The following is a 113,025-nucleotide window of genomic DNA, read 5'->3' as shown; positions in this document are numbered from 1 at the left end:
GATCAGCACGAGTCCGATACCGGCCGAGACCAGCACGCGCGCCGACGCGATCGTGCCCGTCTCCGGGATCGACGACACACCGAACAGGAAGAGCGCGAGACCCGGCGAGAGCAGCAGCATGCCGACGAAGTCGAAGGGCTGCGAGGGGCTCGGCTGGTCCTTCGGCAGCAGCTTGACCGCCGCGGTCAGAGCGATGATGCCGACGGGCAGGTTGATGAGGAAGATCCAGTGCCAGCTCGCGGCGTCGATCAGCCAGCCACCCAGGATCGGACCGCCGATCGGGCCCAGCAGCATCGGGATGCCGAGGACCGCCATGACCCGACCGACCCGCTCCGGCCCGGCCGCGCGCGTCATGATCGTCATACCCAGCGGCATCAGCATGCCGCCGCCGAAGCCCTGGATCACGCGGAACACGATCAGTGTCGTGATGTTCCACGCGAACGCACACAGCACCGAACCGATCACGAACAGGATCAGCGCGCTGATGTACAGACGCTTGGTGCCGAACCTGTCAGCCGCCCAGCCCGTGACCGGGATGACGGTGGCCAGCGCCAGCGTGTAGGCGGTCATGGTCCAGGCCACGACCGCGACGGTGGTGTCGAACTCGCGCACGAACGTCGGCAGCGCGACGCTGACGACCGTGACGTCGAGGATGGACATGATGGCGCCGAGCACCACCACGGAAGCGATCTTCAGGACCGCGCCGTCGATCTTGTCCGACTCGGGCGCCCCTGGTTGGGGTCCGGTCGACGAGTTGGGCGTCGTCATGTACAGAATTCCTGACTTCGGGCCCGCAGGGCGTCGCCTGCGAGTATGGGTTGAAGGGCCTCGAGCAACCGCCTGCGATCCGGCTGGTCCAGCCGTCCTGCGAACGCACGGAGCTCGTCACGCTTGTCCTCGAGATGACGAGAGACCAGGGTTCGCCCGGACTCCGTCAGCGAGACCCGTTTGATCCGGCGATCTCCGGGGTCCTCACGGCGCAGTACCAGTTCCTGGCACACCAACTGGTCGATGTTCCGACCGGCAGCGGCCACCGACATCCGAAGACACTCGGCGACCTCGTTGATCGCGATCGGCTCCCCGTGCTGCGCCAGCACGAAGAGCGCGCGAACCTGAGAGAACGACAGGTCCATCGCGACCAGGGTGTCCATCGACTCGGACTCCCCCATGCCAAGAAGACGCATGATGAACTCCTCGAGCGCGTCGTAGACCTGATCTGGAGTCACATCTGCCACGACCGGAAATAGTAGCGACTGCGCAACTATTGCAACAACGCAAGGATGCTCGGTCCCCACCCGAATTCGCGACCCATCCACGACACCACGCGCCCCGTACCTGCAGCAACAGATTTTCCGCGCAGGAGGGCGTCAGGTGATGAGGAACACAGTCAGTCCTGCACGAGGACGGCCTTTCCGAGGACCCGGCCGGCCTCGAGGTCGCTGAGCGCCTCGGCTGCCGACGCCAGCGGGTATCGCACCTTGACGATCGGACGCAACCCGGCACGAACGTGCTTCACGAGCGCCGCATGCGTCTCCGCGAGCGCCGACGGCTCGTGCCGCAGGAACTCTCCCCACGCGGCGCCGACGATGCTGATGTTGCGGAACAGGACCCGGTTGACCTTGACGGACGGGATGCCCCCGCCGGCGAAACCGATCACCACCAGGCGACCCTCGGGTGCGAGGGCACGCACCGCGTCGTCGAACGCGTCGCCGCCGACCGGATCGACCACGACATCGGCGCCCCGCCCGCCGGTGAGTTCACGCACGCGGCCCGCCCAACCGTCGGTGAGGCGTACGACGTCGTCGGCGCCGATCTCGCGCAGGAAGTCGTCGGCACCGTCGCGGCGCACCACCGCGATCACCCGCGCGCCGTGCGCCTTCGCCAGTTGGATCGCCGACGTCCCCACACCACCCGCCGCACCGAGGATCGCGACGGTCTCGCCCGGCTGCAGCCTGGCCCGGCGCCCCAGCGCGAACTCCATGGTCTGGTAGTTGATGATCAGCGACGCGGCCTCGTCGAATTCCAGCTCGTCCGGGATCGGCAGCACCAGCGCCGGATGGACCGCGACCTGCTCCGCGTAGCCACCGAGGCTCGACACCGCGAGCACCCGCTGCCCCGGCACGAATCCGCTGTCCTCCGGGGCGCTGACGACGACACCGGCAACCTCGGTACCCGGCACGAACGGCGGTTCCGGACGCAACTGGTACTTGCCGTAGCTGATCAGCAGGTCCGGGAAGCACACGCCGCTGGCCTTCACGTCGATCAGGACCAGGCCCGTCGCGTCCGGCTCGGGTACGTCCTGCACCACCATCGACGACGGTCCCGCCAGTTCCGTGACCACCACTGCGCGCACTTCCCACCTCCGAATTCGCAGGGCCCGGATGCCCCTCGCCGTGACGCTACCCGGAAGTCACCCGGCGAACAGACCCCGGCGCTGACGACCGACCACCACCATCTCCGCCGTGTCGGTCATCTTCACTCGCGGCCGCCCCGAGGCCTGACCCCGTGCGCGTTCGGTGCGATCGATCGCGTCCCAGCCGCGCCGCGAGATCCGCTCGGGCCGGCGGCGCGCCAGCAGTTTCCCGAGTTCCTTGCGGCCACCGGCCGGCGCCGGCAGCCGACGCGCCTCGAAGTCCTCGACGATCCGGGCCACCGTCTCCTTGGCGCAGGTCTTGTTGGTGCCGATGACGCCGTTGGGGCCGCGCTTGATCCACCCGGTCACGTACACCCCGTCGAGCGACTCCCCCGCACCGGCGACGACACGACCGCGGTCGTTCGGGATCACCCCCCGGCGGTCGTCGAACGGCACGCCCGCCAGCGGCCGCCCGCGGTAGCCGATCGCGCGGAGCACCAGCGCGGTGTCGACGCGCTCGGTGCGCCCGGTGGGCCGCGCGGTGAGCGCACCGGACGCGTCCTCGACCAGTTCGTTGGCGGCCACCGTCAGCCCGTCCACGCGCTCGGCGCCGAGGACCTCGGTCGGCGACGCCAGGTACCGGAACACGATCCGCTTGTTGCCCGGCGTCGGTGTGCGCTGCGAGAACTCCTGCGCCAGGCGCACCTTCGTCACGACGGCGGGCTCGACGGAACTGCTGTCCAGCAGCGCCTGCGACGCGGGCTCGAGTTCCACCTCGACCGGGTCGATCACGACGTCCACGCCCGGCAGGTCACCGAGGGCGAGGAACTCGGGGTTGGTGTACGCGGCCTGCGCGGGTCCGCGCCGGCCCAGCAGCACCACCTCGCGAATATTGCTGCGCCGCAACGCCTCGAGCGCGTGGTCCGCAATGTCCGTCTTCGCGAGGTCGTCCGGGTCCGCCGTGAGGATGCGGGCGACGTCGAGCGCGACGTTGCCGTTGCCGACGACGACGGCCCGCTCGCCAGAGAGGTCGAAGGTGCGGTCCGCGTAGTCGGGGTGTCCGTTGTACCAGGCCACGAACTCGGTCGCGGCGTGGCTGCCGGGCAGGTCCTCGCCGGGAATCCCGAGCGCGCGGTCGCTCGACGCCCCGACCGCGTAGATCACCGCGTGGTGGTGGGCCAGCAGATCGGCGTGGCTGACATGCTTGCCGACCTCGACGTTGAGGTGGAACTGGAACGCGTCCCGCCCCAGCGACCAGTCGAACATCTCGGTCACGGCCTTGGTGCCGGGATGGTCCGGCGCGACACCCGCACGGACCAGCCCCCACGGCGTCGGCAGCTTCTCGAACATCTCGACCTCGACGTCGGAGCGCTTGAGCAACTCCTCGGCGGCGTAGCACGCGGCCGGCCCGGCGCCGACGATCGCGACCCGCAGCGTGCCGAGATCCCGCACCGGCGGGGCCGCCGGCGTCAGCGGGATCCACCCCGGCTGCAGCGGGTGTCGCGTGTAGTAGTCGGCGTTGATCTCCCGGTACCGCTCGAGCGACGCGGTCAGCTGGTCCTCGGGGAAGATCGCGCCGACCGGGCAGGCATCGACACACGCGCCGCAGTCGATGCAGGCCTGCGGCTCGATGTAGAGCATCTCCGTGGTCGCGAACTCCGCCTCCTCCGGTGTCGGGTGGATGCAGTTCACGGGGCACGCCGAGACACAGCTCGCGTCGTTGCAGCACGCCTGGGTGATGACGTAGGCCATTTCGATTCCCGCCCTTCGCGCGCCCGGACGCGGTGCACGCCCGGACACGGCGCCGATGTGACAGCCTGGTGTGACCGATTCCGTGTGACATGTTTCATGTGACACCTAGTTACAGCTACAGGACTGTACTCGGCCCCCCGCCGACGAAACAAGCATCCACCGCGTCCTCCGCCGGAATCGGGTGACGACTCGCCGACGACCTGCCACAATCGCTGGCGACAACCGCCGAACCGAGGGATCACCGTGGCTTCCGAGCAGATCGCCCCCGCAACGCAGATCGTCACCACGCCGCACGCGCTCGCGCCGGCACCGCCGCCCGAACACTGCTTCGAGAGCGCGCGGCCCATCCGCACGGCAGACGTGGACAGTGCCTACCGCCTGCGACTCGACGGCGTCGCGCGGTACCTACAGGACATAGGCAGCGACAACCTCGCCGCCTTCGGGTTCGACGACACCGATCCGCTGTGGGTCGTCCGGCGGACCGTGATCGACGTGCACCGTCCGGCCGTGTGGCCGGACCGCATCCGCCTCCGTCGCTGGTGCGCCGCGCACTCGACCCGATGGTCGGCGATGCGGGTGCAACTGACCAGCGACGGGGACGCGCTGATCGAGACCGAGGGATTCTGGATCAACATCGGCACCGACACCGGCATGCCGGCGCGGATCAGCGACGGGCTGCTCGAGGTCCTGGGGAGCACCACCGACGAGCACCGACTCCGCTGGAAGCCGTGGCTGTCGGCGACGCCACCCGAGACCGACGACTGGGAGGACCTGGACGTCGGGGACCGCACATTCCACCTGCGAACCACGGACATCGACCCGTTCAACCACGTCAACAACGCAACCTACTGGCACGCGGTCGAGGAGTACCTGGCCGACCGGCCGGATCTGGGCGAGGTGCCGCACCGGGCCGTCGTCGAGCATCTGAGCCCGATCTTCGCCCGCGACCACGTCCGGATCCACGCGATCGACGACGACACGTCGCTGCGGCTGTGGTTCCTCGTCGACGGCGAGGCCCGTGCCGTCGCTCGAGTCGCGAAGCTGTAGCTAGAAAACCTTCTTCGCCACGACGGCGAGACCCGCGACGACCAGCGTCACCAGCAGCGCCGTCCCGAACCCGGTGAGCCACCACAGGACACCGAACACGACGATGGCCGGCGCCGCGACGATCAGCGCGATCGTCGGGCTCTCACGAACCACCTCGAGCGCGCTCTCGGCCTTGACCCGATCGATCTTCTTCCCCGCCATCTCGCCCTCCGAATTGGTCGATTAGTCCGGCTCGGTCTCAGGATACGCAGTGGTGCTCCACCCAGAATGCACGAAGGCCCCGCCCCCGGGTGGGGACGGGACCTTCGTGTCGGACTTTCCTACCGGTTACCGGTAGTCCCGACTAGCGGTAGTCGCTGCCGAAACCGTAGTCGTCCAGCGGAACAGCGGCGCCGGTGCCGGTGCCGAAGCCCTCCGGGCTGTAGTACTGGTCGTCGTAGGACGGAACCGCGTACGCAGCCGCGCGGGCCTCCTCGGTCGGCTGAACCTGGATGTTCCGGTACCGGTTGATGCCGGTGCCGGCCGGGATCAGCTTGCCGATGATCACGTTCTCCTTCAGACCGATCAGCTTGTCCGAGCGGCAGTTGATCGCCGCATCGGTCAGCACGCGAGTGGTCTCCTGGAACGAAGCCGCCGACAGCCACGAGTCGGTCGCCAGCGACGCCTTCGTGATACCCATCAGCACCGGACGTCCGGCCGCAGGCTCGCCACCCTCGGCGACGACGCGACGGTTGGACGCCTCGAACTCCGCGCGCTCGACCAGCGAACCGGGCAGGAACTCCGTCGCACCCGAGTCGATGATCGTGACGCGACGCAGCATCTGGCGCACGATGACCTCGATGTGCTTGTCGTGGATCGACACACCCTGGCTGCGGTACACCTCCTGAACCTCGTTGACGAGGTGGATCTGCACCTGACGGGGGCCCATGACACGCAGCACCTCGTGCGGGTCGGCAGCACCTTCCATGAGCTGCTGTCCGACGTCCACGTGGTCGCCGTCCGCCAGCAGACGCTCGCTGCCGTCGTCGTGCTTGAACACGCGCAGACGCTGACGCTTCGAGAGCTTGTCGTAGACAACCTCTTCGCCACCGTCGTCCGGGACGATGGTGATCTTGTAGAAGCGCTCGCCGTCCTCGAGCTGCACCCGGCCGGAGACGTCCGCGATGGGCGCCTTGCCCTTCGGGACGCGGGCCTCGAACAGCTCCTGGACACGCGGCAGACCACCGGTGATGTCGGCCGCGCCGGCCGCACCACCCTGGTGGAACGTACGCATCGTCAGCTGGGTACCGGGCTCACCGATCGACTGTGCGGCGACGATACCGACGGCCTCGCCGATGTCGACGAGCTTGCCGGTGGCCATCGAACGGCCGTAGCACGTGGCACACACACCGGTCGCCGTGGTGCAGGTGAGCACCGAGCGGACCTTGACCTGCGTGACACCCGCAGCGAGCAGCGCGTCGATCGCGGGATCGCCCAGGTCGTGGCCACGCTCGACGATGACGTTGCCGTTCTCGTCGACCGCGTCCGAGGCCAGGGTGCGGGCGTACGTCGAGGTCTCGACGTGCGCGTCGCGGATGATCGTGCCGTCCGCCTGCTTCTCGGCGATGTGCGTGATGATGCCGCGCTCGGTGCCACAATCCACCTCGCGGACGATGACGTCCTGCGAGACGTCCACCAGACGACGGGTCAGGTAACCCGAGTCGGCGGTACGGAGAGCGGTATCGGCCAGACCCTTACGAGCACCGTGCGTGTTGATGAAGTACTCGAGGACCGTCAGGCCCTCCTTGAAGGAGGACTTGATCGGACGCGGGATGAACTCACCCTTCGGGTTCGTCACCAGGCCCTTCATACCGGCGAGCGAGCGAACCTGAGTCATGTTGCCGGCCGCGCCGGACTTCACGATCATCGGGATCGGGTTGTCGTCGGGGAAGTGGGCCTCCATGGCCTTACCGACCTCGTCGGTGGCCTCGGACCAGATCTTCACCAGGGCGCTGTTGCGCTCGGCGTGGTTGAGAGCACCGCGCTGGTACTTCTTCTCGATCTGGTCGGCCTGCGCCTCGAACTGCTCCATGATCTGAGCCTTCTCCGGCGGCACGAGGACGTCGGAGATCGAGACCGTCACGCCGGAACGGGTGGCCCAGTAGAAGCCGGTGTCCTTCAGCTTGTCGACGGTCTGCGCGACCACGATCATCGGGTAGCGCTCGGCGAGATCGTTGATGATCGTCGCCTGACGCTTCTTCGGCATCTGCTCGTTGATGAACGGGTAGTCCGCCGGGAGCAGATCGTTGAACATGACGCGGCCGAGAGTCGTCTCGGTGGTCCAGGCGTCGCCGTAGTTCCAGCCCTGGGGGAACAGCTCTGCCTCGACCTCACGCGGCGGACGCTGATGCGTCAGACGCACCTTGATACCCGCCTGCACCGACAGCACGCCACGGTCGACGGCCATCTGGGCCTCGGCCGGGGACGAGTACACGCCGTGCTCCGCCTGACCGTCGGTGGCCGGCTTGTACTCGCCGACCGCACCGTCGACCTGACGGGTCAGGTGGAACAGACCCGTCACCATGTCCAGACGCGGCATGGCGAGCGGACGGCCCGATGCCGGCGACAGGATGTTGTTCGACGACAGCATCAGGATGCGGGCCTCGGCCTGCGCCTCCGCGGACAGCGGCAGGTGCACGGCCATCTGGTCACCGTCGAAGTCGGCGTTGAAGGCCTCACAGACGAGCGGGTGCAGCTGGATGGCCTTGCCCTCGACGAGCTGCGGCTCGAAGGCCTGGATGCCGAGGCGGTGCAGCGTAGGTGCACGGTTCAGCAGCACCGGGTGCTCGTTGATGACCTCTTCGAGGACGTCCCACACCTGGGGGCGCTGACGCTCGACCATGCGCTTCGCGGACTTGATGTTCTGCGCGTGGTTGAGGTCGACCAGACGCTTCATGACGAACGGCTTGAACAGCTCGAGCGCCATGAGCTTCGGCAGACCGCACTGGTGCAGCTTGAGCTGCGGACCGACGACGATGACCGAACGGCCCGAGTAGTCGACGCGCTTACCGAGCAGGTTCTGACGGAAGCGGCCCTGCTTGCCCTTGAGCAGATCGGACAGCGACTTCAGCGGACGGTTGCCCGGGCCCGTGACGGGCCGGCCACGACGGCCGTTGTCGAACAGCGCGTCCACGGACTCCTGCAGCATCCGCTTCTCGTTGTTGACGATGATCTCGGGGGCGCCGAGGTCGATCAGTCGCTTGAGGCGGTTGTTGCGGTTGATGACGCGGCGGTACAGGTCGTTCAGGTCGGACGTCGCGAAACGGCCACCGTCGAGCTGGACCATCGGGCGCAGCTCCGGCGGGATCACCGGGACGGCGTCGAGGACCATGCCCATCGGCGAGTTGCCCGACTGCTGGAACGCGGCGACGACCTTGAGGCGCTTGAGAGCACGCAGCTTCTTCTGGCCCTTGCCGCTGCGGATGGTCTCGCGCAGGGACTCGGCCTCGGCCTCGATGTCGAAGTTCTCCATCAGCTTCTGGATGGACTCCGCGCCCATCGCGCCGGTGAAGTACTCGCCGTAGCGGTCGACCAGCTCGCGGTACAGCGACTCGTCGACGATGAGCTGCTTGACGCTCAGCTTGGTGAAGGTGTTCCAGATCTCCTCGAGCCGGTCCAGCTCACGCTGGGCGCGGTCACGGAGCTGACGCATCTCGCGCTCGCCGCCGTCCTTGACCTTGCGGCGGACGTCGGACTTGGCACCCTCGGCCTCGAGCTCGGCGATGTCCGCTTCGAGCTTCTGGGCGCGGGCCTCGAGATCGGCGTCGCGCTGGTCGGCGACGGTCTTCTTCTCGACCTCCATCTCGGCCTCGAGCGTGGAGAGCTCGTTGTGACGCAGCTCCTCGTCGACACCGACGATGACGTAGGCAGCGAAGTAGATGATCTTCTCGAGATCCTTCGGAGCCAGGTCGAGCAGGTAGCCGAGGCGGCTCGGCACACCCTTGAAGTACCAGATGTGGGTGACCGGAGCGGCGAGCTCGATGTGGCCCATGCGCTCACGACGCACCTTCGCACGGGTCACCTCGACGCCGCAGCGCTCACAGATGATGCCCTTGAAGCGGACGCGCTTGTACTTACCGCAGTAGCACTCCCAGTCCCGGGTGGGGCCGAAGATCTTCTCGCAGAAGAGGCCGTCCTTCTCGGGCTTGAGCGTGCGGTAGTTGATGGTCTCCGGCTTCTTGACCTCGCCGTAGGACCAGTTGCGGATGTCTTCCGCGGTCGCGAGACCGATGCGGAGTTCATCGAAGAAGTTGACGTCGAGCACGTAACTTCCTTTCCCCAGAGGGATTGTGGATCAGCGGGTGAGATCCGCTTCTCCTGACTGCCAATTCAAATGTGCTCTAGCGCCCCCGGGCTGCGACGGATCGCAGCCCGGGGACCGAAAACTAGTTCGCGAGATCGTCCACGGTCGCGGCCTCGTTCCGGGACAGGTTGATGCCCAGGTTCGCGGCGGCACGCTCGAGGTCCTCGTCGTCGCCGTCCGCCATCGCGATGGCAGCGCCGTCCGAGGACAGCACCTCCACGTTGAGGCACAGCGACTGGAGCTCCTTGAGGAGCACCTTGAAGGACTCGGGGATGCCCGGCTCGGGGATGTTCTCGCCCTTGACGATGGCCTCGTACACCTTCACGCGGCCGACCACGTCGTCCGACTTGATGGTGAGCAGCTCCTGCAGGGTGTAGGCGGCGCCGTACGCCTGCATCGCCCAGCACTCCATCTCACCGAAGCGCTGGCCACCGAACTGGGCCTTACCGCCGAGCGGCTGCTGGGTGATCATCGAGTACGGACCGGTCGAACGCGCGTGGATCTTGTCGTCGACCAGGTGGTGCAGCTTGATGATGTACATGTAGCCGACCGACACCGGGTACGGGAACGGCTCGCCGGAGCGACCGTCGAACAGCGTCGCCTTGCCGTCCGACCCGACCATCTGCTCGCCGTCACGGTTCGGCAGCGTCGAACCGAGCAGACCGGTGAGCTCGTCCTCCTTGGCACCGTCGAACACCGGCGTCGCGATGTTCGAGTCGGCCGGCGCGGAGAGCATCTCCTCGGGCAGGTTCTGCGCCCACTCGGGACGCGTGCCGTCCGAGGCGATCTGCACGTTCCAGCCGGTCTTGCCGATCCAGCCGAGGTGCGTCTCGAGCACCTGGCCGATGTTCATACGACGCGGAACACCGTGGGTGTTCAGGATGATGTCGACAGGGGTGCCGTCGGGCAGGAACGGCATGTCCTCCTGCGGGAGGATCTTGCCGATGACGCCCTTGTTGCCGTGGCGGCCGGCGAGCTTGTCGCCGTCCTGGATCTTGCGCTTCTGGGCCACGTAGACGCGGACCAGCTCGTTGACGCCCGGAGGCAGATCGTCGTCGTCCTCGCGCGAGAACACGCGGATGCCGATGACCTTGCCGGACTCACCGTGCGGAACCTTGAGGGACGTGTCGCGAACCTCGCGGGCCTTCTCACCGAAGATCGCGCGCAGCAGGCGCTCCTCGGGGGTCAGCTCGGTCTCGCCCTTCGGGGTGACCTTGCCGACCAGGATGTCGCCGTCGCGGACCTCCGCACCGATGCGGACGATGCCGCGCTCGTCGAGATCGGCCAGCACCTCGTCGGAGACGTTCGGGATGTCCCGGGTGATCTCCTCGGCACCGAGCTTGGTGTCGCGGGCGTCGATCTCGTGCTCCTCGATGTGGATCGAGGTGAGCACGTCCTCCTCCACGAGGCGCTGCGACAGGATGATCGCGTCCTCGTAGTTGTGCCCCTCCCACGGCATGATCGCCACGAGCAGGTTCTTGCCGAGCGCCATTTCACCGTTCTCGGTGCAGGGGCCGTCGGCGAGGACCTGACCGGCCTCGACACGCTGGCCCTCGTCCACGATCGGACGCTGGTTGGCGCACGTGCCCTGGTTCGAGCGCGCGAACTTGCGCAGACGGTACGTCTTGCGGCTGGCGTCGTCGGCCATGACGGTGACGTAGTCGGAGGAGACCTCCTCGACGACACCGCTCTTCTCGGTGACGATGACGTCGCCTGCGTCGACCGCGGCACGCAGCTCCATGCCGGTACCGACCAGCGGGGACTCGCTGCGGACCAGCGGCACCGCCTGACGCTGCATGTTCGCGCCCATGAGGGCACGGTTGGCGTCGTCGTGCTCGAGGAACGGAATCATCGCGGTGGCGACGGAGACCATCTGCCGCGGCGAGACGTCCATGTAGTCGACGTCCGAGGACGAGACGAACTCGACCTCGCCGCCCTTACGGCGAACCAGGACGCGGTCCTCGGTGAAGTGACCGGCGGAGTCGACGGGCGAGTTGGCCTGCGCCACGACGTGGCGGTCCTCCTCGTCCGCGGTCAGGTAGTCGACCTGGTCGGTGACCTGGCCGTCGACGACCTTGCGGTACGGCGTCTCGATGAAGCCGAACGGGTTGACCCGCGCGTACACCGACAGCGAGCCGATCAGACCGATGTTCGGGCCTTCAGGGGTCTCGATGGGGCACATGCGGCCGTAGTGCGACGAGTGGACGTCTCGCACCTCGAGGCCGGCGCGCTCACGCGACAGACCACCCGGGCCGAGCGCCGACAGACGACGCTTGTGCGTCAGACCCGACAGCGGGTTGTTCTGGTCCATGAACTGCGACAGCTGGGAGGTTCCGAAGAACTCCTTGATCGCGGCGACGACCGGGCGGATGTTGATCAGGGTCTGCGGCGTGATCGCCTCGACGTCCTGAGTCGTCATGCGCTCGCGGACGACGCGCTCCATGCGGGACAGGCCCACGCGGATCTGGTTCTGGATGAGCTCGCCCACCGTGCGCAGACGACGGTTACCGAAGTGGTCGATGTCGTCGACCTCGACGGGGACCTCGACGCCTTCCGGCGCGGTCATCGTGGTGTCGCCGGCGTGCAGACGCACCAGGTACTCGATCGTGGCGACGATGTCTTCCTCGGTGAGGGTCGACGCCTCGACCGGCAGGCCGCTGTTCAGGCCCAGCTTCTTGTTGAGCTTGTAGCGGCCCACACGCGCGAGGTCGTAGCGCTTGTCCTTGAAGAACAGGTTCTCCAGGAGGGTCTGCGCGCTCTCCTTCGTCGGCGGCTCGCCCGGACGCAGCTTGCGGTAGATGTCGAGCAGCGCCTCGTCGGTGCCGGCGGTGTTGTCCTTCTCGAGCGTCGACATCATGATCTCGGAGAAGCCGAAGCGCTGGGTGATCTGCTCGGTGGTCCACCCCAGTGCCTTGAGCAGCACGGTGACCGGCTGGCGACGCTTGCGGTCGATGCGCACACCCACGGTGTCGCGCTTGTCGACGTCGAACTCGAGCCACGCACCACGGCCCGGGATGACCTTGACGCTGTGCAGGGTCTTCTCGGTGCTCTTGTCGATCGACTCGTCGAAGTAGACGCCCGGCGAGCGGACCAGCTGCGAGACGACGACACGCTCGGTGCCGTTGATGATGAACGTGCCCTTGTCGGTCATCATCGGGAAGTCACCCATGAAGACCGTCTGGCTCTTGATCTCACCGGTGTTGTTGTTGATGAACTCCGCGGTGACGAACAACGGCGCCGCGTAGGTCATGTCCTTGTCTTTGCACTCGTCGACCGAGGCCTTGACCTCGTCGAAGCGCGGGTCGGAGAAGGACAGGGACATCGACCCCGAGAAATCCTCGATCGGCGAGAGCTCGGCCAGGATCTCGTCGAGACCACCCTGGACCGCTCCGTCGAGACGCGCGGCTGCGCGCTCACGCCAGCCCTGCGAGCCGATCAACCATTCGAACGAATCAGTCTGTAGATCGAGGAGCCCTGGCACCTCGAGGGGCTCGCGAATCTTCGCGAACGAAACCCTCCTGGGGGCTCCGGGGATTCCGGCAACTGCCTTGGTCTGGCTAGAGACTGCCAAGATGCGTCCTTCCAGCACCTCACGCGGGCCGCTCTTGCTGGTGCGACCGCCGCTGTATCTGCTTCTTCATGTGGGGCGAATTCGCTGGTCACAACCCGAACGAAGCCTCGCCACAGGAGCAGGAAGCGGATCACTTCGCCGCAGTGAGGTCGAGAGGTGGACAGGAGGCAGCCAGCGCAACGTCCAAAAGTACACCCAAACTCAGTAGATGTCGAGTCGGGCAGCAGAAAGGACACCCCGAGTGGGTGCCGCACGCGGCAGACCGCGTGAATGTTCACGCATAGAGTGACGCGTGATCATCGCTGCGTCAAGCCTAGTCCCGGTGTTTCGACTCGAAGTGACCGTCGGGAGCACCGGGAGGATTCGGGACCGTGGGCGTCGGGCTACAGGAAAGGCGCTGACCGATCTGTTTCGAGCGCCCGACTACTGATCCGCAATGTCAGACAATAGCCACACGCCGTCCACTTTTTCCATCTGAACGATCAACGGACCCGACGCACTGTCCTGCGCGACGCCGTTCGCCTCGGCACTGACGGTCATGTTCACGATCAATTCGGCCCGATCACCGTCCAGGACCTTGACCCCCACGTCGCTCAACTCGACGGTGGTGCTCGTGCCGGACTGCTTGACCGCCGACACCGTCGGATCGACCGTCTTGTCGAACTCGGCCCGCATGTTCTCGGTCAGCACGCCCCGGGCCCGATCCGGGTACTGGTCGACGAAATCGGGGGCGTACGCGTACAGCGTGGTCAGCGCGGCGCGAGTCGCCTCCGTCACCTCCGACGTGGTCGCGATGTCGACGTACGCGGTGTTGCTCACCTGCGCTCCCGGCCGGAACGCCGCCACGGCCGCGAAGGCCGCCGCCACCACCGCCGCCGCACCCAGGACGGCGACGAGCCGCCAGCCGAGCCGGCCGCCGCGCCCGCCGGGCGCCTCCGGTTCCGCGGACGCGCCCTCGGCCCCGGTGTGCGCGACCGTGTCGGTCGCGACGGCGGGACGCGCCTCGGCTGCGGGGCTCTGCTCGGCGACCGCAGCCCGGGCCGCCGCCACCGTCTCGACCTCGGGCGCCTCAACGAGCGTCGAGTCGACCGGCGTCGAACTCGACACCGGACTCTCGTCGGTCCCGGGACGACCTGAGGTGCCGGCGATCTTGGGTCGACGCTGCGGCGTGTTCAACCTGGTGTTACGACGAATGGGAGGCACTGGAGAACTCCTTCCAGCGGGCAACGACACCGCAGGGGACGTCGACCCGGATCGGGCGGGGCAGGTGGGCGCTACTGGCCGCCGGTGTCGGGCGCGGGCGTCGCCGATCCGACCTTCGGATCCGCCGGCGGGGGCGGCGCGGGCGCCGGTGCGGGAGACTCGTCGAGCACCGCCGCGTTGCCCAGGTTCACGGACTTCGACGCGCGCCAGACGCCGTCGTCACCCTCGTCCATGGTCAGACGCATCGTCACCCGAACCTTGCGTGACGACTGGTCGGGCCACGTGGTCGTGGTGGCGAGGACGACGAGCGCATCGGCCGTGCCGTCGTCGGTGTTGAGCGCCGTCAGGGTCGCACCGAGCACCTCGGCGGCGCTGCGGGCCCCGGTCTGCTCCGTCTGCTGCGTGAGCTGGTCCTTCGTCGAGTTCAGGTCGTCGACGAGGCCGCCCGTGATCGACGACTCGATGTTCGCGAACGACTGCTCGAGGTTCTGCGCGTCGAACGAATTGAGGTTGATCGCCGCCTGGCGGGCGTCGGACAGCGCCGACTCGCGGGCCTCCGCCGCGGGCTTCTCCACGAATGCGGCCCTCGCCCATCCGACACCGAACCAGCCGGCCGCCACGACGGCTCCGACGAGGAGAACGACCACCGCGACGGTCGCCGCGACGAGGGTCTTGCTGTTCTTTGTCGTGGTGTCCGTCACACGGCAACCTTACTCTCGGGTAACGAATGCTCGCCGAACGCTACCGCACCGGCACGACGCCCATCAGGGTCGCGATTTGGGTGGCGATCGGGTTCAGATTCAACTTGTCGGGATCGGTCTTGGGGGTACTGTCCCACGGCTGCGGGGTCCGCGGATCGGCGTAGACGATGCGCTCCGCGCTGCGGACGCCGGTCGGGTTGCCCTGTTCGACCGCGCACCGCACTTTCGTGTTGAACGGGAAGTCGTCGACGGTGTCGTCGAAGTTCGGGTTCTGCGCCTTCATCTGCGCGAGGATCTCCTGCGTGCCCTCGTAGCCCTGCGTGCACGGCACCGGATTGTTGGTCTCGAGCACGAGCCCGAAATGGATGGTGCCGTCACCGGGCGCGACATCCGACGCACCGGCCGACAGCGCCGGCAGGAACTGGAACAGCGGCTGCAGCGCGATGGACCGCGGGGCGAGCGTGGTCAGCGTCGTGTCGATGTTCGTCAGATTCGCGGTCAGGGCCTCGCCGCTGTTCGCCACGACCTTGCCGACGGTGTCGCTGGCGTCCGTGCCGGTTCCGATCAGCCGTCGGACGTCGGGGTCGCTCGACTTCAGCTGCGCCGCCACCTGCGCGAGACCGTCGCTGAACGCGCGGATCGCACCGGACTGGTCGGCCTGGGTGTCGAACACCGTCCGGCCGTCGCTGATGAGCGCGAGCGTCTGCGGCAGCGCCTCGTTCGCGGTCGCCGTGAACCGGCCGAGCGAGTCGACCAGCACCTGCAGGTCCTCTCCCTTGCCGGTGAACGCGTTCCCCAACTCCACGACGGTGGTGTGCAGCGCATCGGTCGGCACCGACCGGGCGAGGCTGTCGACACTCCCGATCAGGTCCTCGACCGGGATCGGCGTCGCCGTGTTCGGTTCGGTGATCACCGAGCCGTCGGTGAGGTACGGCCCCTCGTCGGAGTCCGGCTGCAGGTCCACGTACTGCTCGCCGATCGCCGAGCGGTTGGCGACGACCGCCCGCGCCGACGCCGGGATCTGCGGGGCATCGTCGCTGATCATGAGCGCCACGGACACGCCGCTCTCGGTCAGCGTGAGGTCACCGACCCGCCCGACGGGCACTCCGCGGTAGGTCACCTCGGCGTTGGTGAAGATGCCGCCGGAGGTCGCGAGCTCCACGTCCACCTGGTACTCACCGAATCCCAGCAGCGTGTCCAGACGCACGTACTTGGCACCGACGTAGCTGATACCGAGCACGGCGACGACGATGAACGCCACCAACTGCCACCTGGCCAGACGCGAGACCATTACTCACCCACCCCCAGCTGCTTCAGGAACGCATCGAACGGGTTCTGCGGTGCGGACACCGGCGAGGTGCCGGGCGCCGGAACCGGATTGGGCACGATCGGCGGCAGCGGCAGCAGCGACACCGTCGGCCAACCCGGACGCGCGCCGTTGCCGTTGTAGTACGGGTTGTCCGGGTTGACCGGCACCGGTGGGCCGTACTTCGGCGGGTAGTACACCGGGTCGGGCTCACCGACACCGAGGTTCGACAGGACGTCACCGATCTGCAGGTCGATCGACAGGAACACGTTGGACATGCCGCCGTGGATCGAGGGGATGATCGAGTCCGGGAACGGGAACGTGGGCACGATCGGCGCGGACGTGATGATGTCCGGGGTGGCGTCCGCGAGCTGCTGCAGCGTCGGCCGCAGCGCCCGCAGGTCCGCGATCAGGTCGTCCTTCGACTCGTTGATGACGTCGGTGCCCACCTGGCCGAGCCGATCCACCTGGGCGAGCATCTGGACCAGCTGGGGACGCTGCTCGGCGAGGATGTTCACGCCCTCCGGGAGCTCGTCGAGGATCTTCTCGAGCTTGCCCGTCTGGTCACCGACCCGCGCACTCAGCGTGTCGAGGCCGTCCAGCGCACGGGTGATCGAGTCGCGCTGCTCGTCGAGACCCGCGATCAGGGTGTTCGCCTGCTCGAGGAGGCCGCGGACCTTCGTCTCCCGACCGTCGAGCGCCTTCTCGAGCTCCGAGACGATCGGCTGCAACTGCGCGACGCCGCCGCCGTTGAGCAGCAGCGACAGCGCGCCGAGCACCTGCTCGATGTCGGTGGCGTGCCGGGTGCGGTCCACGGGGATCGTGTCGCCGCTCGCCAGCCGGTCGGCTGACGGATTCGCGTCCGGCGCCGAGATCGCGATGAACTTCTCGCCCAGCAGATTCGACTGCTGCACCTCGGCGACCGCGTTGGCCGGCAGATCCACCGAACTGTTGAGCAGGGTGTCGACCTGCGCGGTCCAGCCGTCGTTCGCCACCTCGATGGTCTCGACCCGCCCCACCGGGACACCGTCGACCTTCACCGTCGACTGGGGCACCAGGTCGAGCACGTCGTCGAACTCGATCTTCACGTGCATCGGGTCCTTGCCGATGTCGGCGCCACCGGGCAGCGGGACCGAGTAGATCCCGCCCGAGGCGCATCCCGTCGCGGCCACCGCGAGCACGCACATTCCCGCGGCAACCGCCGCCGCCCTCGTCCGTACAGTCCTCACGGCGTGCCCCCCTGGGTTCCGCCCAACCGCGGCGACGGCGTGCCGGGCACCGTGCCCGGCACCGTGCCGCGCTGCTGGTTGTCGCCGCTGAGGATGCCGAGCGGCAGGTTCAGCGTCGGGGTCTTCACACCGGCGGTGAGCTGGTCGGTGACGACCTTGCAGTTGTCGATGAGCGGCTGCATCTGCCGCCCCAGCGCCTCGAACCGCGGATCGCCCGGCATCAGCTTCGCCACGTCGATGAGCTTGCAGCCCAGACCGAACGGGTCCTGCAGATCCGGCAGGTCGACGCGCATCTGCAGCGTGCCCGACTCGGCGTCGTGCGCGTTGACCAGATTGCTGATCGCCAGCGGAATCGTCACCAGCGCCTCCGCCAGCGCGTCCCGCTGGTCGGCGACGGTCTGGGTGACGGTGGTGAGCCCGTCGAGATTCTGCGCGAGCAGATCCCGGTTGTTCTCGACGAACCGGGCCACGTCGCCGAGCGCCAGCGACAGCTGGTTCAGTGCCAGCCCCAGGTTCTCCTTCTCCCCCGCCAGGAACCCGCTCAGGTCGGCCAGCTGGGTGTTGAACTGACGCACCTGCGCGTCGTTCGCGGCGAGCGCGCTGACGAACACCTGCAGGTTCTTCACGGTGTCGAAGATGTCGGCGCGGGAATCCGACAGCGTCCGCGCCGCCGCCGACAGCTGCGTGAACGTGTCGCCCAGCGCGTCGCCGTTGCCGTCGAGGTTCGCGGCCGCGGTGTCGACGAGGTCGGACAGCGCTCCGTCCTTGTTGGCGCCGTTCGGGCCCAGGGCCTCGGACAGCTCGGTGACGCTCGCGTACAGCTCGTCGACCTCGACCGGTGTGGCCGTCCGCGCCCGCGGGATGGTCGCGTCGCGGCCCATCTTCTCGCCGCCCGTGTAGGCCGGCGTGAGCTGGATGTAGCGGTCGGAGACGACCGACGGCGTGACCTGCGCGGCCTTGGCGTCGGCCGGGATGTCGACCCCGCGATCGACGGTCATCGTCACCTGCACCTGGTCGCCCTGCGGGACCACCGAATCGACCGTGCCGACCTTCACGCCGAGGACCCGCACGTCGGAGCCCTCGTAGATGCCCACCGACTTGTCGAAGTACGCGGTGATCCTGGTGGTGCCGGCGTTCTGGAACACCCACCACAGCACACCGGCCACCACGACCGCGAAGGCCGCGATCAGAGCCACCGGAATCCACCTGCGGGTGCCTGCCCGCGTCTCACTCATCAGTTACCCCCCAGGGTGCGGAAGGGCTCGCGGTATCCGGGGATGTCCGGCAGCCCGGGCGGGGTCAGGTTGGTCACGACGGTGTCGAACCATCGGCCGTTCCCGAGGACGTTGGCGTAGATCCGGTAGAACGGCGCCGCGTACTCGAGTGCCTTGCTCACGTTCTGCTGGTTTGCGTTCAGGATGTCGATGACGCCCTGCAACTGCGTGAGCGCCGGCGTGATCTGGGCCTCGTTGTCCGCCACCAGGCCCGTGAGCTCCCGTGACAGCGTCTGCGTGCTGGTGAGCAGCTGACCGATCGCCTGCTGGCGGGTGTTGAGTTCCGCCAGCAGCGTGCCGCCGTTCGCGAGGATCTTCTCGAACTGCTCGTTCCGGTCGGCGAGGATCTGCGACGTCTGCTTGGTCGCCTCGAACAGTTTTCCGAGTTCCTGGTCGCGCTTGGCGATCGTCTCCGACAGTCGGGTGACGCCGTCGAGCGAGCCGCGGATCTCGTCGGGAGTCCCGGCGAACGCCTGCGACAGCACCTCGAAGCTCGATGCCAACTGCGTCGAGTCGATCTCCTCGAGCGTCGTCGCCGCGTCGCCGAACGCGTCGATGACGTCGTACGGCGAGGTGGTCCGCTCGAGCGGGATCGGCGTCCCCGGGTCGAGCACCTCGGTGCCGCGCGGGTCGAGGGCCAGGTACTTCTGCCCCAGGATCGTCTTGATCTGGATCGACGCCGTGCTCTGGTCGCCCACCCACGCGTCCTTGGTCTGGAACGTCACCAGCACGCGGTCACCGGCCAGGTCGATGTCGGTGACCTTGCCGATCTTCACCCCGGCCACGCGCACCTCGTTGCCCGGCTTGAGGCCCGCGGCCTCCGAGAACTCGGCGGTGTACCGGTTGGCGGCGCCGACGATCGGCAGGCTGTCGAGGAAGAACGCCGACATGGTCGCGAGCAGGATCACCAGGATGCCGAGGCCGCCGGTGACCGCCGGATTGCGCTTCTTCGTCATCGGGCACCGTCCGCGTAGCAGCGGGGAGCCGCGTTGGTGTAGATCGGCTGGTTGACCGTCGGCAGGTTCGACGGGAGGTTGAGCTGCGGCGCCGTTCCCGGCCCGGCGACGATGTCGATGCCGCACAGGTAGAACTGAAACCACGACCCGTAGCTACCGGCGCGGCCGAGCTTCTCCATCTTCACCGGCAGGTTCGCCAGCACCTGGTTCACATCGTCGGATCGCTCGTTGACGTGCCCGGCCAGCGCGTTGAGGCCCGCGATCGAGCCCTGGATCGACGGCCGGGTCGGCACCAGCAGATCGGCGGTCGCGCTGGTCAGTTCCGACAGCGACTGCACCGACTGGCCGATCACGCCGCGGTCGGCGTTGAGCCCGCTCACCAGGCGCTCGGTGTTCACGATCAGCTGGTCGACCTGCTCGTCGCGCTGGTTGACGGTGTCGAGCACCTTGTTCAGGTTGGTGATCAGGTCGCCGATCACCTTGTCCTTGTCGGCGATCGTGTTGGTCAGGGACGCGGTGTTCGCCACGAGCTCCTCGATGGTTCCGCCCTCCCCCTGGAAGACCTGGATGATCTGGTACGACAGCTTGTTGACGTCGTCGGCGCTCAGCGTCTGGAACAGCGGCCGGAAGCCGTTGAACAGGGTCGTGAGGTTCACGGCCGGCTTGGTCCGGTCGAGCGGGATGGTCTCGCCCGCGTTCATCTTGTAGCCCTGCTGCCCGGTGCCCTGCTCGAGCGCGATGTACCGCTGCCCCACCAGGTTGCGGAACCGGATCGTCGCCGTCGTGCTGGCGGGCAGCCAGTCCCGGTCGGTGAGCGCGAACTCGACCTGCGCTTCCCGATCGTCGACGATCTCGATCTTGGTCACCTGGCCGACGCGGACACCGGCGATGCGGATCTCGTCGCCCTTGTTGAGCGACGTGACATCGGTGAACCGGGCGTTGAACTTCGTTCCCCCCGTGGAACTGGTGTTCGCGATCGTCAGGGCGAGAAAGCCCGTCGCGACGATCGTGACCACCGCGAAGATCAGCAGTTTGGTGAGCGGGGCAGCCACCCCTCGCAGCTGTCGCTTCACTTGATGCTCACCTCTTTGCCACGAAGTGCCGGGGCGCCGATCCTGGTCGTCCAGGACGGCACGTCCTCGGGGGCGGTGCCGGTCGCCTCGCCGTACACGACGGCGAGGGTGTCGCGCTCGAGCTGCGAGCCCGCGTACGACCCCGGCTCGGTGGCCGCCGGCAGTACCGAGTACTGCGGGGTGGGGACGTCCGGAATGTTCTGGTCACCGGCGTTGCGTGTCGGGACCTGGTACGAGCCGTCGTGGATCGAACCGCCCGGGTACTGGCCGATGTCGGTGCCCAGCGGCGGCGCGTCGTAGCAGCGCGGGCCGCGGGTGTCGATCAGTCGCGGCTCGTCCTGGTTGGGCAGGTAGCGGCCGCGCGGATTGACGAGTTCGATCGTCGCCCGCGCGCCGGGCAGTTCGGAGCCCTCACCGGTGATCGCACCGGACCGCTCCATCACGTCCGCGAAGTTGGCGAACGTGCAGCCGAACGTCCCGGAGAACCGCGCCAGGATCTCGAGCGCCTCCCGCGAGTCCGCCGCGATCGAGATGAGCGAGTCGCGGTTGGTGGTCAGCAGGTCCGCGGTGCTCGACCCGGTCGAGGTCACGGACGCCATGAGCGCGTCGATGGACGGGCGTTCCTGGACGATCGTCGCGTTGGTGGTGCGCAGGTTGTCGAACGCGTCGATCAACTGCGGCGCGGCGTCGGAGTACGTCTGGGTGAACGTGGCGAAACTCTGGAGCCCCGCGGTCAGGTCGGGCATCCGGCTGTTGACGCCGGCGAAGATCGTGTCGAGCTGGTCGAGCGTGACCCCGAGTTGCTCGCCGCGCCCGTCGAGCGCCTGCGACAGCGCGCCGAGCGTCGACGCCAGGCTCTCCGGCGGGATGGCCTGGAGCAGCGGCAGCAGCCCGTCGAGCATCCTGCCGAGCTCGACGGCGTTGCCGCTCTCGTCCTGGTAGATGGTGCCGCCGCCCTCGATCGGGTTCGGGCTCGGGTTCTCGGGGATCACCAGGTCGACATACCGCTCACCGAACAGCGTCTTCGGGAGCAGGCGGGCGGTCGCGTTCGACGGGATCAGCTCGGCCTTGTCCGGGTCGATCGCCATCACCGACGTGACCTTGCCGTTCTCGGTCGACGCGCCCCGCACCTCGCCGACGATCAGACCGCGAACCTTGACGTCCGCGTTGCGCGGCAGCGCGTTGCCGACGGTGTCGGTCACGAGATCGACCTTGACCACCGGCTTGAACGTCTTGTTGTAGCTGGCGATCGTGCCGCCCACGAACAGGGCCAGCACCAGGAAGAACGCGACTCCCAGGATGCGGCGACGCAGCTTCGACGGTGTCTCGATCATCCGGCCACCCGCACCGTGGTCGTCGTGCCCCAGATCGCGAGGCTCAGGAAGAAGTCTAGGACGGCGATGGTGACGATGGCGGTGCGCACGGCGTGGCCGACGGCGACGCCGACGCCGGCCGGGCCGCCCCGGGCGTGGAACCCGTAGTAGCAGTGGATGAGGATCAGGACGAACGCGAACACCAGCACCTTGCCGAAGGACCACAACACGTCCTCGGGCGGCAGGAACAGGTTGAAGTAGTGGTCGTACGAACCAGTGGACTGTCCGTTGAACACCGTGCTCACGACACGCGACGCGAGGTACGCGGCGAGCAGGCCGACGATGTACAGCGGGATCACCGCGACGAAGCCGGCGATCATCCGGGTCGTGACGAGGAACGGCACGCTGGGCACCGCCATCACCTCGAGCGCGTCGATCTCCTCCGAGATCCGCATCGCACCCAGTTGGGCGGTGAAACCACAGCCGACCGTGGCGGACAGCGCGAGCGCCGCGACGACCGGCGCGATCTCACGCGTGTTGACGTACGCCGACAAGAAGCCGGTCAGCACGGAGCTGCCGATCTGATCGAGGGCCGCGAAGCCCTGCAGACCGACGACGACGCCGGTGAAGCCGGACATCATCACGATGACGCCGATGGTGCCGCCGATCACCGCGAGCGCACCGCTGCCGAAGGTCACCTCGGCGAGCAGCCGCAGCATCTCCTTGCGGTAGCGACGCAGCGTCCGCGGCGTCCACGCGATGGCGCGCGAGTAGAACGACATCTGCTCGCCGGCGTTGTCGAGCACGTCGAGCGGCTTGCGCGCCCAGCGCCGCGCCCGGATCAGTACGTAGTCGCCGCGACCCCGCGCGATCGTCATCGACTCATGCTCCCTTCGCCGGGACGATCTGCAGGTACACGGTGGTCAGGATCAGGTTCGCGAAGAACAACACCAGGAACGTGATGACGACGGCCTGGTTCACCGCCTCACCGACGCCCTTGGGTCCGCCCTTGGGCGTGAGCCCCTTGTAGGCGGCGATGACACCCGCGATGACACCGAAGATCGCGGCCTTGAGCTCGGCGATGTACAGGTCCGGCAGCTGCGCGAGCGCCGAGAACGACGCGAGGTAGGCGCCGGGGGTGCCGCCCTGGAGGATGACGTTGAAGAAGTAGCCACCCGCGATGCCGACGACCGAGACCAGCCCGTTGAGCAACACCGCGACCAGCACCATCGCGAGAACCCGCGGCACGACCAGGCGCTGGATCGGATTGATGCCGAGCACCTCCATCGCGTCGATCTCCTCGCGGATCGTCCGCGAACCGAGGTCGGCGGTGACCGCCGAACCCGCTGCGCCGGCGATCAGCAGAGCGGTCACGATCGGACTGCCCTGCTGGATCACGGCGAGAACACTGGCGGCGCCCGTGAACGCTTCGGCACCCAACTGCTTGATCAGCGACCCGGTCTGCAACGACACGACCGCACCGAACGGAATCGCGACGAGCGCGGTCGGCAGGATCGTCACGCTCGCGATGAACCACGCCTGTTCGATGAACTCCTTGAACTGGAACGGCCGCTTGAACGTGTTGCGAACGACGTCGACGAACAGTTGGACGATGTTGCCGGCCTGGGTCAACGCCCCGGTGACCGGCTTCATCATCGAAGTACGCGCGCCCCCCATACGCAGTCCCCTAACCGCGCCCGAACGTGGACTGTCCGAGTCCTCCGTCGTCGTACGTGGGAATCACCTGGGTCGCGTCGGCGTCTTCCATGCTCGCAAGGATGCTCTGCTGCGCCTCGTACGGCAGCGTGTGCAGGATCTGGCGGACGCGGGCCTGGCGGCGCGCGACCGCCTGGCGGAACGGCAGCCCCGGCGTGGCCTGCATCTGCGGCACCACGCCGTAGACGTCGTCGGTGCCGCCGTGGTGATGGCCGGCGTCGACGAGCGCCTGCTCGTGCGCCATCTGAGCCTCGTCCTTCTCCTCCGACATGCCGATCGGGCCGATCTTGGAGCCGTTGAGGAACTGGTGCACGACGGGCTCGTCGCTGGTGAGCAGCACCTCGCGCGGGCCGAACATGACGAGCTGCTTGCGGAACAGCATGCCCAGGTTGTCGGGCACGGTGCGGGCCAGGTTGATGTTGTGCGTGACGATCAGGATCGTTGCGTCGATCTGCGCGTTGATGTCGATCAGCAACTGGCTGAGGTACGTCGTGCGGACGGGGTCGAGACCCGAGTCCGGCTCGTCGACGAGGATGATCTGGGGATCGAGCACCAGCGCACGAGCCAGTCCGGCGCGCTTGCGCATACCGCCGGAGATCTCGCCGGGAAGCTTGCCCTCGGCCCCGACCAGGCCGTTGAGCTCGAGCTTCTCCATGACGATCTTGCGGATCTCGGACTCGGACTTCTTGGTGTGCTCGCGCAGCGGGAAGGCGACGTTGTCGTACAGGTTCATCGATCCGAACAGCGCGCCGTCCTGGAACAGGACACCGAACAGCTTCCGGATCTCGTACAGCTCGCGCGAGGAGCACTGAAGGATGTCGGTGCCGTCGATGACGATCGACCCCTCCTCGGGCCGCAGCAGACCGATCAGAGACTTGAGGAACACCGACTTACCGGTACCGGACGGGCCCAGCAGCGCGCTGACCTCTCCGGCCGGCAGCGTGAGCGTCACGTCCTGCCAGATCTTCTGAGAGCCGAAAGACTTCGTGAGTCCCTCGACCGCTACCTCGACTCCCACCATTACCTCCTGCGTCAGGCACGTCCCCCCACTGTGGGCCCACATGTGGGTTGCGTCACTCTATCGCATCGAAGTGTTATCCGTGACACCACATCTTACTTATGAGTAAGTAAGGCGCAACCCGACAGTCACGACGACCCGGGCACCCGCCCCCGACGCGCACCGTGCACGCGTCGCGACGACGAAAAGGGCCGCCCCCGAACCGGGGACGACCCTTTCCTCGATGCTTCGTCAGGAAGCAGCGCAGATAATCGTCTTACTTGACGGTGATCTTCGCGCCGGCAGCCTCGAGCTTCTCCTTGGCAGCGTCAGCCGCGTCCTTGGCGACCTTCTCCAGGATCGGCTTCGGAGCACCCTCGACGAGGTCCTTGGCTTCCTTCAGGCCCAGGCCGGAGACGACCTCACGGACGACCTTGATGACCTGGATCTTCTTGTCGCCAGCCGACTCGAGGATGACGTCGAACTCGTCCTGCTCCTCAGCAGCCTCGGCAGCGGCAGCCGGAGCGCCGGCAGCGGCAACGGCGACCGGAGCAGCAGCGGTGACCTCGAAGGTCTCCTCGAACGCCTTCACGAACTCCGAGAGCTCGAGCAGGGTCAGCTCCTTGAACTGGTCCAGCAACTCTTCGGTGGTGAGCTTCGCCATGGTGGCGGTCCTTCCTCTAAAGTCCTGTGTCGCCGATCCGCGACCGGACAGGTGGTGATGGTTGTGATGCGCAGGTGCGGATCAGCTATTCGGCAGCGGCGTCGGCGGGAGCCTCGGCCCCACCCTCCGCAGCCTTCTTCTCCTGCAGTGCAGCGGCCAGGCGGGCCATCTGCGAAGCGGGAGCGTTGAACAGGCCAGCGGCCTTTGCCAAGTTGCCCTTCATAGCGCCGGCGAGCTTGGCCAACAGGATCTCGCGGGACTCGAGGTCCGCGATCTGGTTGACCTGATCCACGGACAGCGCAGCGCCGTCCATGTAGCCGCCCTTGATGACGAGCGCCTTGTTGTCCTTCGCGAAAGCCTTCAGGGCCTTCGCAGCGTCGACCGGCTCGCCCTTGATGAATGCAATGGCGGTCGGTCCGACGAACAGGTCGTCAAGACCCTCGACGCCCGCTTCAGCAGCGGCGCGCTTGACCAGGGTGTTCTTGGCGACGGAGTAGGTGGCACCCTCTCCGAGTGCGCGTCGCAGGTTCGTCAGGCTCGTAACCGACAGACCACGGTATTCCGTGATCACGGCGGCGGACGAGTCCTTGAACTGCTCGGTGATCTCTGCAACTGCAGAAACCTTCTCAGGCTTTGCCATACTTCGCCTCCTCTCGTGACAGTCGTTGTTCCACTTCGGGCCGTGACATGCAAAACGCCCCGGTGCAGGGCACACGGGGCGTACACGAGGAGATCCATCCCCCGGTCGAAACCGGGCGCAGACAAACATCCCCCACCTCGTCCTCCTGCGTGGGCCGCCGGGCAATCCCGGACCTTCAACCGATTCCATTGCTGGGCACGGTGACCAACGGTCTTGGGTAGAACAGTTTTCGGGGCGGAATTCGCATCGAGCACCGAACTCCATCGAGCAGCGTAGCGGAGTTGCGACGCGGACACCAAACGGCAGGCGCCCTGTCGACACCACTTGTGCGCCACTTCACACCCGCTGCGACATGCGATGCATCACCCATGATGATCACCACGATGAAGACCGCGGTCCTGCAAGGCGAGGACCAGGCGCGTCCGAGAACGCCGAAGGCCGGCACAGAGGAGTCTCTGCGCCGGCCTTCGGTGTCGATCAGGTCGCGAGGTGTCGCGACTTACTCGCCGTCCTCGAGGAGGTTGCGGGTACGGTTCGGGTCCACCGGGATGCCCGGTCCGGTGGTGGTCGAAACCGTGACCTTCTTGACGTAGCGGCCCTTCGCCGACGACGGCTTGGCACGCAGGATCTCGTCCAGCGCCGCGCCGTAGTTCTCGACCAGCTTGGCCTCGTCGAACGACGCCTTGCCGATCACGAAGTGCAGGTTGGCCTGCTTGTCGACGCGGAAATTGATCTTGCCGCCCTTGATGTCGGCGACAGCCTTCGCGACGTCCGGCGTAACGGTGCCGGTCTTCGGGTTCGGCATGAGGCCACGCGGTCCGAGGACGCGGGCGATGCGGCCGACCTTGGCCATCTGGTCCGGGGTGGCGATCGCGGCGTCGAAGTCGGTCCAACCGCCCTGGATGCGCTCGATCAGGTCCTCGGAGCCCACGGCGTCCGCGCCGGCGGCCTCGGCCTCGGCGGCCTTCTCGCCGACGGCGAACACGACGACGCGCGCGGTCTTACCGGTGCCGTGCGGCAGGTTGACCGTGCCACGAACCATCTGGTCCGCCTTGCGGGGGTCGACGCCGAGACGGACGGCAACCTCGACGGTCGCATCCATCTTGGCCGACGAGGTCTCCTTGGCCAGCTTCGCAGCCTGCAGGGGGCTGTAGAGCTTGTCCGCGTCGATCTTCTCAGCGGCGGCGAGGTATGCCTTGCTGCGCTTTGCCATTTCTTCTGTCCTTACTTCTCACCCTGGGCCTCGACCCGGGCGAATGGTTCAGTTGTGGTTGCGGGCCTGGCCGGCCCTCCCACGGTGGAGGATTAACCCTCGACGGTGATACCCATCGAGCGCGCGGTGCCGGCGATGATCTTCGCGGCCGCGTCGATGTCGTTCGCGTTGAGGTCTTCCTGCTTGGTCTTCGCGATCTCGCGCACCTGATCCATGGTCACGGTCGCGACCTTGGTCTTGTGCGGCTCGCCGGAGCCCTTCTGCACACCAGCAGCCTTGAGCAGCAGCTTGGCGGCCGGCGGGGTCTTCAGCTTGAAGTCGAAGGTCCGGTCTTCGTAGACGGAGATCTCGACAGGGATCACGTTGCCGCGCTGGGACTCAGTCGCCGCGTTGTAAGCCTTGCAGAACTCCATGATGTTCACGCCGTGCTGACCGAGCGCGGGACCCACGGGCGGGGCAGGGTTGGCCTGACCAGCCTGGATCTGAAGCTTGATCAGCCCTGCGAGCTTCTTCTTCTTGGGGGGCATCTTCGTTCCTTGTTCTTACTGGGTGTGTTTCTTGCGTACTGCGTGCAAGTGTGTGGGTCCCGGAGCGTCTCGGGACGGTGCTAGATCTTCGAGACCTGGTTGAAGGACAGCTCCACCGGGGTCTCACGACCGAAGATCGAGACGAGGACCTTGAGCTTCTGCTGCTCGGCGTTGACCTCGCTGATGCTCGCCGGGAGGGTCGCGAACGGACCGTCCATGACGGTGACCGACTCGCCGACCTCGAAGTCGACCTCGATGACCGGCTTCGCGACGCTGGGGGCGGTGACCTCGCCGCCGGCGGCGGCAGCGGCCGCGGCGGGCTTCTTCTGCCCCTGCTGCGGCATGAGGAACTTGACGACCTCGTTCAGCGTGAGCGGCGACGGACGCGACGTGGCGCCGACGAAACCGGTGACGCCGGGGGTGTTGCGGACCGCGCCCCACGACTCGTCGTTCAGTTCCATGCGGACGAGGATGTAGCCCGGCAGGATCTTGCGATTGACCTGCTTGCGCTGGCCGTTCTTGATCTCGGTGACCTCTTCGGTGGGAACCTCCACCTGGAAGATGTAGTCACCGACGTCGAGGTTCTGGACGCGGGTCTCGAGGTTGGCCTTCACCTTGTTCTCGTAACCGGCGTACGAGTGGATGACATACCAGTCGCCGGGCGCGCGACGCAGCGCCGCCTTGAACTCGGCAACGGGATCGACTGCTTCCTCGGGAGCCTGCTCCGCCACGGCACCGTCCTCGACCTGCTCGTCGGCAGAGTCGTCCTCGACCGTCTCGTCGACAGACACGACGTTCTCGGTGTCTTCGGTTACCGCCTCGGCCGAAACGCGCTCCTCGGCCAGAGCCTCGTCAGAGTCGTTCTCGGGGGTGCTCACTGGAGGCACTCTTCCTCTCGTCAATCACATCGTTCGGGAACGCCGACGGGCGCGCCCGGGTTAGCCGAACAGCCAGCTGACGCCCTTGATGAAACCAAGGTCGAGGAGGCTGATGAACGTCACCATGAAGGCGACGAACACGAGCACCACACTGGTGTAAGTGATCATCTGCTTGCGATTGGGCCAGATGACCTTACGGAGCTCGGCAATCACTTCGCGCAGGAAGCGACGAATCCGCTTGAAGATGTTCTCCGTGCGGGGCTTGTCCGCCTTACGCGGCTTGGTGGCGCCCGCCTTCGAGTCCGCGGAGGACGCGGAGCGTGACTTGGTCGACTTGACGGAGGAAGCGGCGACCGCCGGCTTCACCGTCCCGACGGGCTCTGCGGTGCCGGCACGACGCGCAGTGCGCTTGCCACTCGGCTTTCCTGCTGGGGCCGCACTCGTGGGGCTCTCTTCAGCAGTGACCTGGCCGTTCGCGGGCTGGTCGGGAACGGCCGATTCGTCGACAGGGCCGAAGTCCGCAGACTCGGGAGTGCCGTCGTCGCGCTTACCGCGCTCCTCGCTCACCGTCGTTCCTCTCAGTCGCTGGCCGGTCCGGGTGCAGGGGCGACAGGACTTGAACCTGCAACCTGCGGTTTTGGAGACCGCTGCTCTGCCAGTTGAGCTACGCCCCTTTGTCGACCGATCGAACTGGTCGACCTATCTGGGTTCACATGACATGCGCGCCACCCCTTAGCGGGCTGTTACCAGCACCGTAGGGCAGCGCGCAGCGCCTGAGTAACCCCAGAAACTCTAGTGTACTTCAATGCCCGGATCAAACCCAATCCGCTCGACACTCAGGCCAAACGGACTGTTGCGGTGGCCCGCCCGAAGATCTTCCGACCCTCGGATCGTGCCACGATCGCGACTACTGCGGTCTTGCTTTCGGCGTCCACCGACTTGACCTTGCCGGTGAACTCCACTTCGGCAGCCTTGTCGGCCGCCACATACACCGGGCTGGTGAACCGAACGTTGTATTCGGTCACGGCACCCGGATCGCCGAGCCAGGACGAGACGAATCCGCCACCCAGACCCATCGTGAGCATCCCGTGCGCCACGACGTCCGGCAAGCCGGCCAGTCGGGCCACGTGATCGCTCCAGTGGATCGGATTGGGATCACCCGACACGCCGGCGTAGTTGACGAGGTTGCCACGGGTCAGCGTGACGACGCGCTCGGGCAGTTCTTCGCCGACGGCGACGTCCTCGAACCTACGGAGCGACATGCATCATCACATCCTTGACCGCGTGCGCGATGTTCTCGTCCACTTCACCCCCGGAGCGCGCGACGAGCGTCGTCCAGGTGGTCTGGACCAGTTCGCCGTTCACTTCGGAGATGATGTTCTTGGTGACGATGATGTCGCTGCCGGCCACCTGGCGGAACGACTCCAGGTAGACGTCGCAGATCAATCGGTCACCGGCCTTCAGCGGCCTGTGGAACACGAGCCGCTGATCGGTCTGCATGATCTGGCTGAGGTCGTAACCGGTTACGACCTCCTCGAACAGCTTGCGCTGGGCGAGCATGCCGACGATCGAAACGAAGGTCAGAGGTGCGATGAGGCCGTCGTAACCGAGGCCCTTGGCCGCATCCTCGTCGTGATGAGCGGGATGATCGTCGAGAACCGCACGGGCGTACTCGCGGATCTTCTCCCGGCCGATCTCGTAGAAATCGGTCACGCGGTAGTGGTGTCCGACCATCTCGGCCGCATGCGCGGCGGGGTCCAACACCACTCCGGGCTCTCTCACGACTGTTTCTGTCACAGCGAAATCTCCCCTGCCCTGCTAGACGCAACAACTTCCGTTAGGGCAGTGTGACAGTGAACCTAACGCGCGAGCGCCGACTCCGAGAAACTACTTGGACTCGCGGTGCGACTGGTGGGTTCCGCAGTTCGGGCAGAACTTCTTCAGCTCGAGGCGATCGGGGTCGTTGCGGCGGTTCTTCTTGGTGATGTAGTTGCGGTGCTTGCACACCTCACAGGCCAAGGTGATCTTCGGCCGAACGTCAGTCGAGGAGGCCACGGGGACGCCTTCTTTCGCGTGAATCTGATCATGAAACGATCAGGGTGGATCATTCGTCTTGTGTAGCGATGGCCGGACTTGAACCGGCGACACAACGATTATGAGTCGTTTGCTCTACCAACTGAGCTACACCGCCTCGGTGTCGAGTGTCGCGCGAATCTGGCGACACCACAATCCAGCGAGCCCCCTGACGGAATCGAACCGTCGACCTTTTCCTTACCATGGAAACGCTCTGCCGACTGAGCTAAGGGGGCGTGGCTATCCTGCGCATCTCTGCGCGCTGAAGCCTCCAGAAGATTACACAGACCTTCGCGCCAGCACCAAATTTGCAGGTCAGACCGGGTAAATCCAGCCTTCTCAGGTGGGTGGCGCGCGCATCGCCGACCGGGCCGTGGCGACGCCGGCGACCACATCGAGCCGATGGACGACGCCGATCACCCCGTCTACCTGGGATTTCGCCGGCAGGCCGGACGAGAAATGCGGAAATTCGCGAGCACCGGGACGTTCGAGGACGCGGCGCGGCATCCGCGTCCGCTCCTCCCGGACTCCCCCGCCACCGGGGGCGAGGGAGTCCGGGATCAGCAGGTCGTCGACCTGGTCACCGCAGGTTGTCCACCTTCTCCGCGCTCGCGGGCATCGAGTCCAGGAGCACCGTCTTGGCCTCGAGATACGGCTGGAGGCCGTCCAGGCCGCCCTCGCGACCTATGCCGGACTGCTTGAACCCGCCGAATGCGATGCCGAAATCGGTCCGGAACCCGTTGTGACCGACGGTGCCGGACCGCAGCTGCCGCGAGACCGCCCACGCCCGCTCGATGTCATTCGTGAACACGGACGCGTTGAGGCCGTAGATCGTGTCGTTCGCGATGTCGACGGCGTGGTTCTCGTCGTCGGCCGCGATCACGCTCACGACGGGCCCGAAGATCTCCTCACGGGCGATGGTGGAGTTGTTGTCGACGTTGCCGAACACCGTCGGCTCGATGAAGAAGCCGCGCTCGAGGTTCGCGGGCCGGCGGCCGCCGGCCACGAGCCTCGCACCCTCCTCGCAGCCCTTCGCGATGAGGCCCTCGACCTTGTCGAGCTGCCGCGACATCGCCAGCGGGCCCATCTCGGTCTCGGGGTCGAACGGGTCGCCGACCCGGATCGCGGACATCGCGGCGCCGAGGGCGTCGACGAACTCGTCGTGGCGGGGGCGGCTGACGACGATGCGGGTGAGCGACGCACACACCTGGCCGGTCATGAGCCGCGCCGACTGGGCGATGGACTGCGCGGCCGTCGCGAGGTCGTAGTCGTCGAGGATGACGCCGGCGGACTTGCCACCGAGCTCGAGCGTGCAGCGGGCGATCCGCTCACCGCACAGCGACGCGATCCGGCGCCCGGCCGCGGTGGAGCCGGTGAACGTGACCTTGTCGATGCCGGGGTTGCGGACCACCAGCTCCGACACCTCCCGCTCGGCCGTGACGACGTTGACGACGCCGGCGGGCAGGCCGCACGCCTCGACGATCTCCGCGAAGACGTACGCGGCACCCGGGGCCTCGGGCGAGGCCTTCACGACGACGGTGCAGCCCGCGATGAGCGCCGGGGCGACCTTGTTGGCGATGAGGCCCAGCGGGCTGTTCCACGGGATGATCGCGGCGACCACACCGACCGGCTCGCGGACGAGCAGGCCGACACCGTTACCCGAGCTGGGCCGGTGCCGTTCGACCCACTCGTAGCTGTCGGCGAGGCCCGCGTAGTAGTCGAAGACGTCGCCGGACTGCGCCGACGCATACGTGGACACCGCGGCGAGGATTCCCATCTCGCTGGTCCAGATCCGGCCGAGTTCGGCGCTGCGGTCCCGGATGGCGGCACCGATCGCGTGGATGTACGGGGCGCGCTCGGCGTGCGTCATGCGTGCCCACGGGCCGCGATCGAACGCCGCCCGGGCGGCGTCGACGGCACGCGAGACGTCCTGCGCGTCGGCCTCGGCGACGGTGAGGAACACGTCCTCGGTGGCCGGGTTGACGACGTCGAACCGGGCGGGCGTCGACGGCTCGACCCATTCGCCGCCGATGAACAGCCGTCCGGGGTGCTTCACCGTCTCGTTCGCATTGATCAGACCTGTCATCGGGGAATCGGCTCCTTCGCGCGTCCGGCGCGCCCGCCTTGTGACGGACGCCACTCTCGCCGGACGTTAAAGAGCCGCCGGGCCCGAAAGACCACCCGGTCTCGCCCAGTGGGACGGATCGCAGCCCGCCCGCAGCCGCGGAGCGGAGGGAGAAGAACCCCGAAAACAGTTCAGCCCCGACCTTTTCAAGGTCGGGGCTGAATGTGTGGCAGATGTAGGATTCGAACCTACGTAGGCATAAGCCGACGGATTTACAGTCCGCTCCCATTGGCCGCTCGGGCAATCTGCCAGGCTGCGCCCAGAGTATCTTGCTCGCTCTGACGCCTATCGAAGAATACATCGAAGTCCCCCCAGATACGCAAACCGGGTGGATACGGGGGGTAGCGACCCGATAGCGTCAGGGCTACCCACCGCTGTCCGGGTGGGGTCTACCGCCAAGAATTCAGGAGTGTGCAGTGGCTGATTCGTCCTTCGATGTGGTGAGCAAGGTTGATCGTCAAGAGGTGGACAACGCTCTGCATCAGGCTGCGAAGGAGCTGGGCACCCGGTTCGACTTCCGCAACACCGGGGCGAGCATCGAATGGTCCGGCGAGGAGACCATCACGCTGACCGCCGACACCGAGGAGCGTCTCACCGCCGCCCTCGACGTGTTCAAGGAGAAGCTGATCCGCCGCGACATCTCGCTCAAGGCGTTCGACGCCGGCGAGCCGGCGCAGTCCGGCAAGATCTACAAGCTGAGCGGCTCCCTGGTCCAGGGCATCAGCAGCGAGAACGCCAAGAAGATCTCGAAGAAGATCCGCGACGAGGGCCCCAAGGGCGTCAAGGCGCAGATCCAGGGCGAGGAACTGCGCGTGAGCAGCAAGAAGCGTGACGACCTGCAGGCCGTCATCTCGCTGCTCAAGGGCGAGGATTTCGGGATCGCCCTGCAGTTCGTCAACTACCGCTAGTACCTCGGCGGGAACCGCGGCGACGACCGCGCCGACCCCGCCAACCTGTGGCGCAACCACTCCCGATTGTCGCGAGGCGTGCGCCCGTCGCCACGGACCCGTTCCAGGAGGACGGGTCCGTGGCGAGCCACCGGTCCACGGCGGAACGAATGGGTGCTCGCAGCCGCCCGTGAAACGGAGTGCGGCGTCGCGGGGTTCACAGTTACCCGACAGGACCGCGACACTTCACCGGATCGACAGCCCCCGTTTCCAGCCGATGCCGAAGATCGACCCGCCATTTCAGGCTTGTCGATTTCGAAGGAACAGCTCTTGATCAGGTCATCGAAGCTCCTGGCCACCGTGGGTATCGCGACAATTCTCCTGGCTTCTGGCGGTGCCACCGCCGCGGCTGCCGGCCTCGGATCCCTCGCCCCTGGGACGGGCCAGCCCGTGGATCCGATGAAGGCGTGCACCTTGTCCGACACCACCCCGGTGCAGACCAAAGCTGTCTTCAACGATCCGGTGTCCGGCGACCCGGCGGCGATCATGGCCGAGTTGTGTTCGCTCATCAGGCAGGCCCCGGCGGGCTCACAGATCCGCATCGCCCACTTCGTCGTCAGCGGAACTGTCGGCGACGACTTCGCGGACGTGATCATCGACGCGCAGCGGCGCGGCGTCGACATCCAGATGGTGCTCGACGGCTGGCAGGACGACAAGCCCCCGGCCCAGAGGATTCTGCAGGCGCTGGGTACTGACAAGAACCAGCCGTCATGGCTGCACGTGTGCAGCAACGTCTCCCCCGAAGGCAACACGTCCTCGTGCTTGGGCACGAAGGGGAACCACAACAAGTTCGCCCTCTTCGGTGAGACCGGCGGCAAACGGAACGTCGTCATGCAGTCGTCGTCCAACCTGACCGACGTCAACTCCAGGACCTACTGGAACAACGCGGTAGTGCTCGACGGGAACGACCGACTGTTCGAGACGTACGGCCGCTACTTCACGGAACTGGCCGCCGAATCACGCACCGAGGCGACGCTCGGCAGGATCCACACCGACATGCCCGGCGGCCCGGTCGAGGTGTACTTCTCGCCGGTCCCCGAGGGCGACCCGGTCCTCGATCAACTGGCAGGACTGACCTGCGGTTCGTCGACGCGTATCGGTGTCGCGATGTCGGAAATGGACGACACCCGAGTGGACATCGTCGACAGACTGGTGGCGTTGTCCAGGGAAGGCTGCGACGTCCGGATCGTCCACGGCACGATCGGGACCGAGGGTGCGGCGCGACTCGCCGCCGAGCCGTCCATCGAGGTCCGCACACTGAACGACTCGGAACTGCCCGGCCGCGTGCACTCGAAGTACATGGTCGTCGACCACGGCAGTGTCGGACTCGGCAGTGCCGACCTCGGCAGTTCGGGCACCGCAACAGGATGGGTGACGACCGGTTCCCAGAACTGGAATCACACGTCGCTGCGCCGCAACGACGAAGCGACCCTCACGCTGCACCAGCCGGCCATGGTCGACGAGTACACGGCGAATTTCGAGCACGTGTTCAGCGTCGCTCGTCCCACCAGCTGACGGGCCGGATATGACCTGATGTGAAGGGAATCTCCGTTCGGATGTGACCGGTCCGGACCCACATCCGACCGGAGTTTCCTCGTGCGCCACTGTGGGTGCCGCATCACTCCGCCGCCTCAGTGCTCACGGTAGGTGGGCGGGAGACCGCCGTCGGACGGGCCGCCACCGGCCATCCGCTCGAGACGCGCGATGCGGTCGGCCATCGGCGGGTGGGTGGAGAACATCTTGCTGACCCGGTCGCCGGCGCGGAACGGGTTGGCGATCATCATGTGCGACTGCGCCGCGATCTTCGGTTCCGGCGGCAGCGGCGCGGCCTGCGTGCCGCGCTCGAGCTTGCGCAGCGCCGACGCGAGGGCCAGCGGATCACCCGTCAGCTCGGCCCCGGACTGATCGGCCTGGTACTCCCGCGAGCGGGACACCGCGAGCTTGACGACGGTGGCCGCGATCGGCCCCAGCAGCGAAACCAGAAGCAGCGCAATCGGATTGGCACCCTGACCGTTGCCGCGACCGCCGAACATGTTCGCGAAGATCGCCATGTTCGCCAGGCCGGAGATGACCGCGGCCATCGCGCCGGCCACGGACGAGATCAGGATGTCGCGGTTGTAGACGTGGGACAGTTCGTGGCCGAGCACGGCCCGCAGTTCCCGCTCGTCGAGGATGTCGAGGATGCCGCTGGTGCAGCACACGGCCGCGTGCCGGGGGTTGCGGCCGGTCGCGAACGCGTTGGGTGCCGCGGTGGGGCTGATGTAGAGCCGGGGCATCGGCTGGTGCGCCGCGGTCGCGAGCTCACGAACGATCTTGTAGATGACCGGTGCCTGCACCTCGGTGATGGGCTGGGCGTGCATCGCGCGCAGCGCGAGCTTGTCGCTGTTGAAGTACGCCCACGCGTTGGTCGCCACGGCCAGGAAGATCGAGAAGATCAGGATGCTTCGGTTCTGGAACAACGACCCGATGAAGATGATCAACGCCGACATTCCGACCAGTAGGCCGAACGTCTTGGCACCGTTCGCGTAACCGTGCACGACTCGCCTCTTCCCTATTCGCCGTCGCCTGGACCCGGGACGGCTCCTTCCAAGACAACGAACCAGCCCGGGAACAGGGTTCCCGGGCTGGTGTGAAGGCTACTTCAGCGAGTGGTCAGCCGACGCGTTCGACGGTGTACCCGACGAGTCGCACCAGCGCCTCGTTGGCCGGGCCCTGCGGCAGCTGTGCGAGTTCGGTGCGCGCCCGGTCGGCGTACTCGCCGAGCTTCGCCTTGGCCGCGGCCATGCCCGGCGAGCGCTCGAGCAGCGCCAGGGCCTCGGCGACGTCGGCGTCGTCGGTGACGGGTCCGGCCAGCAGCTCGCGGAGGCGATCGGCGTCGGCCCCCTCCTCGCGCAGCGCGTACAGGACGGGCAGCGTGTGGACACCCTCGCGCAGGTCGGTGCCCGGAGTCTTGCCGGACTGCTCGGACGCCGACGAGATGTCGATGATGTCGTCGGCGATCTGGAACGCGGTGCCGACGGCGTCGCCGAGGCGCTCGAGGCGCGCGATCTGGTCGGCGTCGGCGCCGGAGAAGGTGCCGCCGAAGCGTCCGCTGGCCGCGATCAGCGAACCGGTCTTCTCCCACACGACCTTGAGGTAGTGCTCGACCGGGTCCTGGTGTTCGCGCGCACCGATCGTCTCGCGCATCTGGCCGGTGACCAGCTCCGCGAACGTCTCGGCGATGATCCGGACGGCCTCGGGGCCGAGCGTCGACACCAGGCGCGACGCGTGCGCGAACAGGTAGTCGCCGGCGAGGATCGCGATGCTGTTGCCCCACCGGGCGTTCGCGCTCGGGGCACCGCGCCGCATCGCCGCCTCGTCCATGACGTCGTCGTGGTACAGCGTCGCCAGGTGCACGAGCTCGACGACGGTGGCCGCCGTGACGACGGCCGGGTCGGAGCCCTTGGGCCCGAGCTGCGCGGTCAGGACGGTGAACAGCGGACGGAACCGCTTACCGCCGGCCTTGGCGAGGTGCAGCGCCGCCTCGGTGAGGAAGTCCTCACCGTCGGACAGCTCGCTGACCAGAAGCTCCTCGACGCGGGCGAGCCCGTCGCGCACGACGTCCGCGAGCTGCTGGTCGCCGAGATCGACCCCGGCGACGACAGTCCTCGACTCCTCAGTGCTCACGATGTCAGTACTCATTCCTGTAGTCGGTGACGCCTCGGTAACCACGGTAGTGAACCTAGCGGTATCACCGGCCGGGACCGAACCTGCCCTCACCGCGTTGCCGTCCCTCAGCCTGAGAAGATACTGGGGTGGTGGCCGACAATTTTCCGACCGCAGGGTCCAACGATGCCCCGAATCTCCCCTCGAGCACGGAAGTACTGGTAGTCGGTGCTGGTCCGGCCGGTTCCGCGGCAGCGGCGTGGGCCGCGCGCGACGGCCGCGACGTCCTGCTCGTCGACGCGTCGACGTTTCCCCGGGACAAGACGTGCGGGGACGGGCTGACGCCGCGGGCGGTCGCCGAACTCGACCACCTGGGCCTGGGCGACTGGATCCGCGAGCGCACCGTCAACCGGGGCCTGCGACTGACCGGGTGGGGCCGGGAACTACAGCTGCCGTGGCCGGGCGGGACGCTGCCGGCCGTCGGCAGCGCCGTCCCCCGCGCCGAGCTCGACGACCGGCTGCGTCTCACCGCGATCGAGTCGGGCGCGCGAATGGCGCAGGGCGCCAAGGCCGTCGGCGTCGAGCTGGACGGCGACCGGGTGCGGGCGGTGACGCTGAAGACGGCCGCCGGGACGCAGACGGTCGCGTGCGAGAAGCTGATCGTCGCCGACGGTGTCCGGTCGACGCTCGGCAAGCAGCTGGGCCGCGAGTGGCATCGCGACACCGCGTACGGGGTCGCCGCCCGCGCGTACGCACCGTCGGGTCGCAGCGACGACCCGTGGATCACGTCACACCTGGAGCTGCGCGACGACACCGGCGCGCTGCAGCCCGGCTACGGCTGGGTGTTCCCGCTCGGGACCGGCGAGGTGAACATCGGCGTCGGCACGCTCGCGACCGCCAAGCGGCCGGCGCCGGGTGCGCTGCGGCCGCTGCTCGACCTGTACGTCGCGCAGCGGCGCGCCGAATGGCAGCTGGACGGCGCGGTGCACTCGGTGGCGTCGGCGCTGCTGCCGATGGGTGGTGCCGTCTCGAACGTCGCGGGCCGCAACTGGGCGCTGATCGGTGACGCGGCGGCGTGCGTGAATCCGCTCAACGGCGAGGGCATCGACTACGGGCTCGAGGGCGGGCGCCTGGTGGCCCGGGTGCTCGACGACGCCGACCTCACCGACGTGTGGCCGGCGATCCTGCGGGACCGCTACGGCCGCGCGTTCTCGATCGCGCGCCGGCTGGCGGGGCTGCTGACCCTCGCGCGGTTCCTGCCGGCGTCGGGCCCGGTCGCGATGCGCTCGCGCGCGATGATGACGGTCGCGGTGCGGGTGATGGGCAACCTCGTCACCGACGAGGACACCGACGCCGTCGCCCGCGCGTGGCGGACGTCCGGCGGGGCGTCGCTGCGGCTCGATTCGCGGCCGCCGTTCAGCTGAGCGGTGTGCGTCGCCTCACCGCGTGATCGTGGGCGAACTCACCGAACGGCGCGGTGCAGCGCGACGACGCCCCCGGTGAGATTGCGCCACTGCACGTTCCTCCAGCCGGCGGCCTCGATGCGCTTGGCGAGGTCCTCCTGCGCGGGCCACGCGCGGATCGACTCGGCGAGGTAGACGTAGGCGTCGGGATTGCTGCTGACCGCGCGGGCGACCTGCGGGAGCGCCTTCATCAGGTACTCCATGTAGATCTTGCGGAACGGCCCGAACACCGGGGTGGAGAACTCGCTCACGACGAGGCGTCCGCCGGGCTTGGTGACCCGGGCGATCTCGCGCAGACCGGCGTCGAAGTCGGAGACGTTGCGCAGGCCGAAGGAGATGGTGGCGGCGTCGAACACGCCGTCGGCGTAGGGCAGGTGCATCGCATCGCCGGCGACCATCGGGACGTTGCGGCCGACGCCGGCCTGGAGCATGCCCTTGGAGAAGTCGGTGGCCACCACCCAGGCGCCGGAGCGGCCGAGTTCGACGGTGGAGACGCCGGTCCCGGCGGCGAGGTCGAGGACCCGCTCCCCCGGCTTCAGGTCGAGGGCGGCGCGGGTCGCCTTCCGCCAACTGCGGTCCTGGCCGAAGGACAGGACGGTGTTCGTCAGGTCGTACCGCTTGGCGACGCCGTCGAACATGGACGCGACCTCGTGCGGATCCTTCTCGAGCGAGGCCCGCGATCCGTGTGTTTCTGCCACGGTCGAAGACGCTACCAACCGGCTCACGCCTCGATGTCTGCTGCCGGGCCGTCCGCGGCCGGGCTGTCCACGGGCGGGCTGTCCGGAGCCGGGCGCGCCGACCCGGACGCGCGCCGACCCAGGGCGCGGGCCTTGCCTCGGGCCCACGGCACGAGCATCACGACGACGGCGATCGTGACGGACGACCCGACGACCGCGCCGGCGAGGACGTCGTGCGGATAGTGGACGCCCTGCAGGACGCGGGTCGCGCCGATGAGCACGGCGAGCGCGATCACGAGGCCCCGCTGCAGCGACGACAACGCCTGCTCCGACGCGAGCACGATCGCGGTCGCGAGACCGATCGCGATGACGGTGTGGTTGCTGGGGAACGACCAGTCACCGACCGTCGGGCAGTCCGGCAGCGCCACCTGGGTGCGGCACGGCCGGTCCTCGGCGACGAGCGACTTGACCATCTCGCTGAGCGCGTAGGCGACGACGACACCGAACCCGCCCATCAGCAGGTCGCCCAGGAACGGGGAGCGGGTGCGCCACATCTGCACGGCGAGGAGCGCGAACAGCGCCACGAGCACGAGAAGCCCGACGTCGGCGATGAGGCCGACACCGGGCAGTTCGGCGGTGTGCGGGACGATCGCGCGGTAGATCGCCGCACTCACGTCGCGCAGCAGGTACAGCGCCACCACGATCACCGACGCGGCGATCAGCATCATCCCCGCGCGTTCGGCGCTTCTCGCACTAGTTCGCATTGATCGAGGATAGAAACCCTTCCTGAGTGAACTTCTCAGGAATTGTCGGAATTGCCGGTTCGTGCCCGGCGACGCAGGACGAGAAGCACCGGCAGCGCGACGAGCCACGTCACGACGATCACCGATCCGGCCGGCACGATGGCGACCCGCGCGTCGCGGCCGGCGACGCGCACGAGGTCCGGATCGCTACGCGAGTACTCGACGTCGATGCGCTGGCCGGCGGTCAGATTGGTCGGATAGAGCACGCCGAGTTTCGGGTTGCGGGTGATGCCGTCGGGGGTCACGAAGCTGACGGCCGACCGCAGCGAACCCGCCGACAGCACCTCCGCGGTCGCGGTGCCCATGTCCGACTCGATGGTCCGATCGTTGCGCCACGCCGCGAGCACGAGCAGGACGGCCAGCACCGAGATGCCGACCGCAGCGACGACGACGCCGACCAGCGTCCGGTGCGCGACGCGGGGACTCACAGCTGTGCCCGCACGGCGGCGTGCAACTCGCGCAGACCGGACCGTTCGGTGGCCACCTCGAGCACGCGGATGCCCTCGGCCGGGACGGTGAGCGCGGCGGTGAGCCCGGACAGGGTGACGTGGGCGTGCGGGACGCGGTACGCGGCGCACAGCGCGGCCAGGTCCATCCCGTGCGGCGTACCGAAGACGCGCTCGAACACGCCCGCGTACTGCGGGTCGCCCTGCTCGAGCAGTTCGAAGATGCCGCCGCCGTCGTCGTTGGCGACGACGATCGTGAGGTCCTTCGGGCGCGGTTCGCCGGTCCCGATGAGCAGGCCCGACGCGTCGTGCAGGAACGTCAGGTCGCCGAGCAGCGCGACGGTGCGACCCTCCGTCTCGTAGGCGAGCGCCGCACCGACCGCGCTGGAGACGGTGCCGTCGATACCGGCGACGCCGCGGTTCGACAGCACCCGCACGCCGGGGCGCGGGTAGCTCACCAGGGCGGCGTCGCGCACCGGGTTGGACGCGCCCAGCAGCAGCTGGTCGCCGTCGGACAGCCCGTCCATGACCGCGGCGGCGACGTGCAGGCCGGTGGTCTTGGGATGCGCCGCCAGCTGCGACCGGACCGCCTTGTCGGCGTGCTCGGACAGGTGCCGGCAGCGGGCCAGCCACGCCGGGTCGGGCTCGCCGGACACCACGGCCCGGGTGCCGGTGGCGCGGACGTTGCCGGACACGTCGGGCCAGCGCGGACCGGTGGTGAGTGCGTACACCGCGACGGCCGGGTCGGCGAGCAGCTTCGACACCGGCCGGTGCAGTGTGGGCCGGCCGGTGATGATCGCCTGACGCGGCTTGAGCTGCGGGAGCGCGAGCGGGTGCAGCGGCAGCCCGTGCAGCGGCGCGGTCGGCTCGGCCACGGTCGGCAGCCCCGCCAGCTCGGGCCGGTAGGCGGCGCCGTGCCCGGAGATCACGACGGTGTCGGGGGTGATGTCGAGGTCCATCGGCACGTCCAGGGTGGCGTGCGTCGCTGTCGTCCACGGCGCGCCGTCCGGGCGGCCCTCCGGAACCGGGCCCTGCGCGTGGACGTCGGGCACGAGCGGCTCGCGCAGCGGGATGTCGAAGTGGACGGGACCGGCGTTGCCGGAGCGGGTGCCGCGGGCGGCGGCGAGCACCCGGCACACCGCGGAACGCCACTGACTGTTCTGCTCGTCGAAGCGGATCCCGCGCAGCGACTCGTCGCCGGCCTCCTCGGCGAGGCCGAGGCTGATCGCGGCCCGCACCTGGCTGCCGAACAGGCCGAACTGTTCGACGGTCTGGTTGGCACCGGTGCCGAGCATCTCGTACGGACGGTTGGCGCTGAGCACGACGAGCGGGATGCGCGCGTAGTTCGCCTCGAGCACGGCCGGACCGAGATTCGCGACCGCGGTCCCGGAGGTCATCACGACCGGGACGGGGCGTCCACTCGCGACCGCCAGGCCGATGGCCAGGAAGCCGGCGGTGCGCTCGTCGATGCGCATGTGCAGGCGAATCCGTCCCGCGTTGTCGGCCGCCTGCAGCGCGAACGCGAGCGGCGCGTTGCGCGAACCCGGGCAGAGCACGGCCTCACGTACCCCGCCGCGGATCAGTTCGTCGACGACGGCGGTGGCTTGTGCTGTGGACGGATTCACGCCTTCCAGATTGGCAGACGCTGCGGTCGCCGTGCCGCGAGGGGGCTGCCACGATGGTCGGCATGACGCGCACGATCTTCGACCCGGCCGACATCGATTCGGGCCGCTTCTACAAGGTGCTGACCGCGTCGGTGGTGCCGCGGCCGATCGCGTGGGTGTCGACGCTGTCGGCGGACGGCGTGCCCAATCTGGCGCCGTACAGCTTCTTCACCGTGTCGAGCGCGCACCCGCCGGTGGTGCAGTTCACGTCGGTCACCCGCAAGGACAGCCTGCGCAACATCGAGGCGACGGGCGAGTTCGTGGTCAACCTCGCGACCGAACCGCTGGTCGAGAAGGTCAATGCCAGTTCGGCACCGTACGAGCCGGGCACCGACGAGTTCGCGGTCCTCGACATCGCGAGCGAGCCGAGCGAGCGGGTGCGCCCGCCGCGGGTCGCCGACTCCCCCGTCGCGATCGAGTGCCGGCTGCGGCAGATCATCGAGGTGGGCGAGTCGTTCGTCGTGATGGGCGACGTGCTGACGGTCGCGGTGCGGCCGGAGGCGCTCGCCGACGACGGCCTGCCCGCGTTCACCGCGCTGGCGCCGCTCAGTCGCCTGGGCCGCGACGAGTGGGGCATGACGCCGCCGGTCCGCCGGATCACCCGCCCGGGCCGCCCTGGCTGACCCACGACAGACCCTCGCGTATTAGGGTTGGCTAAACTACTACCGGATTCGCGGGACGGAATGCCATGGCCAAACGCTCCAAGTTCGTCAAACCCGAACAGCGCGAGATCATCTCGGCGCACGTGCTGGGCAGCAAGCGGATCGGCGCCAACTTCGTCCGGGTGACGATCGGCGGCGACGGCCTCCACGGCTTCACCCCGATGGGTTTCGACCAGTGGTTCCGGATGTTCATTCCGGATCGGGAGCAGACCGGTTTCCGGCTGCCCACGTCCGCCGGCAACCTCTGGTACGCCCAGTTCAAGCTGATCCCCAAGGACGTCCGGCCGGTGCTGCGCAACTACACGGTGCGCGAATTCCGACCCACCGGAGGAGTTTTCGGCGACGGACCGGAACTCGACATCGACTTCGCGTCGCACGGCGACCTCGGCCCGGCGTCGGCGTGGGCCGACGCCTGCGCCGCCGGCGATCCGCTGGGCCTGCTGGACGAGGGCCTGATCTACAACCCCACCCCCGACGCCCGCTGGCACCTCCTGGTGGGCGACGAGAGCGCGATGCCCGCGATCGTCGGCATCCTCCGGTCCGCCGACCCGGGTCTGCGGGTGCGCGCGTACATCGAGATCCCGCACGCCGACGACGCGCAGAGCGTGGCCGTGAGCGACCACGTCGAACTGCACTGGCTGGTCCGTGACGACGCGTCGGCCAAGCCCGGCGAACTCGCCCTCGCGACGGTGCAGGCCGCCGATCTGCCGGAGGGCCCGTTCTACACGTTCGTCGCGGGCGAGAGCGATCTCGCGACGGGCGTGCGCCGCCACCTGGTGAACGATCGGCGGGTGCCGAAGTCCGACATCGCCTTCACCGGATACTGGCGCCACGGACACGCCGCGTACTGACCTCGAAAGACAGTGAGCCCGCCCGGATCACCGGGCGGGCTCACTGCTGTGTGCGACTAGGCCGCGTGCTTCTGCACCAGGTCGCCGAGACGCGGCAGCGCCTCGATGACGTGCTTCTTCGCCGACGGGCGCAGCGTCGAGTAGACCTTCTTGATCGCGCCCTTGTCGGTGCCCTCGATGCGCTCGTCCGTGACGCCCAGCAGGGCGTCGGCCGCGGCATCGCTGCGCGCGGTCAGGAACGCCGAGAAGCTGCCCTCACCGCTCGCCGAGAACTCCTGCCAGAACGGCTCGAGGCGCACGACGAACGCCGGCAGCAGTCCCTCGATGGCGTCCGGCACGATCGACGGGCCGACCTTCTTGACCGCCGAGTAGCCCCCCTTCAGCGCAAGTCCTGACGCACCCTTCTTGTCAGAAACCTCCGCGTCGACGAGAGCCTCGACGTCCGCGAGAACCGCGGGCATCCGAGCCTCGTCCAACAGGGTGTCGTTCAGCGCTGCAACCACTTTCCAATGCCTCCGTATCGACTGGTCCGTATCTGGCCGGGCACGACACTATACGAGTTCAGCGCCCCCACCGACGACCAGCAGTTCGTAACAGCGACGCAGCCGCGCGAACCACCACTCGGCGCGCTCGACCGGGGCGGCGAGTTCGGACACCCGGGCGGGGTCCGGAACGACTGGACGAACGTCCAAACTGCCCTCGGACATCGTGCGCGGTTCGGCCGTGACATCGGCCTCGAACAGCCCCCCGGTGCCCAGTCCGCACGCGTGCCGCAGGTCGGGAAGCGCTGCGGCCGCGGCGAGTCCGGCGCCCATCCCGACGGCGGTGTCCAGGGCACTCGAGACGACGACCGGCACGCCGTACCCTGCGAGTTCGTCGGCGAGCGCGAGCAGTCGGCGCATACCGCCCAGCGGCGGCACCTTCACCACCGCGACGTCGGCGCCGCCCGCGCGCACCACTCGCAGGGGGTCCTCGGCACGGCGGATGCTCTCGTCGGCGGCGACCGGCACACCGGGCGACCGACGACGGACCTCGACGAGTTCCGGCACGCTCGCGCAGGGCTGTTCGGCGTATTCGAGCGGACCGTCGACCGTCAGCGCGGCCAGCGCGGCGACGGCGTCGTCGACGTCCCAGCCGCCGTTGGCGTCGACCCGGACGTTCGGGATCAGCGCGCGCACCGCGTTCACCCGCGCGACGTCGTCGGCGAGGCTCTGCCCCTTCTCGGCGACCTTGACCTTGGCGGTGCGGGCGCCGGGGAACCGCGCGAGGATCTCCGGCACCTGCTCCGGGCCGATCGCGGGGACGGTCGCGTTGATCGGCACCCGGTCGCGCACCGGCGTGGGTGGGCCGAGCCACGCGGCCTCGAGCCCGGCGCGCAGCCAGTGCGCGGCCTCGGCGTCGTCGTACTCCGGGAACGGCGCGAACTCGCCCCACCCGGCCGGGCCCTCGAGCAGCACCGCCTCGCGAGTGGTGATGCCACGGAAGCGAACCCGCATGGGCAGGCTGACCACCCGGGCCCCCGCCAGGACGTCGGCGAGGGGCGGAAGGCTCACGGCTGGCCCGGCAGCAGCTGCACCATGAGGGCCTCGCAGTCGGCCAGGACCGCCCCGTCCAGGTCGCGCAGCTCCGCGGTGCAGAAGATCTTGCGGCCCTCGACGCGGTCCACGCGCCCCTCGATGACGAGTTCCGTCTCGATGGGCGTGACCTTGCGGTAGTTGACGTGCAGGTAGCCGGTGCGGGCGATCGGGTGGCCGGCCTCGTGGACGATCATGCCGAGCAGGTCGTCGAACAGCAGCCCGATCGTGCCGCCGTGCGCGGCACCGTTGCCGCCGCGGTGGAACATGCGGAACATGCCACGACCCATGACTCCTTCGACGCCGTTCCGCTCGAAGATCCACGGCAGGAGCAGCAGGCTGCCGCGGCCGGGAAGGTCCGAGTTGAATCCGGCGGGTTGCTGGCCCTCCTCGACCTGGTACGGCTCCAGCAGGTCGGCGAGTGCCGCGGCCTGCGCGATCGCCTGCTCCGCAACGCCGTCGGGGAGGTGCGTCGACACCGCGAGGTCCTGCAGCCGCCGGAACGACTCGACGAACTCCGCGAAGTTCGGTCCGGCCTGCACCGGTGTGAACACCGGGAACCCGCCGTGGTGCTCGTGGACATCGTCCCCGGATCGGACTCCGGACTGCACTGACTCGCTCATGCCTGCACGGTATCGCCGGGGTGCGGCTTCCGGAGCGAGGTGGTCCCGACACACCGGGGGCCGGGGCATATCCTCGGGGCCGTGACCTTCAATCCGCAGCTCTGGCGTCCCGTCCCCGGTTTCGAGGACCTCACCGACATCACGTACCACCGTCATGTCTCCGAGGGCATCGTCCGCATCGCGTTCGATCGCCCCGAGGTGCGAAATGCGTTCCGCCCGCACACCGTCGACGAGCTGTACCGCACGCTCGACCACGCGCGCATGACCTCCGACGTCGGCTGCGTGCTGCTCACCGGCAACGGCCCCAGCGAGAAGGACGGCGGCTGGGCGTTCTGCTCGGGCGGCGACCAGCGCATCCGCGGCCGCAGCGGCTACCAGTACGCGTCCGGGGAGACCGCCGAGACCGTCGATCCGGCCCGCGCCGGCCGCCTGCACATCCTCGAGGTGCAGCGCCTGATCCGGTTCATGCCGAAGGTCGTCATCGCGCTCGTCAACGGCTGGGCCGCGGGCGGTGGACACAGCCTGCACGTCACGTGTGACCTGACGCTCGCGTCCCGTGAGCACGCCCGCTTCAAGCAGACCGACGCCGACGTGGGCAGCTTCGACGGCGGCTACGGCAGCGCGTACCTCGCGAAGATGGTGGGCCAGAAGTTCGCCCGCGAGATCTTCTTCCTGGGCGACACCTACACCGCCGAGGAGATGCACCGGATGGGCGCGGTGAACCGGGTCGTCGACCACGACGAGCTCGAGAACGTCGCGATCGAGTGGGGCACCAAGATCAACGGCAAGTCGCCGCAGGCGCAGCGCATGCTCAAGTACGCGTTCAACCTGCAGGACGACGGCCTGGTGGGCCAGCAGCTGTTCGCCGGCGAGGCCACCCGCCTCGCGTACATGACCGACGAGGCCGTCGAGGGCCGCGACTCGTTCCTGCAGAAGCGCGACCCGGACTGGTCGCCGTACCCCTGGTACTACTAGCCGTACCGCCAGCCGCCGCGCTGGTTTTCGCCGTGCCGCGTCCCCGATCGGGGGCGCGGCACGTCCGTTTTCGGAGCGGCGTGGCGCGCATGTGGCCCCGGTCACCGAGGGCATCATTTCGCGCATGCCATTGTCGAGCCGCCTCGGCTCTTCGACGGTCCTGTCACCTCCGCCGACTTCACCGTCGGCAGACCGAGAGGTGCCGGGCGCCGTGGGAGCGTCGCAGCATTCGGATTTCCGCCCCGACATCGAAGGCCTGCGGGCCGTCGCGGTGCTGGCCGTCGTCCTCTTCCATGCCGGTGTGCCCGGGATCGCCGGCGGGTTCGTCGGTGTCGACGTCTTCTTCGTCGTCTCCGGTTTCCTCATCACCGGGCTGCTGTGGCGGGACGTGACGGCCACCGGCACGGTCCGGATGGCCCGGTTCTACGGCGCGCGGGCCCGCCGACTGCTGCCGGCCGGAACCCTCGTGCTGGTCGTCACCGCGATCGGCGCGGCGATGCTGCTGCCGCCCCTGCAGGCCCGCGAGGATCTCGGCGACGGCATCGCCAGCGCGCTGTACGTCGGGAACTACCGGTTCGCGGCGCGCGGCACCGACTACCTGGCCGCCGACTCCCCGTCGCCGTTCCAGCACTACTGGTCGCTGGGCGTGGAGGAGCAGTTCTACCTGCTGTGGCCGGCGCTGATCGTCGGTACCGCCTGGCTGGTCCGTCGCGGGCGGCGACGCGACGGCGTCCGGACCGCACCGTCGGTGACGCCGTATGTGCTGGTGCTGGCTCTGGTCGCGGCGGCGTCGTTCGCGGTGTCGCTGTCCTGGACCCGCACGCTGCCGCCGTGGGCGTTCTTCTCGCTGCCGTCACGGGCCTGGGAGTTGGCGCTCGGCGGACTGGTCGCGCTCTCCGTCCCCCTGTGGCGCCGGCTGCCGGCCCCGTCGGCGGCCGCCGCCGGGTGGGGTGGGCTGGCCCTGATCGTCCTCGCCTGCGTGCGACTCGGCGCGACGACGCCGTACCCCGGCACGGCAGCGCTGTTGCCGGTCCTCGGCACCGCGCTGGTGATCGGCGCCGGCTGTGCGGCGCCCCGACCGGGTGTCGGTCGCGCGCTGTCGCTGTCGCCGATGCGCGTGGTCGGGCGCCTGTCGTACTCCTGGTACCTGTGGCACTGGCCGCTGCTGATCCTCGCCCCTGCGCTCCTCGGCCACGACCTCGGGCTGCCCGGTCGGCTGATCACGGTGGCGGTGGCGGCGGGGCTGGCGGTGCTGACGCTGAGACTGGTGGAGAACCCCGTCCGGTTCGCGGCTGCACTACGCGGCTCGGCGGCCCGCAGCCTCGCCGTCGGCGGCGCCGCCACCGCGGTCGCCGTCTGCGCGTGCCTGGTGCTGTTGATGCTGCGCCCGGTCCCGGTTGGTCACGGGGACGCGGCCACGGCTCTGGCGGTCACCGCGGCGCCGCAGCCGCCGGCCGCCACCGCCGACCCGAACGACGCGGCGGTGCAGGTGCTGACCGCGCAGGTGCAGGCCGCGGTCGCGGCCTCGGCCGGGCTGGGCGCCGTCCCGTCGAACCTGTCGCCGACGCTGGCCGACGCTCCGGCGAGCAAGCCGGAAGTGTTCCTCGACGGCTGCGTCCGTTCGTGGCTCGAGGTCGGACAGGACGAGTGCGCGTCGGGCGACACCGCCTCGGCCACCACGGTGGCGCTGGTCGGCGACTCGCACGCCGCGATGTGGAGTCCGGCGCTCGAACCGGTCGCCGAGCAACGACACTGGCGGCTGGAGACCCTGGGCAAGGTCACGTGCCCGCTGCTGGACCTGCCGCTGACCAGCCCCTATCTGGGCCGCGAGTACACCGAGTGCGAGCAGTGGCGCGGTGAGGTGGTCGCCCGGTTGCAGGCCGAGCGACCCCGACTGATCGTGCTCGGCATGTCCCGCCGGTACGGCGGCGACTTCGGCTTCACCATGTACGGCCGGGAATGGCTCGACAGCCTGACCCGGATGGTGGCGCAGCTTCCGACCACCGGGTCGAACGTGCTGGTTCTCGGACCGGTGCCGGACCCGCACGGCGTCGTGCCGACGTGCCTGTCGGCGCACCTCGACGACGCCTCCGCGTGCACGCCGGAACGGGCGGTCGCGATGAACGCGGCCGGCATCGCCGCGGAGGCCGCGGCCACCGCCGCCGGCGGCGGGCAGTACGCCGACCTCACCGACCTGTTCTGCACCGCCGACCGCTGCCCGGTGATCGTCGGCAACGACCTGGTGTTCCGCGACGACAACCACCTCACGGTCGAGCACGCCCAAGCGCTCTCCCCCGTCGTCGCCGCGCTGGCCGACCGGGCCCTCGCCGGCGGGTGAACCGCCCGCGGCGAAATCGGTCTCGGCACCCGATTCCGCTTGGGCGACCCCGCGATCGGGTGTGCAATGGACAGGTGAGCACCGAGACGAAGTTCGCGGTCGACGGCGTCCACCTGTCCGGCGCGCTGACCGATCCGGCCGGCGACCTGCCGGTGGTCGTGTTCGCGCACGGCAGCGGCAGCGGCCGGTTCAGTCCGCGCAACCGCTTCGTGGCCGAACTGCTGCAGGACGTCGGCCTGGGCACGCTGCTGTTCGACCTGCTCGCGCCGGACGAGGAGGGGGACCGTCGGCTGGTGTTCGACATCCCGCTGCTGTCGGCGCGGCTCACCGAGGTCACCGCGCAACTGCGGGAGCGGGCACCGGCGATCGCGTACTTCGGGGCGAGCACGGGTGCCGGGGCCGCCCTGCACGCGGCCGCGGAACGGGATGCCGACATCTCCGCGATCGTGTCCCGCGGTGGCCGACCCGACCTGGCCGGCGCGCGCCTGTCGATGGTGCGGGCGCCGACGCTGCTGCTCGTCGGCTCCCTCGACACCGCGGTGATCGAACTGAACCGGCAGGCCGCGAGGCTGCTCGAGTGCGAGCACGAAGTCGTGGTCGTGCCCGGCGCGACGCACCTGTTCGAGGAGCCCGGCACCCTGGAAATCGTCGCCGATCACGCCCGCGACTGGTTCGTCGCGCACGGGCGGCGGTCGTGACGGATGCCGGCGGGTCGCCGACGGAGATGCACCGCGACCGCTTCGACAACGCCCGGGCAGGAGCCGGTCCCGGTCGACACCCGGGGACGCGCCTGCTTCGCGCGAACGGCTGACAGCACGAGTACACCACCGGGCACACTTGATCCATGACCGTCGACCGCGAGCAGCCCGCACCGGAGCATCGCCGCCCGGAGGGAGTCACCGACGCCACCGTCGAGGCGGTGGGCAAGTTGTCCGAGGCCCTCGAGACCGTCGAGCAGGCCCGCGGCCACCTGTACGCGTTCCACCAGTTGATGGGACGGGCCGACCGGCAACTCGGTGAGGCGGTGGAGATGCTGATCGCGTCCGGGCATCCGGCGAGTGCGGAGCGGTTGGACACTGCCATGGTGGGGCGCAACGTGCTCGAGGGCCGGTGGACCTTCCAGGTCGTCGAGGAGTTCGACGACGGGTACTGGTCCGAGTTCCGCGAACACGAGAAGGCGGTCCGCGAAACACTGCTCTGCGGGCGACGACACCTGTACGAGGCCGAGATGAAGGAAGCCCGACGTACCCCGGGCCGTGCGGGCCACGAGGCGCGGCCCGCCCCGGAACAGTGACACCGCGGGTGTGACGCAGGAGGAGAGCGAAACGTGGAGATACTCAGCAGCAGGACGATTCTGCGCCCCCGGGACTACGAGGTGACGTTGTCGTTCTACCGTGACGTTCTCGGGTTGGCGATCGCGCGCGAATACCCCGGGGGCACCGTGTTCTTCGCCGGGCAGGGGCTGGTCGAGGTGACCGCGCACGGCGGCACCGAACTGGAGTCGCGCTTCTCGGGTGCGCTGTGGCTGCAGGTGCGGAACCTGGCGGACGCACAGGCCGAGCTGATCCGGGCCGAGGTGCCGATCGTCCGGGAGGCCCGCAAGGAACCGTGGGGACTGCACGAGATGTGGATCGCCGACCCGGACGACGTCCCGATCGTGCTGGTGCAGATCCCGGAGGACCATCCGATCCGCCGCGACCTGCGCTGACCGCGCCTACTTGGACAGCGCGGCCGCGATCTGGTCGGCCTGCGCCTGGCCCTCGTGCAGCTGACGCAGCAGCCACAGACGCAGCACCTTGGCGACCGCGCCGGCGAGGTACAGCGCCGCCCCGATCACGGTCACCGCGAGGAACGCGGTGGCCAGGATCTGGTAGGACGTGATGTCGCGCAGATCGTTCAGGGTCAGGGACGAGATGTAGACGACGAATGCCGCGACGGCACCGACGATCATCAGGATCAGGCCGGCGATGCGGGCCGCTCCGTCACCGCGGGACTGGCCCGTCTTGAGCTTGAGCTCGGCGACGTCGGTCTTGAACTGGGCGCGACGCTCGTCTGCGAGAGTGGTCATCGTCATCCTCCTAGGTAGCTGTTGGAAAGTTCGTTCTCGATTTCGTCGGGCGCCCCGACGCGGACCACTCGTCCGTGGAGCATGAGTGCTGCGCGATCGGCGATCGGCAGCACGGCGCGGGCGAACTGCTCGGCCACCAGGATGGTCAGCCCCTCCTCGACCAACTGGCCGACGATGTCGTACATCTGGGAGACGATCCGCGGGGCCAGACCCATCGACAGCTCGTCGAGCAGCAGCAGGGTCGGGTCGGTGCCGAGGGCCCGGGACAGCGCGAGCATCTGCTGCTCGCCACCGGACATGGAGCCGGCGAGCTGGTTCTTGCGCTTGCCGAGGATCGGGAACCGGGTGTACGCGATCTCCTCGAGCTTCGCGAGGTTCGATCCCGTTCCGGTGGCGACCCAGAGGTTCTCGTGCACCGTCAGGTTGGCGAAGATGCCGCGCCCCTCGGGGATCGAGCACACGCCGAGCTTCGCGAGATCCGACGCCTCCGCGCCGTTGACGACCCGACCGGCCATGCGCAGCTCACCGTCGGTGACCGGCAGGATGCCCGAGCAGATCTTCAGCGTGCTGGTCTTGCCGCCGCCGTTGGGCCCGAGCAGGGCCATCACGGTGCCCGGCTCCAGCGCCAGGTCCACTCCGTGCAGGACCTCGATGGGGCCGTAACCCGCTCGGACCCCGGCCAATTCGAGCAGCGGGGTGGGCCCGTCCGGCGTCTCCGTGACGTTCGTGGTCGCTGTCGACATCACAGCCATCACACTGCCTCCTCTGCGGTGCCGATGTAGGCGGCGATCACCGCCGGGTCGTCGCGGACCTGATCCGGGCCGCCCGACGCGAGGACCGCGCCGTAGTCGAGCACGTGAATCTGCTTGCACAGCTTCATCACCAGCGGGATGTCGTGCTCGACGAGGCAGATCGCGAGGCCGTCCGCAGCGAGTTGCTGCAGCAGTTCCGCGAAGTCCTCGGTCTCCTGCTCGGTCTGACCGGACGCCGGCTCGTCGAGCAGCAGCAGCCGCGGCGACGTCATCAGGGCTCGTGCCGCCTCGACGACACGGGCCCGCCCGGTCGGGATGTCGGAGACGTCCTTGTCCGCGACATCGGTGAGCTTCGTCAGCTCGAGGATGCGATCGGTCTCCGCGTCCACGTCGATCCTGCTGCGGGTGTTCGCCCGGTGGATGTCCCCGGCGACGCGGATGTTGTCCCGCACCGACAGCGACAGGAACAGCTCGAGTCGCTGGAAGGTGCGGGCCAGACCCTTGTTCGCCCGCTTGGCGGGCGTGAGCCGCGTGACGTCCTGGCCGTCGAGCAGGATCTTGCCCGACGCCGGCTTCTGGAGGCCGGTGATCGTGTTGAACAGCGTCGTCTTGCCGGCGCCGTTCGGTCCGATCAGTCCGGTGATCGCGCCGCGCTCGACGGTGATGCTCACGTCGTTGACCGCGACGTGGCCGCCGAACCGGACGGTGATCCCGCGGGTTTCGAGGATGGGGGTGTCAGGCATGGACACTCAGCTCCTTGGGCTTTCCGGCGAACTGCTCCGTCGCGGCCGCGGTGTGCGCGGTGACGGCGGCGGGCAGCCCGAGTTCGCGGTCGAGGGCCGCGAGGCCCTCCTCGGTGTACGGCTCGTCGATGCCGATCTCCTCCGGTGGGGTGCCCTTCGCGGCCTCGGCCGTCTCCTTGCCCAGCACCGCTTCCGGCATGACCATCTGTCCGACGACCGGGAGCATGAACACCGTGACGATCGTGATCGTCGCGAACCACCAGTTGCCGAGGACCCCGGTGAGCGCGAGGACGTAGGCCAGCGCCACGACGGCGGCACCACCGATCAGCACCGGCTTGGCGCCCCGCAGGCGGCGGTAGCCCTCGATGACGTCGTGCACCGAGCCGGACGGGTTCTTGCCGACTCCCATACCGATCAGGGCGGGGCTGACGGCGGCCAGATGACCCATGAACGTCCACAGCCCCTCGAGTTCGGGCTGCGCCGACGCCAGGTTGTTGAACGACACCATGATCACCGCGAAGCCGACGCCGGCCATGAGGCCGCCGAAGAACGCGCCGGTGACGTAGCCGATACCCGCGACGACGGTGAGCATGAGGATCGTGAGGCTGATCATGATCGAGAAGTTCTCGTTCGAGACCGCTCCGATCGCGCTCGACATCAGGATGCCGCCGAGTCCGGCGATGCCGGCCGAGAGCATGAACACGCTGAGCTTGAGCTTGACGAGGTTCTGTCCGAGCATCGCCGATGCGGCGGGGCTGTCCTTCATCGCGGCGAGGCGGCGGCCGTAACCGCTGTTGCGCAGGGCGATGACGCCGATGGCCAGCACCACGAAGAGCGAGGTGGCCGTCATGAGGAAGGCCGTCTGGTTGCTCAGGTCCAGCGGTCCGATCTTGATCGGTGGGATCACCAGGGAGCCGCCGGTGAAGATCGAGAACTTGACGCCGAACAGTTCGTGCTCGGTGGTGTCGCGCAGCACCATGTTGCTGAGGAACACGCCGAAGGCCATCGTGGCGAGCGCCAGGTAGAGGCCGCGCAGGCGCAGCGCCGGCAGGGCGACCAGACCGCCGATGACCGCGGCCGCGAGCGTTCCGAAGATCAGGCCCCAGATGTTCAGGCGGGCCGCCAGGCCGGTTCCGGAGATGCCGAAGTGGAACGCGACGATCGTGGAGATGGCGCCGAACGACACCGACGCCAGGTTCATCTCGCCGGCGTACCCGGTGAGCAGGGTCAGCGACAGCGCGATGATCGCGAACGAGACACCCAGGGTGAGGGTGGTGATCGCGGACTCGACCATGAGCAGGCGGATCAGGTAGACGATCACGATCAGCGCGACGCCCCAGGCGACGGCCTTGCGGACCGACGGGACCGAGTAGCGCTCACGGGTGCGGACGGCCGCACCACGCAGACGGTCCTGCGGCAGCACGATGAGGACGACGAACAGCGCGATCATCGGGAGCGAGACGCGGAGGTTGGACGTCCACGTCCATTCGGCCGGGAAGTAGCCGAGCACGTAGGTGCCGGCGAGGCCGAGGACGACTGCGCCGACGAACGTGCGCGGGATGCTGCGCAGGCGGCCGAACATGGCGGCGGCGAACGCGTCGATCACGAGCAGGGTCAGCATGTTCGCCTCGAGGGTGCCACCGCTGATCGGGGTGACCAGGATGCCCGCGAGGACGGCCAGGGTGGAACCGAGCGCCCACGAGAACGCGGCGATGCGCTCCGGATTGTGTCCGTTGAGGCGCAGCAGGTCGGGGTCGTCGACGACACCGCGCATCGAGACGCCGACGCGGGTGCGGGTGAACAGGAAGCGCAGGCCGACGGCGATGAGTACCGCGGCGACCAGGCAGATGATCTCGTGCGTGTGGATCGTGGCGCCGAAGAACGAGATCCGGCTCTCGTCGCCGAAGAACATCTTCATGGTCCGGGGATCCTCGGGATGCCAGAACCACTGGGAGAGCGCGAGCATGCCGAGCATGATCGACACCGTGACGACGATCTTGGTGACCTCGGCGGTGTCACGGAGACCGCGCATGATCAGGGCATACAGCAGCAGGCCCATGAGCGGCCCGGCCACGCCGACGGTGATGACCAGTGCCACCGGCGTCGGCAGATCCCAGCCGTACTTCAGCTGCCAGTAGAGGAAGGCGCCGAGCATCGCCTGCGCGCCGTGCGCGAAGTTGAAGATGCCGGACGTGTTGTAGGTGAGCACCAGCCCGGAGGCGGCGATTGCGTACACCGAACCCAGGACGAGACCCAGGATCGTGAACGTCACGAATGTGTCCATCTGCGAACCCTCTGAAGAACTCAGTCGGGATGGACGCGGCGCCCCGGGCGGTGGCCCAGGGCGCCGCGTTCATCGATCGGATCGAAATTGCCGTGCGGCCCGATACCTGTGGGTGTCGACCGTCCGGCCCTGGATCAGGCCTTCGGCGTGATCACGTTCGGGTTCAGGTACTTGGTGGAGATGCGGTCCGCGTTGAGCTCGGTGCCCCACGTCGACGGATCCGTCTTGACGAGGTACTGCGGGTCGCACTTGAACTCGCCCGCCTCGGAGGGGAACGCCTGCGAGTAGTCGGCGCCCTTGATCGACACGACCAGGCCGCACTGCGCGGGAATGTTCTTGCCCGGGTCGCTGGCCGCGTGGAGTCCGCCGCCGTCCCAGTCGTGGATCTTCGACAGCTCGTCGATCATGCACTGACGCGTCAGGTCCGAGCCGCACTCCTTGGCCGCGGTGGCCCACAGCAGGAACGAGGAGGTGGACTGCATACCGAGCAGCGCGGTCTTGCCGCCCTTGGCCGTGACGAGCTCCTTGTACTGCGCGACCGCCTCGTTGTCGTCGTTCTCGAGCATCTGGAAGGTCATGCCCGCATTGAGGTTGTCGAGCAGGCCGGTGTCCTTGTTGAACGACTGGACCGCGTTGCCGTACCAGGTGGCCTCACCGAGGATGATCGGATCGATGCCGACCTGGTCGATGGCCTTGAAGAAGTTGAACTCGGCCGGGACCGGCGAGCGGGATGTCCACAAGCCCTTGGCGCCGCAGGCCTTGACCTTCTCCGCGAACGGCACGTAGCTGGCCTCGCCCTCGTAGTTGAGGGTGACGCCGCAGTCCTTGAGCTTGAAGCCGGCGGCCTCCGCCATCGACTTGGTCTTCGTGAGCGACGTGATGATGGTCGGCATCGTGGAACCGACGAGCGCGAAGTCGTTCTTGAGATCGGGGTGCATCTCCCCCATCTGGAACCACGCCGAGGCGTTCGCGATGTCGACGGGGAACGGCACGCCCTGGTAGGTCATGGGTCCGTTGGCCGCGTCCGGGGAGACGGTGAAGCCCGGGACCGCGGCCATGTTGCAGGCGACGCGGGTCTGCTCGGACGTCTGGTCCATCGCGAAGCCGTGGCCGACCATCATGAACTGGGTGCGGCACGCGTCCTGCATGACGGAGTTCGCCTGCGTCATCGCGGCGTCGTAGTCGGTGCCGACGATCTTGCGGCCGTTGATGCCGCCCTGGTCGTTGCACCAGTCGATCATCGCGGAGACGGCGTCGGACATCTCCTTGTTGAGGCCCGGACTCTTCGCGAAGCCGCGGTCGTCGCCGTAACCGATCTTGATCTCGGTGTCGGAGACGCCCTGATCGGTGGCGCCCTTCGCGTCGCCCTCGCCGCACGGGGAGGCGAGGGTGCCGAACTTGTCGACGGAACTGGACGACGACGCCTGCGCGTCGCTGGACCCGGTGCCCGGCACGACGGCTTCGCCGCCGCGGTCGCCGGCGCAGGCCGAGACCAGGGCCGCGGTCGCGGCGAGCGCCACGACCAGCTTGGCAGTCTTGTTTCTCTTCACGGTCGGTGTATCTCCTTCTCAGTGCCCGAGACCGGGCCGGGGCCGAAACAACAGATCGAAAACCTGTCCGGACCTGCGGCGATGATCGACGCCAGCGCGCCGAACCGGAGGTCGCGCAAAAACTAGGTAAAGCAAGTGCTTTCTTTTGGTAAAGAAAAGAGGGGACAGCGCGCCCCGACCGCTGCCGACATCCCGCCACCGACCTTCCCGAGCTCCACTCGCCGGGAGGCTGCGCTCCCGGTGGCGAGGACCGTAACGAGCATCACACCGGGCTCCGGGTGTCGGTCCCGGTGAGTGAGACAACCCAGTGATGGTCAACACACCCCCCGAAAAACGTGAGTGTTCACACACCGACGGAACCGTCGTTCGAGGTGATGGGAAGATGAGACCCAGAGCACCGTCGATTCACCCGATGCTCGCTGTACTTTTACGCGTTCGATACGCACAATTCGCTTGTGACCGCAGAGCTCGTCGTTCTCTTGGTAGTGGTCGTCACTGCCCTCGCTTTCGACTTCACGAACGGCTTCCACGACACCGGGAACGCGATGGCCACGTCCATCGCCACCGGCGCACTCCGACCGAAGGTCGCAGTGGCACTCTCTGCAACCCTCAACCTGATCGGCGCTTTCCTCTCCGTCGAAGTCGCTGCGACCGTCGCGAAGGGCGTGGTCAACCTCGGGACCGTCAGCGGCGAAGCGCTGTTGCTGATCGTTTTCGCCGGCTTGGTGGGCGGCATTCTCTGGAATCTCGCGACCTGGCTGTTCGGCCTGCCGTCCAGCTCGTCGCACGCACTCTTCGGCGGCCTGATCGGCGCCGCCATCGCCTCGATCGGCATGAACGGTGTCGAGTGGGGCGGTGTGCTCGGCAAGGTGATCATCCCCGCGCTGCTGGCCCCCGTCGTCGCCGCGCTGGTCGCGACCGTCGGCACCAAGCTCATCTACCGCATCACCCAGGACATTCCCGACGACACCAAGAGCAAGGGTTTCCGTATCGGCCAGGTCGGCACCGCGTCGCTCGTCTCGCTCGCCCACGGCACCAACGACGCCCAGAAGACGATGGGCGTGATCTTCCTGGCGCTCGTCGCCCACGGATCGATCTCCGCGGACGCCGAGATGCCGTTCTGGGTCAAGCTCAGCTGCGCCGTCGCGATCGCACTCGGCACCTACCTCGGTGGCTGGCGCATCATCCGCACGCTCGGCAAGGGCCTCGTCGAGATCTCCGCGCCGCAGGGCATGGCCGCCGAGTCGTCGTCGGCCGCGATCATCCTGACCTCGAGCCACCTGGGCCTGCCGCTGTCGACCACGCACGTCGCGACCGGATCGATCATGGGCACCGGCCTGGGCCGGAAGGGCGCCGAGGTCCGCTGGGGCGTTGCCGGCCGCATGGCCGTCGCGTGGCTGATCACGCTGCCCTCGGCGGGCATCGTCGGCGCCGTCTGCTGGGCGCTGGCCCACATGATCGGCGGCCTGCCCGGCGTCCTCGTGGTGTTCGCCCTGCTGGTGGCGCTGTCCGGCTTCATGTACATGCGTTCACGCCGCGAACCGATCGACCCGAACAACGTCAACGACGAGTGGGACGGCGGCCTGGCACCCGCGACGGAGAACGCTCCCGCCGCCCCGACCACCGGCACCGGCGTCGAGGTCGACGCAGACCAGACCACCACCGTCACCACGACCAGCGCCACCTGAGAGGAGACGACCGATGGATCTACTGACGCAGACCGCCAACTCGCTGTGGCAGGTCGTCCTCGTGGGACTGCTCTTCGGTGCGGGCCTGCCGGCGATCTTCGCCCTGGGCCTCAAGAGCCTGTCCGTCGGCGCGCGTACCGACACGGACGGGACGACCACGGCATCCACGGCGGGCAAGATCGGCGCGGCCCTGTGCTTCGCCGTCGTGCTGATCGCGATCATCGCTGGGATACTGATGCTGATGCAGAACTTCCTGGCCAGCAGCTTCGGCATCCACGTCTTCTGAGCGGGGTCCCTACCAGACCACTCCCCCGCTCCCTCGTGAAAGTGATCGCATCCGTGAACAGCAAGTATTCGCTCCGTTCGGTACTCGATTGGCTCCGCGCCGGCTACCCCGAGGGAATTCCGACCAAGGACCACTTCGCTCTGCTCGCCGTGCTCGGACGCCGCCTGACCGACGAGGAGATCGGCCAGATCGTGGACCTGTCCATCGCGACCGCACACGAGCATCCGGATCGGCACGTCGACTACGACGCGCTCAAGAGCATCATCGCGGGGGTCATCCACGAGGAACCCACCGAGGAGGACATCACCCGGGTCACCGAACGGCTCGTCGCGGGCGGGTGGCCCGTCGTCGGCGACGACACCTACGCAGTTGCCGGTGACTACCAGGAAGCCCCGGACGCCCAGAGCTGACGGACCGAGTTCAGGAGCATCATTGAGCCTGCCTCCGTTTCTCTCCTCGATCATCGACTGGCTACGCGCCGGGTATCCCAACGGCGTCCCCGAGCAGGACTACGTCCCCCTCTTCGCGCTCCTCACCCGACGGCTGTCCGAGGAGGAGGTCGACCTCGTCACAGCCGCCCTCGTCGAGCACGGCGACCTGCCGATCTCGAAGACCGACATCCAGGTGCTGATCACCAAGATCACGAACGAGATGCCGCTCGAGTCCGACGTGGACCGGGTGCAGACGCACTTGTCGGCGGGTGGTTGGCCACTGGCCGGCCCGCCCCTCCCCTGACGGCGGCCCGGCCGACCGGGTCGTGAAACCATCGACGGGTGAGCGCGCTCCTGCACACCTTTCCGATCCCCGCCGGCACCGCGGTGACCTCGGTCCTGCCGACACTCGAACGAGTGCTGGACGGCGGCGGCCCGCCACTCCTGCCGGTGCCCGAGGGAGACCCGAAGGAGATCGCCCGGCTCACGCGCGCGCTGCACCCGGACGAGCCGATCGACGACGTGGCCGACGCCGGGGACGTCGCGCTGGTGATGGCGACATCGGGCACGACCGGGGTGCCCAAGGGGGCGATGCTCACCTCGCGCGCGTTGCGTGCGAGCGGCGAGGCGACGCATCGGCGCCTGGGCGGCGCCGGTTCGTGGCTGCTGGCCCTGCCCGCGCATCACATCGCCGGCATGCAGGTGCTGCTGCGCAGCCTGCTGGCCGGCGAGACACCCGTCGTCGTCGACGTCACCGCGGGCTTCGATCCCGGGGACCTGCCGACCGCGGTGGCCACGATGAGCGGGCCGCGCCGGTACACGTCGCTGGTCCCCACCCAACTGGTGAAGGCCCTCGACCACCCGGGCGCGACGGAGGCGTTGGCGTCGCTCGACGCGGTCCTACTCGGCGGCGCGGCCACGCCGGCGCCGCTGCTGCGCCGCGCGCTCGACGCCGGCATCCGGGTGGTGCGGACCTACGGGATGAGCGAGACGTGCGGCGGGTGCGTCTACGACGGTGTCCCCCTCGACGACGCGACGGTCCGGATCGCCGACGATTCCCGCGTCCTGCTCGGCGGGGCGATGCTCGCGTCGGGCTACCGCGGCCTGCCCGGGCATCCGGCGTTCGCCGAGCCCGGTTGGTTCCGCACCGACGACGCCGGCACGTTGTCGGACGGTGTCCTCACGATCCGCGGCAGGCTCGACGAGGCGATCTCCACCGGGGGGCTCACCGTCGTGCCGCAGGTGGTCGAGGCGGTGCTCCTCGAGCACCCCGGGGTGCGCGAGTGCGCCGTACTCGGGGTGCCGGACGAGCGTCTGGGCCAGCGTGTGGTCGCCGCGGTCGTCCCCGCCGAGGGATTCACGCCCACCGTCCGGGAACTGGGTGACCATGTCCGCGCCGCGCTCGACGCCACCGCCGCACCGCGCGAGGTGCGACTGTTCGACGCGCTCCCCCTCCGCGGTCCGGGGAAGATCGACCGCAACACCCTGCGAACGTCGTGGCCGGGCTCGACGAGCGAGCCGACACCGGCGGGTAGTTGAACAAACAATTGAATCTTCATCGATCGGCACCCTTCGAAACGGAATCGTTATAGAACGGGTAAATCCTCGTGAGTCCCACGGGTTTCCGCTGTTCAATTCCGTTACCGGTCGGTAGGGATGTCTGATCCGGGTCCATCGGCAAAGTCCGGACCTTACCCTTCCCGAAGGTTCGCCTTGCGTGAAGTTGACCCAGCCCCGATGCTGACGCAAGTGATCTTGGTTGTCGGGGACAAGACACCGCGATCACTCATCCGTCAGAAGACATTTCACGAATGAGGGGTTGTTCATGCACACGCGCACTCGGAATACACTCGCCCGCACGGTGAGTGGCGTCGCGATCGCCGCCGCGTCGGTTCTCGCCGTACCGGCCCTCGCGACCGCCGCCCCCGCGGTGTCGGCACCCGAGATCACCGCGTCCGCCGCGGCCAGTTCCATCACGGTCACCGTGCAGAACAACAACACCGACGCCGGGACGACATGCGGCGCCTACGCGATCGTCGCCTCCAAGATGTCCGAACTCGAGAAGGACCCCTCCAAGCTCCTCGAGCCGGGCTTCGCGGCATGGAAGGTCAAGCCGACCGAGCGTGTCGGTGCCGCGAGCACCAAGGCGTTCACCACCCCCGAATTCAACGACGGCGTGTACGCCGTGATCGGCGAGTGCACCTCGACCTCCAGCGGTGCCGCCGTGAGCCGCCCGAAGATCGTCAGCCTTCCCGAGAACGCGATGTTCGGCAGCCTCGAGAACGGTGCCCTGAAGAACCTGGTCGAGTTCCTCACCAGCGGGAACATCGACGGCCTGATCAAGGCCATCTCGGCCGGCTCCTCGCAGGCCGGGTAACTCCCCAGATCGTGCGCGGCGGCCCGGCCGTTGGTCGGGGATGTCCGGGTCGCCGCGCATCTTCCCCTTTCACGATTCCCGTTGCACGAGGCGCATCAGACGCCGTGCCTTCCGCGGGTGATCCCCGTCCGCGTTCGCCCGCGAACCACGACGGAGATCCGCTTCCCACCGCTGAAAGGCACGACCATGCGCACACGATCCGCAACCGTCCTCACCCGCTCCGCCGCCGTCGCGATCTCCGCCGCCGCACTGCTCACCGGTCCCGCGATCGCGTCGGCCGCCCCGTCCCCCGAGTTCACGGGACCCGTCCTCACCACCGAGGCCGACGGCAGCGTCGTCGACGTCACGATCGAGAACCCGAACGCCGGATACCCGACGAGCACCTGCGGCGCGGTGGCGGTCGATGCCGCGAAAGTTACTCAGGCGCTGGATGATCCGACGAAGGTGCTCGAACCGGGCTTCGTCGCGTGGACCAGCGGCCTCGACGCCGTTCCGGCAGGCGCCACCAAGTCGTACACGACCGACGCGCTCGCCGACGGCGTGTACGCCTTCGTCGGCGCGTGCATCGCGCTGTCGAATCCGACGCCGGTGCTCGGTGAGCCGCAGATCGTCCCCGTCGGCGGGGTACTCGGCAGCCTCGGCACCGCGACCGGCAGCCTCGGCGACATCGTCCCGAGCCTCGGCGACCTGCTCGGCCGCCTGCTGAAGTAGCACGAACCCTCACGCATGCGCCGGGGCCCGCGGTGTCCGCACCACGGCCCCGGCGCATGCGTGCGCCTCGTGCGCCGCGCAAGTGCGCCGCAAGCCCGGTGCAAGCGGGACACGTCAGGGTGAGGTCATGAACCTCGACACCTCACCCCCGGCGATCGAAGCCGTCGGGCTCGTCAAGACCTTCGGGCAGCAGCGCGCGGTGGACGGCGTGAGCCTCACCGTGCCGACCGGATCGGTGTACGGCGTGCTCGGCCCCAACGGCGCAGGCAAGACCACCACGGTCCGGATGCTCGCGACGCTGCTCCGTCCCGACGGCGGCGAGGCCCGCATCTTCGGCCGCGACGTCGTGCGCGAATCGACGGCGGTCCGTTCCCTCGTCGGCGTCACCGGCCAATACGCCTCGGTCGACGAGGACCTCAGCGCCACCGAGAATCTCGTGATCTTCTCGCGACTGCTGGGTCTGGGACGCGCCGATGCCAAGCGCAAGGCCGCCGAACTCCTCGAGGAGTTCGAGCTGACCGAGGCGGCGTCGAAGCCGCTCAAGAACTTCTCCGGCGGCATGCGCCGACGTCTCGACCTCGCGGCCAGCCTGATCGCCCGTCCCCCGCTGCTGTTCCTCGACGAGCCCACCACCGGACTCGATCCGCGCACCCGCGCGCAGATGTGGGACACCATCCGGCGCCTCGTCGCCGAGGGTTCGACGGTGCTGCTCACGACGCAGTACCTCGACGAGGCCGACCAACTGGCCGACCGGATCGCGGTCATCGACCGCGGCCGGGTGATCGCGGACGGCACCTCGGACGAACTCAAGGCGTCGGTGGGTGTGTCCGCGCTGCAACTGACGCTCGCCGATCGCACCCAGACCGATGAGGCCCGCACCGTGATCTCGTCGATGCTGGGCGTGCCGGCCACCGTCACACCCGAGTCGGGCCGCCTCACCGCCCCGCTCTCGGATCCCTCGATCACCGCGGATCTCCTTGTGCGGCTGAGGGATCTGTCGATCTCGGTGGACGAGATCACCGTCTCCAAGCCGAGCCTCGACGAGGTCTTCCTCACCATCACCGGGCACGACACCGCCGAGTCCGAACGGAGCGTCGCATGACCACCACCCTCACCTCGCCCACGACCACCCCGGGCACCCGGGCCATCGAGGCCGTCGAGCGGATCAGCCTGCGGGACTCGGTCGCCCACAGCTTCACGATGGCCTACCGCGGCATCCTGAAGATCAAGCACAACCCCGAGCAACTGTTCGACGTGGTGATCCAGCCGATCATCTTCACGTTCATGTTCACCTACATCTTCGGCGGCGCGATCTCCGGGGACGTGAAGTCGTACCTGCCCATCATCATCCCCGGCATCCTGGTCCAGACGGTGATCACGACGTCGATCGTCACCGGCACCCAGTTGCGGGAGGACATGGACAAGGGCGTGTTCGACAGGTTCAAGTCCCTGCCGATCGCCCGGATCGCGCCCCTGTCCGGGGCGCTGATCGCCGACGTCGTCCGGTACCTGATCGCGACCACCATCACGCTCGTCGTCGGTATCGCGATGGGCTACCGGCCGGGCGGCGGAGTCGTCGGCGTCGTGTGCGCCGCGCTGCTGATCATGGTGTGCGCGTTCGCGATCAGCTGGATCTTCGCGCTCATGGGAGTCCTGATGAGCAAAGCCTCTGCCGTACAGGGTGTCTCGATGATGATCCTGTTCCCGCTCACGTTCATGTCCAACGCCTTCGTGCCGGCCGACACCATGCCGGGCTGGATGCAGGCGTTCGTGAACGTCAATCCCGTCTCGCACCTGGTGACGGCGGTGCGCGAACTCGCGAACGACGGCCACTTCGGCATCCACGCGGTGTGGGCGCTGCTGGGTGCCGCGGTGATCGTGGCGGTCATGGCGCCGCTGACGGTGCGGACCTACATGCGCAAGGCCTGACCGGTCAGGAGTTGCCCGGGGCCAAGAGGTCGAGGATCTCCCGGCGCGCGGCGGCGCGCGGCGTCTTCCGAACGGACGCCAGCGCCGCCGCGACGGTGTCGGCGCCGAGCACGGCCCGCGCCGCATCGAGATGGCGGTCGAGGTGCATCGACGGATAGTCCTGTCGTGCACGAACTCTCGTTGCCAGCGCGACGAGCCGCAGCGCCCGTTCCGTGGTGCCGTGACCGGTCGCGAGACAGAAGCTGCCGACCGCACACGCCACCGCCCCGGTCTGCGGCAGATCCGGATACCCGGCCGATCCGAGCCGCTGCGCCGAGACCTTCGCGAGCCGATCGGCCAGATCGGCGACCGATTCCGCGCGTCCGGCGAGCACGTGCGCGTCCACGACCGCCGCCGCCACCATGATCTCGAACGGGTCGGCGGGCAGATCGCCCGCCAGCACGCTGCCGTCGCCGACCGCCCGCCGGTACTCGGCCAGCCCGCGATCCACCGCGCCGACGGCCAGATCCGCCTCCGCGGTACTCGCCGACAGCGATGCCTGATTGTGCGGGTTCTCGTTCACGTTCACCGAGGCGCTCGGGGCGCTCGCGTGCATCGGCACGAGCGCCGCCAGTTCGGCGCGGGCATCGGCGATCCGACCCGCCCCGACCAGGGCAACCACCATGAACCCGCGCACCTGCAGGCTCTCGTCGTACAGGTGCAGCTCCCACAGCCCTTCGGCGGAGCGGCGGTAGAAGTCGACGGCCTCGTCGTAGCGGGCGGACTGGGAGTACAGGCTGCCGAGATGCTGACACACCATCGCCAGGCCCCAACTGTCGTTGGATTCCTCGGCGAGCGCGAGCGCCCGCCTCGCGTCGGACTCCGAGCCGAAAAGATCGCCGTTGTTCTCCCGGAGGTTGGAGCGCGCCATCAGCGCGGAACTGCGCGCCCCGGGATCGGCCGAACGCACCGCCGTCGCAAGCGTCCGCGCCAAGCCCCGCCCCGATCCGGGCACGAGCATCAGCGCGATGTTCACCCGCGACGACCCGCTGAGGTCGGAGTGGGTAGCCAGCACCCGGCGCATGCGCGTCCTGGCCACCGCCAACGCGCGCACGTTGCCGCCCATCGCCATGTGGGCGGCCGCCAGCACGTACGCCGACGCCAGGAGATCACCGGGTACGGCCTCGGGGTCGAGACCCGAGTCGTCGAGTTCGAGTAGCCGCGGCGCCCAGTTGAAGACCTCGGAGTGCGAACCGCGCGACGCCCACATGCCGCCCAGCACCGGGAACACCGTGAAGACGGTACGGACGAGCTTCTCCGACATCGCGTAACGCAGCACCACGAGCAGGTTGTCGTGCTCGGCCTCGACGCGGTGCGCCGCCGCGATCTGCCGGCCGGACATGAAGTCGTGGAACGCCTCCCGCGAGAACCGCTCCGCCCACGTGACGGTCCGGGCGCGCACCGCCGCGGCCTCGTCGCCGTCCGACTGCTCCTCGCCGAACTCCCGCACGGTCTCGAGCATGTGGTAGCGCAGGCCCACCGTGTCGGCGCCCTCCTCGGGTTCGACGACGGCCAGCATCGACTGGTTCACCAGACCCTCGAGCGCGTCGGCGACGTCGACGACCTCGCCCCACTGCGCAACGGTCGACGCGGCGTCCGCGGTGAATCCGCCCGGGAATCGGCACAGCCTGCGCAGCGCTGCACGCTCCGGATCCGCGAGAAGGTTCCAACTCCAGTCGATCACGGCGCGGAGCGTGCGGTGCCGTTCCGGCGACGTGCGGTCCCCCGAGCGCAGCAGCGCGAACCTGTCGACCAGGCGGGCGTTGATCTCCTCGACGCTGAGCGTGCGGACCCGGGCCGCGGCGAGTTCGATCGCCAGCGGCAGACCGTCCAGCGTCCGGCACAACCGGGCGACCTCACCACGGTCGAGGCGCACCGAGGGTCGCACGGCGAGGGCGCGGGCCCGGAACAGTTCGATCGCGGGCGATCCGTCGTCGTCGATCGCCAACGGCGGCAACGGATACACCGCTTCCGCCGTGATCGCCATCGGCGCGCGACTGGTGGCGAGGACGGTCAGGTGCGGGCTCGCGGAGATGAGATCCGACACGACGTCGGCGACGTCGTCGATCAGGTGCTCGCAGTTGTCGAGAATCAGCAGTGACGGCCGGGCCGCCAGCGCGTCCCGCAGGCGCTGCCGCGCGTCGTGGATCCGGGTCCGTGTCAGTCCGCCCGGGGCGAGGTCGGCCTCACTCAGGCCCAGGGTGCCGCTGATGGCCGCGATCACGTCCTCGCCGCTGCGCAGCGGGGCGAGTTCGACGAGGGCGACCGGCATCCGCGCCGACACCTCGTCGCCGAGCGCGTGGGCCACCCGGGTCTTCCCGGTACCGCCGGGACCGAGGACCGTGACGACGCGCGACGACCCCAGCAGCAGTTCGAGCGCCGCCAGATCGGTCTTGCGCCCGAGCAGCGGATTGGGTGCGGCCCGCAGACCGATGGTGTTGGGCAGCAGTCGGCCGGCCTGCCCGGGTTCGCCGCCCGGCGCCTCCGCGTCCGCCGTCACGGGAGGCTGGTGCTCGCCGCGCAGGATCGTGGCGTTGAGGTCGATCAGCCGAGCGGAGGGGTCGACGCCGAGACGGTCGGCGAGCCTGCCGCGCAGCCCCGCGAACACCTCGAGCGCCTCGTTCGGCCGTCCCGCACCGTGCAGGCACTCCATGAGCAGGGCGTGCGCGCCTTCGTCGAGCGGGGACACCCCCGCCGCGGCCCGCGCGATCGGCAACGCGTCGCGGTACTGCCCGGCTGCGACGAGCGCCGCGAGTTCGACGGCGTCGAGCGCGGCCCGGTGCGCGGCGGCCTCCGTCGCCAGATCGTCGGCGAGGTGCCCGCCGGGCAGGTCCGCGCCGGGGTCGCCGCGCCACAGCCCACGCGCCTCCCGCACGGCGTCCAACGCGCCCCGCTGGTCGCCGTCGGCGTGGCGCTGCCCCGCATGCCGCGCCAGCATCCGTGCACGGGCCAGGTCGACCTGCTCCGGCGCCAGTGCCAGTCGGTAGCCGGCCGGGCCGGCCTCGATGGCGGCGTCGGGCAGCGCCGAGCGCAGCCGGGAGATCTGGGTGTGCAGTGCGTTCGCGGGCGACCTGGGGGGATCCTCGCCCCAGACGTCCTCGACGAGCGCGGCCGCGCTCCGACTGTGTCCGGGGCGGCGGGCGAGCGCGACGAGCAGGCTGCGGGCACGAGGGCCGGCCAGCGGCACGAGGACACCGTCCCGGCGTGTGGCGACATCACCCAGCAGGGCCACTTCCACGGGTGGTCCTGTGGGTGCCGGGGTCTCGGAGTCGCTCGTCACTGGTCGCACCGGCGCCCAGCCTATGGGAGCACCCGACCGTGCGGCCACCCGATTCGGCGAGGGTGAAAGGATCGCCACATGGCTTCTGTCTCCCAGTGGATCGAGGGCGCCCGCCCGCGCACCCTCCCGAACGCGATCGCGCCGGTGCTCGCCGGTACCGGTGCGGCGGCGTCCCTCGACGGTGCGGTGTGGTGGAAGGCGCTGCTCGCGCTGGTCGTCTCACTCGCCCTGATCGTCGGGGTGAACTTCGCCAACGACTACTCGGACGGCATCCGCGGCACCGACGACGAGCGGGTCGGTCCGCTGCGCCTCGTGGGATCGGGTCTGGCCTCGCCGGCGTCGGTCAAGGCCGCCGCGATGAGTTGCTTCGCCGTGGCCGCGGTCGCGGGCGTCGCACTGGCGCTCGTGTCGGCGTGGTGGCTGATCCTGGTGGGCGCCGTCTGCATCCTGGGCGCCTGGTACTACACCGGAGGAAAGAAGCCGTACGGCTACAGCGGTTTCGGCGAGATCGCGGTGTTCGTGTTCTTCGGCCTCGTCGCGGTGCTCGGCACCGAGTTCGTGCAGGCGGGCCGGGTCGACTGGGCGGGCCTGCTCACGGCGATCGCGGTCGGCTCGTACTCGAGCGCGGTGCTGGTGGCCAACAACCTGCGCGACATCCCCACCGACACCGAGTCCGGAAAGATCACGCTCGCAGTCAAACTCGGTGACGCACGCACCCGCACGCTGCACCTGGTGCTGCTGGCCGTCCCCTTCGTGGTCACGCTCGCACTGGTGGTGCGCACACCGTGGGCGCTGGTCGGCCTGCTCGCACTGCCGCTGGCGGTCAAGGCGAATGCCCCGGTGCGCGGCGGTGACCACGGCCCGGCACTGATTCCGGCGCTCGCGATCACCGGTCAGTCCATGTTGGTGTGGGCCGCGGCCACCGGACTGGCGCTCGGCCTGGGCTGAGGCCGACCGCCGCGAAACCGGCTGCCGCTCAGGCGCGGTGCCCGAGGACGTTCACGACACGCCCGTCCGGGTCGAGGACGAAGAACCGCCGCACGCCCCACTCCTCGTCCCGCAACGGGTGGACGATGGTCGCGCCACGCGCGACCATCGTCTCGTACACGGCATCCACGTCGTCCACCTCGATGCTCATGTCGGGGTTCTGCGACGCCGTCGCGTCCTCGCCCATGATCGTCACCTGGGCAGTGGGATTCGACGGCGATGCCATCGTCGTCACCCACCCCTGGTCCATCACCTCGACGAGCCCGAGCGCACCGTAGAAATCCCGGCTCTCGTCCATCGAACGCACGTGGATGTCGGGCACGACCCGCCTGATCGTCATGTCACTTCTTGTCCGGGACGAGAGCGCTGAGCACGAAGTTCACCACCGAGATGATGAGCGCGCCCCACACCGCGGTCCAGAAGCCGTCGACGCTCAGACCCCAGTCGGTCTGCGAACTGATCCACGACGTCAGCAACAGCATCAAGGCGTTGATGACGAGCGTGAACAGGCCGAGCGTGAGGATCAGCAGGGGCAGCGAGAACAGTTGCACGATCGGCTTCACGAACGCGTTGACGACGGTGAAGACCAGGGCGATGCCGAGGATGATCAGCACATCGTTGCCGGTCCCCTCCCCCGAGTCGGCGATCTCGATGCCGCTCACCCACTGCGAGGCGAGCCAGATGGCGATCGCGTTGATCACCAGGCGTATCACGAATGTCATGCACTCATGCTGGCACGAAGCCTCTCGGCTCGGGCGTCGGCACCGTCCCGCCCGTCACGGTCGGCGGACGAGGGCGGCGTTCAACCGGAGGCGCTCGTGCAGGAAGTGCCCGATGAGATCGATCTCGTCCTCCGAACAGGCGAGCAGAACCTTCACCTCGACGTCCCGCTTCGTCAGGTCCGCGGTGAGGGCGACCCCGACGACGCCCGCGCCGTCGGCCGACCCGCGGAACACGTCGACGCCCTCGCCGTCACCACCGGCGGTGTCCTCGAGGTACCCGTAGTCGACGGGGTAGACCACCTCCGGGAACCTGGGATGCGCGCTCCCACGCGGACGGTCGATCCGCAGTGGCGTCTTGCGGACCAACTGATCGAGGGCCGAGAAGAACGCCGCCAGGTTCGTGTCCATGGTTCCAGCCTGCCACGAAAACCGGCACCGACAGCCGGAAACCCCGGGGCGAAATACGCGGAGAACGAGGACAATCCGCGCATCCCTCCACTAGGCTTTTCGACATGACCGCCTGCCGTGTCAATTGGTGGACGGCACTCGCTGCCGCCGTGTTGCTCGTCGCCACCGGTGTCCTGGCCTCACAGCTGACCCACCTGGCGGACGCGTCGGCGTCTGCAGGCCGCGAGTACGGCGAGAGCCAGGCCGTGATGTACAAGCAGTTCACCGCGCGCGACCCGAGCGATCTGCAGATCCGGCAGTGGTGCAGCACGGGTGCGCAGATCTCCGCGGCCACCCAGATCTGGTATCGCGGCGGCATCATCCAGGTGGGAGAGCTCGACCAGAAGCGTTTCGTGGAGGGCTGTTTCGAGACCTACCGCGCCGCGACCCGGTGAGCGGTCACCGTCCGGCAACCGCCTCGTCCACCGCGGCCTGGAGTCGATCCGCAACCACCCGCGTGACGTCCATCGGCTTGGCCGGCAGGTCCGTGACGGGCTCACCGACGTAGACCTCCGCCGATCGACCGGCGTCCGCGCTCGGCCCGTAGCTGATGCCGATGCTCAGCAGCGCCGGCGCCGCCCCGAGTTTGCGCGCCTTGACCGCGATGTGCCCGACCCCGCTGTTGATCTGCTGCAGGCGCGCCGGATCGCCCTCGTTGCAGGTGCCCTCCGGGAAGATCGCGAGGACGTCACCGCGGCGCAGGCGTTCCGCCGAGACGTCCATCATGCGCCGGCCCGCCTCGGCGACGGCCCGCATCCCGTGGTTCTTGCTGCGGAACACCGGGATCGAGCCCATCAAGTCGACCTTGCGGCGCAGTCCCGGTTCGGCGAACAGTTCGTCCTTCGCCAGGACCCTCGTCCGTCCGATCGCGCGACGCAGCGGGGTCTGCCACGCGGTCGCGGCGAGCGTGTACTGGTCCCGGTCGGAGAGGTGATTCGCGACGACGATGAGCGGCGTACCGGACGCGAGCAGTCCCTGGATGCGTTCGCGCGCTCCGACGGCATACCGGACCCGCGGACGGAAGCGCGCGCTCAACGCGGCGTAGGCGGCCTTGGCGAGCAACCGGTTCTGCTGATGATCCAGGTAGAAGCTGTAGACGTCCTCGTAGTTGTCGAGCGTGACTTCGGGCCGGGTCATGTCGCATCTCCTTCGGATCACCCCACCCGCCGACCACGGTACACAACCTACGGAACCGTAGGTTGCCTACCGTGGTCAGGCCCGCGAGCCGCAAAGGTCACGGATTGCGCGGACGGTTGGTCCACCCGCCCTCCGGCTTCGGGAACCAACCCCCGGCCGCGAACGTGCCGCCGTCGACGTGGACCGTCGAACCGGTCGTGTACCGCCCGAGGTCGGACGCCAGGAACAACGCGGCACCGGCGACGTCGTCCGGCTGCCCCGGCCCGCCCAGCGGCGCCCACGTGGGCCACTTGGCCCACTCCTCCTCCGACAACCACTCGGTGTACGGCACCTGGACCGACTCGATGAGATCCGGCGCAATCGCGTTGACCCGGACCCCGATCCGGCCGACCTCGACGGCCAGGCTGCGGCTGAACTGCGTGACGGCGGCCTTGTACGCCGCGTACACGCTGTGCCCGGGGATCGCGCGGTGCGCCTCGACGGTCGTGAGGTTCAGGATCGAGCCCCCGCGCCCCCGCTCCGCCATGCCGGGCAGCACGGCCCGCGTGAGCCGCAGGACGTGGTCGAGGTTGATGCCGCCGACCTGCGCCCAGAACTCGGGTTCCGTCTCGGCGAACGGCCGCGGCGGACGCAGGAAGTGACCGACGTTGTTCACCAGGACGTCGGGCGCGAAGTCCACGATCCGCGCCGGCACCGCCGGCTCGAGGACGTCGTACGCGAGGACCTCGATCGAACCTCCTGCGGCGGCGTCGAATTCGAGCGCGCGTGCCGCATCGGGGTCGACGTCGGCGACCAGGACCGCGGCGCCGTGGGCCGCGAACGACCGGGCGATCGCCGCGCCGATCCCGTGCGCACCCCCGGTGACGACGGCCCGTTTACCCGGGAGCAGGGGGCCAGGGCGAAACGCTGGACGGGACGACTGCGCGGACTGCGCGGGTTCTGACGACACGACTCCTCCTCGAAGTACGGGGACGCTCTGATGATCGAGCCCACTGCCGCACTCGCACACGCGATTTCCCGGACAGCGAGAAAGAGGGCGTGAGCATTCTCATGCGGGCCGCCCGACACGCACCCCGCCGGCGTGGTTAGCCTCGAATCGAAGACCCACGATCCGAACGGGAGAAGCCACCATGCTGAACAAGACCGCCACCTCCGCCCTCGCCGCCGCCGGACTCGTCGGCGGGTACGCCGTCGCCCGGCAGACCGGTAACCGTCAGCTCGGTGGTGCGGTGCTCGCGGCGGTCGGCGGCGTCTGCACCTACAGCTGGGCCAAGAGCTCGGGCCCGGGCCGCGCGGCGGCGCTGCTCGGAACCTACGTCGCGGCATTCGGCGGCTCGCACCCGCTGGCCAAGAAGATCGGCGCGTGGCCGTCCGTAGGCGTCGTCGCCGCCGGTACCGCCGTCGCGTCGCAGGTCGTCTCCCGCGGCTGAGCTCGGACCCGACGAATGATCCGCCTCGCCGAGCCCGCCGACCTGCCTCGTCTCCAGGAGGTCGACGTGGCGGCGGGCGCGGCGTTCCGGACCCTGGGGATGGACGAGGTCGCCGACGATCACGCTCCCCCGATCGCGTGGTTCGAGGAGTACCGCGCCGACGGGCGCGCGTGGGTGTGGGCGCCGCGGTCGGCACCCGCGGCGGCGTTCTGTGTCGTCGACGTCGTCGACGGCAACGCCCACATCGAGCAGGTGTCGGTGCATCCCGTCCACGCCCGTCGCGGACTGGGCGCGCAACTGATCGACCACGTCGAGGAATGGGCCCGCGACCGCGGCCTGCCCGAGATCACGCTGACCACGTTCGTCGACGTGCCGTGGAACGCGCCGTACTACGCGCACCTCGGCTTCACGATCGTCGCCGACGGCGACCTCGGCCCCGGTCTGCGCGCCGTCCGCGAGCACGAGGCCGCCCGGGGCCTGGACCGCTGGCCGCGGGTCGCGATGACCCGGCACGTCCCGATCGGCCCGGGAGGCCCCCGCTAGCCGGTCCAGCGGCCGGTGCGCGCGAACTCGTCGAGCACGGCCGTCGGCCCGGACAGGTCGATCCCCTCGGACGCCACCCAGTCGTCGTCGAAGTACGTGCCGGCGTACCGTTCGCCGCCGTCGCACAACAGCGTCACGACGCTGCCGCTGCGGCCCTGTTCGAGCATCTCGGCGACCAGACCGAACGCACCCCACAGGTTGGTGCCGGTCGAGCCGCCCACCTTCCGTCCGAGCACGGTGCTGGCGTGCCGCATCGCGGCGATCGAACCCGCGTCGGGCACCTTGACCATGCGGTCGACGACCTGCCCGATGAACGACGGTTCGACACGCGGGCGACCGATGCCCTCGATCCGGGACCCGCGGTCCGAGGTGGAGACGGCGGTGCAGTCGCTGCACTGCCACGCGTCGAAGAAGACGGAGTTCTCCGGGTCCACCACGCACAGACCGGTGTCGTGCTTGCGGTAGCGGAGGAACCGGCCGATCGTGGCGCCGGTGCCACCGGTGCCGGCGCCCACGACGATCCACTCCGGGATCGGATGATCCTCCTGCTGCAGTTGCGTGAAGATCGACTCGGCGATGTTGTTGTTGCCGCGCCAGTCGGTGGCGCGCTCGGCGTGAGTGAACTGGTCCATGTAGTGGCCGCCGGTCTCGGCCGCAAGCCGCTGCGATTCCGTGTAGATGCTCGACGGATCCGTGACGAAGTGACAGCGGCCGCCCTGAGCCTCGATCAGCGCGATCTTCGCCGGGCTCGTGCTCGCGGGCATCACGGCGACGAACTCGAGCCCCAGCAGCTTCGCGAAGTACGCCTCGCTGACGGCGGTCGAGCCCGACGACGCCTCGATCACTGTCGTGTTCTCGGTGATCCAGCCGTTGCAGATCGAATACAGGAACAGTGAGCGTGCCAACCGGTGCTTGAGGCTGCCGGTGATGTGCGTGGACTCGTCCTTGAGGTACAGCTGGACGTTCCACTCGGGCGGCAGCGGGTAGCGCAGCAGGTGCGTGTCGGCGCTGCGCTGGGCGTCGGCCTCGATGAGGCGGACCGCATTGTCGACCCAGGCCCGGCTACCCCGCCGGTCGACGACGGCCGTCACCGGCGGTCCTCACCCCGAAGCTTGGCATGGAGGTCCGCCTTGTCGGCGCGACGCTTCTCGTCGACCGCCGCGATATCCACGTTGACCTTCTTGCGGAGCTTCGCGAACAGGACCAGCGACAGCGGCAGCGCGATCAGAACCGCGAACAGCGCGGCGACGATCAGCGGCACGTCGACACCGAACAGCTTGCCGCCGAACAGGATGACGACCGCGAGGAGCACCACGAGGCCCAGGCGGGCCACCGAGTACAGGGCGACGTCGCGGACGAGGGTCCCCGTCGTCACGGCGCCGGCGGAGGCGTTGCCCGCATTGCGGGCCTGGTCAGGACGATTCTGCGCTGCATCACTCACACGACCAGGGTACCGACCGCCGCACGGCGGCCTGCGAGAACGCCGGTCGATGGCGCACGGTCCCACGGATCGGAAGATCAACGGGGCCGGAACGCAGAGTGACGATTCACTACCCGGTACCTCTCGAATTCCACCCGGACGGTCGACTTCGGCGCGTCTCGACGGTGGGTCCGACTGCAGATTCGGCGGTCGGATCGGACTACTACGCCCAGCGCAGGCGGGCCCCACCCTAGGGGCAGTCGGCCCGGTTCGTACCCGGATCGCCGAATTCGTATACCCAGCCGAGACATCGGGGTCCGACTAGTCCGATTTGTCTATTACCTCCCCTTTACCAACTTTAGATTGTTCGAGTACCTGGGGGGTGTGGTGCCACTATGTCGGAGCCGGTCGACAAACGAACCGGTCCCGAATCTCCCCGGCCGATCGAGTGGTCGGCCCCGAAACTTGGAGGATCGATGAGCGCACCCACCTATAACGGCGCCAAGGAAGCCCTGCTGACCCCGGGCCAGGTCGCCGCACTGTTCCATGTCGACCCCAAGACCGTCACGCGTTGGGCGCACGCCGGCCGGCTCGGATCTCTGCGCACCCCCGGAGGACACCGGAGGTTCCGTGAGGCCGAGGTGATGGCGCTGCTCTCGTCCCTGACCACCGAAGCTCATCACTCCTGATCGGTGAGGTCCGACTGGACGTCCGCCAGGTAGATACCCGGTCGCCCCGGACACGGCTACCCTCGTAACAGGAGGTGCACCGTGATCTACCTACTGGCGTTCATCGGCCTGGTTACGCTCGCTGTCCTTTTCTGGAAGGCGTTCGGCCCGACCGCCACCACCGCAGTCCGAGGCGGTAGCGACAGCAAGGTCGGCAGAGTCGTCGGACCGGACGACGACCCCGAGTTCCTGTGGCGTGTGGATCGTGAGAACCACCGCCGACAGTCGGGGCCACGTCCCGGAACCGACACCCCCACCGACCCGGAGAACTGACGGGAGCCCGCGCGAAGGCGGGCACTGGTCAGCGCGCGGGCGGAGGGCAGGACGAGGCTGTGCGTCCGCCATCGAGCGGGACGAATCGGACAGGCAATACGGATTCGACAACGGTCGCCGTGCAGATGCACGGCGACCGTTTCTCGTTACCGGGACACCGCTACCCGGCCCCGGTCGCCCGGCCCCTACAGCTGAAGGGGCCCTTCACACGCCGTCAGCGCATGAAGGGCCCCTTCAGCTGTGCAGGGCGTCAGTTCAGGCCGGCGTAGGAGTGCAGGCCCGAGACCACCATGTTGATGATGAACAGGTTGAACAGCATCGCCACGAAGCCGGCGACGTTGATCCATGCGGCCTTCGTGTCGCGCCAACCCGACGTCGCACGCGCGTGCAGGTAGGCCGCGTAGATGACCCACGCGATGAAGGAGACGGTCTCTTTGGGGTCCCAGCCCCAGAACCGCCCCCAGGCCGCCTCGGCCCAGATCGCGCCCAGGATGATGCCGGCACCGAACAGCGGGAACGCGACGATCGTCGTCTTGTAGGCGAGACGGTCGAGGGTCTGCGCGTCGGGCAGACGCTGCGCCAGCTTGCCGAACGGGCCGGTGCTCTCCTCGCCCTTCGGGAACCGGATGCGGTACAGGAACAGCATGCTCGCGACGCCGGAGACCATGAAGATGCCGCTGCCGACGCTGATGATCGTGACGTGGATCGGCAGCCAGAACGACTTGAGCGCCGGAACCACCGGTGCCGCGTCCGCGTAGAGCACGGTCGCCGCGAGGAACATCAGGACCAGCACCGGAACCAGCAGGAACACGAACAGGTCCGTGGTCTTGCGCAGTGCGACGATGCCCGCGATCACCGCGGCGGCGCACGCCATCGTGACGAACTCGTACATGTTGCCGAGCGGGAAGCGTTCGGTCGCCAGACCGCGCAGCACGATCGAGGTGATGTGCAGCACGATGCCGACGACCAGTAGGGCGTAGCCCATGCCGCCGAGCTTCTCGGACCACGTCTTGCCAGGCTGCTCGACAACCCGGCCCGGGGCCTGTGACTCGGTGGCGACCGGACCGCCGCCTGCGGTCACGAGCTCGCGCTCCTGCACCTCGCGGGCACGCATCGACGCGTACCGCGCGATCAGCAGCACCGTGGCCAGCACGTAGATCGCAAACGCCGACTCGAACGACCAGTCGCTGTAGCGAGCGAGTGTCTCGTTGATCGTCATGAATTCATCTCCTGCGCTTGCGCGCTCGTGTTGTCCGTTATGCCGTGCCGTCACCCAGAAGGCGGGTGCGCAGTCGATCGAACTCGTCGCCCCAGCCGGCCTGATCCGTCCGGGCAAGCCCGCCGAGCTCTACTACCGTACGTCGTTCACCCTCGGTCAATGTAGCCGACACGGTGTCGGGATCCTTCGCGGGGTAGATCCGTACCCAGACCCGGCGACGCTTGACGACCAGCGAGACAAGCAGGCCGCCCATCATCACGAGGGCCGACACCAGCACCCACTGCTGCGCGGGGTCGTGCGAGACCTGCAGGTTGACGAAGTCGACGGCGCCGTCGAAGCGAACCTGGGTGCCGTCGGCGAGGGTCTTGCTCTCACCGGGGAACAGGTTCACCCGCTCCTGCTTCACCAACCGGCCCTGGTTCACCAGTTCCTTGTTGAGCGAGAACAGGTTCTGCGGAAGACCGGTGTCGAGGCCGGTGTCGCCCTTGTAGATGTCGATCGCGACGGCCGGATCGTTCATGGCCGGGTAGCCCGACGACAGCAGGCTGCCGTGGAACACCGCGGTCGGCGCGAACAGGCCCTCGATCGCGATCTGATTCTTGCGCCGCTCGTCCTCGTTCGGGTACATGCCGCCGGGCGGGTCGAACCGCATCGCGCCGCTCGACAGGAACGTCGTCGCGTCGTCGGGCTGCCACTGCAGCGTCTCGGTGCGGGACTCACCGTTCGGGAACGTCACCGTGAAGGTGGGGGCGTACCCGTGGCCCTGCAGGTAGACGCGGTCACCCGCGACGCGCAGCGGATGGTTGACCCGCAGCTCCGTCTGCCGCCAGGTGTTCGTCTCGATGTCCTCGCCCGCCTGGTACGAGATGTTCGACCGGAACATCTCGGCCTGACCGTTGTCGAGGTAGTCGGCGGAGAAGTCCTCGACGCGGACGCACAGAGGCCTCAGGCCGGTGCCGTCCGACGCGAGTCCGGGCCGGAACGTGTCGAAGACCGCCGGCGAGGTGGTGCACAGGCCCGAGTTGTCGTCGGCGACGACGATCACGTTGCCCTCGTAGCTGAAGATCTTGCCGACCGCGATCGAAACGAGCAGCGCCACGAGCGACAGGTGGAAGACCAGGTTTCCGGCCTCGCGCAGGAACCCCTTCTCCGCCGAGAGCGTGATCTCGCCCGGGTGCTTGGCGCGCTCGCCGCCGACCCGCTGCTCGACGCGCCAGCCCCGAAGCTGCTTCCGCACCCGCGCGGCGACGGACTCGGGGTCCTCGTCGACGGTCGCGACGTGGTGGTGCGGGAGCCGGCCCAGGTTGCGCGGGGCCGCGACGGGCTTGGAGCGCAGCGCCTTGGCGTACTCGACGCAGCGCGGGACGATGCAGCCGACCAGCGAGATGAACAGCAGCACGTAGATCGCGGTGAACCAGAAGCTGCCGAACACGTCGAACAGTTCCAGCTTGTCCATGATCGGACCGAGCGTCGGCCGGTTCGCGATGTACTCGTTGACCTTGCTCTCGTTGAGGCTGCGTTGCGGCAGCAGCGCGCCGGGGATCGCGGCGAGCGCCAGCAGGAACAGCAGCACCAGCGCAGTCCGCATCGACGTCAGCCCACGCCAGACGTTGCGGATTGCGGCGACGACGCGGCCGAGCGGCGACTGGCGCGGCGGCCGCGGCGCTTCGGCCTCGGCGGGTGCAGCGTCGGCTGTCAGTGTGTCTCGATCCGTCATATCGGCAGGACCACCTCCGTGATGAACGCGTCGCGGATCCAGCCGACGAACTGGTCCCACGCGCCGGTGACCAGTGCGATACCGACCATGATCAACAAGATTCCGCCGAAGATCTGAATCGTCCGGCTGTTGCGGCGCAGCCAGCCGACGCCGCGCAGTGCCCGCGCCGATCCGAGCGCCACCAGGACGAACGGCAGGCCCAGGCCCAGGCAGTAGGCGACGATGAGGGCCACGCCGCGGACCGCGGTCGCCCCCTCGGTGCCGGCAGCCACCGACATCACACCGGCGAGCGTCGGACCCAGGCACGGCGTCCAGCCGAGTGCGAACACCCCGCCGAGCAGCGGAGCGCCGATCAGTCCGGACACCTGCTTCGGCGCGAACCGGGTGTCCTTCTGCAGCGCCGGGATCAGCCCCACGAACGCCAGACCCATCACGATCGTGACGACGCCGCCGACCCGCTGGAGCACTTCCCGGTTGATCGTGAGCGCCTCGATGGCGCCGAACACCGTCGCGGTGGCGAGCACGAAGACGACGGTGAATCCGGCCACGAACAGTCCCGCGGCGCCCGCGACGCGCAGGCGCCCGTCGCGGATGGTCTTGGTCCGGGTCTGCGCCTCGGTCGCGGTGACGGCGGGCGCGTCGGCGCCGACCACTCCGGCCAGGTACGACAGGTAGCCGGGGACGAGCGGCACGACGCACGGCGACGCGAACGACACCAGACCGGCGAGCAGGCAGGCGCCGAGCGCGAGCAGCAGCGGCCCGGTCGAGGCGGTGGTCTGGAACGTCTCGCCGACGCTCGCCAACAGGATCGTGTCGGTCGTCATCCCTGGTCCTGCGGTTCCTGCGCGATCCGCTCGACCACGGGCTGCAGATCGCTCGCCAGCAGTTCCTTGAGGTACACGGCGGCGACGCGGTGCTGGCGGTCCAGCACGATCGTCGTCGGGATCACGCTGGTCGGGTAGTTCTTGCCGAGGGTGAGCAGCGTCCGCATCTCCGGGTCGTAGATGGACGGATAGGTCACGTTGTAGTTGACGACGAAGTCCTGCGCCTTGTTCTTGGTGTGGTCGCGGACGTTGACGCCGAGGAACTGGACCCCGAGGTCCTTGGTGTTCTCGTAGACCTCTTCGAGGTCGTCGGCTTCACCGCGGCAGGGCCCGCACCACTGACCCCACACGTTGAGCACCACGACCTGGCCCTCGAAATCCGACAGCGACGTGGTCTTGCCCTCGGTCATCAGGTCGGGTCCGGAGACGTTGCCGACGGTGCCGCGCTCGGACGGCGGATCGTAGAACAGTTCGGTCTTGCCGCCGGGCGAGACGAAGACGAACGACCCGCCGCCCTGCACGACAGCGTCGTCGCCACCGGCACAGCCGGCGACGGTCGCGGCGACGACCAGCGTGCATGCCGCAGCCGCCAACCGGAGGGATGGGAACTTCATGCGCCGGTCACCCTGGGGTCCGACGCACCGGCCGGCTCGGAGTAGACGATGTCGACGAGCGTGTCGCCCTCGTAGACCAGCGACGTCAGGGAGGCGAGACCGCACTGCCGGTTGCGCGGGTCGTGCCACAGCCGCTCGCCCTGCAGGAAGCGACGCAGTGTCCACACCGGCAACTGGTGGCTCACGCACACGGCCTCGTGGCCGACGGCGGCGACGCGGGCGGTGTTGACGGCCGCGAGCATGCGGTGCGCGATCTGCAGGTACGGCTCGCCCCACGACGGGGTGAACGGGTCGCGCAGCTTCCACCAGTGCCGGGGCCGGCGCAGCGCACCGTCGCCGACGGCCACCTTGAGGCCCTCGAAGTCGTTCGCGGCCTCGATGAGGTTGGCGTCGGTCACGATCTGCAGACCGTGCTTCTCGGCGATCGGCGCGGCCGTCTCCTGCGCCCGCTGCAGCGGCGACGCGACGACGTGCGTGATGTCGTGCTCCGCGAGCGCCGAGGCGACGGCGCGGGCCTGCGACTCACCGGTCACCGACAGCCGGAAGTTCGGGAGGCGTCCGTAGAGGATGCCTCCCGGGTTGTGCACCTCACCGTGCCGGAGCACGTGAACGATGGTCCGGGTGTCGGAGTTGTCGGAGATGTCGGCAGCGCTCGCGTTGTCGGCGTCGGTCACGGTAGTCGTCCCTGTTCGCTGTGGTTCGGTGGGTCAGTGCTTGGCGGCGGCGGCAGCCTTGGCCGCGTGGGGCGCGGCGTCGGCGATCTTCGAGAAGGCGTCGTCGTCGAGAGCGGACGACACGAACCACGCCTCGAACGCGCTCGGCGGCGCGTAGATGCCGCGCGAGAGCAGGGCGTGGAAGAAATCGGGGAACCGCCACGTGTCGGCGGCCTTGGCCTCCGCATAGTTGGTGACGGGGTTCTCGGTGAAGAACACGCTGACGAGGGTGCCGGCGTACTGGACGCGGTGCGGCACGCCCTCCGCGGTGAGCGCGTCGCCCAGCAGCGTGCCGAGGGTCTGCGCGTTGCGTTCGAGCGCCGCGTACACGGCGTCGTCGGCGGCGCGCAGGTTCGCCAGCCCGGCGGCGACGGCGACGGGGTTACCCGACAGCGTGCCGGCCTGGTAGACGGGGCCCGCCGGGGCCAGCTTGGCCATGACGTCGGCGCGACCGCCGAACGCGGCGGCGGGGAGGCCGCCGCTCATGACCTTGCCGAACGTGTAGAGGTCGCCGGCGACGCCGTCGCGGCCGAACCAACCGGAGCGGCTGACGCGGAAGCCGGTCATGACCTCGTCCATGATCAGCAGCGCGCCGTGCTCGGTGGTGAGGGCGCGCAGGCCCTCGTTGAAGCCGGGCAGCGGCGCGACCGCGCCCATGTTACCGGCGGCGGCCTCGGTGATGACGCACGCGATCTCGCCGGGGTTCGCGGCGAACGCGGCGCGCACGGCCTCGAGGTCGTTGTAGGGCACGACGATGGTGTCCTCGGCCTGCGCGCCGGTCACGCCGGGCGAGGTGGGCAGGCCGAACGTGGCCAGGCCCGAGCCCGCGTCGGCGAGCAGCGCGTCGACGTGGCCGTGGTAGCAGCCGGAGAACTTGACGATCTTGGAGCGGCCGGTGAAGCCGCGGGCCAGGCGGACCGCGCTCATGGTGGCCTCGGTGCCAGAGTTGACCAGGCGGACCTGTTCGACGGGGGCGACGCGGGAGACGATCTCCTCGGCGAGCGCGATCTCGCCCTCGGTGGGGGCACCGAACGACAGCCCGGTGGTGGCGGCCTTCTGCACGGCCTCGACGACGGCCGGGTGCGCGTGGCCGAGGATCATCGGGCCCCACGAGCACACCAGATCGACGTAGTCGTTGCCGTCGACGTCGGTGAGCGTGTAGCCGGAGGCCTTCTCGATGAAACGGGGTGCACCGCCGACGGAACCGAAAGCGCGGACCGGGGAGTTGACGCCTCCGGGGATGACCTTGGACGCCCGGTCGAAGAGCTGGGCGGAACGAGCGTCGCGAAGATCGGGTCCCGAGCCGGACCCGCTGGAGGCAGCAGTCACGGCTTCCAGTGTCCCAGTTCTGTCGAATTTGCCAACGACAGGGTGTAGGAGGTGGCCGGAATCACATCGCGTCGGCGTGTCCGTTCGCGCAGGTCGGGCGCCGGACCGTTCCCCAGCAGGACGCGCCTGCCCGCACTACGTTCGGAACATGGCGACCACGGCGGATTCCCTGCGGACGACCCTCGACGGCCGGTGGGCGGAGGTGCGCGAGAAGGCCCGCGTCGACCTCTCCACCGACGAGTTCCGACCTCACTACACCCCGGACCTCGGCCGCGCCCGGGCGAAGACGCTCGAGCAACTGCGGGTCCTCGCGGCCGGCGGATTCGTCGACCGCGGCTTCGGTGTCGACATCGGCAGCGGGGCCGAGCCCGGCGCCGCGGTGACCGCGATCGAGATGCTGGCGATGTCGGACCTGTCGCTGATGGTGAAGGCCGGCGTGCAGTGGGGACTGTTCGGCGGCGCCATCGAGAACCTCGGCACCGAGGACCATCACGCCGAGTACCTGCGTCCGATGATCGACCTGGACCTGCTGGGCTGCTTCGCGATGACGGAGACCGGGCACGGCAGCGACGTGCAGAGCCTCGAGACCACCGCCACCTACGACGCGGCCACCGACGAGTTCGTGGTCCACTCCCCCACCGCGTCGTCGCGCAAGGACTACATCGGCGGCGCGGCCGAGCACGCGCGGACGGCCGCGGTGTTCGCGCAGTTGGTCGTCGGCGACGAGTCGCACGGGGTGCACTGCCTGCTGGTGCCGATCCGGGACGCCGACGGCAACGACCTGCCGGGTGTGACGACGTCGGACTGCGGCTACAAGGGCGGCCTGCCCGGTGTCGACAACGGCCGCATCGTGTTCGACCAGGTGCGGGTGCCGCGCACGAACCTGCTCAACCGGTACGGGTCGGTGGACGCCGACGGCGTGTACTCGTCGCCGATCGAGAACAAGAACCGCCGCTTCTTCACGATGCTCGGCACGCTCGTGCGCGGGCGGGTGACGGTGGGCGGGTCGGCCGCCGCGGCGGCGCGGGTGGCGCTGACCATCGCGACCCGGTACGCGTTGCAGCGCAAGCAGTTCAGTGCACCGAGCGGAAGCGACGCCACGCCGGATCCCGAGGTCCCGATCATGGACTACCTCGCACACCAGCAGCGTCTGCTGCCGCACGTCGCGCGCGCCTACGCGCTGGGCTTCGCGCAGAACGAACTGGTCGCGAAGATGCACGACATCCAGACCGCGACCGAGGTCGACCCGGGCGATCAACGCGAACTCGAGTCGCGGGCGGCGGGACTGAAGGCCGCCAACACCCGGCACGCGACCCGCGCCATCCAGGAGTGCCGCGAGGCCTGCGGCGGCGCCGGCTACCTCGCCGAGAACCGCCTGACGGCACTCAAGGCCGACTCCGACGTGTTCACCACGTTCGAGGGCGACAACACGGTGCTCACCCAGTTGGTCGCGAAGGAACTGCTCACCAAGTACGCCGACGAGGTGCGCGGGATGAGCCCGGTCGAGTGGATGACCTTCGCCGCCAATGCGTTCGGTGACGCTGTCCGCAAGCGCACCGCGGCACAGCAGATCATCCAGACGATCCTCGACACCCGCCAGGACAGCGAGGAGGACGGCAGCCTCTTCAACCGCGGCACCCAGTTGACGATGTTCGAGGACCGCGAGGAGTACCTGCTCGCGACCGCGGCACGGCGCCTGCAGGCCGCGCGCAAGCGCGAGGACGACCCGTTCGCCGCCTTCAACTTCGTGCAGGACCACGTGCTGCACGCGGCCCGCGCCCACATCGACCGGGTGGTGCTCGAGGCGTTCATCGCCGGCATCGACGCGTGCGCCGACGAGACGGCCCGCGACCTGCTCGGCGATCTGTGTGACCTGTTCGCGCTCACCGTGATCGACGAGGACAAGGCGTGGTTCATGGAGCACCGCCTGCTCTCGGTGGAGCGCGCCAAGGCGGTGCGCCGCGGCATCAACGAGCGCTGCCGCTCGCTGCGCCCGCACGCCGCGACCCTCGTCGACGGACTCGGTGTCCCCGACGCGCTCGCCGGCGCGGTGATGCTCGACGCTCCGAGCACCGACGGCCGGTAGCCCGCCGTCGGGCACCGCACCCGGTTCGCGTCACCGCGGCGCCGGTGCGACGCGCAGGACTCTGTCGTTCGTGCCGTTGTCGGTGGTGACCAGCAGGCTGCCGTCCGCCATCCGGGTGGCCGAGCGCAGGCGTCCGTAGTCGCCGGCGAGCGCCGAGTGCGAATCCGTCACGCTGTCACCGTCGTCCGACAGTTTCAGGAACAGCAACTCCTGTCCCTGCTGGCTCGTGACGGCGAGCGCGCCGTCCCATACGCCCCAGCCGGCGCCGGAGACGAACGTGCCACCGGGCGTCGCGATCGTCGGCTTTCCCGAACTCCACACGGCCGCGACGGCGCCGGGAACCCGGTCGGGATCGGTCATCGGCACGCTCTCGTCGTAGACGCCCGGCTCGCGATCGGGGCGGTATCCGTAGTTGGCGCCCGCGCGCAGCAGGTTCACCTCGTCGTCGCGGTCGGTGCCCTGCTCGATGCCGTACAGCCGGCCGGTTCCGGGCTGCAGCGCCAGACCCTGCACGTTGCGGTGCCCGAGGGTGAACACGGGACTGCTGGGGTCCGGATCGCCGGACGCCGGCGATCCGTCCGTGTCGACGTGCAGCACCTTGCCGCCCAGCGAGTTCCGATCCTGCGGCACCGTGGGCCGCGCCGAGTCGCCGGTGCCGATGTACAAGGTGCCGTCCGGGTGGGCCAGGATGCGGCACCCGCCGTGCCGGCCGCCCGCGCCCACCGGCATCCCCGTCACGACGGCGCCGGTGCGGGTGAGGGCGGTCCATCCCGGGTCCGCCGTCCACGACACCACCCGGATGTCGGTGCCGGACGCGTCGCGGTGGCCCTGGCAGGTGTAGACGGTGCGACTGGTCGCGAAGTCGGCGGCGAGAGCGATGCCCATCAGCCCGGTCTCGCCCTGCGCGTACAGATCCGACAGGTCCGCGTTCACCTCGCCGGTGCTCCCGTCGGGGCGTTCGGCCACGAAGCGGCCCGCGCGCTCACCCGTGAGGATCGTGCCGTCGGGGGCGATCACCACGTCCCACGGCCGGGCGAGACCCTCCATGACCGTGGTGACCGCGAGATCGGGAAACGACGCGCCAGGTTCCTCGGGCCCCGCGCACGCCGTCGGCACCGCGCCCAGTCCGATGACCGCCGCCGCCATGACGGCCCCCGCCCCCGACAGCGGTTTACGCGCGGGACGGATCCGCATCCGGGACGGTCCCGCTAGCCCGCGGTCGTGAGCGCGAACACCGGGTGGTCGACGGGATCCGGCAGTTTGTCCCAGTAGCCCTGCACCGTCCTGCCCGCCTTCACCCGATACGCCGCGATGATCGGTTCCCGGGCGGCGACGGGGACCTCCGTGGCGGTGTAGTGCGCGGTGTGGCCACGTCGGCTCACGTCCACCTCGGGGGAGGCGCGCAGGTTGCGGACCCACTCCGATTCGCCGCGAGTCGAGACGAGGTAGCGCACCCCGTCGACGTCGACGGGCACGACGGGCACCGATCGGGGCTCGTGACTGCGCCGGCCGGTGACGGTGATCTTCTCGGTGCCGCTGACACCGGTGGCGAGGGCGATACGGTTGAACACCTCGCGGACCAGCAGCGGCGGTTTCAGGTATGCCATCTCAGAAGTATGAGCGCGTTCGACGCGCATGTCACCGACGAACTGTCGCGGATCGCGCGCGGTGCGGCCCCCGCGCGCTCATGCGATCAGCGAAACCGCCTGAGCCGCAGGCTGTTCCCCACCACGAACAACGACGACAGCGCCATCGCGGCGCCCGCGATCATCGGGTTCAGCAGACCGGTCGCGGCCAGCGGGATCGCCGCGACGTTGTAGGCGAATGCCCAGAACAGGTTCCCCCTGATGGTGGCGAGGGTGCGCCGCGACAGCCGGATCGCGTCGGGTACCGACCGCAGGTCGCCGCGCACGAGCGTCAGGTCGCTCGCCTCGATCGCCGCATCCGTGCCCGTGCCCATCGCGATGCCGACGTCGGCGGTGGCGAGCGCCGCGGCGTCGTTGACGCCGTCGCCCACCATCGCGACGGCGCCGTCCTCGCGCAGTCGCGCGATCGTCGCCGCCTTCTGGTCGGGCAGCACCTCCGCGATCACCCGGTCGATGCCGACGTCGCGCGCGACCGCGGCCGCGACGGCCTCCGCGTCGCCGGTGAGCAGGACCGGGGTCATGCCGAGGTCGCGGATCTCGCGGATCGCCTCGGCGCTGGTGGGCTTGACGGCGTCCGCAACGACCAGCGCACCCCGCACCCGGCCGTCCCACGACACGATCACCGACGTCCGACCGTCCGGGAGCAGACCCCGCACCTCGGACGGCAGTGAGCCCTGCGCGCGCCCGACGCGGACCTGGTGACCGTCCACCACGCCCTCGACGCCGATGCCGGGACGGTTCACGAACCCGGTCACCGGCAGCGGCCGCGGCACCGCGCGCACGATCGCCCGTGCCACCGGGTGCTCCGACCCGGATTCGACGGCCGCGGCCAGCGCCAGCACCCGGTCGCGGTCCTCCCCCCGCGCCGCGACGACATCCTCGAACTCCATCCGGCCGGTGGTGACGGTGCCGGTCTTGTCGAAGACCACCGTCTCGATGCGGCGGGTCTGCTCGAGCACCTCCGGCCCCTTGATGAGGATGCCCAGTTGGGCGCCGCGCCCGGTCCCGACCAGCAGCGCGGTGGGTGTCGCCAACCCCAGCGCACACGGACACGCGACGATCAGAACGGCGACCGCGGCGGTGAACGCCTCCGTCGTCTGGTGCCCCAACAGCAGCCACACCGCGAGAGTCGCCGCGGCGATCACCAGCACCACCGGCACGAACACCGCCGACACCCGGTCCGCGAGGCGCTGCGCGTGCGCCTTGCCGCTCTGCGCCTCGGTCACCAGTTTCGCGATGTGCGCCAGTTGCGTGTCGGCTCCGACCCGTTCGGCCCGCACGGTGAGCAGACCGTCCGTGTCGATGGTGCCGCCGACCACGGCGTCACCCTCGCCTACGTCGACGGGCACGGACTCCCCCGTGAGCATCGACGTGTCGACGGCCGAACGGCCCCGCACGACTCTGCCGTCGGTCGCGATCTTCTCGCCGGGACGCACCACGAACTCGTCGCCGACCCGCAACGCCGACACCGGGATCCGCTGCTCGGCGCCGCCCCGCAGCACCGACACGTCCTTCGCGCCCACCTCGAGCAAGGCCCGCAGCGCGGCGCCGGATCGGCGCTTGGCCCGCGACTCCGCATATCGGCCGGCGAGCAGGAACGTCGTGACGCCGGCCGCGACCTCGAGATAGATCTGGCCGGACGGATCGTGCGCGCCGGGCCGGAACGTGAACTCGTGCGTCATCCCGATGTGGCCGGCGGTGCCGAACACCAGCGCCCACGCCGACCACCCGTACGCGGCGAGCGTGCCGAGCGAGACGAGGGTGTCCATCGTCGCCATCCCGTGCCGGGCGGTGACGGCGGCGGCCCGGTGGAACGGGTAGCCGCACCAGAACACGACGATCGTGGTGAGGACGAACGCGATCCACTGCCAGTAGTCGAACTGCAGCGGCGGGATCATCGACACCAGCACCACCGGCACCGACGCGGCGGTGGCCACCACGAGCCTCGTTCCGAGTCGGTCCCGTGCCGCCTCGGCCTCGGAGGGTTCCTCCGGTTCCGCGACGGTGGCCGTGTAGCCGGTCTTCTCGACGACGTCGATGAGGTCCTGCAGCGCCACGGCATCGGCGTACCGGACGTGCGCCTGCTCGGTGGCGTAGTTGACGGTGGCGGTGACGCCGTCGAGCTTGCCGAGTTTGCGCTCGATCCGCGCCGCGCACGACGCGCAGGTCATACCGCCGACGTTCAGTTCGACGGTGCGCGGCGCGGTGGTGGTCACCTACTGGACCAGTTCGTAGCCTGCCTCGGTGACCGCGGCGGCGACGGCGATGGTGTCCAGCGGGGTGTCGCTGGACACGACCACCCTGCCGGAATCGACGTCCACGTCGACGCCGGTGACACCGGACAGTTCGCCGATCTCCTCGGTGACCGCGGCCGCGCAGTGCTGGCAGGTCATGCCCTTGACGAGATAGGTGTGCTCCATCGTGGGCCTCCTTGGGTTCAGAATCGCACCGGGCTCAGGAGCGCACCAGGCGCGCGATCGCATCGGACGCCTCCTTGACCTTGGCGTCCGCCTCCGGGCCGCCCTTCTTCGCCGCCTCGACGACGCATCCCGCGAGGTGCGCCTCGAGCAGCTTCAGGGACACCGACTGCAGTGCGGACGTGGCCGCCGACACCTGGGTCAGCACGTCGATGCAGTAGCGGTCGTCGGCGATCATGCGCGAGATGCCCTGCACCTGGCCCTCGATGCGCCGCAGACGCTTGAGCAGGTCCTCCTGCTGCGGGCTGTATCCGTTCATAGCCCCATGATACCCCCTATGGGTACCTCGGGGCACGGAGTCTGCGCCGGACGTCGAGGACCAGCAGGCCCGCGACGAGCACCGACGCGAACGCCGCCGCGATCCACGGGCCCGAGTAGTGGACGCTGGTGTAGGACGGCGTATCCGGCGCGACGGGCGCGAACTCGCCGGTGCTCACGCCCCGGGTCCAGCACAGGACCGTCGCCACGAGCGCCGCGACGGCACCGACGGCCTCGGCGACCACCACCACCGGCCGGGTCACGCCGACGTCCCGTCCACGCCGGCGAGCGCCTCGGTCAGTGCGTCGCGTAGGCCGTCGTCGTCGCGGGCCCACGCCTGCACCAGCGAACCGTCCCGCAGTCGCAACCCGATCGCCGTCCGCCGACGCGGCACCCCGGACAGCTCCCCGAGGCTGCGGGCGCTCTCCCACGGCTCCGGGTCGTCCGCGTACGGGTCGGCCGCGGGCAACACGGCCTCGATCTCCGCGACCGGCAACTCCTCGGCACCCTGCCGCAGCGTCGTGCGGGTCAGCGACACACTCACGTGCCGACGGGCCGCGGCCACCTGCACGTACACGATGCCGGCGAGGATGGCGGCGAACAGCGTCAGGGCGAACCAGTGCACCACCGGCCCCGTCAGCAGTTCGATCACGAGCGCGACCACGCAGAACACCGGACCGTAGGCCACGGTCCGCCAGCGGGCACCGGGCTCGTCGAACAACACGTCCGGCTCAGCCGGACTGCCCGCGTCGGAACCACTCACGCGCACCCTCCCGGAACACCAGAACCGCCGCCACCACCAGCAGCAGCGGAATCACCAACAGCACCGGTGCGATCACACCGATCGCCGACAGCGCGATCGTCACCAGCGCGAACACCGACGACAGCACAACGACGACGAGCCGCAGTCGCGGACTGCCCGCCCGCGTCGGCGCCGCGAGGAAACCGATGACGAGACCGAACACCAACGACGTGGCCCCGATCCCCCGCAGCAGCCACACGAACGAATCGGCGTCGGAGCCGAGTTCCTCGCGGATCGCGTCGGCGGACGTCGTCAACGCCAGCAACCCCAACAAAACCATGACGGCCGCGCACAGCACCCAGATCCAATACGCGATGGACACCACGCGCGGGGTCGACTCACTCACCACCCCATCCTGAGGCATCGACCGCAGTCGGACGAGCGGGCGCGACGAGCGGGGGTGGCTCAGGAGGCGAGGACACCCGGAACGATCACGAGCGCGAGCGTCGCCAGACCGAACAGCGCGATCAGCGCGATCCACAGCAGCTCCCGTCGCCCACCGGTGCGATGTTCGACGTGCATCACGACCCCCTGAACGGTCTTTCGAACACCCTGTTCGTGTGACCCGATTCACAGTACCGGGGACCGCCCGGAAGACCGAATCACGGACGATCCGGTCAGCGCGCGACCGGCAGGTTCAGGAAGTACTCGTTGGATTCCTTGCGGTGCATCAGCACGATCGCGCCGACGGCCACCACCGCCTGCAGGATCCCCGCGCCGCCCATCACGAGTGCGGCCGTCCCGGTCGCGGCACCCGCCCCGAAGACGGTCGGGATCGCCGAGAACACGGTGAACACCCCGGCCATCGTCAACAGCATCCGGGCCCAGTTCTTGCCCTTGCGCATCTTGAAGTCGAACAGCACCGTCAACCCGCCCAGCACGAGGGTGAGGAACACGCCTGTCGCCACCAGGCCGAACACGAGCAGTTGCTCCGCCTGCGACCGGGTGACCGTGACGTCGGGCTGCTTGGCGAACTCGTCCATCAGCTGGTCGACGAACGAGGTCCGGTCGCTGTAGACGAACAGCAGCGCCGCGATCAGGTACACGACGCCCAGCGCCGCGACGACGAACCACAACTGGAACGCGGTCTGGACGTCGGCCGGGATCGGCTTCTGCTCCTGCACCGACGGCGGCGGCGGGTACTGACCCGGCGTCTGCGGGGGGCCGGCCGGGTACTGCGGGCTCCCCGGCCAGGGGTCGGGCTGTCCCGGCTGCTGCTGGGGAGGTCCGGGCCACTGCTCGCTCACGACAGCCACCCCGCGGCCTCGGCGGCCCAGTAGGTCAGCACGATGTCGGCACCGGCACGCCGGATGCTCAGCAGCGACTCGAGTACGGCGGCGTCGCGGTCGATCCACCCGTTCTGCGCGGCCGCGGTGATCATCGCGTACTCCCCGGAGATCTGGTACGCGGCCACCGGCACCGTCGACCGGTCGGCGACCTCGCGCAGCACGTCCAGGTACGACATCGCGGGCTTGACCATCACCAGGTCGGCACCCTCGGCGAGGTCGAGGTCCACCTCGAGCAGCGACTCGCGGCGGTTCGCCGGATCCTGCTGGTAGGTGCGGCGGTCCCCCTCGAGCGACGAGCCGACGGCCTCGCGGAACGGGCCGTAGAACGCCGACGCGTACTTCGCGGAGTAGGCCAACTGCCCGACGTCGGTGTGGCCTGCGGCATCGAGTCCCTTGCGGATCGCGGCGACCTGGCCGTCCATCATCCCGCTCGGTCCGAGCAGGTGGGCGCCCGCGTCGGCCTGCGCGACCGCCATGTCCACGTAGCGGGCCAGGGTCGCATCGTTGTCGACCCGGCCGTCGGCCGACAGCACACCGCAGTGCCCGTGCGAGGTGAACTCGTCGAGGCACGTGTCCGCCATGAGCACCGTCGAATCACCGAGTTCGGTCCTCAACGCGGCCAGGCCGCGGTTGAGGATGCCGCCCGGGTCGGTCGCACCGGACCCCTCGGGGTCCTTGTCCTCCTCACGCGGCACGCCGAACAGCATGAGCCCGCCCACGCCGGCCGCGACCGCGTCGGTCGCCGCCTTCCGGAGCGAGTCCAGCGTGTGCTGGACGACGCCCGGCATCGACGAGATCGGACGCGGCTCGTCGATGCCGTCGGCGACGAACATCGGCAGCACGAGATGACGCGGCTCGAGCGACGTCTCGGCTACCAGGCGGCGCAGCGCGGGGGTACCGCGCAGGCGACGGGGACGGTGAACTGGAAACACGGTTCTCCCGAAGGTGGGTCAGCGGCGGGCGCGGGACTTCTTGCGCGGAGGCGGCAGCGCACCCTCGGCGCGCAGTCGGGCCGCGTGCTCGGCGAGTGCCTCGACCAGCGGTCCCATCTGCGCCGTCTCCGGCTGGACGTCGACACGGAGACCGAACTCGATCGCGGTCTCGGCGGTCTTCGGTCCGATGCACGCGACGATCGTGCGGGCGTGCGGCTTGCCGGCGATGCCGACGAGGTTGCGCACCGTCGACGACGACGTGAAGCACACGGCGTCGAAGCCACCCGTCTTGATCATCTCGCGGGTCTCGGCCGGCGGCGGCGCCGCGCGCACGGTGCGGTAGGCGGTGACGTCGTCGATCTCCCAGCCGCGTTCGCGCAGGCCCTCGGCAAGGGTCTCGGTGGCGATGTCGGCACGGGGCAGCAGGACGCGGTTGACCGGGTCGAACACCTCGTCGTACGGCGGGAAGTCGGCCAGCAGGCCCTCGCTCGACTGCTCACCCGACGGCAGCAGTTCCGGCGTGATGCCGAACGAGCGCACCTTCTCCGCGGTGGCCTCGCCGACGCAGGCAATCTTCACGCCGGAGAACGCGCGCGCGTCCAGGCCGAACGCCTCGAACTTCTCCCACACGGCACGCACCGCGTTGGTGGAGGTGAACACCACCCACTGGTAGCGGCCGTCGACCAGGCCCTTCACAGCCCGCTCCATCTGGGCCGGGCTGCGCGGCGGCTCGACCGCGATGGTCGGGACCTCGATCGGGATGGCGCCGTGCGTGACGAGCCGGTTGCTCATGTCGGCGGCCTGCTCCTTGGTGCGCGGCACCAGGACGGTCCAGCCGTACAGGGCGCGCGACTCCCACCACGACATCTTGTTGCGCTGCGCGACGACCTTGCCGACCGTGACGATCAGCGGGCCGACCAGTTCGGAACCGGCGTCGTTGAGCGTCGCCAGGGTGGCCTCGACGGTGCGCTGCTGACGGGTGGTGCCGCGGACGGTGATCGCGGCCGGGGTCTGCGGGGCCAGCCCGTGCTCGACGAGCGCGCTGGCCGTCTCGGCGAGGTGCGCGGCGCTCGCGTGCAGCACCAGCGGGCCGGGGGCCGCGGCCAGCGCCGCCCAGTCGACCTCGCCGCGCACGTCGGCCTCGGTGTGCGCCGAACCCAGCGCCATGCCGGCGTAGCTCGGCACCGCGGACCCGGACGGCAGCCCGGGCAGCACCTCGAACACCACCTGGGTGCGCGCGACGGCCGAGACCTCGGCGATCACGGAGTCGGTGGTCAGCGGGTCGCCGGCGACGAGGCGGACCACGTCGTGGCCGTTCTTGGCCTCGGCGACGAGGGTCTTGGCGACCTCCGCGGGCTCGCCGAGCGCGGGACGGACCTCGGCGATCGGCTCGTCGGTCTCCGGATCGCGGCCGAGCGCGGTGCCGACCAGAGCCGTCACGCCCTTGTCGACGTCGGGATCGGTGAAGGCCAGCGCCGCCGACGCGAGCACGTCGCGCGCGCGGACGGTGAGCAGCGCCGGGTCACCGGGACCCGATCCCACAAAGAGGATCCGTCCGGGGCTGTTCTTACGGACTCGGCTCATCGGTAGTTCTCCAGTGCGGTCTCATGTCGATAGGAAGAAAAAGCAAAATCGGGCCTCGGAGGGGCAAGCAGGTCAAGCATCGGCATCACCGTCCTCGGCAATCGTCATCAGATCTCGGGCGCCGAGCTCGAGGAGTTCACGCGCAACCGCGCGCCCCAGCTCGTCCGCACGCTCGGGCGACCCCACTGTGGACGCCCGAATCACATCGGAACCGTCGATCGCGGCGGCGCAGCCCCGCACGGACAGTTCCTCGAACACACGGCCCTCGTCGTCGATCGACTCGACGACCTCGGCGATCGCGCCGACCGGCGCGGTGCACCCCGCCTCCAGCTCGGCGAGCAGCGCCCGCTCCGCGACGACCGCGGCCCGCGTCGCAGCGTCGTCGAGCTCGGACAGGACCGCGATCAGCTCCGGGTTGTCGGCCCGGCACTCGACGGCCAGCGCGCCCTGCGACGGCGCCGGCAGCATCTGCACCGGCTCGAGCGTCTCGGTGATCTCGGCGGACCGGCCGATGCGGGACAGCCCCGCACGGGCGATGACGATCGCGTCGAGCTCGCCGGACGCCACCTTGCCCAGGCGGGTGTCGATGTTGCCGCGCAGCGGCTCGATCTCCAGCCCCAGGCCGAGGGCGCGCAGCTGGGCGCGGCGGCGCGGCGCGGACGTGCCGATCTTCGATCCGGGCGGCAGCTCACCGAGCACCAGCCCGTCCCGGGCGACCAGGGCGTCGCGCGGGTCCTCACGGGTGGGGACCGCGGCGATCACCAGATCGTCGGGCTGCGCGGTGGGCAGATCCTTGTACGAGTGCACCGCGACGTCGACCTCGCCGGCCAGCAGCGCCTCGCGCAGTTCGGCGACGAACACGCCGACACCGATGCGCTGCACCGGACCCGAGGTCACGTCGCCCTTGGTCTTGATGATCACCAGTTCGGCGGGGTGCCCGGCCGCGATCAGCGCGTCCCGCACATGGCCGGCCTGCGTCGTGGCGAGCAAGCTGCCGCGGGTTCCGATCCGCAGGGTGCGGGTGCCGGGGCGCGCGTCGGATTCGTGGCCGGCTGTCGCTGTCGATGCCGCGTCCGTGCTCATGCCTGCGCGTCCTTTCCTGCTACGTCGGTGCCGGCGGCGAATTCGCCGAGGTCGATCGGTGCTGCGACGGCCTCCGCCGATCCGGGCCGCAACTCGAACAGCTCGCGCAGCGCGGCCGCGTACGAGTCGCCGCCCGGGGCCGAGGCGAGCTGTTTGACGCGCACCGTCGGTGCGTGGAGAAGCTTGTCGACGACGCGGCGCACGGTGCGGGCCACCTCGTCGCGCTGCGGGTCGTCCAGTCCCGGCAGGCGCGAGTCGAGCCGCAGCAGTTCCGCCTCGACGACCTCGGCGGCGCGCTGGCGCAGCGCGGTCACGGTCGGGGTGACCTCGGCCTGGCGCTGCGCGGCCAGGTACTGAGCAAGTTCGGAGGCGACGATCTCGCGGGCGGCGTCGGCATCGGACGCCGCGGCGCCGGCACCCGGATCCCGTTGCAGCGCAGCCATGTCGAGCACGACCACGTCGGGCAGGCCGGCGACGGACGGCTCCACGTCGCGGGGCAGGCCCAGGTCGCAGATCACGAGCGGGCGGTTCGGCTCGCGTCCCGGTCGGGCCAGGGCCCGGTGGGTGTCGGCGAGCGTGACGACCGAACCGACCGCGCCGGTACAGGTGACGAGTACGTCGGACTGCGCCATGGCGTCGGACAGATCCTCGAATCCGACTGCGACGGCATCGATTCCGTTGCCGACGGCGGTGGCGGCAAGGTGCTCGGCGCGCTCGCGGGTGCGGTTGACGACGAGGATGCGTCCGATGTCGGCGCGGGTGAGATGCGCGACCGACAGGCTGCCCATCGCGCCGGCACCGACCACGACGGCGGTGCGGCCGACCAGACCGCCATCGCCGAGGATGCCGGCGGCGCGGTCGAGCGCCACGGACACGACCGACGCGCCGGCGGCGTCGATGCCGGTCTCGGAGTGCACCCGCTTGCCGACCCGCAGGGCCTGCTGCGCGAGTTCGTGCAGAGCGCGCCCGGCGGCCTGCTGGGCGTCGGACGCGGCGTACGCGGCGCGGATCTGGCCGAGGATCTGCTGCTCGCCGATGACCATCGAGTCCAGACCGCTGGCGACGGCGAAGAGGTGCTCGGCCGCGGCCTCGCTGTATCGGACGTAGGCGTGCTTGTGTAGATCGGCGATGTCGAGTCCGGCGTGCTCGGCGAGCAGGTCGCCGATATCGGCGAGGGCTCCGTGGAATGCGTCCACGACGGCGTAGATCTCGATGCGGTTGCACGTAGAGACGATCATCGCCTCCGAGATGTGGGCCGAGCCCAGCATCTTGTCCGTCAGCTTCGGGCGGTCGGTGTCCGTGACCGCGATCCGCTCGAGGACGGAGACGGGAGCGCTACGGTGCGAGATCCCGACGAGAAGCACACTCACGGCCTGATCACCGATCCGTTTCTGGTCGAAGCGCCGACAGCCGCGGACGCGGCGGCGGCCTGGGGATTACGTTGCTCGTCCGGAGGCGTGTTCCGGGCCATGTTGAACGACAGCACCTGCATCTCCATCGCGAGATCGACCCGACGCATCTCCACATGGTCGGGGATCTCCAGCGCGAGCGGCGAGAAACTGAGGATGCAACGCAGCCCGGCACCCACGAGCTGGTCGCACACGTCCTGCGCCGCGGCGTCGGGCGTGGCGATGACGCCGATGGTGGCCTCGAGGTCCCGGCACGAGTCGGCGAGCTCGGTGACGTCCCGGACGGTCAGCCCACCGATGGTGGAGCCGACGCAGGCCGGATCCCTGTCGAAGAGTCCGACCATCGAGAAGCCGCGGCGGTCGAAACCGCCGTATCCGGCAAGCGCGCGACCGAGATTGCCGATGCCCACCAGCACGACACGGTGACCACGATCCAGGCCGAGGGCGGATTCGATGCGGGCGCGCAGCCGGGCGACGTCGTAGCCGACGCCCCGAACACCGTTGGGGCCCAGGAACGACAGGTCCTTGCGCAGCTTGGCCGATCCGACACCGGAGGCGTTGGCCAGTTCCTCGCTCGAGACGATGAGTGCACCCTCGTCGGCGAGCACTCCGAGGACCCGCAGGTATGTCGCGAGGCGCGTCACCGTAGCCTGGGGGATGTCGCGGTGCTGAGCAGCCGCAGAAGGTCCACGTCGCGGAGCGGACGGAGCAGCCCCGGTGACGCCGCGGGCCACTGACCCCTGCGCCTGGTGCTGTTCGGTCACGTCGATGGCTCCTCGTCCGGTCGGCCGTGTACCCCGGCCTTCGTGAAGGTCCCGGGGGATTTGTTCACACCACGGTAACCGCTTGTGAAGCCATGCACAAAGTTGCTCGACCGCCCCCAGACGTGCTCTCACCTGCAAAGCGACCGGATTCGACGACGCGGGGTGACCCTTCCCACTCCCCTGCCGGCCCGCCCTCCGCCGAGCCGGAATCAGCCCGCCGAGAGGTCGGCGCGCAGCCGGTCCTCGTCGACCTCCCAGTAGCTGTGCTCCTTTCCGTCGAGCAGGACGACGGGCAGCCGGTCCCCGTACTCGGCGCGCAGATCGGGGTCGTCAGCCGCGGCCTCGTCGACGTCGATGCAGGTCAGTTCGAGATCGAACTCCCGGCAGATCTCGTCCAGCAGCTCGCGCGCGGGAACGCACGCCCCGCAGCCGGCGCGGGTGAGGAGGGTGATCCGGTTTCGCGACTGGTCCATGAGCACCAGTGTTCCTCGAGGCCGCGGACTTCCCGGACGGCGGTTCGGCGGCGCCGGCGCGGGAGAGTTCCGGACCGTTCCGTTTCGAGACGAACATCACACGCCGAGAGCGCGACATCGATCCGACAGGATGCGTCCGGGCGCTCGGGCTAGGGTGAGCCAGAGGTGTCTGCGACGCGGGAGGTGCGTGTGCCTGGGCGATCACTGCCGAACGGCGCGAGATCCGGCATGGGGCTGTCCGGGATCCTGCGCCCCGGACGCCGCCGGATCCGGAATCTGCTGGGTCCGAGCGAGGCCGAACTGCGCGCCAATCTCGCCGGCGAGGCCAGCGCCGACGCGGCGCTCGCGCTGCAGGAGGCGGAGGCCCTCGAAGCGGCGGCCCTCGAGGCGGCCGAGGCGGAGGCCCTCGAAACGGCCCCCGAGGTGGCGGAGCCACCGGCCGAGCCCGCCGAACCGGCCGTTCCCCGCGACCTCACCGCCGCGGCGTTCTTCGACGTCGACAACACGATGGTGCAGGGCGCGTCGATCATCCACTTCGCGCGCGGCCTCGCCGCCCGCAAGTACCTCCGGACATCGGACCTGGTCGACTTCGCGTGGAAGCAGGTCAAGTTCCGGATCACCGGCAAGGAGAACAGCGACGACGTCGCGGAGGGCCGGGAGAAGGCGCTGTCGTTCGTCGCCGGACGCTCGACGGCGGAACTCGCCCGGCTGGGCGAGGAGATCTACGACGAGGTCATCGCCGACAAGATCTGGGCCGGAACGCGCGCGCTCGCGCAGATGCACCTGGACGCCGGCCAGCAGGTGTGGCTGGTGACGGCCACCCCGGTCGAGTTGGCGCAGGTGATCGCCAAGCGCCTGGGCCTGACCGGCGCGCTGGGTACGGTCGCCGAGAGCAAGGACGGCGTGTTCACCGGCCGCCTGGTCGGCGACATCCTGCACGGCCTCGGCAAGGCCCACGCGGTGCGCACCCTCGCGATCCGGGAGGGCCTCAACCTCAAGCGGTGCACGGCATACTCGGACAGCTACAACGATGTGCCGATGTTGTCCCTGGTCGGCACATCGGTCGCCGTCAATCCCGACGCGGACCTGCGCGAGCTCGCGAAGAACCGCGGCTGGGAGGTGCGCGACTTCCGCACCGGACGCAAGGCCGCGAAGGTCGGCATTCCGACTGCGCTGCTGCTCGGTGCGGTCGGCGGCGCCGTCGGCGCGATCCTCAGCCGTCGGCGCGAACGGGCCCTGCTCGCGGAGCTGGCCGCCGCCGGGCCCGGCCGGGCTCAGCCCATGAACACGTTGCGGCGCTGCGCCAGCAAGCGGTAGAGGGTCTGCTGGATCGTCTCGCGGACGTGGTCGGTGACCTCGAACAGCACCATCGGGTCGTCCGCCTCGGCGGCGTCGTAGGTGTCGGTGACGATCGGGGTGCCGAACTCGATGTACCACTTGGACGGCAGCGGGACCAGGCCGAGCGGCCCGAAGTGCGGGAACAGCGGCGTCACCGGAAAGTACGGCATGTCCAGCAGGCGCGCGAGCGGCGCGATGTCACCGATCTTGGGGTAGATCTCCTCCGACCCGACGATCGAGCACGGGATGATCGGCGCACCGGCGCGCATCGCCGCCGAGACGAACCCGCCGCGACCGAAACGCTGCAGCTTGTAGCGCTCGGAGAACGGCTTGCCGATGCCCTTGTAGCCCTCGGGGAACACCGCCGCGACCTCGCCGCCGCGCAGTAGCCGCTCGGCGTCCGGGTGGCACGCCAGGGTGTGTCCGGCCTTGCGCGCGATATTGCCGACGACCGGCATCTCGAACGCCAGATCGGCCGCGAGCATCCGCAGGGCCCGGTGCTGGGGATGGTGGTCGTGCACCGCGACCGAGGTCATCAGCGCGTCGAGCGGGACGACGCCGGCGTGGTTGGCCACGACCAGCGCGCCGCCCTGTGCCGGGATGTTCTCCACGCCGCGGACCTCGACCCGGAACCACTTCTCGAACAGCGGGCGCAGCGCCGGCAGGAACACGCCGTCGGTGAAGTGCGGGTCGTAGCCGAACTCGTCCACCTCGTAGTCGCCGGCGATGCGGCGGCGCAGGAAGCCGGCGACACCGGTGACCTGGCCGACGACGCGGGACCGGAGCGCGTCGAGCGGCGATCCCCCGTGCTCGCCCGCAGCCTCCGCCGCGCCGCTCGCGGGCGCTTCCTCCGCGGCCCTCGCGGCTTGCTCCGCGGCCCTCCCCGCCTCGTCCGCCGGTTCGGGATGCGGCCGCCGCGTCACCGGGGACGGCGCATGTCGATTCGCCACGCGGTCACGCGCCGGGCGGGCGCCCGCGCCGCCGTGCAGGGGAATCACCTTCGCCACCTCGTTCACGAACGCCACCTGCCCTTGTGTCTACCTGCGCTGTATGTGCCGGCTCTGCATGTGCGTGTTCTGCATGTACGTGCTCTGGATGTCAGTGTTCCGGGTTCCCGGCTCACCTGCCGGTCCGGGGCGCGGTCGTGGCCCCCACGACCGCGAGCGCCGTAGATTCGGCCCGGTCCACCCATTCGGGTTTGATCATCGGGGTCAGGCCGGTGCCACGGACGAAGTCGTCGAGCGCCTGCAGCGTCGTCCACCGCGGCTCGAAGCCCAGTTCGGCTCGCATGCGGGTGGTGTCGAGGCCGCACCCGAAGTGGAAGTAGTCGAGCTGTTCCCGGGTGAACGACCGCATCTGCGAGCCCATCAGCGCCCGGCCGGCGCTGCGGAACAGCGAGAACGGCATCGGCACCTCGACCCGTCCGGCACGCCGGATCGCCTGCGACATCATCACCGCCCCGTCACCCGCGACATTGAACGTCCCGGCGGGACCGGCGACCGTGGCCCGCTCGAGTGCGGCGAGGGCATCCTCCTCGTGCAGCAACTGCATGCGTGCGTCGCGGCCGAGGATGCTGGGGACGATCGGCGACGACAGGTACCGCGCCACCCAGCCGTGCCGTCGCGGACCCATCAGGGGCGCCAGGCGCAGGATGGACACCGCGATGTCGGGACGACGGCGCCCGAGGCCGCGGGCATAGCCCTCGATCTCGATGCAGTCGCGAGCCCAGGCGCCCTGCGGCGGGCGGCGGGCGCTCATCTCCTCGGTGAACTTGGCGGGGTCCTTGGGGCTGCCGCCATAAACGGCGGAGGCCGACCGCAGCACCACCTTGCGCACCGACGGGGCCTTCTGGCACACCGCGAACAGCTGCATCGCGCCGATGACGTTCATGTCCTTCATCGCCGCCCGGCTGCCGGACTTGGGTGCCTGCGCCACCGTCGCAGCGTGGACGACGGTGTCGACCTCGGCGCCGCGAATCACTTTTCCGATGATCGGGTTCCGGATGTCGGCCCGGACGAACTCGGCGCGGCCCATGCGGCGCATCATGTCCTTGCTCGGGGAGACGGCGTCGACCGCGACGACCCGCTCGACCCGGGGGTCCTGCGCGAGTCGCGCCACCAGGAACCCACCGGGGAACCGGCTCGCACCCGTCACCAGCACCACCTTCGGTGGCTGCACACCGCGATCGTCAGGACTCACCGCTACCCCCGTCCTTTGGCCCCTCCGGCGAGCCTAGCCAATCCGGGAGCCCCGGCAAGGGTTCGACGCAAGGCTTTACACCTTGGCAACACGTCACCCGGACAGGGCGGGACATGCCACCCCGAACACACGGATGCCCGCCACCGCAGGGGTGACGGGCATCCGTGTGCAAGAGCCTCTACCGGCTTACTTGCCGAGCTTCCGACGCTGAACTCGCGTGCGACGAAGCAGCTTGCGGTGCTTCTTCTTCGACATACGCTTGCGGCGCTTCTTGATCACTGAACCCATGGTGGGTGTCCCTCACAGTCTTCTATAGCGTTCAGCGCACGCCGGTCACGTACGCCTGTGTCTTCCTCTGGCGCTGAGGCCTCGTTCGCCACTGGCCGTTCTCACGACCCCAGCGCCTGACGACACCGGCTGGCTGGTACGACGACTCACGATCGTACCGGGACGGGTCCGCTCGGCGAAAACCGAGGTTCACCGTTTCGATTCCGGCCTGTCAGCCGGCGTCGAAATACGAGGTCTCCAGATAGTCGTGGACCGCCTTGGCATGAACACGGAAGGAACGCCCGACGCGAACGGCGGGCAGTTCACCACTGTGAACGAGGCGGTACACGGTCATCTTCGAAACCCTCATCAGCGTCGCTACCTCCGCGACGGTGAGGAACTGCGTCCCGGCAAGGCTCGAGCCGCCAGGGCTGTCTTGCTTACCGGGCTTGTCTGACTTTGCCGGGTTTGCCGGGTTTTCCGGGGATCCCATCTGTCCACATACCTCCGGCACGTGTCGCGCCGCCGGCTTCCCCTCCGGCGGAACAGACACGCACGTGCTGACACGAGCTTAGCGTTGCCAGAGGGGTTGATGCGACGGGTGTTGCAAACAAGATCGACAATTTCGATCTACTCGGGTGTCACCCCGAGTTCGGCGGACCGGTCACGGGCGGCCGCGAGAGCGTCGTAGAACGCGGTCCGCAGGCCCCCGCGCTCGAGTTCACGCACCGCGGCGGCGGTGGTGCCACCAGGGGACGTGACGGCGGCCCGCAGCGCAGTAGCGCTCTCACCCGACTCGGCGAGCATCGCCGCGGAGCCGACCATCGTCTGCACCACCAGTTCGCTCGCGGTCGCGCGGGTCAGGCCGAGCGAAACGCCGGCATCGATCATGGCCTCGACCGCGAGGAAGAAGTACGCGGGACCGGAACCGGAGACCGCGGTCACCGCGTCGATCTGCGACTCCGGGACCGTGGTGACGGTGCCCACCGTCCCGAGGATCGAGCGCACCAGGTCCAGGTGCTCGGCCTTGACGTGACGCCCCGGCGCGATGGCGCTCGCGCCCTGCCCGACCAGCATCGGGGTGTTCGGCATGACCCGGACGACCGGGAACCCGGCGGGCAGCTTCACCTCGTACCGCGACGTCGGGATACCGGCCGCGAGCGAGACCAGGATCTGCTCCTGCTCGCCGTCGAGATCGACCTTGCCGAGCGCCGTCAGCACCGAGTCGACGTCCGTGGGCTTGACCGCGACGACGATGACGTCCGCGCCCTCGGCGGCGTCCTCGGGGGTCGTGACCCGGATCGAGTACGCCGCGGCCAGTTCCTCGGCACGAGCTTCGTACTGCTCGGCGACGACCAGGTCCCGCACCGCGTGACCACCCTGCAACAGTCCAGAGATCAGGGCCTCACCGATCTTGCCGCCACCGATCACCGCAATTCTCGTCATGCCGTCCAGCCTGCCACGACGGACAATCGCGACCTCCCCCGGTCCCGGCGGCGCCGAGACCGGGAAGGTCAGCGCGGAATCATGGCGAGCTGACGGCTCTGCACCACGACCGCACCGGTGGAGTCGAGGACCGTGTGATCCTCCTCGAACCACGTGTCGCCGAGCACCGTCGAGCTGGCCATCACGCGCAGCCACCCGGGGGCGGGCTGCCGGCGCAGGTACGTCGTCAGCTGGACGGTGGGCGCCCAACCGAAGATGCCGCGGTTCATCGTCACGGGTGCGCAGATGTCACCGGTCATGATCGCGAACAGCGCCGCGGTCGCCGGGTCCTGCTCGTCGGCCGCCCACGGCCGGGCCCACATCCGCACCTGCGGCTCGCCCTGTTGCCCGCGCAGGAAGTGCGCCGACGACCCGTCGACGCTCAGGTCGCAGCCCTGTGCCACGTGCACGATCTGCGCCATCGGATGGTCGGCGGCCAGCGCCTGCGCCTCGGCCGGCGGCTCGGCGGGCAGCCCCGCGAGCGCCTGCTCCCCGGTGTAGTGCGGCTCCCCCGCATCGGGCACACCCAGCGTGACCGCGGCGTGCACGGCGGGCCGGCCGTTCTGGGACAGCTCGACGTCGACCAGCGAGACCTGACGTCCGCGCTTGCGGACGGTCGCGACGACCTCGACCTCTCCGGGGTCCGGCGCGGCGAGGTAGTTGGCGGAGACGGCGAGCGGTTGGACGGCCGGATCCACGGGCAGGTCCGGGAGCGCGGTGTCGGCCAGTTCCCGCCGGGCCGCGGCGGCGCAGACGGCCATCATGCAGCCGCCGTGCACCTTGGGGCCGATCGTCCAGATCGGGTCGATGTGGGCGGCGTACCTGCCGCCACCGTGCGGGGTGACGGCGGTGAGGTCCCGGAACGGGTGAAGAGTCACGACTGGTCCTGTCTGTCGGGGGTGGCGAAGTCGCCGAAGGCGCGTCCGGCAAAGGCCGCGGCGCCGATGTCCTGGTGCGCCAGCCGGCGCAGCGCCGCGAGCACGGGTTCGTAGATCGCGGTGCCGAGCACCGCGTACTCGACGGCGGACTCGACGGAATCGGTGGGCATCAGTTCGAGGTCGATCTCGGCGATGCCACGGATGTGACGCGCGTACACCTCGAGGCGCTCGTCGGTCATCGGGATGCCGACGTCCTCCGCGGCGGCCAGGGCGCGCTCCAGTTGCGCGACAACGGGATACGACGGTTCGTACACCTGCCCGAGGCGCTCCAGCACCGCGCGCGCCCGCGGGTAGTCGCCGGTTTCACCGTCGGCGTGGGCGGGATACGGCGGCAGCGCGGCCAGCGCGCGACCCAGGGTGTCGAAGACGGTGTCGGCGGGATGGTCGACGAGCCCGACGATCGTGCGAATCTTGCCGAGCGGCAGCCCCACCCCGGCGAGGGCCTTGATGAGCGCGAGACGCCGCACGTGCTGCTCGCCGTACTCGGCCTGCGTGGCACTGCTCGCCGCGCCGGGCATGAGCAGACCCTCGCGCAGGTAGTACTTGACGGTCGCGAGGGGCACGCCGCTGACGGCGACCAGTTCGGACACCCGCACCTCGACCCTCCCCTGCTTGACACCCGACCGCATCGGGTCGACGATGGAATTTCCTATTGGATAGTGGAACTATCCAATGTCGGGTTCGAGCCTACCGCACCGAGGAGCTCACCATGGATCCCGTACTCACCATCGTCGTCGGCGTCACCGTGCTCACCGTGGTCGGGATCGCGTCCGGCGGCGCGTTCCTGCTCCGCATCCTCACCGGCCACCAGGGCGCCAACGACCTGCAGAAGAGCTTCTTCCGCGCCGGACACGCGCACGCGGGGGTGCTCGTCACGCTCGGCATCCTGCTCGCCACCCTCACCGCGGTCGTCGACGCCAGCCCAGGGTGGGCGGCGGCCGGCGCGATCGCGGTACTGGTCGCGGCGATCTTCGTCCCGGCCGGGTTCTTCCTGTCCGTCCTGGGCCGCGATCCCGTGAAGCCCGGGCCGATGCTCGCGTCGATCTGGGTCGGGGCCGCGTGCCTCGTGGCCGGGCTCGTGATCTCCGGGATCACGGTGATCAGCGCGGGCGTCGCCGCGTTGTAGTGCCCGGTGCTGCGGGTCTCAGCGCAGGTTCTCGCGCGCGAAGCTCAGCGCCTGGCCCAGCATCGACGCCCGTTCGGGCCGGGTCCGCGCGTTCTGCGTGTTGATCTCGACGACGACCTGGCCGGCGAACCCGCTGTCGACCAGATGGCGGCACACCTCGACGCACGGCTGCGTGCCGTGCCCGGGGATGAGGTGTTCGTCGACCGAGGCGCCGCGTCCGTCGGCGAGGTGCAGGTGCGAGAGCCCGCTGCCCATCCGGCGCGCCAGATCGAGCGCGTCCATCCCGGCGGTCGCGGTGTGCGACAGGTCCAGCGTGTAGTGCCGGTGTCCGGAGTCGGTCGGGTCGTACGACGGGCTGAACGCCGACAGCGCCGCGCCCGGGCCGCCGCGGCGGCGCAGCCGCTCGGCCGTCCGCTCCCGTCCGCCGAAGAAGCTGTCGGCGCGCATCGGGAACATGTTCTCGACCGCGACCACGGCGCCGGTCTTCTCCTCGAGCTCGGCCACCTGGTCTGCGAACCCGTCGGCGTATCGACGCTGCCAGCGGAACGGCGGATGGACCACGACGTTCGACGCCCCGAGCGCCTCGGCGGCCTCGACCGACCGATCCAGCTTCGCGACGGGGTCGGAGCCCCACACGCGCTGCGAGATCAGCAGGCACGGCACGTGCACGGCCTGCACCGGCACCGCGTACTTGCGGATCAGACGCTTGACCGCAGAGATGTCCTGGCTCACCGACTCGGCCCACACCATCAGCTCGACGCCGTCGTAGCCGACCTCGGCCGCATACCGGAACGCAGCCTCGGTGTTCTCCGGATAGACGGAGGCCGTGGACAGTCCGACGAGGATCTTCCGATCCGGCATGCTCGCGCTCCCCACGACCCTTCCCTCCGCCGGCGACCGGTCAGCTCGTGCTGAGTAGGAAGGCCAGCGGACCGAGCGTGACGAAGACGCCGGCGACCAGAGCGATCACCAGGCTGGTGACGTCGTCGGTGCGCCGCAGGATCCGCACCATCGCGACGAGTCCGACGATCACGAGGACCGCGAGGACGAGCGCGACCATCGGCAGCATGTCCCACAGCTTCTCGAAGCCCTTGAACATCAGCGCGCCGGCGATGAGCGCGACCGCACCCTGACCGAGCAGGACGGCCCACTGCTTGGCACCGCTGGGCCCGGTTTCGAGTTCGTCGAGTTCGTCGAAGTCGTCGTTCTCGGCGTCGTCGACGTCCGTGTCGACCGGGTCGTCTGCGGGTTCGGTGTCGGCGGGCTTGCCGTTGGCCGGCTTGCCGTTGGCGGGCTTGCCGTTGGCGGGCTTGGCGTCGGCCGGCTTGGCGTCGGGCCGGGCGCCGCCCTGGCGCAGCAGGTCGCCCGCCACGGACTGCCCGGACAGCATGCGCGGCTCGGGCTCACCGTTACGCGGGAGCGGGGGAACCGGGTCGATGACGGTGGTCGTGGTCGTCGAGTTGGGCGGCGGCACCGACCGCCAGCCGGTGTCGACCGGCTCGGGGCGCTTCGGCGCATCGGCCTTCACCGCGGGGGCGATGACGGTCGGTGCGTCGGCGGCAGCAGGTCGGACCGCCGGCTTCTGCGCCGGCTGGGCGAGCGTCTGGGGCTGGGCCTTCACGGCGGGCTTCGCCGCCGGCGCGGCCGCGACGCCGGGCCGGACCTGGCCGACCGTGGCCGGGCCGACGTTGTTCTGGACGACCTTGGTCTCGGCGGCCCTGCGCGGAGCGGGATCGTTCGGCGCGGCCTGACCCTGGACGGCCTGGGTCCGGGCCGTCACAGGCGGGGATGCCGGGGCCTGCGGAGCCGCCTGGGCTGCCGGGGCCTGCGGAGCCGGAGCGGCGGCCCGCGGAGCCGGAGCCGGAGCCGGCGGCGGCGTGTCGGCCGCGTCGTCGGAACCGGCGGCGGCTGCACGCCCGTTCCGGACGGCCGGGAACTCTCCGGTCAGTTCGGCGACGGAGATGCCGCCCTTGACGCCGCGGCGTCGTCGGCCACCGGCACCGGAGCCGACACGCTGGCCGTTGCGGGCCAACAGCTCCGCAACCGAGATTGCTTGGCCGTCACCTTCGGGCTCAGTCATCGAGCGCTCACCACCAGTTCTCCACCCATGTCCGTATCGAGCTTGCGAAGAATCAGACCTTCACGCAGTGCCCACGGGCAAATCTCGAGCGTGTCGATCCCCAGCGCGCGCATGCTGGCCTCCGCAACGAGAGCACCGGCCACGATCTGCTGAGAGCGGTCGGAGCTCACGCCCTCCAATTCTGCACGGTCCGACGCAGTCATCCGCGAGATGAACGCGATGAGCTGCCGCAGACCGCTCGCCGTGAGGTTCCGTTTGACGCGCGGACCTGCGGCGGACGGTGCGGCGCCGGTCAGCCGGGCCAGCGAACGGAAGGTCTTGGAGGTGCCGACGTGCAGGTCCGCCTCGCCCGAGGCGCGCAGTTGCTTCGCCGGCGCGACCAGCTCGGCGTCGAGCCAGTCCCGCAGCACCGCGACGCGACGCTTACCGGGCGGGTCCTCCTGCAGCCAGTCGCGCGTGAGGCGTCCGGCGCCCAGCTGCAGCGAGAACGCGACGTCCGGGTCCTCGTCGCCGCCGCACGTCAGCTCCAGCGAGCCACCGCCGATGTCGAGGTTGAGGATGCGGCCGGCGCTCCAGCCGTACCAGCGCCGCACCGCGAGGAAGGTCAGCCGGGCCTCGTCGACACCGGACAGCACCTCGAGGTTCACGCCCGTCTCGGCGCGCACCCTCGACAGCACGGCCTCGGAGTTGTTGGCGTCGCGCACCGCGGACGTCGCGAACGCCATCAGCTCACCGCAGCCGGACGACTGCGCGATCCCGGCGAAGTCCTGCACGGTCGCGACCAGGCGGCCGGCACCCAGGGGCGTGATGTCGCCCTTGTCGTCGGTGTTCTCGGCCAGCCGGAGCGTCGCTTTCGTCGAACTCATCGGCGTGGGGTGCCCACCACGATGGGCGTCCACCACGAGCAGATGGACGGTGTTGCTTCCGACGTCGAGTACCCCAAGGCGCACACGGCTACGGTACTGGGTCTACCGTCGGGCACTGTGACAGCAGGCAGCACCGGCGGCTCCCACAAGATCGCGCCCACGCCGGAAGTGGATCTCGACTTCCCGCGCGAGTGGGTCCAGTTCGTCGACCCCGAGAACTCCGAACACACCATCAAAGCCGACATGACCTGGCTCCTTTCGCGCTGGACCTGTGTGTTCGGCACGCCCGCGTGCCAGGGCACGGTGGCCGGTCGCCCCGACGACGGCTGCTGCTCGCACGGCGCGTTCCTCTCCGACGAGGAGGACCGCGAGAAGCTCGACGCCTCGGTGAGGATGCTCACACCCGAGGACTGGCAGTTCATGGAGAAGGGTCTCGGGAAGAAGGGGTACGTCGAGGAGGACGACCTCGAGGACGAGCCGGCGCTGCGCACCCGCAGGTACAAGGGCGCCTGCATCTTCCTGAACCGTCCGGGCTTCGAGGGCGGCATCGGCTGCGCGCTGCACAAGATGGCGCTGCGCAAGGGCATCGAGCCGCTCGAGGTCAAGCCCGACGTGTGCTGGCAGTTGCCGATCCGCCGCACCCAGGAGTGGGTGGACCGCCCCGACGGCGAGCAGATCCTCGAGACGACGATCACCGAGTACGACCGCCGCGGCTGGGGCGAGGGCGGCGAGGACCTCGCGTGGTACTGCTCCGGCTCCCCCGACGCTCACGTCGGCAGCAGGCCGGTGTGGCAGTCGTACGCCCCCGAGCTGACCGAACTGCTCGGCAAGGCCGCCTACGACGAACTGGCGTCGCTCTGCCGCCGCCGTGAGGGACTGGGGCTGATCGCGGTGCATCCCGCCACCACCGCCGCGCAGGCGAAGGCGCAGCGGACGCAGGACTGACCCGGCCCGGCGGCCGAATGTCACACGCGTTCGATCCGACTGAACGCACGTGACATTCGACTGTCCCCGAAAGCGGTGTGGATCAATTACTTCGGCGAGGTGAGGATCAGGTACTGCGCGGCGGCGAGCTGCTGTGCCCGCTGCTCGCCGTCGAGTACAGCGCTCTCACCGACGTACTGGCCGTGCTGGACGAGGCACCTGGTGCCGACGCCCTGCGGGGTGTCCACGGTCCAGCACTTGGCGCCCGGGACGTTCGCCGGCGGCGTGGACGGCGTCATGTCCTCGCCGGTCTCGAACGCGCGGCCCAGCCGGTCCATCAGGTCCTTCGAGCCTTCCTCGGTCTGCGAGAGGTAGACGTTGGTCTCATTGACGGCCAGGCGGGTGGTGCCGGTCGCCTCGAACGCCTCGAGGAGCGTGGCGGGGTCACTGTCGAAGTGGGAGGCGCCGCGGGGGCCGTAGACGGCGAACTGGCTCGTCGCGGTGTTGCCCTCGGTCGGGATCGTCAGGCGCAGGACGTTGTCGACGTCGAGCTTGATGTTCGCGTAGTCGCCGGGTGCGGTCGCGGGGAACTTCTCGATCATCGGTCCCTGGTCGCGGACGACCTTGGCGATGGTCTGCGCGGCCCAGTCCTTCTGTGTGACCGGGGTCTGCGTCCACTGGTAGAGGACGTACTCGTTGTACGGGGTGAACGCGTTGGTGGTGAGTCCGAGGCTGGACTCGCGGTTGCCGACCAGCGTGTTCGGCAGGACGTCGATCTTGCCGGGCTGAGCCGGGCCGGTGCCGTAGCTGTCGCCGTTCAACGTCGCGACGTGCAGGTCGGTCGCGGCCTTCTGCGCGGATGCGGCATCGGGGAACCGGAACACTGCGTTGACCAGGGATTGCTGGTTGTCCTTCCCGGGGGTGGACCGGGTGGACGCGAAGCCGATGAGCATGCCGTTGTCCACGGCGGCCTGCGGGATCGGGTCCGGCAGCAGGTTGCCCAGAGACTTGCCGTCCTTGACGACATACGTCGACATCGACTTCAGGTCCGTCAGCTGCGGGTCGATCTCGATCGGGTTGATGACGTATTCGGCCATCCGCTGGCCCTCGATCGAGCGGCCGATGAAGTCGTCTCCGACGGTGGAGAACGCCGGCTGTGGGGTCGTGGGGAAGTTGCCGGTGTCGAGGGTGCTCGCATCGACCTGGGCGACGTCACCGGCGGCCGGCGAGGCTTCCTCGGCGGATCCTGTGCTGCATCCGGTCAGCAGAACCGCTGTGGCGGCCGCGACCGCGGCCAGTGGTGCGATGTTCACTCGCATCGTGGTTGTTCCTCCGTATGTTCTCGTACAGCCGGGCGACCCGGGCCTCGCGGTGCGAGTTCCGATGCCGCTCCCCCATCTCTGGTGGTGTCAGGACGTTTGATGCAGCCGGATCCGGAAAGGTTCCCGCCGCGGCTGAACCTGTCTTCGTCCACTCGCGCACCGACGACGTCGCCGCAGGTCCATTCCTTGCGCGACCGGGCTGGTGTCGCAGTCGGCGGGGCAACTGTCGGTGGCCACCTTCCAGCCCCACCACGACGGTGCATGGCAGGTCCCGGGCGGTCAGCGACCGCGCGTGGTGGTCGGCACCGTGTACGGCGTGTACGTCGAGGCGGGGATTTCCACGGCGCTCGAGATGGCCCATCGGATGACCACGACGTAGAAGACGACGAGCAGCACGCACGAAACAGCCCACGCGATCAGGGAGACCATGCCCAACTTCTTGGCCCGCTCGGCGGCGTGCTGGGCGCCGGCGTGGTCACCGGCCACCCACAGGGGGTAGACGTTCGTCGCGTGGGTGAACGCCGAGAACGCCAGCGGCCAGAAGAAGATGAGCGCGGCGACGGCCCAGCCGATGTTCGACTTCGGCGGCTGCGCCTGCGCCTGCTGCTGCGACTGCAGCAGCTGGGTGGGTGCACCGTACTGCGGTGCAGGAGCCGAGGCGGCGGGATCGTAGTTCGGGTACATCGTGAATGTCCTTCGCTTGCAGTAACTGTCACCTCGTTGGATGCACCGGAGAGGCGAAAGGTTCCCGAGTACGGGTGGCCCGGTGGTGCGGGAACGACGGACCGCGGCCGCCCTTCCGGTGCGCAGGTCCCCGGCCACAACGATTCGATCCGATCCCCCGCGTGAGCACGTGATCCGAGGGGTATTGCGGGAGTGCGACGGGCTGACCGTTAGCCTCTTGGGCGGCGTGGTTCACCTGGGGGCGATCCGCGTGGGGTTGGAACTACTCGGGGGAGTTTCGTGGAGTCGTCTGGGGGACCTGTCGCGCCATCGGCTGCGACCGCACCCGCGCCGTCTTCTGCCCCGGCCGGCCCGTCGCCGGCCACCTACACGATGATGGCCCGCCGCTGATGAACGAGAAGGGACGCATGATGGCGCCGCAATCCTGGTTGCTCGCAGTCGATTTCGGCACCTCCAACACCGCTGCCGCGCACACCGATGCGATCGGCGGCACCATCTCGACGCTGCCGCTCTCGCATCACGGAAACCTGTTGCCGTCGGCGGTGTTCGTCGAATCCCCCGACGCGATCGTGGTGGGCGAGGTGGCCCTCAACCGGGCCGAGGCCAACCCTGGTGCGTTCCTGGCCTCCCCGAAGCGGGTCGTCGGCCACGGCATGCTCCATCTCAACGGCTACGACCTCGACCCCGCGCTGCCGATCGCGGCGATCCTGCACGCAGTACTCACCCGCGCAGTGGCCGCGCACGACGGCCAACCGCCCGCCCGCCTGGTCCTCACCCACCCGGAAGGCTGGTCCCCGCAGGAGATCCAGGTCCTCCTGGGCGCCGCGGGACGTCTCGGGTTCACCGGTGACCGCGTGACCACGGTGTCCGAGCCGCGCGCGGCCGCCCACTTCTACACCCGCACCGACACTCTCGCCGCCGGCGAGAAGATCGCAGTGTTCGACTTCGGTGGCGGCACCCTCGACATCGCCGTCCTCACCGCCACCGACGGCGGCGGGTTCACCGTCATCGCCGCCCGCGGCGACAACGGCCTCGGCGGCAAGAACCTCGACGCCGTGATCCGCCGCTGGGTCGATCAGGAACTGCGCGAATCCAACCCGGAGCTGCTGGACTACCTGCGTCGCGAGGCCCCGGTGCACGTCCTGCGCGGACTCGAGGACTCCATCCGCCGCGCGAAGGAGCTGCTGTCGGAGGCGCCGTCGGCGACGATCACCGTCGCGGCCCCGGGGCATCAGGAGACCCTGTCGCTGACCCGCGACGAGTTCGACGACCTCATCGCCGCCGAGATCGACCGCGCCGTGAGCCTCACCCGGACCACCCTCGCCGACGCCGGTGTCACCGGTGGCGACCTGAAGGCCCTGTACCTCACCGGCGGCTCGTCCCGTATCCCGCTCGTCCACGAACGCCTCGCCGCCCTCGGCCCGGTCGCCACCCTCGACGACCCCAAGACCGTCGTCGCCCGCGGCGCCCTCATCGCCACCCAGGCGCAGCCCGCGGCTCCCACACCGCGGCCAGCCACTCCTCCGCCGTTCACACCCGCACACGCGGCTACGCAGCAGTTCCCGGCCCACATGCACTCCGATCAGCCTGCGCCGGCAGCGAAGTCCCGCAAGGGCCTACTCATCGGCGCGGCCGCGGCCGCGGTTGTCGTGATCGCCGGCGGCATCGTCGCCGTCCAAGCTCTCGGCGGCGACGACAGCGGCGCGGGCACCGCGTCCGGCCGGCCCGGCACGAACTCGGCGAACTCGTCCTCGTCCTCGTCCTCGTCGTCGACTCCTTCGTCCGGCACGAGCGGCCAGTACGACACCGTCGACGCGATCACCGCGGTCCTCCCGCCGACCTTGGCAAGGGCCAGCACCTGCAAGAAGGGCGGCTTCTCTGCGGCCGGAGACCTCACCATCTCGTGCTCTGTCGACCCGAACTCCCCACTGGTTCAAGGCGTCGCGGACGGCTACATCACCTACAACGTGTGGGTGAACAAGGCCGAAGCGAAGAAACAGGTCCTCCGCTGGCGCGAGTACGGCGAGCCGGCCGATCTCACCGAGAACACCTCCCGCACCGCGGCCGCTCAGGTCAAGGACAGCAACGGCTACCTCGCTGCCCAGTTCGCCAACATGGATACCGGTCTCTACATCTATTCCGGAGAATTCACCGACGTCGCCGGCGGGAAGACCTTCCTGCAGCGCGCCGGCCTGCTGTAGTCGACAGCTCCGGCCACCGTGCTCGCCGGACACGCAGGGGGTCGCGGACGGGAACAGAGGGCGCCCGCGGATCGACTACTCCTCGAGCTTGTACCCGAGGCCGCGGACCGTGACCAGGTGCTGGGGCTTGCCCGGGTCGGCCTCGATCTTGGCCCGCAGACGCTTGACGTGGACGTCGAGGGTCTTGGTGTCGCCCACGTAGTCGGCGCCCCACACCCGGTCGATTAGCTGCCCGCGGGTGAGGACCCGCCCGGAGTTGCGCAGCAGGTACTCGAGCAGGTCGAACTCCTTGAGCGGCAACGACACCGGCTCACCGGCGACGTGGACGAGGTGGCGCTCGACGTCCATGCGCACCGGGCCGGCCTCGAGGACACCGTCGTCGGCACCCGGGTCGGCGTCGGCCTCCGCCCCACGCCGCAGCACGGCCCGGATGCGGGCGATGAGTTCGCGGGCCGAGTACGGCTTGGTGACGTAGTCGTCGGCGCCGAGTTCGAGACCCACGACCTTGTCGATCTCGCTGTCGCGGGCGGTGACCATGATGACCGGCACCGACGACTTGGCGCGCAACTGCTTGCACACGTCGGTTCCGCTCATCCCGGGAAGCATGACGTCGAGCAGGACGATGTCGGCGCCGGAGCGCTCGAACTCGGCCAGCGCGGACGGCCCGTCACCGACGATGGTGGTCTCGAACCCCTCCTTGCGGAGCAGGAACGCGAGCGGATCGGCCAGCGATTCCTCGTCCTCCACGATCAGCACACTCGTCAACGGTTGGCCTCCATGCTCGTGCCGCGGCGCATCACGACGCGGCTTTCTTCTCGATCTTCTCGATGCTTACGGGGTGGTGAGTCGCGGGCACGGCGGCGTCGGCCGGTGCGAAGTGCCCGGGAATCTGCAGTGTGAACGTGGACCCGGTGCCGGGACGACTCCACA

At 69.2% G+C, this 113,025-nt stretch carries 117 protein-coding genes and 4 tRNA genes (2 of these 121 running past the window's edge); 31 read left to right on the top strand and 90 right to left on the bottom strand.

Annotated features, from left to right (window positions below; translation table 11 throughout):
• The 4 genes from EGT67_RS08525 to EGT67_RS08510 form a co-directional block, all read right to left on the bottom strand.
• Positions 1-768, bottom strand: the beginning of a protein-coding gene (locus tag EGT67_RS08525) for a DHA2 family efflux MFS transporter permease subunit (protein WP_127915622.1). The gene continues 771 nt to the left of window position 1, outside the view; 768 of the gene's 1,539 nt are visible here — the first part of the coding sequence; its start codon is at positions 766-768; its stop codon lies beyond the left edge, outside the window.
• On the bottom strand, positions 765-1,235 hold the full coding sequence (locus tag EGT67_RS08520) for a MarR family winged helix-turn-helix transcriptional regulator (RefSeq protein ID WP_164877503.1): 471 nt from the start codon (positions 1,233-1,235) through the stop codon (positions 765-767). The genes EGT67_RS08525 and EGT67_RS08520 overlap by 4 nt, the downstream gene beginning before the upstream one ends.
• A gap of 152 nt (positions 1,236-1,387) precedes the next feature.
• Positions 1,388-2,353: an NADPH:quinone oxidoreductase family protein gene (locus tag EGT67_RS08515; protein ID WP_127915621.1), complete on the bottom strand. Its 966-nt coding sequence runs from the start codon at positions 2,351-2,353 to the stop codon at positions 1,388-1,390.
• A 57-nt stretch (positions 2,354-2,410) separates the two neighbouring features.
• Positions 2,411-4,105 (bottom strand): FAD-dependent oxidoreductase, encoded by a 1,695-nt coding sequence (locus tag EGT67_RS08510; protein WP_127915620.1) that lies wholly within the window; start codon positions 4,103-4,105, stop codon positions 2,411-2,413.
• 243 nt (positions 4,106-4,348) lie between these two features.
• Here EGT67_RS08510 and EGT67_RS08505 point away from each other — a divergent pair, with 243 nt between their 5' ends.
• Complete coding sequence (locus EGT67_RS08505) at positions 4,349-5,152, top strand: acyl-[acyl-carrier-protein] thioesterase (protein ID WP_127915619.1); 804 nt, start codon at positions 4,349-4,351, stop codon at positions 5,150-5,152.
• Here the strand turns inward: EGT67_RS08505 and EGT67_RS08500 are convergent, their stop codons facing one another.
• The 29 genes from EGT67_RS08500 to EGT67_RS08365 form a co-directional block, all read right to left on the bottom strand.
• Positions 5,153-5,353: a hypothetical protein gene (locus EGT67_RS08500; protein ID WP_127915618.1), complete on the bottom strand. Its 201-nt coding sequence runs from the start codon at positions 5,351-5,353 to the stop codon at positions 5,153-5,155.
• A 142-nt stretch (positions 5,354-5,495) separates the two neighbouring features.
• On the bottom strand, positions 5,496-9,455 hold the full coding sequence (locus EGT67_RS08495; protein ID WP_127915617.1) for a DNA-directed RNA polymerase subunit beta': 3,960 nt from the start codon (positions 9,453-9,455) through the stop codon (positions 5,496-5,498).
• A gap of 121 nt (positions 9,456-9,576) precedes the next feature.
• On the bottom strand, positions 9,577-13,083 hold the full coding sequence (gene rpoB, locus EGT67_RS08490; protein WP_127915616.1) for a DNA-directed RNA polymerase subunit beta: 3,507 nt from the start codon (positions 13,081-13,083) through the stop codon (positions 9,577-9,579).
• Positions 13,084-13,488: 405 nt separating this feature from the next.
• Entirely contained in the window at positions 13,489-14,172 is a 684-nt protein-coding gene (locus tag EGT67_RS08485; RefSeq protein ID WP_241565940.1) for a mammalian cell entry protein, read from the bottom strand.
• Between the two features lie 167 nt (positions 14,173-14,339).
• Positions 14,340-14,969, bottom strand: a complete 630-nt coding sequence (locus EGT67_RS08480; RefSeq protein WP_127915614.1) for a mammalian cell entry protein — start codon at positions 14,967-14,969, stop codon at positions 14,340-14,342.
• A 40-nt stretch (positions 14,970-15,009) separates the two neighbouring features.
• On the bottom strand, positions 15,010-16,260 hold the full coding sequence (locus EGT67_RS08475; RefSeq protein ID WP_127915613.1) for an MCE family protein: 1,251 nt from the start codon (positions 16,258-16,260) through the stop codon (positions 15,010-15,012).
• Positions 16,260-17,462 (bottom strand): MCE family protein, encoded by a 1,203-nt coding sequence (locus EGT67_RS08470; RefSeq protein ID WP_206612328.1) that lies wholly within the window; start codon positions 17,460-17,462, stop codon positions 16,260-16,262. The genes EGT67_RS08475 and EGT67_RS08470 overlap by 1 nt, the downstream gene beginning before the upstream one ends.
• Before the next feature lie 38 nt (positions 17,463-17,500).
• Complete coding sequence (locus EGT67_RS08465) at positions 17,501-18,739, bottom strand: MCE family protein (RefSeq protein ID WP_127915611.1); 1,239 nt, start codon at positions 18,737-18,739, stop codon at positions 17,501-17,503.
• Positions 18,739-19,734: an MCE family protein gene (locus EGT67_RS08460; RefSeq protein ID WP_127915610.1), complete on the bottom strand. Its 996-nt coding sequence runs from the start codon at positions 19,732-19,734 to the stop codon at positions 18,739-18,741. The genes EGT67_RS08465 and EGT67_RS08460 overlap by 1 nt, the downstream gene beginning before the upstream one ends.
• The gene (locus tag EGT67_RS08455) at positions 19,731-20,795 is read right to left on the bottom strand and encodes an MCE family protein (protein WP_127915717.1); all 1,065 of its coding nucleotides are present in this window, start codon (positions 20,793-20,795) and stop codon (positions 19,731-19,733) included. Before EGT67_RS08455 ends, EGT67_RS08460 begins: the two co-directional genes overlap by 4 nt.
• A gap of 8 nt (positions 20,796-20,803) precedes the next feature.
• A complete protein-coding gene (locus tag EGT67_RS08450; protein WP_127915609.1) occupies positions 20,804-22,141 on the bottom strand; it encodes an MCE family protein in 1,338 nt (445 codons plus the stop codon).
• A complete protein-coding gene (locus EGT67_RS08445) occupies positions 22,138-22,998 on the bottom strand; it encodes an MlaE family ABC transporter permease (protein ID WP_127915608.1) in 861 nt (286 codons plus the stop codon). The genes EGT67_RS08450 and EGT67_RS08445 overlap by 4 nt, the downstream gene beginning before the upstream one ends.
• 4 nt (positions 22,999-23,002) lie before the next feature.
• A complete protein-coding gene (locus EGT67_RS08440) occupies positions 23,003-23,797 on the bottom strand; it encodes an MlaE family ABC transporter permease (RefSeq protein WP_127915607.1) in 795 nt (264 codons plus the stop codon).
• Positions 23,798-23,807: 10 nt separating this feature from the next.
• Complete coding sequence (locus EGT67_RS08435) at positions 23,808-24,857, bottom strand: ABC transporter ATP-binding protein (RefSeq protein WP_127915606.1); 1,050 nt, start codon at positions 24,855-24,857, stop codon at positions 23,808-23,810.
• Between the two features lie 253 nt (positions 24,858-25,110).
• Positions 25,111-25,497, bottom strand: a complete 387-nt coding sequence (gene rplL / locus EGT67_RS08430) for a 50S ribosomal protein L7/L12 (protein WP_127915605.1) — start codon at positions 25,495-25,497, stop codon at positions 25,111-25,113.
• A gap of 85 nt (positions 25,498-25,582) precedes the next feature.
• A complete protein-coding gene (gene rplJ, locus EGT67_RS08425; protein WP_127915604.1) occupies positions 25,583-26,137 on the bottom strand; it encodes a 50S ribosomal protein L10 in 555 nt (184 codons plus the stop codon).
• A gap of 499 nt (positions 26,138-26,636) precedes the next feature.
• Entirely contained in the window at positions 26,637-27,350 is a 714-nt protein-coding gene (rplA, locus tag EGT67_RS08420) for a 50S ribosomal protein L1 (protein WP_127915603.1), read from the bottom strand.
• Between the two features lie 92 nt (positions 27,351-27,442).
• A complete protein-coding gene (gene rplK, locus EGT67_RS08415) occupies positions 27,443-27,877 on the bottom strand; it encodes a 50S ribosomal protein L11 (protein WP_031937663.1) in 435 nt (144 codons plus the stop codon).
• Positions 27,878-27,957: 80 nt separating this feature from the next.
• The gene (gene nusG, locus EGT67_RS08410; protein ID WP_127915602.1) at positions 27,958-28,755 is read right to left on the bottom strand and encodes a transcription termination/antitermination protein NusG; all 798 of its coding nucleotides are present in this window, start codon (positions 28,753-28,755) and stop codon (positions 27,958-27,960) included.
• 60 nt (positions 28,756-28,815) lie between these two features.
• A complete protein-coding gene (secE, locus tag EGT67_RS08405; RefSeq protein ID WP_164877502.1) occupies positions 28,816-29,322 on the bottom strand; it encodes a preprotein translocase subunit SecE in 507 nt (168 codons plus the stop codon).
• A gap of 34 nt (positions 29,323-29,356) precedes the next feature.
• Positions 29,357-29,429 (bottom strand) — tRNA-Trp (locus tag EGT67_RS08400).
• Positions 29,430-29,591: 162 nt separating this feature from the next.
• Entirely contained in the window at positions 29,592-30,017 is a 426-nt protein-coding gene (gene hadB, locus EGT67_RS08395; protein ID WP_127915600.1) for a (3R)-hydroxyacyl-ACP dehydratase subunit HadB, read from the bottom strand.
• Entirely contained in the window at positions 30,004-30,489 is a 486-nt protein-coding gene (gene hadA / locus EGT67_RS08390) for a (3R)-hydroxyacyl-ACP dehydratase subunit HadA (protein WP_206612327.1), read from the bottom strand. Before hadA ends, hadB begins: the two co-directional genes overlap by 14 nt.
• A 153-nt stretch (positions 30,490-30,642) precedes the next feature.
• Positions 30,643-30,810 carry a 50S ribosomal protein L33 gene (gene rpmG, locus EGT67_RS08385; protein ID WP_003941903.1) on the bottom strand — a complete coding sequence of 56 codons (168 nt, stop codon included), beginning with the start codon at positions 30,808-30,810 and terminating at the stop codon, positions 30,643-30,645.
• A 63-nt stretch (positions 30,811-30,873) separates the two neighbouring features.
• A tRNA-Met gene (locus EGT67_RS08380) sits at positions 30,874-30,946 on the bottom strand.
• A gap of 45 nt (positions 30,947-30,991) precedes the next feature.
• Positions 30,992-31,064 (bottom strand) — tRNA-Thr (locus EGT67_RS08375).
• Positions 31,065-31,167: 103 nt separating this feature from the next.
• Complete coding sequence (locus tag EGT67_RS25035; RefSeq protein ID WP_164877501.1) at positions 31,168-31,335, bottom strand: hypothetical protein; 168 nt, start codon at positions 31,333-31,335, stop codon at positions 31,168-31,170.
• 73 nt (positions 31,336-31,408) lie between these two features.
• Entirely contained in the window at positions 31,409-32,914 is a 1,506-nt protein-coding gene (locus tag EGT67_RS08370) for an aldehyde dehydrogenase (protein ID WP_127915598.1), read from the bottom strand.
• Positions 32,915-33,120: 206 nt separating this feature from the next.
• Positions 33,121-33,203, bottom strand: a tRNA-Tyr gene (locus tag EGT67_RS08365).
• Between the two features lie 166 nt (positions 33,204-33,369).
• Between EGT67_RS08365 and EGT67_RS08360 the strand changes: the two genes are divergently transcribed.
• Both EGT67_RS08360 and EGT67_RS08355 read left to right on the top strand, forming a co-directional pair.
• Positions 33,370-33,861: a YajQ family cyclic di-GMP-binding protein gene (locus EGT67_RS08360; protein ID WP_127915597.1), complete on the top strand. Its 492-nt coding sequence runs from the start codon at positions 33,370-33,372 to the stop codon at positions 33,859-33,861.
• 309 nt (positions 33,862-34,170) lie between these two features.
• Positions 34,171-35,415: a phospholipase D-like domain-containing protein gene (locus EGT67_RS08355; protein WP_127915596.1), complete on the top strand. Its 1,245-nt coding sequence runs from the start codon at positions 34,171-34,173 to the stop codon at positions 35,413-35,415.
• 116 nt (positions 35,416-35,531) lie between these two features.
• Here EGT67_RS08355 and htpX read toward each other — a convergent pair whose 3' ends face one another.
• Positions 35,532-36,437, bottom strand: coding sequence for a zinc metalloprotease HtpX (gene htpX / locus EGT67_RS08350; protein ID WP_127915595.1), 906 nt, complete (start codon positions 36,435-36,437; stop codon positions 35,532-35,534).
• 115 nt (positions 36,438-36,552) lie between these two features.
• Complete coding sequence (locus EGT67_RS08345; RefSeq protein WP_127915594.1) at positions 36,553-37,581, bottom strand: polyprenyl synthetase family protein; 1,029 nt, start codon at positions 37,579-37,581, stop codon at positions 36,553-36,555.
• A gap of 116 nt (positions 37,582-37,697) precedes the next feature.
• On the opposite strand from EGT67_RS08345, the gene EGT67_RS08340 reads away from it, so the two are divergent.
• Positions 37,698-38,969, top strand: a complete 1,272-nt coding sequence (locus EGT67_RS08340) for a geranylgeranyl reductase family protein (protein WP_127915593.1) — start codon at positions 37,698-37,700, stop codon at positions 38,967-38,969.
• A 38-nt stretch (positions 38,970-39,007) separates the two neighbouring features.
• Here the strand turns inward: EGT67_RS08340 and EGT67_RS08335 are convergent, their stop codons facing one another.
• Genes EGT67_RS08335 through menD form a run of 4 tightly spaced genes read right to left on the bottom strand, consistent with a single transcriptional unit; the run spans position 39,008 to position 42,559 of the window.
• The gene (locus EGT67_RS08335) at positions 39,008-39,706 is read right to left on the bottom strand and encodes a demethylmenaquinone methyltransferase (RefSeq protein WP_127915592.1); all 699 of its coding nucleotides are present in this window, start codon (positions 39,704-39,706) and stop codon (positions 39,008-39,010) included.
• 23 nt (positions 39,707-39,729) lie between these two features.
• Positions 39,730-40,449, bottom strand: a complete 720-nt coding sequence (locus EGT67_RS08330; RefSeq protein ID WP_241565939.1) for a phosphatase PAP2 family protein — start codon at positions 40,447-40,449, stop codon at positions 39,730-39,732.
• A gap of 35 nt (positions 40,450-40,484) precedes the next feature.
• Positions 40,485-40,916, bottom strand: coding sequence for a DUF3592 domain-containing protein (locus EGT67_RS08325; protein WP_127915591.1), 432 nt, complete (start codon positions 40,914-40,916; stop codon positions 40,485-40,487).
• Complete coding sequence (menD, locus tag EGT67_RS08320) at positions 40,913-42,559, bottom strand: 2-succinyl-5-enolpyruvyl-6-hydroxy-3-cyclohexene-1-carboxylic-acid synthase (RefSeq protein ID WP_127915590.1); 1,647 nt, start codon at positions 42,557-42,559, stop codon at positions 40,913-40,915. Before menD ends, EGT67_RS08325 begins: the two co-directional genes overlap by 4 nt.
• A gap of 62 nt (positions 42,560-42,621) precedes the next feature.
• On the opposite strand from menD, the gene EGT67_RS08315 reads away from it, so the two are divergent.
• Both EGT67_RS08315 and EGT67_RS08310 read left to right on the top strand, forming a co-directional pair.
• Positions 42,622-43,221: a flavin reductase family protein gene (locus tag EGT67_RS08315; protein ID WP_127915589.1), complete on the top strand. Its 600-nt coding sequence runs from the start codon at positions 42,622-42,624 to the stop codon at positions 43,219-43,221.
• 65 nt (positions 43,222-43,286) lie between these two features.
• Complete coding sequence (locus EGT67_RS08310; RefSeq protein WP_127915588.1) at positions 43,287-44,111, top strand: siderophore-interacting protein; 825 nt, start codon at positions 43,287-43,289, stop codon at positions 44,109-44,111.
• Positions 44,112-44,167: 56 nt separating this feature from the next.
• Here the strand turns inward: EGT67_RS08310 and EGT67_RS08305 are convergent, their stop codons facing one another.
• Genes EGT67_RS08305 through EGT67_RS08295 form a run of 3 tightly spaced genes read right to left on the bottom strand, consistent with a single transcriptional unit; the run spans position 44,168 to position 46,308 of the window.
• Complete coding sequence (locus EGT67_RS08305; protein WP_127915587.1) at positions 44,168-44,614, bottom strand: DUF6918 family protein; 447 nt, start codon at positions 44,612-44,614, stop codon at positions 44,168-44,170.
• Between the two features lie 48 nt (positions 44,615-44,662).
• Positions 44,663-45,664 (bottom strand): o-succinylbenzoate synthase, encoded by a 1,002-nt coding sequence (locus EGT67_RS08300; RefSeq protein ID WP_127915586.1) that lies wholly within the window; start codon positions 45,662-45,664, stop codon positions 44,663-44,665.
• Positions 45,661-46,308: a PaaI family thioesterase gene (locus EGT67_RS08295; RefSeq protein ID WP_127915585.1), complete on the bottom strand. Its 648-nt coding sequence runs from the start codon at positions 46,306-46,308 to the stop codon at positions 45,661-45,663. Before EGT67_RS08295 ends, EGT67_RS08300 begins: the two co-directional genes overlap by 4 nt.
• A gap of 81 nt (positions 46,309-46,389) precedes the next feature.
• On the opposite strand from EGT67_RS08295, the gene EGT67_RS08290 reads away from it, so the two are divergent.
• The 5 genes from EGT67_RS08290 (at position 46,390) to EGT67_RS08270 (ending at position 51,329) form a co-directional block, all read left to right on the top strand.
• Entirely contained in the window at positions 46,390-47,283 is an 894-nt protein-coding gene (locus EGT67_RS08290) for a 1,4-dihydroxy-2-naphthoyl-CoA synthase (RefSeq protein ID WP_127915584.1), read from the top strand.
• 124 nt (positions 47,284-47,407) lie between these two features.
• Entirely contained in the window at positions 47,408-49,621 is a 2,214-nt protein-coding gene (locus tag EGT67_RS08285) for an acyltransferase family protein (protein WP_127915583.1), read from the top strand.
• 74 nt (positions 49,622-49,695) lie between these two features.
• A complete protein-coding gene (locus tag EGT67_RS08280) occupies positions 49,696-50,319 on the top strand; it encodes a dienelactone hydrolase family protein (RefSeq protein WP_127915582.1) in 624 nt (207 codons plus the stop codon).
• Between the two features lie 146 nt (positions 50,320-50,465).
• Entirely contained in the window at positions 50,466-50,915 is a 450-nt protein-coding gene (locus EGT67_RS08275; protein ID WP_127915581.1) for a hypothetical protein, read from the top strand.
• A gap of 33 nt (positions 50,916-50,948) precedes the next feature.
• Positions 50,949-51,329 (top strand): VOC family protein, encoded by a 381-nt coding sequence (locus EGT67_RS08270; RefSeq protein ID WP_127915580.1) that lies wholly within the window; start codon positions 50,949-50,951, stop codon positions 51,327-51,329.
• Positions 51,330-51,335: 6 nt separating this feature from the next.
• On the opposite strand, the gene EGT67_RS08265 is transcribed toward EGT67_RS08270, so the two are convergent.
• The 5 genes from EGT67_RS08265 to EGT67_RS08245 all read right to left on the bottom strand — a co-directional run bounded on the left by EGT67_RS08265 (position 51,336) and on the right by EGT67_RS08245 (position 57,018).
• Positions 51,336-51,689, bottom strand: coding sequence for a hypothetical protein (locus tag EGT67_RS08265; RefSeq protein WP_127915579.1), 354 nt, complete (start codon positions 51,687-51,689; stop codon positions 51,336-51,338).
• Positions 51,690-51,691: 2 nt separating this feature from the next.
• Positions 51,692-52,432, bottom strand: a complete 741-nt coding sequence (locus EGT67_RS08260; protein WP_127915715.1) for an ABC transporter ATP-binding protein — start codon at positions 52,430-52,432, stop codon at positions 51,692-51,694.
• A gap of 8 nt (positions 52,433-52,440) precedes the next feature.
• The gene (locus EGT67_RS08255; RefSeq protein WP_127915578.1) at positions 52,441-53,184 is read right to left on the bottom strand and encodes an ABC transporter ATP-binding protein; all 744 of its coding nucleotides are present in this window, start codon (positions 53,182-53,184) and stop codon (positions 52,441-52,443) included.
• Positions 53,177-55,468 (bottom strand): ABC transporter permease, encoded by a 2,292-nt coding sequence (locus tag EGT67_RS08250; protein ID WP_127915577.1) that lies wholly within the window; start codon positions 55,466-55,468, stop codon positions 53,177-53,179. The genes EGT67_RS08255 and EGT67_RS08250 overlap by 8 nt, the downstream gene beginning before the upstream one ends.
• Before the next feature lie 134 nt (positions 55,469-55,602).
• Complete coding sequence (locus tag EGT67_RS08245; protein ID WP_127915576.1) at positions 55,603-57,018, bottom strand: ABC transporter substrate-binding protein; 1,416 nt, start codon at positions 57,016-57,018, stop codon at positions 55,603-55,605.
• 455 nt (positions 57,019-57,473) lie between these two features.
• Here EGT67_RS08245 and EGT67_RS08240 point away from each other — a divergent pair, with 455 nt between their 5' ends.
• The 9 genes from EGT67_RS08240 (at position 57,474) to EGT67_RS08200 (ending at position 64,440) form a co-directional block, all read left to right on the top strand.
• Positions 57,474-58,706 carry an inorganic phosphate transporter gene (locus EGT67_RS08240; protein WP_127915575.1) on the top strand — a complete coding sequence of 411 codons (1,233 nt, stop codon included), beginning with the start codon at positions 57,474-57,476 and terminating at the stop codon, positions 58,704-58,706.
• 13 nt (positions 58,707-58,719) lie between these two features.
• Complete coding sequence (locus EGT67_RS08235; RefSeq protein ID WP_127915574.1) at positions 58,720-58,992, top strand: hypothetical protein; 273 nt, start codon at positions 58,720-58,722, stop codon at positions 58,990-58,992.
• Between the two features lie 41 nt (positions 58,993-59,033).
• Complete coding sequence (locus EGT67_RS08230) at positions 59,034-59,402, top strand: DUF3349 domain-containing protein (protein ID WP_127915573.1); 369 nt, start codon at positions 59,034-59,036, stop codon at positions 59,400-59,402.
• A 22-nt stretch (positions 59,403-59,424) separates the two neighbouring features.
• Entirely contained in the window at positions 59,425-59,727 is a 303-nt protein-coding gene (locus EGT67_RS08225; RefSeq protein WP_127915572.1) for a DUF3349 domain-containing protein, read from the top strand.
• 38 nt (positions 59,728-59,765) lie between these two features.
• On the top strand, positions 59,766-60,962 hold the full coding sequence (menE, locus tag EGT67_RS08220; protein WP_127915571.1) for an o-succinylbenzoate--CoA ligase: 1,197 nt from the start codon (positions 59,766-59,768) through the stop codon (positions 60,960-60,962).
• A 322-nt stretch (positions 60,963-61,284) separates the two neighbouring features.
• A complete protein-coding gene (locus tag EGT67_RS08215) occupies positions 61,285-61,800 on the top strand; it encodes a hypothetical protein (protein WP_241565937.1) in 516 nt (171 codons plus the stop codon).
• A gap of 186 nt (positions 61,801-61,986) precedes the next feature.
• Positions 61,987-62,511, top strand: coding sequence for a hypothetical protein (locus EGT67_RS08210; protein ID WP_127915569.1), 525 nt, complete (start codon positions 61,987-61,989; stop codon positions 62,509-62,511).
• A gap of 127 nt (positions 62,512-62,638) precedes the next feature.
• The gene (locus EGT67_RS08205; RefSeq protein ID WP_127915568.1) at positions 62,639-63,613 is read left to right on the top strand and encodes an ATP-binding cassette domain-containing protein; all 975 of its coding nucleotides are present in this window, start codon (positions 62,639-62,641) and stop codon (positions 63,611-63,613) included.
• On the top strand, positions 63,610-64,440 hold the full coding sequence (locus tag EGT67_RS08200; protein ID WP_127915567.1) for an ABC transporter permease: 831 nt from the start codon (positions 63,610-63,612) through the stop codon (positions 64,438-64,440). Before EGT67_RS08205 ends, EGT67_RS08200 begins: the two co-directional genes overlap by 4 nt.
• 4 nt (positions 64,441-64,444) lie before the next feature.
• Here EGT67_RS08200 and EGT67_RS08195 read toward each other — a convergent pair whose 3' ends face one another.
• On the bottom strand, positions 64,445-67,717 hold the full coding sequence (locus tag EGT67_RS08195) for an ATP-binding protein (RefSeq protein WP_127915566.1): 3,273 nt from the start codon (positions 67,715-67,717) through the stop codon (positions 64,445-64,447).
• Positions 67,718-67,837: 120 nt separating this feature from the next.
• Between EGT67_RS08195 and EGT67_RS08190 the strand changes: the two genes are divergently transcribed.
• Complete coding sequence (locus EGT67_RS08190) at positions 67,838-68,707, top strand: 1,4-dihydroxy-2-naphthoate polyprenyltransferase (RefSeq protein ID WP_127915565.1); 870 nt, start codon at positions 67,838-67,840, stop codon at positions 68,705-68,707.
• Positions 68,708-68,735: 28 nt separating this feature from the next.
• Here the strand turns inward: EGT67_RS08190 and EGT67_RS08185 are convergent, their stop codons facing one another.
• From EGT67_RS08185 to EGT67_RS08175, 3 genes are read right to left on the bottom strand one after another with little or no spacing between them, the layout of a single operon-like run.
• Complete coding sequence (locus EGT67_RS08185) at positions 68,736-69,086, bottom strand: VOC family protein (protein WP_127915564.1); 351 nt, start codon at positions 69,084-69,086, stop codon at positions 68,736-68,738.
• Between the two features lies 1 nt (position 69,087).
• Positions 69,088-69,468: a phage holin family protein gene (locus tag EGT67_RS08180; RefSeq protein WP_127915563.1), complete on the bottom strand. Its 381-nt coding sequence runs from the start codon at positions 69,466-69,468 to the stop codon at positions 69,088-69,090.
• A gap of 54 nt (positions 69,469-69,522) precedes the next feature.
• On the bottom strand, positions 69,523-69,876 hold the full coding sequence (locus EGT67_RS08175; protein ID WP_127915562.1) for an inorganic pyrophosphatase: 354 nt from the start codon (positions 69,874-69,876) through the stop codon (positions 69,523-69,525).
• Positions 69,877-69,980: 104 nt separating this feature from the next.
• On the opposite strand from EGT67_RS08175, the gene EGT67_RS08170 reads away from it, so the two are divergent.
• Positions 69,981-70,310 (top strand): succinate dehydrogenase, encoded by a 330-nt coding sequence (locus EGT67_RS08170; RefSeq protein WP_127915561.1) that lies wholly within the window; start codon positions 69,981-69,983, stop codon positions 70,308-70,310.
• 4 nt (positions 70,311-70,314) lie between these two features.
• On the opposite strand, the gene EGT67_RS08165 is transcribed toward EGT67_RS08170, so the two are convergent.
• Positions 70,315-71,052 carry a lysophospholipid acyltransferase family protein gene (locus EGT67_RS08165; protein ID WP_127915560.1) on the bottom strand — a complete coding sequence of 246 codons (738 nt, stop codon included), beginning with the start codon at positions 71,050-71,052 and terminating at the stop codon, positions 70,315-70,317.
• Between the two features lie 97 nt (positions 71,053-71,149).
• Positions 71,150-72,001: an SDR family NAD(P)-dependent oxidoreductase gene (locus EGT67_RS08160; protein WP_127915559.1), complete on the bottom strand. Its 852-nt coding sequence runs from the start codon at positions 71,999-72,001 to the stop codon at positions 71,150-71,152.
• Between the two features lie 181 nt (positions 72,002-72,182).
• Here EGT67_RS08160 and EGT67_RS08155 point away from each other — a divergent pair, with 181 nt between their 5' ends.
• Both EGT67_RS08155 and EGT67_RS08150 read left to right on the top strand, forming a co-directional pair.
• Complete coding sequence (locus tag EGT67_RS08155; protein WP_127915558.1) at positions 72,183-72,482, top strand: hypothetical protein; 300 nt, start codon at positions 72,183-72,185, stop codon at positions 72,480-72,482.
• A 15-nt stretch (positions 72,483-72,497) separates the two neighbouring features.
• Positions 72,498-73,025 carry a GNAT family N-acetyltransferase gene (locus EGT67_RS08150; protein ID WP_127915557.1) on the top strand — a complete coding sequence of 176 codons (528 nt, stop codon included), beginning with the start codon at positions 72,498-72,500 and terminating at the stop codon, positions 73,023-73,025.
• Here EGT67_RS08150 and cds1 read toward each other — a convergent pair.
• Both cds1 and EGT67_RS08140 read right to left on the bottom strand, forming a co-directional pair.
• On the bottom strand, positions 73,022-74,116 hold the full coding sequence (gene cds1, locus EGT67_RS08145) for an L-cysteine desulfhydrase Cds1 (RefSeq protein ID WP_127915556.1): 1,095 nt from the start codon (positions 74,114-74,116) through the stop codon (positions 73,022-73,024). The two genes, EGT67_RS08150 and cds1, sit on opposite strands and share 4 nt — an antisense overlap.
• Positions 74,113-74,466, bottom strand: coding sequence for a DUF4229 domain-containing protein (locus tag EGT67_RS08140; RefSeq protein WP_127915555.1), 354 nt, complete (start codon positions 74,464-74,466; stop codon positions 74,113-74,115). Before EGT67_RS08140 ends, cds1 begins: the two co-directional genes overlap by 4 nt.
• Positions 74,467-74,921: 455 nt before the next feature.
• On the opposite strand from EGT67_RS08140, the gene EGT67_RS08135 reads away from it, so the two are divergent.
• Together EGT67_RS08135 and EGT67_RS08130 are read left to right on the top strand one after the other, a co-directional pair.
• Positions 74,922-75,134: a BldC family transcriptional regulator gene (locus EGT67_RS08135; protein WP_005518137.1), complete on the top strand. Its 213-nt coding sequence runs from the start codon at positions 74,922-74,924 to the stop codon at positions 75,132-75,134.
• An 81-nt stretch (positions 75,135-75,215) separates the two neighbouring features.
• A complete protein-coding gene (locus EGT67_RS08130) occupies positions 75,216-75,446 on the top strand; it encodes a hypothetical protein (RefSeq protein WP_127915554.1) in 231 nt (76 codons plus the stop codon).
• A 250-nt stretch (positions 75,447-75,696) separates the two neighbouring features.
• On the opposite strand, the gene ccsB is transcribed toward EGT67_RS08130, so the two are convergent.
• The 6 genes from ccsB to hemL are packed head-to-tail and all read right to left on the bottom strand — an operon-like array spanning position 75,697 to position 81,862.
• A complete protein-coding gene (gene ccsB, locus EGT67_RS08125; protein WP_127915553.1) occupies positions 75,697-76,665 on the bottom strand; it encodes a c-type cytochrome biogenesis protein CcsB in 969 nt (322 codons plus the stop codon).
• A 37-nt stretch (positions 76,666-76,702) separates the two neighbouring features.
• A complete protein-coding gene (gene resB, locus EGT67_RS08120; RefSeq protein WP_127915552.1) occupies positions 76,703-78,382 on the bottom strand; it encodes a cytochrome c biogenesis protein ResB in 1,680 nt (559 codons plus the stop codon).
• Positions 78,379-79,206 (bottom strand): cytochrome c biogenesis CcdA family protein, encoded by an 828-nt coding sequence (locus tag EGT67_RS08115; protein ID WP_127915551.1) that lies wholly within the window; start codon positions 79,204-79,206, stop codon positions 78,379-78,381. Before EGT67_RS08115 ends, resB begins: the two co-directional genes overlap by 4 nt.
• On the bottom strand, positions 79,203-79,820 hold the full coding sequence (locus tag EGT67_RS08110; RefSeq protein ID WP_127915550.1) for a TlpA disulfide reductase family protein: 618 nt from the start codon (positions 79,818-79,820) through the stop codon (positions 79,203-79,205). The genes EGT67_RS08115 and EGT67_RS08110 overlap by 4 nt, the downstream gene beginning before the upstream one ends.
• Positions 79,817-80,494, bottom strand: coding sequence for a histidine phosphatase family protein (locus EGT67_RS08105; protein ID WP_421958105.1), 678 nt, complete (start codon positions 80,492-80,494; stop codon positions 79,817-79,819). The genes EGT67_RS08110 and EGT67_RS08105 overlap by 4 nt, the downstream gene beginning before the upstream one ends.
• A gap of 33 nt (positions 80,495-80,527) precedes the next feature.
• A complete protein-coding gene (hemL, locus tag EGT67_RS08100; protein WP_127915549.1) occupies positions 80,528-81,862 on the bottom strand; it encodes a glutamate-1-semialdehyde 2,1-aminomutase in 1,335 nt (444 codons plus the stop codon).
• 148 nt (positions 81,863-82,010) lie between these two features.
• Here hemL and EGT67_RS08095 point away from each other — a divergent pair, with 148 nt between their 5' ends.
• The gene (locus EGT67_RS08095; protein ID WP_127915548.1) at positions 82,011-83,948 is read left to right on the top strand and encodes an acyl-CoA dehydrogenase family protein; all 1,938 of its coding nucleotides are present in this window, start codon (positions 82,011-82,013) and stop codon (positions 83,946-83,948) included.
• 30 nt (positions 83,949-83,978) lie between these two features.
• Here the strand turns inward: EGT67_RS08095 and EGT67_RS08090 are convergent, their stop codons facing one another.
• The 15 genes from EGT67_RS08090 to EGT67_RS08020 all read right to left on the bottom strand — a co-directional run bounded on the left by EGT67_RS08090 (position 83,979) and on the right by EGT67_RS08020 (position 96,665).
• Positions 83,979-85,142 (bottom strand): PQQ-dependent sugar dehydrogenase, encoded by a 1,164-nt coding sequence (locus EGT67_RS08090; protein ID WP_127915547.1) that lies wholly within the window; start codon positions 85,140-85,142, stop codon positions 83,979-83,981.
• Between the two features lie 14 nt (positions 85,143-85,156).
• Positions 85,157-85,555, bottom strand: a complete 399-nt coding sequence (locus EGT67_RS08085; RefSeq protein WP_127915546.1) for a nitroreductase family deazaflavin-dependent oxidoreductase — start codon at positions 85,553-85,555, stop codon at positions 85,157-85,159.
• Between the two features lie 86 nt (positions 85,556-85,641).
• A complete protein-coding gene (locus tag EGT67_RS08080; protein ID WP_127915545.1) occupies positions 85,642-87,810 on the bottom strand; it encodes a heavy metal translocating P-type ATPase in 2,169 nt (722 codons plus the stop codon).
• Positions 87,811-88,014 carry a heavy-metal-associated domain-containing protein gene (locus EGT67_RS08075; protein WP_127915544.1) on the bottom strand — a complete coding sequence of 68 codons (204 nt, stop codon included), beginning with the start codon at positions 88,012-88,014 and terminating at the stop codon, positions 87,811-87,813.
• A gap of 34 nt (positions 88,015-88,048) precedes the next feature.
• The gene (locus EGT67_RS08070; protein ID WP_013416995.1) at positions 88,049-88,330 is read right to left on the bottom strand and encodes a metal-sensitive transcriptional regulator; all 282 of its coding nucleotides are present in this window, start codon (positions 88,328-88,330) and stop codon (positions 88,049-88,051) included.
• 16 nt (positions 88,331-88,346) lie between these two features.
• Positions 88,347-88,592 (bottom strand): hypothetical protein, encoded by a 246-nt coding sequence (locus tag EGT67_RS08065; protein WP_206612315.1) that lies wholly within the window; start codon positions 88,590-88,592, stop codon positions 88,347-88,349.
• Positions 88,589-89,092: a hypothetical protein gene (locus EGT67_RS08060; RefSeq protein WP_127915543.1), complete on the bottom strand. Its 504-nt coding sequence runs from the start codon at positions 89,090-89,092 to the stop codon at positions 88,589-88,591. The genes EGT67_RS08065 and EGT67_RS08060 overlap by 4 nt, the downstream gene beginning before the upstream one ends.
• Positions 89,061-89,477 carry a hypothetical protein gene (locus EGT67_RS08055; protein ID WP_127915542.1) on the bottom strand — a complete coding sequence of 139 codons (417 nt, stop codon included), beginning with the start codon at positions 89,475-89,477 and terminating at the stop codon, positions 89,061-89,063. The genes EGT67_RS08060 and EGT67_RS08055 overlap by 32 nt, the downstream gene beginning before the upstream one ends.
• A gap of 271 nt (positions 89,478-89,748) precedes the next feature.
• Positions 89,749-90,378 carry a hypothetical protein gene (locus EGT67_RS08050; RefSeq protein ID WP_127915541.1) on the bottom strand — a complete coding sequence of 210 codons (630 nt, stop codon included), beginning with the start codon at positions 90,376-90,378 and terminating at the stop codon, positions 89,749-89,751.
• Positions 90,375-91,352 carry a porphobilinogen synthase gene (hemB, locus tag EGT67_RS08045; protein ID WP_127915540.1) on the bottom strand — a complete coding sequence of 326 codons (978 nt, stop codon included), beginning with the start codon at positions 91,350-91,352 and terminating at the stop codon, positions 90,375-90,377. The genes EGT67_RS08050 and hemB overlap by 4 nt, the downstream gene beginning before the upstream one ends.
• A gap of 18 nt (positions 91,353-91,370) precedes the next feature.
• Complete coding sequence (locus tag EGT67_RS08040) at positions 91,371-92,936, bottom strand: bifunctional uroporphyrinogen-III C-methyltransferase/uroporphyrinogen-III synthase (RefSeq protein WP_127915539.1); 1,566 nt, start codon at positions 92,934-92,936, stop codon at positions 91,371-91,373.
• Positions 92,937-93,008: 72 nt separating this feature from the next.
• On the bottom strand, positions 93,009-94,019 hold the full coding sequence (gene hemC / locus EGT67_RS08035) for a hydroxymethylbilane synthase (protein ID WP_127915538.1): 1,011 nt from the start codon (positions 94,017-94,019) through the stop codon (positions 93,009-93,011).
• A complete protein-coding gene (locus tag EGT67_RS08030; protein WP_127915537.1) occupies positions 94,016-95,389 on the bottom strand; it encodes a glutamyl-tRNA reductase in 1,374 nt (457 codons plus the stop codon). The genes hemC and EGT67_RS08030 overlap by 4 nt, the downstream gene beginning before the upstream one ends.
• Complete coding sequence (locus tag EGT67_RS08025) at positions 95,386-96,192, bottom strand: redox-sensing transcriptional repressor Rex (protein WP_206612314.1); 807 nt, start codon at positions 96,190-96,192, stop codon at positions 95,386-95,388. Before EGT67_RS08025 ends, EGT67_RS08030 begins: the two co-directional genes overlap by 4 nt.
• Positions 96,193-96,401: 209 nt before the next feature.
• Complete coding sequence (locus EGT67_RS08020; RefSeq protein WP_127915536.1) at positions 96,402-96,665, bottom strand: glutaredoxin family protein; 264 nt, start codon at positions 96,663-96,665, stop codon at positions 96,402-96,404.
• A gap of 189 nt (positions 96,666-96,854) precedes the next feature.
• On the opposite strand from EGT67_RS08020, the gene EGT67_RS08015 reads away from it, so the two are divergent.
• Positions 96,855-97,982 carry an HAD family hydrolase gene (locus tag EGT67_RS08015; protein WP_127915535.1) on the top strand — a complete coding sequence of 376 codons (1,128 nt, stop codon included), beginning with the start codon at positions 96,855-96,857 and terminating at the stop codon, positions 97,980-97,982.
• Here the strand turns inward: EGT67_RS08015 and EGT67_RS08010 are convergent.
• From EGT67_RS08010 to EGT67_RS07980, 7 genes are all read right to left on the bottom strand, one after another.
• A complete protein-coding gene (locus EGT67_RS08010; protein ID WP_127915534.1) occupies positions 97,940-99,019 on the bottom strand; it encodes a lysophospholipid acyltransferase family protein in 1,080 nt (359 codons plus the stop codon). The two genes, EGT67_RS08015 and EGT67_RS08010, sit on opposite strands and share 43 nt — an antisense overlap.
• Before the next feature lie 103 nt (positions 99,020-99,122).
• The gene (locus tag EGT67_RS08005; protein WP_421958104.1) at positions 99,123-100,181 is read right to left on the bottom strand and encodes an NAD-dependent epimerase/dehydratase family protein; all 1,059 of its coding nucleotides are present in this window, start codon (positions 100,179-100,181) and stop codon (positions 99,123-99,125) included.
• Positions 100,182-100,388: 207 nt separating this feature from the next.
• Positions 100,389-100,490 carry a 30S ribosomal protein bS22 gene (locus EGT67_RS08000; RefSeq protein ID WP_003402602.1) on the bottom strand — a complete coding sequence of 34 codons (102 nt, stop codon included), beginning with the start codon at positions 100,488-100,490 and terminating at the stop codon, positions 100,389-100,391.
• 211 nt (positions 100,491-100,701) lie between these two features.
• Positions 100,702-100,962: a helix-turn-helix domain-containing protein gene (locus EGT67_RS07995; protein WP_127915533.1), complete on the bottom strand. Its 261-nt coding sequence runs from the start codon at positions 100,960-100,962 to the stop codon at positions 100,702-100,704.
• Between the two features lie 137 nt (positions 100,963-101,099).
• A complete protein-coding gene (gene proC, locus EGT67_RS07990) occupies positions 101,100-101,915 on the bottom strand; it encodes a pyrroline-5-carboxylate reductase (RefSeq protein WP_127915532.1) in 816 nt (271 codons plus the stop codon).
• Between the two features lie 68 nt (positions 101,916-101,983).
• Entirely contained in the window at positions 101,984-102,832 is an 849-nt protein-coding gene (locus tag EGT67_RS07985) for a thioesterase family protein (RefSeq protein WP_127915531.1), read from the bottom strand.
• Entirely contained in the window at positions 102,829-103,488 is a 660-nt protein-coding gene (locus tag EGT67_RS07980) for a MerR family transcriptional regulator (RefSeq protein WP_127915711.1), read from the bottom strand. Before EGT67_RS07980 ends, EGT67_RS07985 begins: the two co-directional genes overlap by 4 nt.
• 113 nt (positions 103,489-103,601) lie before the next feature.
• On the opposite strand from EGT67_RS07980, the gene EGT67_RS07975 reads away from it, so the two are divergent.
• The gene (locus EGT67_RS07975) at positions 103,602-104,018 is read left to right on the top strand and encodes a hypothetical protein (RefSeq protein WP_127915530.1); all 417 of its coding nucleotides are present in this window, start codon (positions 103,602-103,604) and stop codon (positions 104,016-104,018) included.
• 18 nt (positions 104,019-104,036) lie between these two features.
• Here EGT67_RS07975 and EGT67_RS07970 read toward each other — a convergent pair whose 3' ends face one another.
• The 3 genes from EGT67_RS07970 to EGT67_RS07960 are packed head-to-tail and all read right to left on the bottom strand — an operon-like array spanning position 104,037 to position 107,048.
• Positions 104,037-104,879 (bottom strand): sugar phosphate isomerase/epimerase family protein, encoded by an 843-nt coding sequence (locus EGT67_RS07970; protein WP_127915529.1) that lies wholly within the window; start codon positions 104,877-104,879, stop codon positions 104,037-104,039.
• Between the two features lie 40 nt (positions 104,880-104,919).
• Complete coding sequence (locus tag EGT67_RS07965) at positions 104,920-106,098, bottom strand: hypothetical protein (RefSeq protein WP_127915528.1); 1,179 nt, start codon at positions 106,096-106,098, stop codon at positions 104,920-104,922.
• A complete protein-coding gene (locus EGT67_RS07960; protein WP_127915527.1) occupies positions 106,095-107,048 on the bottom strand; it encodes a Ppx/GppA family phosphatase in 954 nt (317 codons plus the stop codon). Before EGT67_RS07960 ends, EGT67_RS07965 begins: the two co-directional genes overlap by 4 nt.
• Before the next feature lie 66 nt (positions 107,049-107,114).
• Here EGT67_RS07960 and EGT67_RS07955 point away from each other — a divergent pair, with 66 nt between their 5' ends.
• On the top strand, positions 107,115-107,909 hold the full coding sequence (locus tag EGT67_RS07955) for a DUF3109 family protein (RefSeq protein WP_206612324.1): 795 nt from the start codon (positions 107,115-107,117) through the stop codon (positions 107,907-107,909).
• 86 nt (positions 107,910-107,995) lie between these two features.
• Here the strand turns inward: EGT67_RS07955 and EGT67_RS07950 are convergent, their stop codons facing one another.
• Together EGT67_RS07950 and EGT67_RS07945 are read right to left on the bottom strand one after the other, a co-directional pair.
• Positions 107,996-109,207 carry a DUF7373 family lipoprotein gene (locus EGT67_RS07950; protein WP_127915525.1) on the bottom strand — a complete coding sequence of 404 codons (1,212 nt, stop codon included), beginning with the start codon at positions 109,205-109,207 and terminating at the stop codon, positions 107,996-107,998.
• Between the two features lie 282 nt (positions 109,208-109,489).
• A complete protein-coding gene (locus EGT67_RS07945; protein ID WP_127915524.1) occupies positions 109,490-109,894 on the bottom strand; it encodes a CD225/dispanin family protein in 405 nt (134 codons plus the stop codon).
• Between the two features lie 389 nt (positions 109,895-110,283).
• Here EGT67_RS07945 and EGT67_RS07940 point away from each other — a divergent pair, with 389 nt between their 5' ends.
• A complete protein-coding gene (locus tag EGT67_RS07940) occupies positions 110,284-112,095 on the top strand; it encodes an Hsp70 family protein (RefSeq protein ID WP_127915523.1) in 1,812 nt (603 codons plus the stop codon).
• A 75-nt stretch (positions 112,096-112,170) separates the two neighbouring features.
• Here EGT67_RS07940 and EGT67_RS07935 read toward each other — a convergent pair whose 3' ends face one another.
• Positions 112,171-112,860, bottom strand: a complete 690-nt coding sequence (locus tag EGT67_RS07935) for a response regulator transcription factor (RefSeq protein WP_127915522.1) — start codon at positions 112,858-112,860, stop codon at positions 112,171-112,173.
• 31 nt (positions 112,861-112,891) lie between these two features.
• On the bottom strand, positions 112,892-113,025 hold the 3' portion of the coding sequence (locus EGT67_RS07930; RefSeq protein WP_127915521.1) for a sensor histidine kinase. Its footprint extends 1,072 nt past the window's final position; the window shows 134 of its 1,206 coding nt (coding positions 1,073-1,206); its start codon lies off the right edge, out of view — the gene reads right to left on this strand; its stop codon occupies positions 112,892-112,894.

This window comes from Prescottella agglutinans, from assembly GCF_004011865.1.
Classification (GTDB): domain Bacteria; phylum Actinomycetota; class Actinomycetes; order Mycobacteriales; family Mycobacteriaceae; genus Prescottella; species Prescottella agglutinans.
Note: the sequence above shows the minus strand (reverse complement) of the source record. Positions and strands in the feature narration are given on the sequence as shown.

Bases quoted from the DNA above. Each gene is read 5' to 3' on its own strand.
- EGT67_RS08510 (WP_127915620.1), bottom strand. From the start codon at position 4,105: ATGGCCTACGTCATCACCCAGGCGTGCTGCAACGACGCGAGCTGTGTC.
- EGT67_RS08500 (WP_127915618.1), bottom strand. From the start codon at position 5,353: ATGGCGGGGAAGAAGATCGATCGGGTCAAGGCCGAGAGCGCGCTCGAG.
- EGT67_RS08475 (WP_127915613.1), bottom strand. From the start codon at position 16,260: ATGGTCTCGCGTCTGGCCAGGTGGCAGTTGGTGGCGTTCATCGTCGTC.
- EGT67_RS08470 (WP_206612328.1), bottom strand. From the start codon at position 17,462: ATGTGCGTGCTCGCGGTGGCCGCGACGGGATGCGCCTCGGGCGGGATC.
- EGT67_RS08465 (WP_127915611.1), bottom strand. From the start codon at position 18,739: ATGAGTGAGACGCGGGCAGGCACCCGCAGGTGGATTCCGGTGGCTCTG.
- EGT67_RS08460 (WP_127915610.1), bottom strand. From the start codon at position 19,734: ATGACGAAGAAGCGCAATCCGGCGGTCACCGGCGGCCTCGGCATCCTG.
- EGT67_RS08450 (WP_127915609.1), bottom strand. From the start codon at position 22,141: ATGATCGAGACACCGTCGAAGCTGCGTCGCCGCATCCTGGGAGTCGCG.
- EGT67_RS08445 (WP_127915608.1), bottom strand. From the start codon at position 22,998: ATGACGATCGCGCGGGGTCGCGGCGACTACGTACTGATCCGGGCGCGG.
- EGT67_RS08440 (WP_127915607.1), bottom strand. From the start codon at position 23,797: ATGGGGGGCGCGCGTACTTCGATGATGAAGCCGGTCACCGGGGCGTTG.
- EGT67_RS08435 (WP_127915606.1), bottom strand. From the start codon at position 24,857: ATGGTGGGAGTCGAGGTAGCGGTCGAGGGACTCACGAAGTCTTTCGGC.
- rplL (WP_127915605.1), bottom strand. From the start codon at position 25,497: ATGGCGAAGCTCACCACCGAAGAGTTGCTGGACCAGTTCAAGGAGCTG.
- rplJ (WP_127915604.1), bottom strand. From the start codon at position 26,137: ATGGCAAAGCCTGAGAAGGTTTCTGCAGTTGCAGAGATCACCGAGCAG.
- rplA (WP_127915603.1), bottom strand. From the start codon at position 27,350: ATGGCAAAGCGCAGCAAGGCATACCTCGCCGCCGCTGAGAAGATCGAC.
- rplK (WP_031937663.1), bottom strand. From the start codon at position 27,877: ATGCCCCCCAAGAAGAAGAAGCTCGCAGGGCTGATCAAGCTTCAGATC.
- hadB (WP_127915600.1), bottom strand. From the start codon at position 30,017: ATGTCGCTCCGTAGGTTCGAGGACGTCGCCGTCGGCGAAGAACTGCCC.
- hadA (WP_206612327.1), bottom strand. From the start codon at position 30,489: ATGGTCGGACACCACTACCGCGTGACCGATTTCTACGAGATCGGCCGG.
- EGT67_RS25035 (WP_164877501.1), bottom strand. From the start codon at position 31,335: ATGCCGCGCCGCGTCCTCGAACGTCCCGGTGCTCGCGAATTTCCGCAT.
- EGT67_RS08370 (WP_127915598.1), bottom strand. From the start codon at position 32,914: ATGACAGGTCTGATCAATGCGAACGAGACGGTGAAGCACCCCGGACGG.
- EGT67_RS08345 (WP_127915594.1), bottom strand. From the start codon at position 37,581: ATGAGTACTGACATCGTGAGCACTGAGGAGTCGAGGACTGTCGTCGCC.
- EGT67_RS08330 (WP_241565939.1), bottom strand. From the start codon at position 40,449: ATGCGAACTAGTGCGAGAAGCGCCGAACGCGCGGGGATGATGCTGATC.
- EGT67_RS08315 (WP_127915589.1), top strand. From the start codon at position 42,622: ATGACGCGCACGATCTTCGACCCGGCCGACATCGATTCGGGCCGCTTC.
- EGT67_RS08310 (WP_127915588.1), top strand. From the start codon at position 43,287: ATGGCCAAACGCTCCAAGTTCGTCAAACCCGAACAGCGCGAGATCATC.
- EGT67_RS08295 (WP_127915585.1), bottom strand. From the start codon at position 46,308: ATGAGCGAGTCAGTGCAGTCCGGAGTCCGATCCGGGGACGATGTCCAC.
- EGT67_RS08285 (WP_127915583.1), top strand. From the start codon at position 47,408: ATGCCATTGTCGAGCCGCCTCGGCTCTTCGACGGTCCTGTCACCTCCG.
- EGT67_RS08275 (WP_127915581.1), top strand. From the start codon at position 50,466: ATGACCGTCGACCGCGAGCAGCCCGCACCGGAGCATCGCCGCCCGGAG.
- EGT67_RS08265 (WP_127915579.1), bottom strand. From the start codon at position 51,689: ATGACCACTCTCGCAGACGAGCGTCGCGCCCAGTTCAAGACCGACGTC.
- EGT67_RS08260 (WP_127915715.1), bottom strand. From the start codon at position 52,432: ATGTCGACAGCGACCACGAACGTCACGGAGACGCCGGACGGGCCCACC.
- EGT67_RS08255 (WP_127915578.1), bottom strand. From the start codon at position 53,184: ATGCCTGACACCCCCATCCTCGAAACCCGCGGGATCACCGTCCGGTTC.
- EGT67_RS08250 (WP_127915577.1), bottom strand. From the start codon at position 55,468: ATGGACACATTCGTGACGTTCACGATCCTGGGTCTCGTCCTGGGTTCG.
- EGT67_RS08235 (WP_127915574.1), top strand. From the start codon at position 58,720: ATGGATCTACTGACGCAGACCGCCAACTCGCTGTGGCAGGTCGTCCTC.
- EGT67_RS08210 (WP_127915569.1), top strand. From the start codon at position 61,987: ATGCGCACACGATCCGCAACCGTCCTCACCCGCTCCGCCGCCGTCGCG.
- EGT67_RS08205 (WP_127915568.1), top strand. From the start codon at position 62,639: ATGAACCTCGACACCTCACCCCCGGCGATCGAAGCCGTCGGGCTCGTC.
- EGT67_RS08200 (WP_127915567.1), top strand. From the start codon at position 63,610: ATGACCACCACCCTCACCTCGCCCACGACCACCCCGGGCACCCGGGCC.
- EGT67_RS08190 (WP_127915565.1), top strand. From the start codon at position 67,838: ATGGCTTCTGTCTCCCAGTGGATCGAGGGCGCCCGCCCGCGCACCCTC.
- EGT67_RS08185 (WP_127915564.1), bottom strand. From the start codon at position 69,086: ATGACGATCAGGCGGGTCGTGCCCGACATCCACGTGCGTTCGATGGAC.
- EGT67_RS08180 (WP_127915563.1), bottom strand. From the start codon at position 69,468: ATGACATTCGTGATACGCCTGGTGATCAACGCGATCGCCATCTGGCTC.
- EGT67_RS08175 (WP_127915562.1), bottom strand. From the start codon at position 69,876: ATGGACACGAACCTGGCGGCGTTCTTCTCGGCCCTCGATCAGTTGGTC.
- EGT67_RS08170 (WP_127915561.1), top strand. From the start codon at position 69,981: ATGACCGCCTGCCGTGTCAATTGGTGGACGGCACTCGCTGCCGCCGTG.
- EGT67_RS08165 (WP_127915560.1), bottom strand. From the start codon at position 71,052: ATGACCCGGCCCGAAGTCACGCTCGACAACTACGAGGACGTCTACAGC.
- EGT67_RS08155 (WP_127915558.1), top strand. From the start codon at position 72,183: ATGCTGAACAAGACCGCCACCTCCGCCCTCGCCGCCGCCGGACTCGTC.
- EGT67_RS08150 (WP_127915557.1), top strand. From the start codon at position 72,498: ATGATCCGCCTCGCCGAGCCCGCCGACCTGCCTCGTCTCCAGGAGGTC.
- EGT67_RS08135 (WP_005518137.1), top strand. From the start codon at position 74,922: ATGAGCGCACCCACCTATAACGGCGCCAAGGAAGCCCTGCTGACCCCG.
- ccsB (WP_127915553.1), bottom strand. From the start codon at position 76,665: ATGACGATCAACGAGACACTCGCTCGCTACAGCGACTGGTCGTTCGAG.
- resB (WP_127915552.1), bottom strand. From the start codon at position 78,382: ATGACGGATCGAGACACACTGACAGCCGACGCTGCACCCGCCGAGGCC.
- EGT67_RS08115 (WP_127915551.1), bottom strand. From the start codon at position 79,206: ATGACGACCGACACGATCCTGTTGGCGAGCGTCGGCGAGACGTTCCAG.
- EGT67_RS08110 (WP_127915550.1), bottom strand. From the start codon at position 79,820: ATGAAGTTCCCATCCCTCCGGTTGGCGGCTGCGGCATGCACGCTGGTC.
- EGT67_RS08095 (WP_127915548.1), top strand. From the start codon at position 82,011: ATGGCGACCACGGCGGATTCCCTGCGGACGACCCTCGACGGCCGGTGG.
- EGT67_RS08090 (WP_127915547.1), bottom strand. From the start codon at position 85,142: ATGCGGATCCGTCCCGCGCGTAAACCGCTGTCGGGGGCGGGGGCCGTC.
- EGT67_RS08085 (WP_127915546.1), bottom strand. From the start codon at position 85,555: ATGGCATACCTGAAACCGCCGCTGCTGGTCCGCGAGGTGTTCAACCGT.
- EGT67_RS08075 (WP_127915544.1), bottom strand. From the start codon at position 88,014: ATGGAGCACACCTATCTCGTCAAGGGCATGACCTGCCAGCACTGCGCG.
- EGT67_RS08070 (WP_013416995.1), bottom strand. From the start codon at position 88,330: ATGAACGGATACAGCCCGCAGCAGGAGGACCTGCTCAAGCGTCTGCGG.
- EGT67_RS08040 (WP_127915539.1), bottom strand. From the start codon at position 92,936: ATGAGCCGAGTCCGTAAGAACAGCCCCGGACGGATCCTCTTTGTGGGA.
- hemC (WP_127915538.1), bottom strand. From the start codon at position 94,019: ATGAGCACGGACGCGGCATCGACAGCGACAGCCGGCCACGAATCCGAC.
- EGT67_RS08020 (WP_127915536.1), bottom strand. From the start codon at position 96,665: ATGGACCAGTCGCGAAACCGGATCACCCTCCTCACCCGCGCCGGCTGC.
- EGT67_RS08000 (WP_003402602.1), bottom strand. From the start codon at position 100,490: ATGGGTTCAGTGATCAAGAAGCGCCGCAAGCGTATGTCGAAGAAGAAG.
- EGT67_RS07995 (WP_127915533.1), bottom strand. From the start codon at position 100,962: ATGGGATCCCCGGAAAACCCGGCAAACCCGGCAAAGTCAGACAAGCCC.
- proC (WP_127915532.1), bottom strand. From the start codon at position 101,915: ATGACGAGAATTGCGGTGATCGGTGGCGGCAAGATCGGTGAGGCCCTG.
- EGT67_RS07975 (WP_127915530.1), top strand. From the start codon at position 103,602: ATGGATCCCGTACTCACCATCGTCGTCGGCGTCACCGTGCTCACCGTG.
- EGT67_RS07970 (WP_127915529.1), bottom strand. From the start codon at position 104,879: ATGCCGGATCGGAAGATCCTCGTCGGACTGTCCACGGCCTCCGTCTAT.
- EGT67_RS07965 (WP_127915528.1), bottom strand. From the start codon at position 106,098: ATGACTGAGCCCGAAGGTGACGGCCAAGCAATCTCGGTTGCGGAGCTG.
- EGT67_RS07950 (WP_127915525.1), bottom strand. From the start codon at position 109,207: ATGCGAGTGAACATCGCACCACTGGCCGCGGTCGCGGCCGCCACAGCG.
- EGT67_RS07945 (WP_127915524.1), bottom strand. From the start codon at position 109,894: ATGTACCCGAACTACGATCCCGCCGCCTCGGCTCCTGCACCGCAGTAC.
- EGT67_RS07940 (WP_127915523.1), top strand. From the start codon at position 110,284: ATGAACGAGAAGGGACGCATGATGGCGCCGCAATCCTGGTTGCTCGCA.